This is a genomic window from Corynebacterium sp., assembly GCF_030532195.1.
Classification (GTDB): domain Bacteria; phylum Actinomycetota; class Actinomycetes; order Mycobacteriales; family Mycobacteriaceae; genus Corynebacterium.
On record NZ_JAUNLP010000006.1, the window covers coordinates 56,194 to 170,112 of the forward strand.

The following is a 113,919-nucleotide window of genomic DNA, read 5'->3' on the forward strand; positions in this document are numbered from 1 at the left end:
AAATGCTTCACGCTATCGGCGGACGCACAATGTTGGAGCACGCGCTCTATGCCGCCCAGGGCATTAATCCAGATGAGATTGCCGTTGTCGTTGGCCACCAGCGCGACAAGGTCATTGACGCCATTGGCGCATGGTCCGACAAGGCCGATTTTGCAGGGGATGTCACCATCGCCCACCAGGAAGAGCAAAACGGTACCGGCCACGCGGTGCAGTGCGCACTCGAGCACCCAGCACTGCAGAACTTCGACGGCACCATTTTGGTGACCACCTCCGATGTCCCACTGCTGGACTCCGAGGCCCTGCAGGCACTGCTGGAGGAGCACAACCGCAAGCCACGAGCTGCGGTGACAGTGCTGACCTCTACTGCTGAGAATCCGCACGGCTACGGCCGCATTGTTCGCAATGCTGACGGCGAAGTCCTCCGCATCGTCGAGGAAAAGGATGCCTCTGACGAAGAGCGCGAAATCACCGAGGTCAACTCGGGCGTCTACGCTTTCGATGCGGAGACCTTGGCCAATGCTCTCAAGCAGCTGGACACCAACAATGCCCAGGGCGAGCTCTACCTCACCGATGTCATTGGTATTGCCCGCGAGGCCGACCGCTCCGTTCGCGGTCACCGCCTGGCAGATGCCACCGTGGTCGCCGGTGTCAATGACCGCGTACAGCTGGCCGCTCTCGGCCGCGAACTCAACCGCCGCACCTGTGAGGCTGCAATGCGCGCCGGTGCCACCATTGTGGATCCGGCCACAACCTGGATTGACGTTGAGGTGGAAATCGGTCGCGATGTCACAATCCTGCCGGGCACTCAGCTGCAGGGCAAGACCGTAATTGGCGATGGTGCCACCGTTGGCCCCGATACGACACTGATTAACATGACCGTCGGCAAGCGCGCGAGCGTCGTGCGTACCCACGGCTTCGATTCCGAGATCGGCGAGGACGCCACGGTCGGCCCGTTCACCTACATTCGCCCGGGCACCAAGCTCGGTGTCGGTGGCAAGCTCGGCGGTTTCGTGGAGGCGAAGAACGCCCAGATTGGCAACGGCTCGAAGGTTCCGCACCTGACCTACGTGGGCGACGCCGAGATTGGCGAGCACTCAAATATTGGCGCCTCGAGCGTGTTCGTCAACTACGACGGTGTGAATAAGCACCGCACCGTGGTTGGCTCGCACGTGCGCACCGGTTCCGACACCATGTTCATCGCTCCGGTGACCGTGGGTGATGGCGCGTACTCGGGTGCAGGTACTGTTATTAAGGACGATGTCCCTCCGGGAGCATTGGCGGTCAGTGGTGGTCGTCAGCGCAACATTGAGGGATGGGTCGCGCGTAAGCGCCCCGGCACTGCTGCGGCTGAGGCCGCACAGGCAGCGCAGGACGCTAACAACAACAAGGAAGACCAGGAAGGCTAGACGGCAGATGACCGGCCAGTGGATCGAAAACCAAAAGAACCTCATGCTCTTCTCCGGACGGGCACACCCGGAGTTGGGCGAGGCAGTTGCTAAGGAGCTCGGGGTTGAGCTCACTCCGATGACGGCCCGCGACTTCGCAAACGGCGAAATCTTCGTTCGTTATGAGGAGTCCGTCCGCGGTTCCGATGCCTTCGTGTTGCAGGCGCACCCGGCACCGCTGAACAAGTGGCTCGTTGAGCAGCTGATCATGATTGACGCGCTCAAGCGCGGTTCAGCAAAGCGTATTACCGCCATCCTGCCGTTCTTCCCGTACGCCCGCCAGGACAAGAAGCACCGCGGCCGCGAGCCGATTTCCGCTCGCCTGGTCGCCGACCTGCTCAAGACCGCTGGCGCTGACCGCATCGTCTCCGTGGACCTGCACACCGACCAGATTCAGGGCTTCTTCGACGGTCCGGTCGACCACATGCACGCCATGCCGATTCTGTCGGAGTACATCAAGAAGAATTACTCCCTCGACAACTTGGTCGTGGTCTCCCCTGACGCAGGTCGCGTGAAGGTTTCTGAGAAGTGGGCCAACACTCTCGGGGGCGCTCCGCTGGCCTTCATCCACAAGACCCGCTCTGTCGATGTCGCTAACAAGGTTGTCGCCAACCGCGTGGTCGGCGATGTTTCCGGCAAGACCTGCCTGCTCATCGACGACATGATTGACACCGGCGGCACCATCGCAGGCGCTGTCCAGGTCCTGCGCGAGGCCGGCGCTGCTGACGTCATCATCGCCACCACCCACGGTGTCTTTTCCGACCCAGCTCGCGAGCGCCTGTCCAAGTGCGGTGCACGTGAGGTCATCACCACCGATACCCTGCCGCAGTCCACTGAGGGCTGGGACAACCTGACCGTCCTGCCAATCGCCCCACTGCTGGCTCAGACGATTCACGAGATCTTCGAAAACGGCTCCGTGACGACTCTCTTCGAAGGCCAGGCTTAAGCTTCTTACGCTTGACGACGAAAACCCCGCCGCGACCGACACCTCAATGGTGTTGGTGGTGGCGGGGTTTGGTGTTTGTCCTGCTCCTCCATTACAATTTCTCCGGTAAGTCTCGGCGAGGGCGACCATCACAGTTGGTTGCCGTTATCGACGCGACGCTCGCAGCCCAACTTTTGCGCCCACCGTGGCATGGATGCGGCACGTGCTCGACTCGACGACTCAGTATCGAATCGTTTAGGAGTCCATTTTCATGGCAAAGCCCAACATCATCAAGATTGATGCTCGTAACCGCACCGAGTTTGGCAAGGGTGCCGCTCGCCGTGCCCGTGTTGCTGGCGACATCCCGGTAGTCATCTACGGCGCTGACCTGGAGGCCCCGAAGCACATCCTCGTTGACTCCCTGGATTTCCACGCTGTCATCCGTAACCACGGTGTCAACGCCGTTCTGGACGTCAACCTCGAGGGCGAGTCCCAACTGTCCATGGTTAAGGCTGTCGACCAGAACGCTCTGACCCTGGACATCGACCACGCCGACCTGCTGGCTATTCACCGCGGCGAGAAGGTCGAGGTTGAGGTTCCGGTTGTTCCGACCGGCGAGGTTGCTCCGGGTGCTCTGCTCATGCAGGATGCAGAGACCATTCTGGTCAACGCACCGGTTCTGGCAATTCCGGAAGAAATCGAGGTTTCCGTCGAGGGTGCCGAGGTCGGCACCATGATCCACGCCGGCGACGTTACCCTGCCGGAGGGTCTGGTTCTCACCGACGAAGACGACCTGCTCATCTTCAACATCGTTGCTCCGGAGGAGGAGCCGGCTGGTGACGTCGATGCCGACATCGAGGGCATGGGCGAGGCCGAGACTCCGGACGAGCCGGCTGAGGAGTCCGCTGAGTAATTTCAGCGTTCCCGCTTAGCTAACTGACAAAGGGGATGGACATAGCGTCCATCCCCTTTTTTGGGCTCCACGCTAGCTACCGAGAGTCCAGGAAGCCGAATAACCCCACACCTTATGTCATGATTGAACTCATGAACGCTTCCACCACGCCCCTGCTTGTCGTGGGCCTCGGCAATCCTGGGCCCAAATATGAGCTGACCCGCCATAACGTCGGTCAACTGGTACTGGATGAACTAGCCAGCCGCACGTCTCCGATGCCGTCGTCGTTTAGCGTGCATAAAAAGTCCAACACCGAGATTGTGCAGACGCGGTTTAAGACCTCCGATGGTGGCGAGCGGCAGGTGATTCTGGCTAAGCCGCGCAGCTACATGAACCTCTCTGGCGGGCCGATTGCCGCGCTGGCGAAGTTCTTTAACGTCGCGCCTGCCGACGTCGTCGTGGTCCACGATGAGCTCGATTTGGACCCCGGGGTAATTCGCCTCAAGCGCGGTGGCGGAGAAAATGGCCACAACGGTCTGCGGTCGACCTCAAAGTCGCTGGGCACGAAAGATTACATCCGCGTTCGTGTCGGCATTGGCCGTCCTCCGGGGCGCCAGGATCCGGCCGATTATGTCCTGCGTAACTTCAATGCCAAGGAGCGCGAGGAGCTGGCTTTTACGCTTCCTGAGGCGGCGGAGGCCGTGGAGCTCATTGCTAGCCACGGCCTGGAGATCGCCCAGAATCAGGTGCACGGACGGTAGCTACAAATCCTTAGAGCTCGTCAATCTGCTTACGCTTCGGGAAGACGCGCGGACGGGCGCCGGCAATCTCCTCAGCGATGCGGATGACCTGGTTGGAGTAACCGAACTCGTTGTCGTACCAGACGTAGAGCACCAGGTGCTTGCCATTGGCGATGGTGGCCAGACCATCGACGATGCCGGCGTGGGTGGAGCCGACGAAGTCGGTGGAGACAACCTCCGGCGAGTGGATGTAGTCAATCTGCTGGCGCAGAACGGACTTCAGGGAAACCTCGCGCAGGTAGTTGTTGACCTCGTCGCGGTCAACCTCGGTGTCCAGGGTCAGGTTCAACACTGCCATGGAGACATCCGGGGTGGGAACGCGGATAGCGTTACCGGTTAGCTTGCCCTCGAACTCCGGTAGAGCCTTGGCGACGGCCTTTGCTGCACCAGTCTCGGTGAGAACCATGTTCAGGGTTGCGGCACGGCCACGGCGGGAGCCCTTGTGGAAGTTGTCAATGAGGTTCTGGTCATTGGTGAAGGAGTGAACGGTCTCGACGTGACCGAACTCCACACCCCACTTGTCGTTGACAACCTTCAGCACCGGGGTGATGCCGTTGGTGGTACAGGAAGCAGCCGACAGAATTTGGTCGGAGTCCTCGATGATGTCGTGGTTGATGCCGTAGACGATGTTCTTGATATCGCCCTTGCCCGGAGCGGTCAACAGCACCTTGGAAACACCCTTGGACTGCAGGTGCTGAGACAGGCCCTCGCGGTCACGCCAGCGGCCGGTGTTGTCGATGACAATCGCATCGTTGATGTCGTATGCGGTGTAGTCAACGGTTGCCGGGTCGTTGGAGTAGATGACCTGAATCGGGGTGCCGTTTGCCCAGATGATGTTGTTCTCGCGGTCAACGGAGATGGTGCCGTCGAAAGCACCGTGAACGGAGTCGCGGCGCAGCAGAGAGGCGCGCTTGACGATGTCCTCATCACCGTTCTTGCGGACGACAATGGCACGCAGGCGCGGGCCGTTGAACAGGGCCTCGCGAGCCAGCAGGATGCGAGCCAGCAGGCGACCAATACGACCGAAGCCGTAGAGCACAATGTCAGTCTTCGGGGTGTGGGAGCCAGCGCCGATTACATCGGCAAGCTCGCGGTCGAGGAATGCGCGCAGGTCGCCGCCTTCCTCCTCAAAGCTGGTAGCCAGGGCGCCCAGGTCGATAGAGGCGGTGCCGAGATCCATCTTGACCAGTTCCTGCAGAATCGGCAGGGTCTGATCCAGCGGTAGCTCCTGCGAGGTAATACGGCGAGCGTAGCGGTGGGACTTGATGATGTCGGTCTCGGTGACGTTTTCGAGGCGGCGGCCGAAGATCGAAGTCACAACATCGTTATTACGACGCAGCTGTCCCAGGAGGGGAATCATCTGCTCTGCAAGGCTGATGCGCTCATTCCAGTCATTGCGCTTGATGGGGGCCGAATCCGACATAAATCCTCCTGGGCTTTGGGTAAATATGAGTTCACCCTCAAAGTACCCGTAAACGCGAATTCCAGACATTTTCTCCCCAGCGGGTGCCCCGGGTTGTGCTCTAGCTTTCACCCAATCGGGGGAGGTCGGATAGTCCCAGCTAGAGCGTTACAATATGGCTTATGACGGAAACCGCCAATCTCCCCTACCGCCTTGTCGTCACCGACATGGACGGCACCCTTTTAAATGAGGCCAAGGAAGTACCTGAGTCCTTTTGGCCCGTCGTAAAGCAGCTGCTTGACCGCGGCGTGCAATTCGCCCCGGCGTCGGGCCGCCAATTCGCCACACTGCAAGATCAGTTTGCCCCTATTGCCGACCGCATTCCCATCATTGCCGAAAACGGCAACTACGTCGCATACTCCGGTGAGGTCGTCTCTGTTACCAGCATCGACCACGAGATTGTCACCACTGTCATCCACGCAATCCGCGACTTCAATGAAAAGCGCGTGGCCACCAGCCGGACTCCCCTGTCCATCATTGTCTGCGGCGCAGCCAGCGCGTATGCGGAGTTCTTCCCGGCGCACTTCAATATCCCGGAGGAAGTCCAGCAGCTGCAGTTCGACGAAGCCGCGAAGTACTACCTGAAGCTGCAAAAGGTCGACGATGTCGTGGCCGCTGCCGCCGATGACAATATTGTGAAAATTGCAGTGTTCGACTCCTACCCCGTCGAGGATGAGGCTGCCGATTACCTGCGGGCACAGAGCAAGCAGCTCCGCGCGGTAGTCTCCGGTCAGCATTGGCTGGATCTCATCGATGCCGATACCAACAAGGGCACTGCCCTGGCCGCACTTCAGGAGGCAATCGGGGTGAGCGCCGAGGAGACCGTCTGCTTTGTCGATTACCTCAATGATCTGGAACTTATTGACCACGCAGGTACGTCCTACGCCATGGAAAACGGCCACCCCGAAATCAAGCGCCGCGCGACCGAGGTGGCACCGTCCAACGCGGATGAAGGGGTCATCACCACACTCCGCGAGCTGTTCAACCTTGACTAGAGCTCAACTAATTGGCTGTTTTCGCAGCACCGGCGGTAAGTTAGAAAGGTTGAACCCTGATGTATTTGTCCCGATTTTCTTTAAAGGAAGCGTAGTCTCCCCGTGACCTCACTCGCCGAAGAAGCAGCTCGTCGCCGGACATTCGCGGTCATTGCACACCCGGATGCCGGTAAGTCCACGCTCACCGAGGCGTTGGCACTCCACGCACATGTCATTTCCGAGGCCGGCGCGGTCCACGGCAAGGCCGGCCGCAAGTCCACCGTCTCGGACTGGATGGACATGGAAAAGGACCGCGGCATCTCCATCGCCTCCTCCGCGCTGCAGTTCGAGTACCAGCCAGAGGGTCACGATGGCGAACCGTACATGATCAATCTCGTCGACACGCCTGGTCACGCTGACTTCTCCGAGGACACCTACCGCGTGCTCACCGCCGTCGACGCCGCAGTCATGCTTGTCGACGGCGCCAAGGGGCTCGAGCCTCAGACGTTGAAGCTGTTCCGTGTGTGTAAGTCCAATGGAATCCCTATTGTCACCGTCATTAACAAGTGGGACCGCCCGGGTAAGGAGCCCCTGGAGCTCATGGACGAGATTGTCGCCGAGATTGGTCTGCAGCCAACTCCGCTGTACTGGCCGGTCGGCGAGGCCGGTGACTTCCGCGGTCTGCTCGAACGCGGCGAAGACGGCGAGGCAAAGCATTTCATCGGTTTTGAGCGCACCGCCGGTGGTGCCACCATCGCCGCCGAGCGCCACCTGACCCCGGAAGAGGCCAGCGCCGAGCAGGGCGATGCCTGGGAGACCGCCGCGGAGGAGTCCGAACTGCTGTCAGCAGACGGCGCTGACCACGACCAGGAGCTCTACCTGGCAGGCGATACCTCTCCGGTGGTTTTCGCCTCTGCCATGCTCAACTGGGGTGTCCACCAGATTCTGGATACTCTCTGCGCACTGGCTCCGGCCCCAGGCCCGCGAGCATCCGACCCGGCTGCCATTGAAGCAGCGGCGGCTGGCGGGCAAAGTGCCATCGTCGAAAAGCGCGAACCCACTGATCCCTTCTCTGGCGTCGTGTTCAAGGTGCAGGCCGGTATGGATACGCACCACCGCGACAAGCTGGCGTTTATGCGTGTGGTTTCGGGCGAATTTGACCGCGGTATGCAAGTCACGCATGCACAGTCGGGACGCTCTTTCTCCACGAAGTACGCACTGACGGTGTTCGGTCGCACGCGTTCGACGGTCGAGACGGCGTACCCGGGAGACATCGTCGGCCTGGTCAATGCTGGTTCGCTGGCGCCTGGTGACACCATTTACACCGGTCCGAAGGTGCAGTTCAAGCCGATGCCGCAGTTCGCGCCGGAGCACTTCCGCACGCTGCGCGCCAAGAGCCTGGGCAAGTACAAGCAGTTCCGCAAGGCCGTCGAGCAGCTCGATGCCGAAGGCGTTGTTCAGATTCTGCGCAACGACGCACGCGGCGATGCCGCACCGGTCATGGCTGCGGTCGGTCCGATGCAGTTCGAGGTCATGATGGCTCGCATGGAAAACGAGTACAACGTCGAGACCATCGCCGAGCCCATCCCCTACTCCGTTGCCCGCCGCACGGATGAAGAAACCGCGCCGGAGCTGGCAAAACAGCGCGGTGTGGAGCTCTTCACCCGCAGCGATGGCGCGCTGATCGCGCTCTTTGGCGACAAGTGGAAGCTGTCCTTTATTGAAAAGGAGCACCCAGAGTTCACGCTGGAGACCTTGGTCGCTGACTAGTCCTCCGGCAGTGGGGGCTCTTTGCGCAGGTCGCGTGCTGTTGCACGGCGTACCTCGCGAGGGGCCTCTTCTTCATTCTTGAACCGGAACTTGCTGGTCAGGTCCTTCCACGAGGTCGTAAGCGGCGGCAGCTTATCCAGTGCTTCGCGGCCGGCGTCCCAGGCATCCGAGGCGATATTTTCCGCTTTACGACGGAGCCTGCGGACCTTCTCCTCCCGCTGGCGCTTGACCTCAGCTGCGTCATTTTGCCGCTCTCGCTCCTTCTCGAAGGCCTCGGCATCCCGGGCCTCTGCGTCGGAAAGCCTCTTTGATGCGTGTGCTGCGGCATCCCACGCTTCCTCGAGGGACTCGGCGAGATGCAGCATCGCATCGATGCGTTTTTCCACTTCACGCAGCTTTTCGCGGTAGCCGCTCTGGATATCGAATCGACGCATCAGGCGGCGGGCGCGCACGGCTTCGTCGCGCCACGTAACAATGGCGCCCTCAGAGATTGACTCGTCGACGATGAAACGCATCGCCCACGGATCGACTTCAGCGCTGGCCAGATTGTTGCGCACTCGTTCCTCACGATCGAGGACATCCTGCACAAGTCGGCGGGCGCGCTCCTCTGCTTGGTGGGCTCGGGCGGAACGGGAATTATCTGGTCGGAAACTCACCTGGTCTATCCTACCGACCTATGCAAGTCTCACCTAGGAGACGTGAGCCGCAGGCTCCTTGCGCACTGCTTCTGTCTCCACTTCCACCGGCGCATCCTCGTGAGTGTGCTCCAGGCGAATCCAGGAGATAAAGCCCCAGATAACGAAGCAGCCGTAGAAGAGGTACAGCGCGGCCGACGGGTAGTAACCGCCCTTGAGAAGGAGTGGCACGCCAACGGCATCAACGGCAATCCAAATCAGCCAGAACTCATTCCAACCGCGCGCCATGCCCCACGTTGCCAGCATCGAGCCGACAAAAATCCAGGCATCCGTCCACGGCCCCCACGAGCCCAGCGCTTCAAAGATATTGGCGCAGATCACGGTGGCAATGATGGCCACGGATGCCATGCCAATGCGTTCCGACGTCGTCGCCCACCGCGGCTGAATTGCGACATCGTCGCCACCGGTCTGGCGACGAGTCTTCACCCAGTTAAACCAGCCGTAGAGACTGACGATGATGAACATGACCTGTCGACCAGCTTGGCCATAGAGATCCAGGTTTTGCGGTGTGTGGAAAACTCCGCCGAGGAAAACGGTAAATAGCAGGGCATTTCCAATAATGCCGACTGGCCATGCCCAGACTTTGCGCTTCATGCCGAGGACGGCACAGGCAAGACCGAAAAGATTACCAACAATTTCACGAATCAAGATTGGCGCCCCCGCCACACTGAGCTGCGCAGTGAGGAAACCTACCAACAAATCCGACACGTGTTCCACGATTTATTCAACTCCTTCTCTCCCATCCGGACTATGACCGTCGGTTTCGGATTCCAACCGAATCTGCTTGACCTCCGTCTCACGGCCTAGAAACCGTAAAACAGAGCGCTCGCGGACTTATCTGCGCTTCGCGCAGCTTCACCACCGGTGGGGAATTTCACCCCGCCCTGAGAACGTGCTTCCAACGTTAGCACCATCCCTATGAATGCATATGTGTTTTATCCAACGTGAACTTTTTTAATTGCGTATCTAGACTGCGTAGTATGAGCACGAAGCCCCGCCGCAGGCGCTCTGCAGGTTGGATTCCCGACCAACACGGCGCCTGGTTCATGGTCACCATTCCCCCGCTGACCGCACTCGCCCTCAACCCCTCCTGGACAGGATTCGCGGTCACAATTACCTGGCTATTCGGCTATTTCGCCTTCTTCGCCGTCAGCGTGTGGCTCCGCTCCCGCCGCCAGCACCGCCATCTCGCCCCCGCCGCTACGTACACCGCACTCACCGTCGTCGCCGGGTGCGCGACATTGCTTCTCGACGTTTCCCTCCTCGCCTGGGCCGCCCTGATTGCCCCACTGGCCGCTATCGCCATTTGGGAAACCTACAAGCGCAGGCCGCGCTCCCTCCTCTCCGGTGTTTCCACAGTGCTGGCCGCCAGCCTGATGGTGCCGATTATCGCGGGTCCCACTCCCAAGGCCTGGGCCATCGCCGCTGTGTACGCGGGCTATTTCGTTGGCACGGTCCCCTATGTCAAAACCCTGATTCGCAAGCGCGGCGACCGCAACTGGCTCATCGGCTCCGTTATCTATCACGTCGCCATCTTTCTCGCCGCCCTCATTGGTTGGCTGGTCTACCGCGATCAAGGACTCATCGGCAGCGGCGTGCCGATTGTCGCCTTCGCCCTGCTCATCAGGTCCTTTGCCATGCCCTATTCCGGTTCAAAACGCGCCAAGCCGTGGACCCCGAAGCAGGTCGGAATTCTCGATGCTCTATTTGGAGTCGCCGTAGTCCTAGCTGCGTGGTAAAAATACGGCGGGGAAAACGTTTGGGGACAAATTTTGGGGAGGGGCCGGAATGTCCATGACTTCCACCAATCACGCACTATCCATATCCGAACTAGCCGCGGGATTTTCCTCGCCGCCGACGGCACAATCAGGGTGGCGCAGCTGGGTGCGAAAGGTCACGTTCGGGGCGGTGTCACCGCGGGAATCGTCGTCGGCACGCAAGCACCGCGAGTTGGTAGAGCGGGTGCGCCAGCCGATTTACGGTGACTACAACATCGCCGTCGTGAGCGTCAAAGGCGGTGTCGGCAAGACATCAACGGCGATGTGCCTCGGCTCGACGCTGGCGAGTCTCCGCAGCGACCGCATCGTCGCCATCGATGCCAATCCGGATTTTGGCACACTCAGCGCGCGGGTGCCGTCGGCCAATCCGGCCTCCATCCGCGACCTGCTCACCAGCCCCGACACGGACAAATACGCGCATGTCCGCTCGTACACCTCACATACGTCGTCACGCCTTGAAATCGTCGGCGCCGACCAGGATCCGACGTCTACTATCCCGCTTACCGACGGCGAATACTGCGCAGCCCTGGATATTCTGCGGCGACATTACAACATCACTGTTACCGACTGCGGCACTGGTCTGATGCAGCCAATTGCGCATTCGATCTTGACATCAGCCAATTGTCTGGTGCTGGTTACCACGCCCGCGCTCGATGGCGTCAAAAGCGCCTGGGCCACGCTGGATTGGCTTTCCGCCCACGGTTTTGAGCGCCTAGTCTCAACCACTGTTGTGGTGGTTAATGAATTAACTCGGCAGGGGTTATCCCGGGAGACTGTGCATGAGCTATTTGCGCCACGCTGCCGCGCCGTGCAAGTTATCCCCTATGACCCGCACATTGCTGACGGCGCTCATATTGAGCTTGCCAATCTCCAACCCGCCACCGCCCGGAGTTACCTGGAACTGGCGGCCATGATTGCCGATGACTTCGCGCCCACCAGCGGCCGCCACAGCTTTGTTTAGTTCAGGTACTGGCTAGTTCAGGTGGCTACGAATCGTCTCGACATCGACCTCGGCCGTCGTAGCCGGATTGAACGTGGAGTCGCGATCCTTATCCACCAGCACCGCACGCACACCTTCGGCGAAGTTGGCGTGAGTACGCATGTAGGCGCCCATTTTCATCTCGTTGGCCAGTGCATCCCTCAGGGTGACATCGGGCCCTGCGTTTGCGACATAGAGCTCAACGGCGGCAACGAGACTCTCCGGATTTGCAGGTGCCAGCAGCTCACGGAAAGTCTCCACTGTGACTGGCAGGCAGGAACCAGACTCATCTGCCTCACCGAGCGCGCGATCAATCTCCGCCCAGGAATCAGCGTTAAAAGATGCTTCAATGCAGTCGTGCCACTCGGCAAGTTGCGGCTCCCCCAGAAGTTCGCGCCCCTGCACAGAATCCGGATCGACTGCGAACGTTGCCAGTGCGCTATCAATGCCATCGGCATCCACGGCCGCGACAAAGTCGGCCAGCTTCTCCGATGGCACGGCATGGGTTGCCCATCCAGCCCAGAGCATGTCCGCAGCGGTCAGTCGGTAGCCGGTCAGCCCCGCAAAACGAGCCACGGCCACAGATGGACCGCCCAACTTAGTGGTCACATGCTGCGAGAAGTAAGTAATTCCCACATCGGGGACAAATCCAATGGCCATCTCCGGCATGGCGGCACTGGCCCGCTCAGTGACAATTCGATGCGAGCCGTGCATGGATACGCCCAGGCCACCGCCCATTGCAATGCCATCAATGATTGCGACATACGGCTTGACGCGCGCGAACTCCGCAATCTTGGCATTCATTTCATACTCATCCCGGAAGAATTTCTCCCCTTCCTCCGGAACGCCATCTAATACTGCCTGCCGCACAGCACGCACGTCACCGCCAGCACAAAACGCCTTGGGGTGACTGGATGAAATAACGAGTTGCTCCACCGCACCGTCGTCAAGCCATGCGTCCAGCCCTTCGACGATGTCAGCGACCATATCCACGTCTAGCGAGTTCAGCGCCTTCGGCCTGTTCAGGCGAAGGTGCCCAGAACGCCCGCTGACTTCGCGCACCACCTTCGCGTCGGTGGTGCCATGAGTATTTTCAGTAACAGTCATGCCACCCAGTGTGACACATATTACTTTTTCGCGAAAGGACCCCCAGCAGCCCCCTTCACACGCTGTTACTTCTTCTTACTCTTTTTATTCTTCTTGCCCTTTTTGTTCTTCTTGCCGCCCTTGGCATCCTTGACGGCCTTAGCTGCGTTGATGCGGTCGGCCTCGAGGTTGGCAGCGACATCAGGGACGTAGCGGAACTCAGTGCGCGGCGGGCGCTCGTAGGTGCCCTCCGACTCTGGGCGCTCCGGAATCTCGGGGACCTCGCGCTGAATATGCTCATACGGAATCGTTGTCAACAGGTGGTTGATGACGTTGATGCGGGAGCGCTTCTTGTCCTCGGACTCCACCGTGAACCACGGCGCAGACGGGATATCGGTGTGGATGAACATCTCATCCTTGGCGCGGGAGTAGTCCTCCCAGCGGGTGATGGACTCCAGGTCCATCGGCGAGAGCTTCCAGCGGCGCAGCGGGTCTTCACGACGCGACTTAAAGCGCGCAACCTGCTCCTCGTCGGAAACGGAGAACCAGTACTTGCGCAGGATGATGCCGTCTTCAACCAGCAGGCGCTCAAAAATCGGAGCCTGGTGCAGGAAGCGGCGGTACTCCTGCGAGGTGCAAAAGCCCATGACACGCTCGACACCAGCGCGGTTGTACCAGGAGCGGTCAAAAATCACGATTTCGCCGGCGGTCGGCAGCTTCTCAACATAGCGCTGGAAGTACCACTGCCCCTGCTCGCGGCTAGTCGGTGCCGGCAGGGCCTCAATACGACAGGTACGGGGGTTCAGGTACTGAGTGATTCGCTTAATGGCCGAACCCTTGCCGGCCGCATCACGGCCCTCCATGATGATGACAACACGGGCACCGGTTTCGACAACCCACTGCTGCATTTCGACGAGTTCTGCCTGGAGCTTTTTGAGCTCCTTCTCATAGGCCTTCTTATCGAGCTTCGGCGGGCGCTGGACATCGTCATTGTTCATAGTTCACAGCTTACCCGGCGCACGCGGCACGTCCCCATTCGCACTCTCCTGACGTGCCCCAATCGGCGTCTAATCGCGGGAGTACAGGCGGAGCGTAACCTGCGCCACCAGTCCGGCAAAGACCATGCCGATAATCACCACAATCGGCGCGACAACACCGATGTCCGAATTGGTCAACGGTGCCAACAACTGCGCCTTGTACAGGTTATTCAGCGCCGGATCGATTACCGTCGCCTTGCCCAGGAACAGCGCACCGACGGCCAGCAGACCACCAATCAGCGAAGCGATGACCGCCTCCAGCACGAACGGCGCCTGCGTAAACCAGCGGCTCGCACCGACCATGCGCATAATTTCAACTTCCTTACGGCGCGAGAACGCCGCAATCTGCACCATATTTGCAATCAGGAAAATAGCCGCAATCGCCTGCACACCGGCCAGCAGGAATGTCGCATTGCGGACCGAATCCAGGTTCTGCGCGGCAGTGCCGACCTCTTCACGCTGGTCAGTCACATGATCGACCTGCGGCAGCTCACGAATCGGATCCAGCGGGCTGACGTCGGTCGGATCTTCCAACCGCACCATAACCACCGCCGGCAGCGACTCCGGGGTGGCGTTTTCCACGAGCACCGGATCACTGTCCTTGAACATCTTTACGAAATGATCAAAGTTCTGCTGACGATTTCTGTACGTCACCGATTCAACACCGTCGGCGCCGTCTAGCTTATCGACGACTTCCTTACACTCCGGAGAAGTACAGGTCTGGTCGTTGGACGAAATTTCTTCGCTGAGCTCAATTTGAACCTCTACGCGGTCAAGGTAGAGATCCTTGGTTCGGCTAGTTTGTTCGGTCACCAATATTCCCGTTGCCAGCAGTGCCAATGACACCGCGGTCGTGATAATCATGGCGATCGTCATGGTGATGTTTCGGCCCAAAGAGGAGAAAGCCTCACCAAGTACGAAGCGAGTCTTCATAGGTCAGAAGTACCTTTCGAAAGTTCGGATTCTTCTATCGGTTCAGGCCGTAAACGCCCTTGGCATCATCGCGCACCAGGCGCCCCAGCTCCAGTTCGAGCACACGACGACGCATGGAGTCGACAGCATCATTGTCGTGGGTGGACATGACGACTGTCGTGCCCATGCGATTAATACGATCAAGCAAGAGCATGATGTCACCGGACGTGCTTGGGTCGAGGTTGCCGGTGGGCTCGTCGGCAAGCAGAATGAGCGGGCGATTGACAAATGCGCGCGCGATTGCGACTCGCTGCTGCTCACCACCGGACAGTTCATGCGGGTAGCGATTCGCCTTGCCCGCGAGACCGACCATTTCCAGCGTGTCAGGCACCGCCTTGTCGATTTTTGCCTTGGACTTGCCAATCACCTGCAGTGCAAATGCGACATTTTCATACACGGTCTTCTTCGGCAGCAGGCGGAAGTCCTGGAAGACGTAGCCAATTTTCTGCCGCAGCTTTGGAATATTACGACGGGAAATCTTCGTAAGATCCTGTCCCGCCACGGTCAGCTTGCCGGAGTCCGGCTTTTCTTCGCGCACCATCAGGCGCAGGAACGTTGACTTACCGGACCCAGATGGGCCGATAAGGAACACGAATTCCCCTTTCTCGATATGCACTGAGATGTCATCCAGAGCTGGCCGACTCGAGGTGGAGTAGGACTTGGTGACTCCGTCGAAAGTGATCATAGTTAGACACTCTAACCACTCCAGTCACTCAAGTCACTCTCGTTTATGGAGTTTTTGGTCGGCCGCGGCCAATATTCGCAGCGCCAATCCCCCGCGCCGCACACATTCCAACATCATTGTTCGCAAATATCTTCTATTTAATTCGAAAATCCCCTTCCGCTGGAACGTCTGTTCGTCTAAAATAAATACCAGAGCAAAATAACCAGCCCTTAAACCTGTACCGACCACACTCGAAGCACTACCAAATAGCAACTCTTTTCGATTCCCACTACCCGTAACTACACCATCACCGCGTTATCTTCAGGGGGATTTAGCAATGGTCCACGGGGAAAGAAGTCCACGGAAAAGAACTTATGCCGAAGCCATGCAGGCATCGTCGCTTCGGTTTCACCACGAAATCTCTAACACCGACCCCGCACGCTTCGGGCTCGAACGCAATCGCGCCGACGTAAAACTTGCGCTTTCATGCGTGCCATCGTCATCAACCGACGATGTTGAGCATTTCTTGGCAAAGATTGCGGCTTCACTTGGTCTATCACGGACAAGAACTCTGCAATATGTCGACATCGGCATGCAGCTCCAACGCCTGCCTCGGTTGAAAAAACTCCTGCTCGCCCGCGCTCACCTGCCGTTTCTTCACATGCGGGTAATAGCAACAGCAGCACTGCCGTTGGACGATGCAACAGCAATGGAGTACTTCGAAGACTGCCTGCTAGACCTCATTACGCCGAGGATAAGTGGTGAAGCTCTTCGCGGTGTGCGGAGTTTTCAAAAGCAAATTCAGCGCATAGTCAACGAGATTGACCCATTAAAGTGCCCGATTGATGAATTCGATTCGCCACAGGCCGCAATCAAGAAGGGAATGGAATCTCGTGCTGGAGAGTCGATTCACTTTCAAGAAGGGGATCATTTCACCGAGGTTCGAATGGAGCTCGCGCCAGATCGTGCACTTGAATTCCACAGTGTTCTCGAGCTCATCGCCGCAGACCAAAACTGCGACAATGTCGAGGCATTGTCGCACCTTATTCACGGTTCAGCACAGGTGACTGCCACTCTCAACCTCTACTGCCCACTCACCCAGGACCGCCCTCAGCAGGCCTGGCTTGCTGGCTCCGGATGGATCAGCCAAATTGCCACTGAATCCTGGCTCAACCGAGTATCCAGCGTTCGGTTACTCGCCGATGAGAAAACCAATAGCTACACTCCGTCGGAACGCCAGCGCGCCTACGTCCAGGGAAGAGACGGCACTTGCCGTTTTCCCGGCTGCGACGTTGATGCGACAAAATGCGACATCGATCACATAGCGCCTTACAATCACGAGTCACCCGAAGACGGCGGACAGACCGAAACACCTAATCTCCACTGTCTATGCCGACGCCATCACAATTTAAAGACGGCGGGTCTATGGAACGTCGTGCGCGATATCGACGGTGTGGAGTACTGGACCTCTGCAACGGATAAGAGTGCCGAAAAAGCAGCACTAATCAGCACTGAATCCGGACCAATGGCCGGTCATGGTCGCTATTCTTTCGACCTGCGCAAAGCAAGAAAGACCAAGACGCTCAAGGAATACAACGAAAAGCGTTTGGAGGTGCTTCGTCACTCACAGGAGATTGTGAACCAGACGCGGGTTCTGCTCGGGTTCGACCCAGCACTGACCCCAATCGGAGACGACGAAGCCGCCGAAGACACCAACCACTTCGATGACCCCGAAGATGAACTCCCGTTCTAGCGCAGAAGCACAGCTAGGGAAACTAAGCTTCCTCAGACTGCTGCGCCATACGCCAGCGGATGCCGGCCTCGATGAATCCGTCGAGGTCACCGTCGAGAACGGCCTGCGGGTTGTTGACCTCGTACTCAGTGCGCAGGTCCTTCACCATCTGATACGGGTGCAGCACATAGGAGCGCATTTGGTTACCCCACGAGGCATTGCCCCCTGCGCCCAGCGCGTCCAGCTCCGCGCGTTCTTCCTGGCGCTTCTTCTCCAGCAGCTTCGCCTGCAGAACTCGCATGGCCGAAGCCTTGTTCTGGTGCTGCGATTTTTCGTTTTGGCAGGTCACAACAATACCGGTTGGGACGTGCGTGAGTCGGACCGCAGAGTCGGTGGTGTTCACCGACTGACCACCGGGGCCGGAGGAGCGGTAGACGTCGACACGCAAATCCGACTCAGGGATGTCAATGTGATCAGTTTCCTCGACCACGGGCAGAACCTCGACTTCAGCAAAGGAGGTCTGGCGGCGCCCCTGGTTGTCGAAGGGGCTGATGCGCACCAAGCGATGCGCACCCTGCTCGACGGAGAGGGTGCCGTACATGTACTCGCCATGCACGACAAACGTAGCAGACTTGATACCAGCTTCTTCGGCGTAGGAGGTGTCGTAGACCTCGACCTTGTGGCCGTGCTTGTCGGCCCAGCGCAGGTACATGCGCATCAGCATCTCAGCCCAGTCGGCAGCATCTACGCCACCGGCGCCGGAACGGATGTTGATGACGGCCTCGCGCTCGTCATAAGGCCCGGAGAGCATCGTCGTGACCTCGAGGGACTCAATATCGGAGCGCAGGTCAGCGCGTTCTTCGTCGGCCAGTTCGATGGCATCTGGGTCGCCCTCTTCTTCGGCGAGCTCGTACATAACGGCAAGATCGTCCAGACGCCCGCGCAGCGAGTCAATCTTCTTTTTCTTCGCCTGTGCCTGCGACAATGCGCTGGTTACCTGCTGCGCGTGGTCGGGATCATCCCACAGCGACGGGTCAGCGGCCTGCGCTTCCAACTCCCTGATCCGGTCAGAAAGCTCGTCGACATCGACCACTTTCTCAATGGTAGTCAGCGTCGCGTCGAGTTCTTTGAGGTCAGCATTCAGATCAGGATTCACGGGTACTACCTTAGCTATACCTCTAGTTTCGGTGCACAATGGGACGTATGTCTGAATCCTCCGCCTCTCACGACACCAGCCAAGACCTTGCACTCTTCCTCGATCAGATGTCTGAGTCCATCGCCGCGACGGATATGGGCATCGCGGTGGCGATTGTCAAACGCGCCGCCGCCATCGCCGCTCGTATGCGCGACGAAGGCCTGGTCACGGAGTACAAAACTTCGCTTTCCGACGTAGTCACCGCGGCCGACCGAGCAGCGGAGAAGTTCGTCGTCGATGCACTGGCCGCGCTTCGCCCGGAGGACGGCATCCTCGGCGAGGAGGGGTCCGCAAAGGATTCGCAGTCCGGTCGCACGTGGGTCATCGATCCGGTAGATGGCACGTATAACTTCACCACTGGTTCGGACTACTGGTGCAGCGCATTGGCGCTGGTGGTTGGCGATGCCAATGAGCCGCAGGAGCTCATCCTCGGCGCGGTACACCGCCCCGCCTCGGGTGAAAGCTGGGTTGGTGGCCCCGAGATTCCGACTACCCGTATCAACCTCAATGGCACGGTCGATGATGTGCAGGTGGAATCACGTCCGCTCAATGAGGTCTGCGCCGCCACCTACCTGCACACCACGGTAGTGAGCTCGACGGAGGAGTCCGAGGTCACGGCGACGAAGTCGTGGCTCAATGCGGTGTCACGCTGCGCTACCTGGCGCATGCTCGGTTCGGCATCGGTGGATATGGCAGGTGTCGTCGATGGCCGCGTCGGTGTCTGGTTCCAGCGCGATGTCGCTCCGTGGGATTGGTTGCCAGGCCGCGCGCTGATTGAGGGCGCGGGCGGCGACTGCGTGTCGGTTGGCCGCTGGAAGCTGGCGGGGTCTGCGGGCCAGGTCGCTGAGCTGCGCGAGGTTCTGCGCTAGAATTTCGGCCATGACCACCGAAGACCTCGCACTTGCACTTTCGCTTGCCGACGCAGCCGATGACCTCACAATGTCTCGCTTTGAGGCGGCAAATCTAGTCGTCGAGTCCAAGCCCGACCTCACCCCAGTTTCCGACGCCGACATCGCCTGCGAAAAACTGCTGCGCGAGATTCTGGCTGAAAAGCGCCCCGAAGATGAGGTCCTCGGTGAGGAATTCGGTGGTGAAGCGGTGTTTGAGGGGCGCCAATGGGTCATTGATCCGATTGATGGGACGAAAAACTTCGTACGCAATGTTCCCGTTTGGGCCACCCTGATTGCACTGCTGGAGGATGGCAAGCCGGTCGTCGGCGTGGTCTCCGCCCCGGCATTGGGCCGCCGCTGGTGGGCGGCGAAGGGCGAGGGCGCGTTCAAGCGCGTGCGCGTTGGCGGCCAGGAGGACACCGAGCGCCGCATTGAGGTGTCGAAGGTCGCGGACATCGCCGACTGCTCGATTTCCAACTCCTCGCTTTCCGGCTGGGCGGATCGTGGCCTGCGGGAGAACTTCATCGCGCTGACCGACGACGCCTGGCGTCTGCGCGGCTACGGTGACTTTTTCTCATACTGCCTGGTGGCAGAGGGCGCGGTCGATGTCGCCGCCGAGCCGGAGGTATCGCTGTGGGACTTGGCTGCGCTGGCAATTTTGGTCGAGGAAGCTGGCGGCCGATTCACTTCCCTGGCGGGCGTCGACGGACCGCACGGCGGGGACGCAGTTGCGACGAACGGGTTGCTTCACGATGCCGTCGTCAAGCGCCTGAACGCTTAAGCGCGTGGCCCATCGGCACGATTTCCGTGTCGATGATGCCTAAGCCCGCAAGCGAATCGACGAAGCGGACGATGTCGGAGGCGTTCGGCAAAACCACGTTCGCCATCATTTGATGCTGCCCAGAGGTGGCGGCGACGAACCGTGTTTCGGGGAGACTGCGCAGGTGACGGCCCAATTTTTCGATATACCCAGGACTCACGCGCAGCCATAGATTGATGTCGCCGGTAGACGTCAGGGCCTCCGGATGCACGTCGGCTTCGAAGTAGAGAATGCCGGAATCGACAAGTTTGCGACGGTGCCGAGAAACCGTCGCAGCGTCAATCCCCAGCTCCGCGGCGAGATGCGCGGCAGTGGCGCGACCGTCCTTGGCGTAGGCGGTAAGCAGTAGGCGGTCGATGTCGTCAATGGTCTCCGCGCCGGACGTCACGCTGCCCGGCTGACCCCAGACCTCGAGCAGTTGGTGAACCTGAATATCGCGCGCAGGCACGGTGGAGTGCAGACGAAATAGCAGGTCATCGTAGATAGATGGCACCGTGATAACACCGCAGATCAGCTCACCGCGGTCACGCGAAAGGCGCACCCAGCGCGTTGTCTCCAACGCCGCCAGCTCGGTGGCAATCGGCCCGAGCCGCCCCGGCGCGGCATAAATACGCGTCAGCCAAGCAATTCGCCCGCCAAAACCAGGCAGCGTGCGGCCGTGGACACGCAACACCTTGTGGCGCGTCAGTAACTCGAACCGGCGCGCGACAGTGCGTGACGACGCCCCCGTCTCCTCGGCCCACTGCGCATACGACGCCTCTGGGTGGCGGATGATAGCTGCGATTAGGCCGCGGTCGAGGTCATCAAGTTTGTAGTCCAGTTTGCTGTTCACTTTGCCGGTTTCTTGCATTCTATTTTCACTAGTTGACGCTCTTAGCGCTTTTTATTGCGATATTGTCATTTCCTTGCATCCTACTATTTTCGTGAAATGAGTCCCTTTAATGTGACGACGTCAGATTGAGTCATCCGATAAATACAAGAAAAGGGGCTTACTTCGTGAGTGACACCAAACAAGCCGCGGTGAATCCCACGCCACTGATTGCCGTAGCGGCATTTTCCTGTCTGGTGGTAACACTGCTGCAATCACTTGTGGTGCCAGCGGTGCCACAGTTCCCGGCAATCCTGGACACCAGTGCTACGACGGTGTCCTGGCTGGTCACCTCTACCCTGCTAACTGGTGCTATTGCCACACCGGTCATCGGTCGCCTCGGTGACCTGCTGCCGCGCCGCAGCATGATGATTTTCACCATGGCACTGGTGTTGGTGGGCTCGATGATTGCGCCGCTTGGTGGCATCACCACGGTGATTATCGGCCGTGCGCTGCAGGGCATGGGCACCGCACTTATTCCGGTCGCCATGGCGGAGATGCGCTACAGCCTTCCGCCAAAGCGCATTGGCGGCGCATTGGCCCTGCTCAGCGCCATGCTGGGTATCGGCGGCGGTTTGGGAATTCCGCTGGGTGGCGTGATTCTGTCTGCATTCGGCTGGCAGGCAATGTTCTGGTTCGCCGCACTCATGGCGACCATTTCCATCGTGCTGATTTTTATGTTCGTGCCAGCGGATACCTCTCACAATGAGGGCAGCTTCGACTACGTCGGCGCAATCCTGATGTCGCTGGGACTGACCGCTGTGCTGACCGCGCTTTCGCAGGGCGGCGCCTGGGGCTGGGGCAGCATGCTGACCATCGGCCTGTTCATTGTCGGCATTGCCATCTTCATCGCCTGGGGTTACTTTGAGCTGCGCCTGGACTCCCCGCTGGTCAACCTGCGCACTACTGCGGATCGACCAATCCTGCTGACCAACATCGCCTCCATCCTGCTGGGTATTTTGATGTTCACCAACCTGCTGCTGACCACGCTTGAGCTGCAGAACCCGGTTGCAGAGGGCGGTTTTGCCTGGGATGCCAGCTCCGCGGGTCTGGCTATGCTGCCGTCGGCGGCATCCATGTTCGCCGTCGCACCGATTAGTGCTCGCCTGGCGGCGCGTTTCGGTGCTCGTTTGGTAGTGACCATTGGCTCGGCAATTACCACGCTCGGCTACGTCGGTCGTCTGTTACTAGACCCCAACGGTGTAATGGTCATCGTGTGGGCGACGGTTGTCGCCATTGGTGTCGGCATTGGTTACGCCGGCCTGCCGATGATGATTGTCAAGTACGCACCGGCTGAAGAAACCGGTTCGGCCAACGCCGTCAACGCCCTGATGCGCTCGATTGGTATGGCAATTTCCTCCGCAATGGTGGCTGCCGTTACCGCCACCATGGCTGTCATTCACGAGGGGGCGGCGGTGCCGTCGGCAAGCGGACTTAATACGCTGGCAACTATCGGCATTGTGATGGGCGTGGTGGCCACAGCCCTATCGCTTGCCGCGCGACACAAGAATGAAAGCCAAATCGACGCTAACCACACTGTTTTGGACTGATTATGAATTACGGTCACGAGAACGCAATCGACACGCATGCGCACGTTTTCCCAGCGCGCTACCTGGACTTTTTGGCACAGCATGGGCGTCCTGAAAAAGAAATTGCAATCGCCCGTGGCATGAATGCGGACTCCAGCGATACGGAAATGTCCGCACGCATTGAGTGGATGGATCGCGCCGGCGTGAAAACGCAGATTATTGCCGTCACGCCGCAGGTGCCATCGCTTCCGGGCGCGCAGGATTCGCTCACCGCCGCCCGCCTGGTCAATGACCAGTACGCCGAGATTGTGCGCGATTACCCCGGCCGTTTCTTCGCATACGGCGCGCTGCCGCTGCCGCATATCGACGAAACGCTTGCGGAAATTCCCCATATCTTCGACGAGTTGCAGTTTCTGGGCGTATCCATTTCCACGGTGACGATGGGCGATTTCTTCCTCAATGATTCATCGTTGGATCCGGTGTGGGAAGCACTCAATGAGCGCCATGCAATTGTGAATATCCACCCCACAGGTTCCGGCGCATGCTCGAAAATGCTGCTGAGCGACCAGTTGGAGTGGGTCAACGGTGCACCGGTGGAAGACGCCACTGCGGCGCTGCAGCTGATAAAGGCCGATGTGCCGCGGCGATTCCCCCACATCACCTTCCACATCGCGCATCTGGGTGGTGACCTGCCATTTCTCGCCCGTCGCATCGAAGATAACTACGAGGACTGGGATGCCTTCCCCGCCTCCCCGATGCAGCAATTGCGCGAAATGTACTTCGACGCGGCCAATTTCCACGAGCCCTCACTGCGGCTAGCTGCGGAAACTTTTGGCATTCGCCAGATTCTAGGCGGCTCGGATTTCCCGTACTTCCAAAAGGAAAAGTATGTCCGCGCGTTTAGCTACATCCGCGAAGCCAATCTCACCCCAGACGAGATTGACACGGTACTGTTTGGCAATGCGCAACGACTGTACGGAATCTAGCGGGATTTAATTCTGCAGCGCGGGCACTGGGTGCGCAATCACGTCATAGTTGCGGTCTTTAAAACTGAAGGTCGCGACGGATTGCCACCCAGTTTTTTCATGCGCAATCATGGACGGCTGGTTGGCGTGTTCGACAAAGCCCACCGCCCAACGGTATTTGCCGGCCTGGCTCGCAATGCGGATTGACTCGCCCTTCTGCGCTCGCAAAATGCCTTGACCACGGAATTCTTCGGCCACAACGCCGGGACCATACAGGTAGAAATCAGTGAGCCCCGCCTCCTTCGCCGCCGCCACTGCCAATGCCGGTGGGCCCTGCGTGTACTCGTCGGCCGACGCAGTCAGGATGGCGCCGACGCCACGGCCGTCGATAAGCGTGACGACGGACGCAGGACCATTGATGCGCCCCGCAATCATGTCGGCGTCGAGTTTGCCCTGGACGAATCCGCCAGTGCGGCGTTGCTCTTCGGTCAGGTTGTCGCGGGCGTTGGCCTGGAAAAGTGCGGTTACCCAGGAGATATCCTCATGTGTGAGGGGACGGAGAGTGCGGTTCATAAAGATTAGTTCTCCTTTGCCAAAAGTTTCCGAATTGCGAGCGTCAGCCACCCCACTGCTCCGATGCCGGCGATAAGGCCGAGGAGCAGGAAGATGAGGCCGACGCCCCACAGCCCCGTGGTGTCATCGGTGCCAGCAATAATGCTCCAGGCCAACGAGTAGCCAGCGACGGCAGCCCACCAGATTGGAAGCAGATTGGGATACGGTGCGCGCACGCGCATCATGGCGGCCACGGCGAGAATGACCATCACGAAACCACTGAGGAAGACCTGCCAGGGCGTGTAGTTGTATTCGCCGGCGGGCATCCACGACAGCGTCGCAAAGCAGGTTGCGAATGCCAGCACGAATACAACGCCGATCTGGCCATAGGCAATTTTTTCGTTGTACCGCTTGGCTAACCATACGGCTCCCACCCACGCGAGTGCGGTGGGAATCGCGATGATGAGCAGGTAAACGAAAAGGACGTTCGGCACCTCGGACCAAGTGAAGCTGGTCAGCATTGATCTCATGGCACCAGGTTACGCGTTATCATTCAAGTAATTGATTGATTGGTAGTTGATTATCCCAGGGAAATAGGAGTGCCGGATGCGCCTCAAGATTGTTCCTGCCATTGCCGTCGCCGGATTGGCGCTTACCGCCTGCTCTTCCGGGACAGACGATGAGCAGGCGGCAAGCGCCGAAGCCACAACCTTCGACAACTGCGGCGTGAAGATCAGTGTCAGTGTGCCCCCTAAGCGTGCATCCACACTGGAGCAGGGTTCGACTGACACGCTTTTCCTGCTCGGAGCCAAGGATCAGATGGTCGGTTACGGCCACCAAAAGGATGCACCGCCAAAGGGCTATGGCCTTGAGGGGCTGAAGGAAATTTCCCCTTCGGTGCCAACTTCCGAGCAACTGCGCGATGCTGACACCGACTTCATCTTGAGCCCGTTCGAGGAGAGTTTTACTCCGGATATGGCCGGGCCGCGCCATGAGTGGTCAGATTTGAAGGTGCCGACATACGTCTCCAATACGGAATGCCCCGACTATGGCGACAACGCTGGAAAAACCACCTTCGAGCTGCTGGAACGTGACCTCACCGAGCTCGGCCAGATTTTTGGCCGCGAGGACGAGGCCGCAGCGCTGATTAAGAAGCAGCAGGAATCGCTGAATAACTCTTTCAAGGCACCTGAGGGCACCACATTCCTCATGCTCTACTCTTCCGTCGGCGGCTCCCCCTATGTCGCGGGCGGTCCCTCCATTGTCACGGAGATGGGCAAGACCGTCGGCATGACCAACGCATTCGAGAATGTCGATGAGGAATGGCCGCAGGTTTCCTGGGAAGCAATTGCGGAAGCCAATCCGGATGTCATCATCCTGGGCGACCTGCCAGCACGCGGTGAGCCCGGCGATAAGTGGCAGGAAAAGGCTGCTGACCTGGAAAATAATCCGGGCACGAAGGAAATGGACGCTGTGCGCAATAAACGCTACATCGTTATCCCCGGTGTGACCGCTTCTGCCAGCGCTCGTTCCCTGGAGGCTGTCGATGAAATGTCGAAGGCGCTGCAGGATGGCATCGCTGAAAAGAAGGCCAGCTAAGTGCGTCGGAATCGAGTGAATCGCACCTGGTTATTTGCGGCAGGAACCCTCGTTCTCCTGCTCGTCGCCATGGCGATCTCGCTGACCATGGGCGCCAGCTCACTGAGCTTTCATGAACTGCGTGGCATCGTGGATTCAGCGGTCGAGCAACCGTCGCCGCTGCGAATGTCCATCCTGACGGAGCTGCGCATCCCGCGCATTCTAATGGCGGCGTTTGTCGGCGCGGTGCTCGCTGTCTGCGGTGTGGTCATGCAGGCCATCACGCACAATGACCTCGCCGAGCCCTATCTCCTCGGCGTATCCTCTGGTGCCTCCACCGGCGCTGTTGTCGCCATCATGTTTTCCACCTGGCAGCTCGGCATTATCGCAGGCGCAGCAGTTGGCGCGCTCGCTTCCTTCGGACTGCTCATTATGCTGCTGCGCGGCAGTGACGCCAGCCCTACCCGCGTGGTTTTAACCGGTGTGCTCATTGGCTATCTATTCCAGGCGCTGACCTCACTCATCATTACCTCGTCCGGCAATGCGGAATCCACCCGCGGGGTGCTCTTCTGGCTGCTCGGCATGCTCAGTGCCGCACGGTGGAACACGGTCGTTGTCGTCGGCATTGTCGGGCTGATTGGCTCGGTCATTCTGTGGATCTTGGCGCGCTACCTCGATGCGCTGTCCCTTGGCGATGCCACCGCCAACACCATGGGCATTCCCGTCATCGCGGTGCGCTACGCCGTGCTGATTGCTGTGTCTCTCATGACCGCCGCAACCGTGGCCTCCGTCGGCGCCATCGGCTTTGTCGGTCTCATCGTGCCACACGCCGTGCGCATGGTCGCAGGCCCCGCTCACCGCACACTCATCCCTCTGTCGGCGCTGGTCGGCGCGCTGGCACTCGTCATCGCCGACGCGATTGCACGCACACTTTTCGCGCCGCAGGAACTCCCCGTCGGTGTCATCACGGCGCTGATTGGTGTGCCCGCATTCTTCTTCATCCTCAAACGAAAGGTTCGCGCATGATCGAGGTGAAGGGATTAAACGCGGGCTTTCGCGGAGTCGATGTCATTCACGACATCACCTTTTCCATCGACTCCCCCGGCGTCACAGGCCTCATCGGCCCCAACGGATCCGGCAAATCGACGCTGCTCAAAGCGCTTGCAGGCGTCCATGATTTCACCGGCGAAGCGCTTTACGACGGGCACCCCCTCGCGAGTCTGCCTCGAAGGAAAAGAGTTAAACAGCTCTCCTACGTGGCTCAGCACTCCGGACCAGCCATCCCCCTGAAAGTTCGCGAGGTAGTTGAGCTGGGGCGCACCGCTGGACGCGGCCCATTCGCAACGCCGGATGCCGAAGATGAGGCGATCGTCGTCAAGGCACTTACCCATACGGACCTGACGGATTTGAGCGAGCGGCGGCTCAGCGAATTATCCGGAGGTCAGGTGCAGCGGGCGATGGTGGCGCGGGCGATGGCGCAGCATGCCACTCATATGCTGCTCGACGAACCCACCAACCACCTTGATCCGCGGCACCAGTACAAATTGATGGAGATTTTGCGGCATTTGGGCGATGAGCACCACACTGCCGTCGTGCTTGCGCTGCACAATTTGGAGTTGGCGGCCAGGTATTGTGACCGTCTTATCGTTTTGCAGGCTGGTAGCGTTATTGCTGACGGACTCCCCGATGACATTCTCACGCCGGACCTGCTTCGGCAGGTATTTGGTGTGCGCGGTGAGCTGACAACGACGGATCACGGCGAGACCGTTCTTGCAATTCGAGGTCCGATAGACAGTGATTACTTGCAGTGAAGCTTCGGCGATGAAATAGGTGCTGGGATGAGGAAAAGTATCCGTCGCATGGCGGCGACGTTCAAGATTCTGGGTGACCCGACGCGCCTATCGCTTCTGTATCAAATCCACTTTGCTGGGCAGCATAAATTGACTGTCAGCGAACTTGCGGAAGTCGCTGGTCTTCGCGTCGCCACCGCCTCTGCTGCGCTACGCGCCATGGAGAATAACGGCACTATTACCTCGCTGCGCGATGGTCGCCATATTTATTACGGCATTGAGAGCGAGGAGATTCACGAGCTTTTACACTGGATGGGTGCGCCGCACGCTGATGAGCGCACCCACGAGAACCAGTGACAATTAATACTGACGCAAGTGAACCGGTGGCTGTCCGCGCAGTTCACCACGGATAACATTGGCGACTGCGAGATTGATTCTCATCAAATCCTCGGTCCAGTCCGCCACTGACCTGACCACGAAACTGGGCACGTCTGCCTCAGTCACCGCTGCGCGCACCTGACCACGGCCTTCCAAGTTGCTATTAATCGCCTCGCGCACCTTCTCAATGAGTTCACTTGTGATCCGCGGGTCAACACAAATCACCGTGGCAAAGTGCGTATGCGTGCCGACGAACGAATCGCGCAGCTGGCTGAATAGTTCACCGGTCGGCTCAATGCGCACGTTGTCAATCAGCGCAATGTCACCATTCATGCGTACTTCAGTGCGCAAGTGCGCCTGCTTGTACAGGAAGTGGCCGCCGTCGGGTGACCAGCCAGGTGTGACAATATCCGACAAGAACAGGGATGCTTTCGGATCCATGTTTACCGTGATTTCCTGGCGAAAGTCAGCATCGCGGTAAAGGATCAGCTGGTTCGGGATGTACTCCAGCACGGAGTTTTTAGCCAGCGTGAACTCCACATTCTGCACCACGTAGTTGTCCGGAGTCTTGTAGACTTTCGCCGCCGACTGATCTGTCAGCAGCACCGATGTATCCGGCTCTAGCTCCACGTCAATGCGGTAAGAGTCACCGCCGACGTAGCCACCGCCCGGGTTGGCAATGGTGTAATACACCTGACCAGAGTCGTCGAGATAGTGCGGACGAATGATTTTAAAAGCCCGCGCATGGTACTGACTCTTCGCAATCGATTTGCCTCCGCTGAGCCCAATGCGCATCTGCAGGATGCCCATGTCTTCCTCGTTGGGTGGGTCATGGGTAAATGCGTTTTTGGACTTCCCCCACATACTTGTTCCTACTTCTCCGCCAGATCCTGCATGAGGACATCGTGGCGAATCCAGTTAAGAACCTCGTCGAGGCCCTCATCGGTCTTCAGGTTGGTCAGCACGAATGGCTTATCACCACGGAAGACCTTGGAATCATCCTCCATGACCTTCAGGTCGGCACCCACGTGCGGTGCAAGATCCGTCTTGTTGATAATGAACAGGTCGGACTTAATCATGCCCTGTCCTGCCTTGCGAGGAATCTTCTCCCCCTGCGCCACATCGATGATGTAAATGGAAAAGTCCACCAGCTCCGGGGAGAACGTTGCCGAGAGATTGTCACCGCCGGACTCAACAAATACGAGCTCCAGGTCTGGGTGTCGGTTGACCAGCTCCTCAATCGCAGCCTCATTCATCGAGGTGTCCTCACGGATGGCGGTATGCGGGCAGCCACCAGTTTCCACACCGATAATGCGATCTTCTGGCAGGATGCCGTCACGAGCGAGAATGCGAGCGTCTTCGGTGGTGTAGATGTCATTTGTCACTGCGGCCATCGATATCTCGCCGTCGAGCGCGCGGGTAATTCGCTCAACCAATGCGGTCTTGCCCGAGCCAACGGGGCCGCCTACACCAATCGTGATAATCGCCATAACTCGTTATTCCTTTCTATTAATTAGTCGGTTACTAGGACATAAACATCCGTGAATACAGCAATTCATGCTCCATCTGCGCGATTTCCAGATTGGGTGCCGCCACTCCCAAGTCCTGAATTGTGTGCTCCATGGTCAAGTCCGCACAGCGCGCAATATGCTCATAGGAGTTCACCAAAATGCGCTGACCTGCATCTTGCCCAAGTGGAATCGCACGAATCGCGTTTTGCACCATCGAGGTTGAAAGCTGCATCAAGTAACTCTCCACGGCCATGTGCTGATCGACTCCCACCGCTGCCAGCACCAGCCCCGCCGCAATCCCGGGGTTGCCCTTGTACTCCCGCGCGGCCAGGCCACGGGCGTACTCCGCAACGAGCGCGTCATTCGGCTGCACAATGCTGGCGACCTTGGCCATGCGTTTTCCCATCGACTGCATCGCGGCGCGCACCTGTTTAGGCGTCTGCGTCGCGTGGCACAGGGCGTCGAGCTCCGCTAGCTTTACGACGGCCTCTGCTTCCTGTAACCCCGCTTCCTGCAACTGGACTGCAAACCGAGCTGCCAGCGCATCGTTGAAGCTTGCCTGGTAGAGATAGCCTTTTAACCAGTGTGCGAAGGTTTCTGGGTCATCGATATCGCCGCGCTGAACATAGGTTTCCATACCGGCGGAGTGCGCAAAACCCCCTGTCGGCAATGCTGAATCCGTCAGGTGCCAAATGACCAGCCGCGCTCGAGCACTAGTGGGTGTGCTCTGCATGGCGGAAAGCCTTTGGCATTACGTACTCACCTCGATGGTATGGCACTGCCATGTGCTCCAGGAAGTGCTCGACCGTGTGGTCATATCGAACGACCATCGCTTCGCCTTCAACCGGACCGGAGCCGTCGAAGAATTGGGCTTGCAGATGGCGGTTGCCCAGCGCGTGGGCCACTTCTAATGCCTCCGTGATTGTGCGCGGTTGGATTACCAGAACGTCGTCAGGCGAGATTTTTGCGACAATCAGCGTGCCGTCGTCCTCGCCGAGAATATCGCCGTCGACGATTTCGCGCACGTCGGTGTCCAGGCGCAGCCCCACCTCGCGCCCGGCCTCGGTGGTGACGCGCTGAATGCGCTTTAACCGAGCCTCATTGTCCAAGATCACAAAGTCGCGCTCGCGCGCGTCGTCGGCGCTGAGTTCAGAAACGTTGCCGACGATTTCAGTCACAATCATCGTATTGTCTTTCGTTTTTTAAAATAGGAAGTAGCGCTGCGCCATCGACAGCGTTTCTGCTGGCTCTGAGGTAATTTTCTCGCCATCGACGGTTAGCACATAGGTTTCCGGATCAACTTCAATCTTTGGAGTGGCGGAATTGTGCTTCATATCCGCCTTGGAGATATTGCGCATATTCTTGGCCTCGACGAACTTGCGATGCGTCTTAATCTTCTCTGGCACGCCGACTTCGATTGCAGCCGTGGGCAGAAATGTGACGCTCGTGTGGTGCACGGCCTCGCCGTGGGCTGCGTAGGCATAGCGCATAGTGCGCGGCTGCGGAGTTGGAATCGAGCCGTTGGAGTCCCCCATCTCGGAGCGGACAATGAAACCGGATTACAGGACGCTGTACGGTTTGACACCGAAGTGGCTCGGCTCCCACAGCACTAGGTCAGCAATTTTGCCTTCTTCAACGGAGCCCACCGCGTGCGAGATACCTGCGGCGATGGCCGGGTTAATCGTGTACTTAGCGATGTAACGCTTGATGCGGTTGTTGTCATTATCCTCTGTGTCGCCTGTCAGCGGTCCACGCTGCATCTTCATGCGATCGGCAACCTGCCACGTGCGCAAAACCACCTCGCCGACACGTCCCATGGCCTGTGAATCCGAGGACGTAATCGAGATAATCCCCAAATCGTGCAAGACATCCTCAGCCGCGATTGTCTCCTTGCGGATACGCGAATCAGCGAACGCGACGTCCTCCGGCAAGTCCGGATTCAAGTGGTGGCACACCATAATCATGTCGAGGTGCTCTTCAAGAGTGTTCTTAGTGAACGGAAGAGTCGGGTTCGTCGAGGCCGGCAGGACACTCGGCATACCGGCCATCGTGATGATATCCGGTGCGTGCCCGCCACCAGCACCCTCTGTGTGGAAAGTGTGAATTACTCGGCCATCAATAGCCTTGACGGTGTTTTCCAGGAAGCCCGCCTCGTTCAAAGTATCCGTGTGGATGGCAACCTGAATATCCATCTCATCGGCGACAGCCAGCGCCTGGTCGATGGAGTTTGCAGTCGCGCCCCAGTCCTCGTGGATTTTCAGACCAATAGCCCCGGCTTTAATCTGGTCACGCAGCGGATTGGCCGCCGACGCATGCCCCTTGCCTAGAAAGCCAACATTAATTGGAAAGTCTGTGGTGGCCTCAATCATGCGCTGAATATTCGCGGCCCCCGCGCTTACCGTCGTGGCGTTGGTTGAGTCAGCTGGACCGACGCCCCCGCCAATGAGCGTGGTCGTGCCGTTATCCAAGGCGGTAGGAACTTGATCAGGGGAAATGAAGTGCACGTGCGTATCGACGGCACCAGCGGTCACAATCTTTCCTTCACCGGCAATCACCTCGGTGCCAACGCCGATGACAATATCGATTCCATCTTGAATATCTGGATTACCCGCGCGACCAATCTTTAGGATTTTTCCATCTTTGATTGCGATGTCGGCAACGTAAATACCTGTGTAATCAATGATTAGAGGTCCGGTAATGACCAAATCCGGAATATGGTGCTCTCCAGTGACTCGTGAGTTTTGCCCCATACCGTCACGGATAACTTTGCCGCCGCCAAAATTTACCTCGTCACCGTAGTTGAGAAGGCTCTTTTCTACTCGAGCAATGAGGCTGGTATCTGCCAGTCGTACTCCGTCACCGGTTGTTGGGCCGTATAGTTCGGCATATTGGCGCCTATCCATCTCAAATGCCATTGCTGTGCCTTTCTTGCCGTACTGATTTTTTGGCAGTTGATGCGGGTTTGTTAGTCGAGTGGTCCATTTACTTGGCTGTTAAAGCCGTAGACTTGGCGCTTACCAGCAAAATCGACGAGTTCGACGGTACGACTATCACCGGGCTCAAGGCGCACCGCGGTGCCCGATGGAATATCGAGACGCTTTCCAAGTGCGGCTTCCCGGTCAAATTCGAGCGCACTATTTGCTTCTGCGAAATGGAAATGGGAGCCGACCTGGACTGGTCGATCGCCTTTGTTGGTGACCTCGATAGTCGTGGATTCACGGCCTTCGTTGATGGTGACTGTGCCTTCCGAAATGAAGTATTCACCTGGAATCATGGTGTCACTGCTCCTTGTTCATTCTTATCGAATTGGGTTGTGGACCGTGACAAGTTTGGTGCCGTCTGGGAAGGTAGCTTCCACCTGGACATCGGTGACCATCTCCGGAACACCTTCCATAACATCGTCGCGGGTGAGAACTTCGACTCCCTCTGACATGAGTTCAGCCACCGTTTTACCGTCTCGCGCGCCTTCCAGCAGGTAGTCGGTAATCAGTGCGACTGATTCGGGGTAGTTCAGTTTGAGGCCACGTTCCCTGCGGCGACGAGCGACATCGGCGGCAACGACAATCAGCAGTTTTTCCTGTTCGCGTTGGGTCAGCTTCACGTTGATTTCCTTAATCTGATGGCAGTTACCTGTAAGCAGGCGGTTACTTTCCGGTCAACGTCAGTATTACTCCACACTTTCATCTAGCTCATCTGTGTTCGCATTGACAGACCGAACCAGACCGAGAGTAATCAGGCAGATGCGCTGGCACCAGTTGATCGCAGTTCGTGAAGTGGGAGGTTTTACCCTCAACGTCCCACGAATGCCTCACAATCCGCACCGACAAAAAGGTCATCTGCGATTGGGGCATGAAAAAATGCCCGCGACCATGGAAGTCGCGGGCATTGGTAACGCACCAGATAAACGCTTATAGATGCGATTCGATATGGCGGATAGCATTAGTCACGCCATTTCCGGGCATGTAGTAGCTGATGACATGGACACCAGCGCCGACAGCTCCAGCAGGAACCTCAGCGACAAGTGCGGCAACATCATCGTCGGTAGCTATATCAGTAACCTTCTGTGCAAAGTCGGCCGGCAGTTGGCCACGAAGCAGTGCGGTTTGCGCGCCGATATCACGGCCACCATCACCGAGGTGCGGCAGCATCGTCTCAGTGTCGCAAACCGAATCACCCTTGTTGCAGATTTCCAGAACACGGTCGGTTAGCTCACCGTAATTCAGACGTGTCGACATCAGCGGTTTCGTGAATCGATCGGCAGTACCAGCTTGAGGTGCGGCATCCGAGCGCGATGGGTTTGCCATCAGTGCTGCTGAGCCGAATCGACTTGCTGGAATTGGGCCGCGACCTGCTGCGATATCCTGGGTAATGTGCCCCATGATATCTGCGCCTTCGCTATAACCGTAAAAATGGAATGTAGCATTCGGACATGCGGCAGCGCGGTCGGAAATAATCCGTTTGGCCTGGGCAATGCCCTTATCGCGAGTCTGCTCATACGACCATAAACCAGTTGTCCACATGGTGTTATACGCCACCGTGCGGCCGTCAACAGTTAGCGGATGTTGTGCGACCAAGGTAGAGCGCACAGGGGCAGCGGTGGCACCTTGCGGAATGCGATCGGAAATATACGGACGCGACTGTGAAGTGCCCGGCGCTGAGACAACAATATTTGGTTTGCACAACCCCGGTGTGGCCGGAAGTGGCACAGCGTCACTCGTAGCAGCAGTAGCCGGGATGGTAGCGCTGGCGACCAGAAGAGCACTGCCGATGATACGAGCCAGCCGACGGGACATTGTGACGCTTTCTCCTTTAGAAACTCAGTTGCCGGAATTAAAAAATCAATTGCCGCGTTGACAATTGCTATGCAGATGCGTATGAACACCATAAAAACTCACTATTGACGTAATGGCGTAATAAGCAACCAACTTGCAGTGAGTTCTGCAGTTCCTTTGTATAAACCGTATTAACGTTTGTTAAATTGCCGATAGTGGCCATGTGGTTCATAGGGGTAGCCGTTTGGCCACCCCTAATTGCTACATTCAATTCGGTTCCGAATATGTTTGACTATTTCAACCAGGCGCAATGCGCTGTTTTTAACTGCACAACTTGCCCGACAACAGAGGTGCACAATTGCACCAAAAGTAACTGGCGTCACACCGGTTCCCACGCTCTCCACGTCGCGCCAAACTGCCAGCTACGCACTCCAAAGTGACTGAAACCGAAAAATATCCCCGGTAACTCACGTACACTTGGGAAGTATTTCTACGGTTTTAATCCAATTTTTCTAGGAATCCACAAATGCGATTCGCATAATTGCTAATTGGTGAAACCCCGCCAACGAGAAAGGTAAATACCTCACGTGGATGGCTTCACACCCTACGACATCGTCATGGACATCGGCTGGATCTCGGCGCTGCTAATTGTCGGCAACCTGATGCGCCGGTTTATCCCCTGGTTCCAAAAACTCCTCATCCCCGCCCCCATCACCGCTGGCCTGCTCGGTCTCCTGCTCGGCCCCAACGGTCTGGGGGTTATTCAATTTAGTGAGCACTTCAGTGACTACGCCACGATTCTCATCGCCGTGGTCTTCGGTGCCCTTCCCTTCACAATGAACTTCAATGCGAAGGTCCGTCAGGGAGCTCGCACAATGTGGTCCTACTCCGTGGGTATGTACCTCGCGCAGTGGGGCTTTTTCGCACTGTTGGGTGTCCTTCTTTTTGCGCCTCTCTTTGGTACACCGGACTGGTTCGGCATTATGCTCCCCGTCGGCTTCGTAGGTGGCTTCGGTGTCGCAGCCGCTGTTGGTGGCGCTTTGGACTCTGCCGGCATGACCGAGGCCACGACTCTCGGCTTCACTGCCGCCGCTGTGGGTATGTTCTCCGCGATTATCGGTGGTGTAATCTTCGCCCGCTGGGGATCGAAGAAGGGCTACACCAACGAGCTACCTCACTTCGACAAGCTGCCGGAGGACATGCGAAAGGGCATTATCTCTTTGCCGGGCCACGGCCCCAGCGTGGGGCGCGCAACGACGAGCCCGTCGTCGATTGAGCCGATTGCGCTACATATCGCCGTGCTGACCGTCGTGCTGTTTCTGGGCAACATCCTGACCGACTGGATTAACAACACCTTCCCTGGCTTGAGCTTCCCACTGTTCGCAATGGCCTTTCTGGTCGGCCTGGCCGTGGTCGGCATGCTGCACCTGCTCAAAGCTCCGCACTACATTGACAATAAGCTAATGGGCTCGGTCTCCGGCGCATCGACGGACTTCTTGGTGGCAGTGGGTATTGCCTCGATCATCCCGGCTGTTGTTGCGACCTACATCGTGCCGCTGATTATCCTGTTCCTCATCGGTCTGGCGTTCTGCCTCTTCCTCTTCTTCTACATCGGCCCGCGCACCTTCGACCATGGCTGGTTCGAGCGCTCAGTGTTCACCTGGGGCTGGGCAACCGCCTCCGTGGCAACAGGTATCGCTGTACTGAAGATTGTGGATCCGGACATGCGCTCCGGCACTCTCGAGGAATTTGCCATGGCCTACGTGGGCTTCGCACCCTTCGAAATTGCCGCGGCCATCCTGGCTCCGATTGCAATCATCGCGGGCATGGTGTGGCTCTTCGGCGGCGTAGCACTCATTGGTGGTCTGGTGCTATTGATTCCGCCGATGGTCTGGCTTAAGAAATCGAGGGCCAGAGCTGCACAAAAAGTTGAATAAGAATGACTGCGTCCAATAGCTGGGAAGGTTACGGTGGCAGCGAGACTCCGCTGTCCGGCCCTCCTCGGGTTAAAGCATGCCCCTTCCCCTAATCTGGCTAAAGAGGCTCAGCGACTTGTGGCACACTATTCGCCTATCGATGCGCTGCAGCGTGTCCACAGGTGAATTACGCATCGATACGTCAGAGGGCCAAGGGCATTACCTTGCGCATAAGTGCGGGAAAATCATCGATAATTCCTGAAAACCTGGCAATAAGTGCCGAGGGAATACAACAAGCCCGGCCCGCCACTCATCTTCCCCCCGTCGCGTTGCCCAAACGCAAGAAACCCCCGGTTCGCTTTCGCGAACCGAGGGTTCCGACTTAGTGGCGGGGGCTGGATTCGAACCAACGACCTCTGGGTTATGAGCCCAGCGAGCTACCGAGCTGCTCCACCCCGCGTCAACTGTCCTGGCTCTTACGAGCACTCACAGCGGGTGTCAGTCTCTCTGACCAACGAGAAGTAACTGTAGCACGGTCGTCCCAAAAAAGGCCAATCCCCAGGTCATAGCGGTTTTCGCTACAATCTGGGGACTATCTGAACCTATGATTTGTGGCTAATTACTGGCCATTGGCCTTCTGGTAATCAGCGGCGGCACGATCGAGCTCGGCAAGTGCCTGGCCCTGTGCTGCGTAGTCACCGTTCTTCTGGGCGTCGTTAAGCTTTTCCAACGCGTCGGAAATACGGCGAGCGGCGTCGTCACGCGCGGCGACATCGACCTTGCGCTCTTCCTTCGAGTCCTCGCCCTCAGAATCTGCGCCGGATGCCGCATCAGCGTTTTCATTGTCGGCGGGCTTGTCTTCGGCTTCTTCCTCGCCACGGACCTTAGTCACGGCAGAGGCATCAATGCCGACCTGGCTCAACGCCTCGGTCACGGTAGCGCCGTAGCCAACCTGACCACGGTAAGCGACAAGAATGCGCAGCAGCTTCGGGAATGCGGTTTCCTGCCCCTTGCGCTGGGTGTAGACCGGCTCGACGTAGAGAATCTCGCCGTCGCCGACCGGCAGTGTCAGCAGGTTACCGTTGGTGACCACGTTCGTGCCCTCGAGCAGGGTGCGGTCCTGAGCGACTTCATCAGCGGACATCATGGTGTCCTGCGCCTGACGCGGACCCATGGTCTGGGTATTGGTCGGCAGGGCGCGGATGGTGATCTGGCCGTAGGTCTCCGGATCGGAGGATGCACTCATCTGTGCCGCCAGGAACTCGCGCTCCAGACCGCGGAAGGCGGAAATCAGCTGGAAGCTGGGCTTACCGGTCTTCGGGTCGGAGGCGACAACGTAGTACGGCGGCTGGGAGAGCTTCTGTTCTTCCGGTGCAGTCGGGTCAGACGGCACGGACCAGAAGGAGTCATTGGCGAAGAACACGCCCGGATCGCTGACATGGTACTTGGCCATCAGCTCACGCTGAACCTTGAACAGATCCTGCGGGTAGCGCAGGTGCTCCTGCAGCTCCTTGGTGATCTCAGACTTCGGCTTCACCACACCCGGGAAGACGCCCTCCCAGGCCTTCAGCACGGGATCCTTCTCATCGAACTCGTAGAGGTCAACGGTGCCGTCGTAGGCATCGACGGTGGCCTTGACCGAGTTACGGATGTAGCTGACCTCGCTATTTGGCAGCGGACGCGGCGTGCCGTCCGGGTTCACGGAGTCCTGCGTGGTCTGCTGCAGGCTCATGCGCTCGGAGTATGGCATCTTGGCCAGCGTGGTGTAGCCGTCGACAATCCACTTCATACGACCATCGACCACAGCCGGGTAGGTCTTAGTATCAGTGGTCAGCCACGGAGCGACCTTCTGAACACGGTCGCGCGGGTCACGGTTGTAAATAATCTTGGAGTCCGGACCAATGCGGTCGGACAGCAGGATGTTCAGCTCCTGGTAGCGGGTGGCGAAAATCAGGCGGCTAATAAGCCCGCCAACGCCAACACCGCCTTCGCCGTCGTAGGTGAAGTTGCGACCGTCAGCATCGTACTCGTAGTCCTTGCCGTCACCGTTGCCGCCGACGATGGCATAGTCAGCGTCACTGTTGGCAATGACTGGACCGTAGTAAATACGTGGCTGCTTCAGGTTCAGGTTCATACCGTTCGGGTCCTCGGACTCGAACAGGTCGGCCACCGTGTAGAGCGGGTAGCCACCGCGGGCGGAACCGGACTCGGAGGCAACTTCATCGACCTTGTTGGCCGGTGCAGCAACGAAGCCATTGCCGTGGGTGTAGACCGTGTGGCGGTTAATCCAGTCGGTCTGGTTACCCTGCAGGGTCTGCGGGTTCAGCTCACGAGCAGCAACGATGAAGTCACGGGACTCGCCATCGATCTGGTAGCGGTCAATGGCCAGCGGATCGGAGAAGCCGTAGAAGTTCTTCAGCTGACGCTGCTGCGTGAAGGTACGCGGCAGCACTTCCGGATCCAGGATGCGGATGTTAGCCAGCGTTGCGGCATCGCGGGAAATCGAGTCTGCGCCTTCCTTCGCAGCCTTCTTATCGCCTTCCTTTTCGGCGGGCACACCCCAGTTACGCTCGATTTTCACCTTGTCGTCGGTAAGCCCGTAGTGGTAGCGCGTCGATTCAATATTGCGCGCGATGTACTCGCGTTCCTTGGACGCACGGTTCGGGTTGACCGAGAACTGCTCCACTGCCAGCGGCCAGGCGACACCAATCAAGCCAGCGGAGACCAGCATCAACACAGTGGCGAATGCCGGAATGGACAGGTTGCGTAGGAAGATAGCCGCGAAGAACGCTGCAGCGACAACCAGAGCGATGACCAGCAGCACAATCTTGGCCGGCAGCAGCGCATTGATGTCAGTGTAGGAACCACCGGTGAAGGTCTTCTGCTTGTTATTCAGCAGCTCGTAGCGGTCCAGCCAGTAAGACACAGCCTTGAGCAGCATGAATACACCGGCCCAAGAGGCCAACTGCGCACGTGCGGCGTCGGAGACGCGAGTCTTCTCCCCTGTGGTCGGATTACCAGCGCGAATACCGCCGAGGAAATAATGCGTCACCAGCGACAGCAGGAACGCGACGACCACCATGATGACCAGCGAAGAGACAATCGAAGACCACAGTGGCAACTGGAAGGCATAGAAGCCCAGATCCTTGCCGTACTGCGGATCGGTCTCACCAAAGGACTGACGATGCAGGAATAGCTGCACCGTCTGCCAATTGCCCTGCCCCACAAGGCCACCGAGCACACCGAATACGATGGGCAAGGTGATAAACATCGACTTCGAGCCGGATTCGGCCATGCGGCGATAAACTGCCTGCGGGCTGCGCGGATCTGTCAGCCCCAGATCAACGGGGCGGCTCCGCCACGCCAACCATATAGATAAGAATGTCACCGCACCGGTAATTAAACCGACGAGGACAAACAGGACAATACGGGTCACCCACGTGGTGCCGAAGACACCGCGGTAGCCAACCTCACCGAACCACTGAAAGTCCGTATAGAGATTGACCGCGATGGGAACAATGAAGGTCAGCACAGCAATCACAATGACTGCGATCGCCAGCTTCCCCGGGCGGCCACCCGCCGATCTTCTCGACTGAGTTTGGTTTAGAGACAACGTCTCTCCTGTCCAAATTGAGCTTGGCTTACTAGATACTTAGTAAGTCGTTCGTACGCTTGTCTGTCATCTACTCTAAATAAAGTTCTTAACAATTGACTAAGGAAGCCGTTTTTACAGCTTTGCCAGGAAAGGGACGTCGTAAAGCACGATGAGCAAAAACAGCAATGAGCAGACGTACTTAAGCCAGCAGGCGCTCAACCGCGCAGTGCGCGAGGCCGTTGAATACGTGCATGCCGAGGGGTGGGACCGCGCTCCAAGCCTCTTCGCCCTAGTCCCCACCGCCGCGCTTACCGACGTGCTTGCCGACGAGTTGATCGACAGCGCTCCGCTGACCGTTGTTGCGCAGGAACCTCTCCCCGAGGGAATTGAAGGCGGCAGCCCCGAGCTCGCTGACTTCATTGCGCGGACTTCCTGGCCTGCAGGCGTAGTCGGTGCTGTACTCGCGCAGGAAATTATGGTGATTGCGCCGGATCAAGCGGAGAACTTTGAGGGCGCGACGTTGGATGAGGTACGCGCTCGAGCCAATGGTGATGGGGCTCGTCAGGCACGGCTGTTCAGCGGCGTCATTAGTGACGGCCCGAACCTGACGCTGATTCAACCGCGTCCAACTGAGGCGGAACTCGATGAGCGTGGGCCCTTTGCGGAAGATGATATTGAGCTAAAAGATGGTTCAGGGGTAGCTGATGGTGTCATCGCCGCGCTGTATTCCACGTTCGGCGCTGGTGAATAGGGTTAAAGCTTTCTAAATCAAGCAAATTCCGGTTGACATACAGCCCAGAACCTAGTTGTATAACAGAGTGATAAAGCGCGTCACTCAGCATCCACTCAGATTTCTCCGGGGACTACGTGAGCGCTTTCCTTCTATCGGGTTTCTAATAAGAGGTTTTTGATTATGAAGAACAACGTTGTTCGCCGTGCAGCAGCGTCGGCAGCCGCAGCTTCCGCTCTGGCTGCTTCCCTTCTCACCGGTGGTGTCGCCAACGCTCTTCCGACCGGCAACTACGTTGCCTTCGGCGACTCCTTCGCAGCTAACCCTGGTAAGTCTGACCCAGCTGTTCCGGGCCGCGGCGGCTGCCCGATTTCTGTTTCGAACATCGGCTCTCACGTCGCTCGCGAGACTGGCCTCGAGCTGCATGACTACTCCTGCAACGGCACCACCGCTTTCATTCCGAACCAGCCGCAGAAGTCCCTGATGGGTCAGATTGACAACGCCATCGCTCAGGGCTCCCTCGGCCCGGACACCCGCCTGGTGACCATCTACATCGGCGCTAACGACGCTATGCAGGGTGCCCTGCTGCCGTTCCCGGTTCAGGACCAGCTGTACAACACCAACGTTGTCGCTGCGCTGGAAAAGGTCAAGGCTGCCAACCCGACTGCTCGCATTATGCTGATTGGCTACCCAGCCTTCACCTCTAATGACCCGACGCACTACGCTTGCCCGATTAACGCTGCTGGTTTCGCACCGCACATCCCGGCTGCGAACATGCACCAGTTCGAGATGGCTCTGCAGAACCGTCAGGCACGCGCTGCTGCTGATGCCGGCGTCGGCTTCGTCAACATGAAGGATGTTGCACACATCGACGTTGCAATGTGTGGCCCGGACGGTGAGCGTCAGGTTTCCGCAATTCTGGACACCGATGTTGCTTCCTACAACATGACCAACCACCCAACCTTCCACGGCTCTGCAGTCACTGGCACTACTATCGCCAACGTCTACAAGTCGACTTTCTAAGGTCTCTTTAAAAAATTCCCCCGGCTGCGCTGTGTGAAAACGCGGCCGGGGGATTTTTCGTTGTCTCACCTGGTTGGTAAAAAGCTAGTTATGCATTGTCGTCTGCGCTGACCTTAATGCGCTCAGGTCCCTTCAACGCACGCAGAGCGTAGAGAATAGTCGCCAGGTCAATGACCTCCTGCAGGAGTGCGCCGACAACGGCTGGAATATAGCCGAAGGCTGCAATCATCATCAGCGCGACCGAGAGCACAATGCCGATCCAGATCGAAGTCTTGGCCACAGTCAGAGTCCAACGACCGATATCAACTGCTCGCGCCACACGGGAAATATCATCACGGGTAATGACAACATCGGCAGCCTCAGAGGCTTCCGTGTCACCTCGCGCACCCATCGCAATACCGACGCCAGCTGCGGCCAGCACCGGAGCATCGTTAATGCCGTCACCCACCATGATGACGGGGTGCGGCTCCATTTCCTTGAGCAGTCGCACCTTGTCCTGCGGCAAAAGAGCAGCGTGGAATTCACCGATACCGACCTGCCCAGCAATTGCGTGCGCAGTATTCGGATTGTCACCGGTGAGCACAACCGTGCGCTCGAAGCCGTGATGCTGTAGCGCACTGACCAGCTCAGCTGCATTTTCCCGTGGTTGATCGTCGAGAATCAACGCACCGACGTACTTATTGTCAATAGTCACGTACGCAGCAGTCTGGCCATGACGGAACTCGGCTTCATTAGCTTCAGGCGCTACCTGCTGGATAAAGTCCAGTGTGCCGACGCGAACCGGCACGCCACCGACAGTCGCCTCAACGCCTTCGGCATCCTTTTCCTTGCCATCTTCAGCTTCGGGTAGTTCCAAGCCATCAGCGGCTTGAATGATGCTCGCGGCCAAGACGTGCGTAGAAAATTGCTCAGCGGCTGCTGCGTAGGCCAGCATCCTGTCCCGCTCAATGCCAAAGGTGTCAATGCGCGCAACGGTTGGATGTCCGTAGGTCAACGTACCGGTTTTATCGAAGGCAATGGACTTAGCGGCAGCCAAGCTCTCCAGCACCGCACCACCCTTGACAATGACACCGGAATTGGACGCACGACTCATACCGCCGAGAAACGCCACAGGCGCGCCAATCAACAGCGGGCATGGGGTGGCCAGCACAAGAACCTCAGCAAAACGCACAGGATTGCCACTGATAGCCCAGGCCAGGCCAGCGATAACCAGCGAAACTACCGTAAATGGCACGGCGTAGCGGTCGGCTACACGCACAATCGGCGCTTGCTGGTCTTCAGCCTGCCGAACCAGGCCAATAATCTTTTGGTACTGCGAATCGGCCGCCGACTTACTGGCCTGAAGCCGAATAGCGCGCGAGCCATTGACAGAGCCGGACAGGATCGTGTCCCCGACGTCCTTGTGAACAGATCCAGCTTCACCGGTCAGCGAGGATTCATCCACAGATGCCTTGTCAAAAGTCACACCATCGACGGGAATGACCTCGGACGGGCGAACTAGCAAATAGTCGCCCTTAGCGACTTCATCAATAAGAATCTCATCGACATCATCCGGGGACGCATCCAGCGATGGCAAACGACGTGCCGTTTGCGGAGCGCGATCGAGCAGACTGCGTAGATCCCGCTTTGCGCGGTACGCGGCGTAATTTTCCAGCGCTTCGCCACCGGTGAGCATGAGGGCAATAATCGAACCAGCGATATACTCTCCCACCGCCAGGGTTGCAATCATTGCGATAACGGCGAGAATATCCAGCCCGAACTCCCGACGCATTACCTGCTTCACCATATCGACGGTTGTCAGAATAATTACAAACCCAACAAAAACTGTTGCAACAATTTGTGCAGCAGTCTCCAAACCGGTGAAGTACAAGGTGAGCACAACAATGAGTTCGATTGCCACGGCAATCAATAGGCGGTATTCCTTTAAAATACTGCTTCCCTTACTCATACCCCTATAATAGCAGCGCACGGGCTTTTTTGGAGTTCAATGCGTAGCCCGCAATGAGTTCAATGAGCCTTAATAGACCTCATTAGCCAACATTTACCAAATAAACTCGGGAAATTTGCCACGAAATCAACAACAAATTTCTACAAATTTGATACCAAGGTCATGCCAAATTCGTGCCACATTTCTAAGCACGTGTAAATACACATTTCTTGAAATCCTGTAGATACAAGAAAACCCCCGGTCGCAATGACCGGGGGAATTTCACTTTGTGGAGCTGCCGGGAATTGAACCCGGGTCCACCGCCAACTCGCCAGGGCTTCTCCGTGCGCAGTTCGCACAATCGCCTCTACTCGGCCCTTCGGCTCAGGCAAACATGTCCGAATGACGGGCCCAGCCGCAAGTAAGAAGATCCCCTGTGAGCCTTACGGCACACTCACCGGGCGAGCCCTTTTCAGTCGATGCCAGGGTCCGAACCAAAGGGCAAGTTCGGTCTGACAGACACGCTAGTCGCTAATTAGGCAGCGAGAGCGTAGTCGCGCTGAGTATTCTCGGCGCTTATCAATTTGCTACGACGCTTAAAATCGGTGGTCTCTAGCCTGCACCGGCACGCTTCCCCTGGCTCACTGTACGGTGTCGAAACCATGTCAGCCCCATACAGACCTGTTGAGCGCGGGATAGTGCATAACGCTCAAAGGATGTATAAGAATAACGCTTTACGACGGTCAAAGTCAATAAACCGACAGTGACTAGCGCTATCCCTTAATCCCCTTGATTCGGCGACCGAGTGCAGCAGTGGCCTCACGCTCTTCCGTGCGGCGCTTAATATCCTGACGCTTGTCATAGTCCTGCTTACCGCGAGCAAGCGCGAGTTCAACCTTCAGGCGGCCATCGGTGAAGTACAGCTTCAGTGGCACAAGGGTGTTATTGCCATCGCGGACTTTGCCCCAGAGAGTGTCAATCTCTCGGCGGTGCAGCAGTAACTTGCGTGAGCGACGTGGCGAATGGTTCATCCACGAGCCATAGGAGTACTCCGGGATATGCAGCCCGCGGAGCCACACTTCACCGTCGTCGATAGTCGCGTAGGCGTCGTTAAGCGAAACCTTGCCCTCGCGCAGCGCCTTGACTTCGGTGCCCACGAGAACGACACCACATTCATAGGTGTCCAAGATGTTGTAGTCATGGCGGGCACGACGATTGGTGGCCACCACCGCGTTGTTGGCGCTGACCTTTTCTTTCTTCGACTTCTTCTTGCCCATAACCTGCCTAACTCTAGCCGAAAAGATCCAGCGCAGCCATTTCCCTTATCTTCGCCTTATAAGTGACCGCTTGAGCATTTACGTTGTGACGCACCTTACTTTCCCCTAACCTTTTACCAACGTCTAACACAGAGGGATTTAACGAACAGAGGGATTTAAAGATATGTCACAGCAAAAAACCTTGGAACCCGATAAAGCGCCACCGAAGCCTAAGGGAGTCCTGGCATCGCTAGAACGCATCGGCAACGCACTGCCCAATCCTTTTTGGCTGTTCGTGATCCTCGCCGGCGTTGTCATCGTGTCGTCGTGGATTGGTGCGGCGACGGGGATGCAAGCCAAGGATCCCGCCTCAGGTGATGTCATCAAGGTGGAAAACCTCGCCACCGCTGAGTACCTGCAAAAGATGGTCTCCGAGGCGGTTACGAACTTCACTGAATTCGCACCTGTCGGCTTGATTCTGGTGTGCATGCTCGGTGTCGCAATCGCGGAGTACTCCGGATACATCGGATCTGCGATTCGCGCTTCCATCTCCAAGGTCCACTCCCCGGTCATGCTGACCTTTATTGTGGCGCTGGCCGGCGTGACCGGTTCGATTGCCTCGGACGCTGTCTACGTCATTTTGATTCCGCTGGGCGCGGCGGCTTTTTCTGCGGTTGACCGCAACCCAATCGTCGGTGCCATGGTGGCTTTCGCCGCTTCCTCGGCCGGCTTTAACTCCTCGCTGGTGCTGAACATCACCGACGTGCTGCTGGCGGGTATCTCCACGCATGCAGCGCAGTTTGTGGATCCGGAATACGTGGTCTCCCCGCTGGCCAACTACTTCTTCACCATGGCCTCCTCCATCGTGCTGGCGCTGATTATTACGGCTGTGACCGAGCTGTTTATCACCAAGCACGTCGACCGCACTATCCACGAAGACCACGTGGATCACGATGCGGCAGAGTTCACGAAGCCAGGCGCATCTGAAGAGGATGCCAAGGAACAGGAGAAGGAGCAGAACGACTCCACCGCTTCCAGCAACGGCAACGGCCGCGACAAGCTCAAGCTCAACGATGCTGAGCGCCGCGGTCTGCGCTTCGGCAATATTGCTGCTGTCATCTTCCTGGCGCTGTGGTTCGCCGCCCTGTTCGTCCCCGGTTCTCCGCTGCGCGGCGAGGGCGACGGCATTCTCAACTCCGTTCTGCTTACCGACGTCGTGGTGTCTATCGCCCTCTTCTTCGCGGTAGTCGGTATTGCGTACGGCATCGGAGCCAAGACCATTAAGTCCTCTGCAGATGTGCCGGCATTCATGGAACGTGGCCTGGGCACACTGACCACAATGATGGTGCTCTTCTTCGCCGTCTCGCAGTTCACGGCCTACTTCAAGTGGTCCAAGATCGGTCAGTGGACCGCTATTAAGGGCGCGGAATTCCTCACCAAGGCAGACCTGCCACCGCTGCTGCTCTTTGCCGCCTTCGTCCTGATGGTCGGTGTGCTAAACCTACTGATTACCTCCGGCTCCGCGCAGTGGGCACTGATGGCGCCAGTTGTGGTGCCGATGCTGATGTACGTCAATGTCTCGCCTGAGGTCTCTCAGCAGCTGTTCCGAATCGGTGACTCCCCGACAAACATCATCACACCGATGTCGCCCTACTTCGCCCTGGCTCTGACCTTCTTGCAGAAGTACTACAAGCCGGCCGGTGTCGGCACGCTGATGTCACTGGCCATCCCGTACTCGCTGTGCATGCTGGTGGGCTGGTTCCTCTTCTTCGTCGTGTGGTACCTCGCGGGCATTCCGCTGGGACCAGGCGTTCCAGTGCGTTAATTCACAACATAAAAGCCACGTTAGGGCTTAATATTGCTTTCGGCTGCCCACCACCCTGGGCGTCGTAAAGCGAAGAGATATACACAGATTGAGGCGCGGATAGAAGCAATGCCAACCAAGCACCTGAAATTTACTGGATCGACCGGCGAAACGCTGGCAGCATCGATTGACCTGCCCGAAGGAAAGCCCCGCGCATGGGCGCTTTTCGGACACTGCTTTACCTGCAATCGCATGGTGCCCGGCGCGTCGCGAACCTGTAAGGCGCTGGCGAAAAAGGGCATTGCGGCATTCCGCTTCGACTTCACAGGCCTGGGGCAGTCCACTGGCGACTTCGGAGAGACAACGTTTCAGACCAACATTGACGACCTCAAGGCCGCCTACGAGTTCATGGACGCGGAATTTGAAGCACCATCGCTGCTCATTGGGCACTCCCTCGGCGGTGCGGCGGCCCTCAATGCCGGTCGCGATATGCCCAAGGTGAAAGCTGTGGCGACAATTGGTGCTCCGTTTGACCCAGCGCACTCGATTGTCCGTATCGCCGGCGACATTTCGACGGTCGATGAACACGGCACTCAGGTGCTTCAGATTGAAGGCCGTGGCATTCCTATCTCGCGTGAGTTCCTGGAAGTTCTGGCGGACTACAACCCGGAGGACTACTTGAGCCAGCTGCGTAAGCCGCTGCTGATCCTGCACTCCCCGACCGACCAGACCGTCGGCATCGACAGCGCGCAGAAGATTTTCCAGGTCTCCCGCTATCCGAAGTCGCTGATGAGCTTGGACCGCGCCGACCACCTGCTCACCCGCGCCAAGTCCGCTGCCCGCGCCGCAGACCTCATCTACGCCTGGGCCGACGCGTACCTTCCGGCTGAATAGCGCTTCGTTATCATCGATTTTGTGGACTCTAACGAACTTTCACACAATCACGGTCACGACCACGCTCACCCGGATCCCAAGAACACTCCCGCACGCCGCCTTCTGGCTGTCGCGGGACTGACCCTTGTTGTCTTCCTCGCTGAGCTCATCGGTGGTCTGATCTCTGGCTCGCTGGCGCTGCTGGCCGATGCCGGTCATATGGTCACCGACTCCGCCGGCCTCGTGATGGCCGTCGCAGGCCTCGCCATTGCTCGGCGTGGCTCCGATGCCCGTGCCACCTATGGCTACCGCCGTGTGGAAGTTCTTACCGCCCTCATCAACGGCCTGACCGTTTTTATTATCGCGGCCTTCATTCTCTGGGGCGCACTCCGCCGCTTCGGCACTCCTGAGCAGGCGGAAATTCAAACCACCTCCATGCTGGTCATCGCGGTTATTGGCCTGGTCACCAATGTTGTTGCCGCGGTGTTGCTCGCTGGCGCTGCGAAAGAGAGCGTCAACGTCCGCGGCGCCTACTTGCACGTGTTGGTTGACGCTGCCGGTTCAGTCGCGGTGATTGTCTCCGCAATCGCAATTTCGCTGACCGGCTGGACGGCAATTGACTCCATCGTGTCCATTGTCATTGCCTTCTTCATCGTGCCTCGTGCTGCGATGCTGGTCCGCGACTGTCTTCGCATCTTCCTCGAATACACGCCGAAGGGCATCGACCCGGAGCAGATTGAAAAAGATCTCAGCGCCATCAACGGCGTTGTCGAAGTCCATGATCTGCACGTCTGGACGCTCAACGGCAACGACCTGCTCGCCTCTGTGCACTTGGTCCGCTGTGACACGCTCCCCAACGGCGACGAGCACATTATCCTCGACCGCGCGCAGGCACTGCTTCACGACGTCCACGGGATTGAACACGCAACTGTGCAAATTGAGCGGACCGGGCACGCTGACCACGAGTACCCGGCTCACTCCTAAATCCCGCAGTCGCTAGCCCTCGGCTTGCTCCCCCAGCTCGAGCCACTCCATCTCCAGCTCGTCGCGCTCTTCGCGCAGGCAGGTGACCTCGCGGTCGAGTTCGGCTAGCCGCTCAGTGTCCAGATTGTCCACGTCTGCGCTGATTTTCGCCATTTCCGCATTGAGCTTGGCTTCCCTGTCTGACAGCTTGGTCATCTTGCGCTCCAGCGCATTCATCTGCTTGCGCAGGGCATGCTGCTCAGCCGCCGACAGGCCACTGTCCTTGGCCTCGGCCTCAGCGGCGGCCGTGGTCGCCCTCGCCCCTGAACCTGCGCCCGCGGACTCCCGAGCCGCCAGCTGCGCGCGCTTTTCCAGGTACTGATTGATACCGCCAGGAAGATTTGTCAGCTCACCATCGCCAAAGAGTGCCCATGTCGAGTCTGCAATACGCTCAATCAGGTAGCGGTCGTGCGAAATCACCACCAACGTGCCCGGCCAATTATCCAGCAGGTCTTCCAACTCCTGCAGAGTATCGATGTCCAGGTCATTCGTCGGCTCGTCCAGCAACAGGAAATTCGGCTCGCTCATCAGCACACGAGTAAGCTGCAGTCGGCGACGCTCACCACCGGAGAGATCCGCAATCGGCGTGCGCTGACGCTTCGGCGAAAAGCCGAGTCGCTCGGCCAACTGCGACGCGGTAATTTGCTTCTTGCCCAGGTCAATGTAAGTGGCAACATCCTCCACCGCGTCGAGTACACGCATATCCAGCGGCAGGTCATCGAGTTCCTGACGCAGCCACCCCAGGCGAACCGTCTTGCCCTCAATGCGCTTGCCAGCGCTTAGCGGATATTCACCGGCCAAGGCACGCAGCAACGTGGTCTTACCAGAACCGTTCACACCCACCAGGCCGATGCGCTCGCCTGGGGCCAGGCGCCACGTGACGTCGTTAAGCAGCTGCCTGCCGTCGGGCGTTTCCAGGGATGCGTTCTCCAGCTCCACGACCACCTTGCCCTGGCGACGCTGCGAAAACGCCATCAGCTCCACCGAATCACGCGGTGCCGGCACGTCGGCAATGAGCGCCTCAGCTGCTTCAATGCGGTAGCGCGGCTTGGATGTACGCGCCGGTGCGCCACGGCGTAGCCACGCCAGCTCCTTGCGCGCGAGATTGCGGCGACGCTGCTCGGCGGCATCGGCCTGGCGAGCACGCTCAGCACGCGCAAACGTCCAGTCGTTGTAGCCGCCATCGTAGAAATCGACAGTGCCGTCGTGGACTTCCCACGTCTTCGTCGCCACCGTATCCAAGAACCAACGATCGTGCGTGACGACGACCAATGCGGTGCGGCGGGAAAGAACATGATCGGCCAACCACTGCACACCCTCAATGTCGAGGTGGTTGGTCGGCTCATCGAGAATCAGCAGATCCAAGTCGCGGACCAACGCAGCCGCGAGGTTTACACGGCGGCGCTCACCCCCGGAGAGATTGGCGACTTTGGTGTCCATGCCCAGCTCGTTGATGCCGATGCCATCGAGCACCTCGCGAATGGAGGCATCGCCAGCCCACTCGTGTTCGGCAACGCCAAGGGGTGCGATGACACATTCGAAGACCGTGGCATTCGGATCGAGCTCAGCGCCCTGGGTGACATGGGCCATTGCCATATCATTGGCGCGGGAAATGCGGCCAGAATCGGCTGGCTCTACACCGGCCAGAATCTTCAGCAGTGTGGACTTGCCACCGCCGTTTAAGCCGACGACTCCAATTCGGTCGCCCTCTTGAACGCCGAGACTTACGTCTTCAAGCAGAGTCTTCAGCCCAAAGGACTTGGAAATATTCTCGCAATTAATCAGATTCGCCATGATGAGTAACTATTGTGCCCCAATCGACGCGCCCAAGCACACGCCGGATATACCAGGCCACCGGTAGCTCGTCGAACTGTGCACGAGTCACCCATTTGAAATCCGGGTGTTCCGCGCTGAGCCGCACAGGAAGGCTGTTATCGGCCTCCCGCACGAGGAATGTGACCGTGTGAAATCTGTAGTTTTCCCCGCCCATATCGGGATTGGAATAGTGCGCGAATTCGCTGAGCTCAGCTGCCTTCAAACCAGCCTCTTCAGACAGTTCGCGTGCGGCAGATTCCGCCGGTTGCTCGCCGGCATCGAGCTTGCCGCCTGGCAGGTCCCACTGTCCGCCGAGGAAACCTTCGTGCTCACGCAATAGGAGCAACAATCGGTTCCCACGAAAAACGATGCAGTTGCACACCCAGCCATCGTCGTCAGGCCAGTACTTCGTGGCGGCGAGCCCACGTGGTTCTAGTCGGCCATGCCCACTTTCGGTTTCGCCGGTTGGATTTCGGCCCTCGCTAAGCATTGCCCTGCCTACTTTCTTGCAGCTAGTGAATGTGGCACTCGACGGAATCCACACGATAGCCGCTTGCTAACTAGCGGCTAGCTTCAGCGAGGCGAACAAAGTCCGCAATTTCGAGCTTTTCGCCTCGCTGCTTGGGATCAATATCAGCGGCCACCAGTGCTTCCTCGGCGGCTGGGCCTGAACCGTAGAGTCCCGACAGGGCTGCGCGAAGAGTCTTGCGGCGTTGCGCAAAAGCTGCGTCGATAAGCGGGAATAGGCGCTGGCGAAATTCCGCTGAGATTTCCCACGGGGCGTTGTCGCGGTCAAAGCAATCAATACGCACTAGACCGGAATCGACCTTGGGGACCGGCCAGAATACGTGGGGACCAATGGCTCCGGCGCGTCGGACTGTGCCGTAGTACGCGGCCTTGACGCTGGGGACGCCATAAATCTTGGAACCTGGCTGTGCGGCAAGACGGTCTGCCACCTCGGACTGCACCATGACCAACACGCGGGTGATAGTTGGCAGCTCTGCCAGCATGTGCAGCAGCACCGGTACTGAGACGTTGTAGGGCAGGTTGGCCACGAGCGCATCAGGAGCGGTGTGGAAATCCTCGCGGCGCACCTTCAGCGCATCTTTGTGGATTAGTTCCAGCGCGCACCCAGGGGCGCGGTCAGCGACCGTCTGCGGCAGACGGGCGGCCAAGCGCGGATCAATTTCAACTGCTGCGGCGCGGCCGCAGTGCTCAAGCAAACCGAGAGTCAAAGAGCCCAGGCCAGGGCCAACCTCAACGGGGTAAGCATCCTCCGGCAGATCCGCGGCAGCAACAATGCGACGCACCGTATTGGCATCGTGGACAAAATTCTGTCCTAACTTCTTCGTTGGGACAATATCCAACTCCGCGGCTAATTCGCGTACTTCTACCGGTCCGAGAAAGGAAACTTCTGCTTTGGTCACAGTTAGATACTACGGTCTGGCGGCCTAAAAGTAGTTTTAGCGGATGCCCATCGATGCGGTGCAGGCTGGCCATGCGCCCCAGCCCTGACCGGCCTGGACACGCTCAGCAACTGCAATCTGCTCCTCGCGGGAAGCCTGAGATGCACGCGGTGCGTACTCGGTGCCGCCGTAAGCAGCCCAGGTGGAGTCAGTGAACTGCAGGCCTCCGGAGAAACCATTGCCGCTGTCAATAGCCCAGTTACCGCCGGACTCACACTGCGCCAGCTGATCCCATACTCCGTAGCCAGCAGACGGCGCGGCAACGCGGGACTTGGTGCCCTGGCGAATAGTGGTGGTACCCGGAGCCTTCAGCTCCTTTTCATCGATGATCTGTCGGTCCAGCTCATTGCCGTCACGAGTGGCAACCTTAACCTGGCGCTCAACCTTACCCGGCTCGCCCTCTTCCTCGACGACGCGCTCATCTTCGAACATGGAGTCATCTTCGATGATGTTCTCGTGAGCCGGAATCTCTTCGGTCTCAGTGACGGTCTTCTCAATCAGGCGAGAGACCTCGATGCGCATGCCCTCGGTAACCGGAGTCTCAACCGACGGGGTCACCGTGTCATCCTCGCGCAGCTCGATGCCGCGCTCTGCCAGCACATCACCGACGGTGGCAACTGGCAGGTTGAGGTCGATGTCCTTGGCGTCGTCGTGAAGCACGAAGTTTTTGGCACGGACGACGTCGACCTTGATGCCGTCAGCGGAGATCTTGCCCTTCTTGACCTCGACCTTGTCCTTGTCGGAGATCAGTCCCTGTTCCTTCAGGCCTGCGATGAGCTCATCAGTGGTGATTGCGTTGGTCTTGAGCTTCTTCTCCTGGCCGTCGATGACCATGGTGACCGGCTTTGCAGAGCGGTAGACGAGCTTGCCGCCGTCATTGATGTCGCCCTGACGTTTTACCAAATCGCCACCAGCTGCGGAAACGCCGGCCTTTTCCAAAATGGCCTTGTCATCCTTGGACCAGGTCGCGACCTGCTCGATCTGGCCGTCGATTTCGACGGTGACCTTGTCGTACTTGACAGCTGCCACAGAGCCACCCAGGGCGACTGCAGCAGCCAAGCTGCTAGCAGCGATCTTGGACGAAGTAGAGACTCCGCCGTTAGCGCGATTGAGATGACGCTTCTTAGCAGCACTCACGGGTTTCGTCACAGCCTTTCATGGAGGACCAAATAACGGGATGAGAAAATATCTTATGTAACAGTACGATAAAGATTCCGTAATGTCTAAAAGTTACACATAGATTTATCTCACACCGTCAGGGCTGATTAAGACTGCATTTCTGCTGCTCAAACCGAAAACTCGTGGCTGTGAGCGTTAAATGCCGTAAACTCGTCGCGCATTATCGGTGAGAATTTGTGCCATTTCCTCTGCCCCAATTTCTCGGGCCTCAGCCATCGCACGTGCCTGATGACCGATGAAGGTGGACTCATTGCGCGCACCGCGGAACGGCTCGGCCGTCATGTACGGCGCATCAGTTTCCACCAGCAGCTGCTCCGCTGGCGCTTCCGCAACAGCCTGTCGCAGATAATCATTGCGTTTGAACGTCACGTTGCCCGTGAAACTTAAAATGTACCCACGCGCAATCGCCTCACGCGCGACCTCAATAGGCGAAGAGAAGCAGTGCAAAATGACGGTGTTGTCATATCCCTCAAGCGCCGCCATTAGATCCTCATCGGCATCACGGTTGTGAATCATCAAAGGCTTGTCGACGCTCAAAGCCAGCTCCATGTGCCAGCGCAAGCCCGCCAGCTGCTCATCCTTCGTCGCACAGCCGTCGAGGGAATCCAGCCAGTACCAATCCAAACCGGTCTCCCCGATGGCCACGACACGAGGGTCAGCAGCCATCTCGGTCAGGCGGGCCTTGGCTTCGTCGTCAAGCTCGTTTGCCCTCGTCGGATGAATGGCGGTGGCGGCCCAGACATTCGGGTGCGCGTGGGCGGCGGAAAACGCCAGTTCAGTCTCTGGCATGCCGTCACCGACCGTGCATACGCCGACAACACCGGCCGCGGCGGCGCGGTCCATGAGAGCCGCGATTTCCTCCGGCTCCTTTGCCCCGCACGAAGCCAGGTGAGTGTGAGCGTCAAACAGCGGGGTGACAAACTCCGCAGGCTCTGCAACCTTGCGCTTGCGCTTACTCATCCGCCTACTTCACCTGCGCCCACTCGGGGCCGTGCTCTGCGAGCTCGGCATCGAGCTTGGTGAAGATTGGCTTCGGCTTGGCCAGCTTGGTGCCCGGCTCGACATCGAAACGGCACCAGGCGGCCTTCTGATTGACATAATCGCCCATGATGATTGGGTACGTACGTCCCTCTTCCGGCAGGCCGGTGCCCACCGGCTCGACCGGCATGTCGTCCTGGACTTCCTTAATCTGTGGCATCGCAGCCCAGATACCCTCGCCGCCGAGAGTCTCGTAGACCTTCTGAGAGCTTGCCGGCAGGTATGGGGTCAGCATGACGTTTGCATCGCTGACAACCTGCAGCGCAGTCCACAGCACAGTGGCCAGACGCTCACGCTGAGACTCGTCCTTGGCCAGCTTCCACGGCTCCTGCGCTGCAATGTAGGCGTTGGCCTCACCGACCAGGTGCATTGCCGCGGTGATACCGGCGCGGAAGCGGGAACGGCCCAGTGCGTCGCCGACCTCCTCGAAGGTGCGGTCTGCCAGTGCCAGCAGCTCGCGGTCCGCATCGGCCAACTCACCCGGAGTCGGGACCTCACCGAAGTTCTTGTACGCCATGGACACCGTGCGGTTGACCAGGTTGCCCCAGGAATTTGCCAGCTCATTGTTCACGCGACGGACGAACTCATCCCACGTAAAGTCGGTGTCCTGGTTCTCCGGGCCCGCCATGGCAATGAAGTAACGCAGCGGGTCAGCGCCGAATTCTGCCAGGAAGTCCTTGACGTAGATGACCACACCCTTGGACGAGGAGAACTTCGACCCCGACATGGTCAGGTACTCAGAGGAAACCACCTCGGTCGGCAGATTCAACTCGCCGAGCTTACCCACTTCACCACCACGGGAGCCCTCACCGCGGTAGCCCAGCAGCTCTGCCGGCCAAATCTGGGAGTGGAAGGTGATGTTGTCCTTGCCCATGAAGTAGTAGGACAGCGCCTCCGGATCATTCCACCACTTGCGCCATGCCTCCGGGTCACCGATGCGCCAGGCCCACTCGATGGACACTGCCAGGTAACCGACGACAGCGTCGAACCAGACGTAGAGCTTCTTGGTGCCGTTGTCGGACCAGCCCTCCAGCGGAATTGGCACACCCCAGTCAATATCGCGGCTCATGGCGCGCGGGCGGATGTCTTTCAAGATATTCAGGGAGAACTTCAAAACGTTCGGACGCCAGTCCTTGCGCTCCTTGAGCCACTCCGTCAGGGCATCGGCCAGTGCCGGCAGGTCCAGCAGGAAGTGCTCAGTTTCGACGAACTTCGGGGTCTCGCCATTGATCTTCGACACCGGATCAATCAAATCTGCCGGGTCGAGCTGGTTACCGCAGTTGTCGCACTGATCACCGCGAGCACCGGAAGCACCACAGATTGGACAGGTACCCTCAATGTAACGGTCCGGCAGAGTACGGCCGGTCGACGGCGAAATTGCACCCATAGTGGTCTGCTTGACCATGTAGCCGTTGTTGTAAAGGCCCAGGAAGAGTTCCTGCACAACCGCATAGTGATTGCGCGTCGTGGTGCGCGTAAACAGGTCATAGGAAAGGCCAAGACCCGCTAGGTCCTGGACAATCTGGCGGTTGTAGCGGTCGGCCAGTTCCTGAACTGGCACACCTTCCTTTTCGGCCTGCACCAAAAGCGGGGTGCCGTGCTCGTCCGTACCGGAGACCATCAGCACATCATTGCCAATCATTCGCTGGTAGCGAGCGAAAACGTCCGAGGGGACGCCGAATCCTGCAACGTGGCCGATATGACGCGGGCCGTTAGCGTACGGCCACGCAACTCCTGTAAAAATGCGAGACATATTAAACAGGGTAATAGATGGCGTGCGACTGCGATGAACTGTGCCCCTCCCCTGTCGCAATCAGGCTCTGATGACTGGCTACGCTTTAGTCCTATGTCCATCCGGCACACCACCTCTGATTCGGCTTTTGCCGTAAGCTCGCGCGCAACCAATGCGCTGATGCATCTCATCTCTCACGGTCATCGGCCAGCCGCGCTGATTGGCTCCTGGTTTGGCTACCGCGCCGTCCTCGCCGCTGATGTCGAGTTAACCGCCTGCGCTGCGTCCGAGCTGTTCGCAGACTCAGCCGACGCGTGGGTCTTTGGGTACCGCCCCTACTCCGGGGACAGCGCGCATGGAGTCACCGATTGCGTCGCATTGCTTGACGACGAAGGCGTGTGGCACTTTGACGGCCCGGGTTCGAAAGACCCCCATCATCCTGGGCTCGTAGCCTTACGGGAAGCTATTGCCGCCTCACATCAAAGCGAGCCAGCAGAAGCCTTGGAGTGGGATCACGGAGACAGTGCCGCCCACCGCGCGGCGGTCTTGAGCTGCAAAGAGGCTATTGCAGCAGGCGAGGTCTATCAGGCCTGCATATCTACTCGCTTCCATGCCGAACTCGCGCCGAATATTGATGCACTTTCACATGCTGGTGCATGGTTTGCCACCCGCGTCGCGCACTACCAGCCAGCTCGCGCAGCATTTTTACCGGGGGATTTGGATGCAGGCATTCCGATCGTGGCCTCACTGAGTCCAGAGGAATTTCTCATTCGCAGCGGCACTACTGTCAGCGAAACTCCGATTAAAGGCACTATCCCGGAAGACCACGACCCAACCGAACTGCTACGCAGCAGTAAGGACATCGCCGAGAACATCATGATTGTCGACCTTGTTCGCCATGACCTGGGGCAGGTGGCCACCACCGGAACTGTAAAGGTCACGGATCTGCTCAGTGTGCGACCGGCCCCAGGAGTATGGCATCTGTTCTCCACTGTCGAAGCCGAACTGCCTGAGCACCTGCCGCATGCTGAACTCATCGAGGCCTGTTTTCCACCGGCTTCCGTCACCGGTACACCAAAGCTACGCGCACAGGAACTGCTCCGACAGTGGGAACCGGCAACTCGAGGTGTGCACTGCGGCGCCATCGGCGCTGCCTGCGGCGACGCACTGGAGCTCAACGTGGCTATCCGCACCGCTGAATACAGAAAAGACCCGAACTCGGGCAGAGTTCGGGTCGAGGCCGGAATTGGTGGCGGAATCACCATCGACTCCACACCCGATGGGGAGTGGGCCGAAATTGAGGCGAAAGCCGCCCCGCTGTTGCGGCAGCGCTAACTAGCTCTCATCACCGCGCATGCTGCGGGCACGACGGCGTTCGCGCTGCTCGGCGGCTTCTGCCAGGCGGCGTTCACGGGCCATACGGAGGGCAAAGCGACGCTGTTCCTTATCATCCAGGTAACGGGGATCGTCGGAAAGCCCCTTGACCAGCGCGACCATCAGCGCCAGGATGACCAGCACGAACGGGCTAGCTGCCAAAATAGTGATGTTCTGCAGGTTCGACAGCGCATCGCTGCCGCCAGTGACCAGCAGGACAATCGCAATCAAGGCGGTGAAGACACCCCACATAGCAGTGACACCACGGGATGCGGTCAGACGACCGAACTGGCTCATGGTACCCATCACCGTGGAAGCCGAGTCAGCCGAGGTAATGAAGAAGGTAGCCAGCAGGACCATTGCGATGATTGAGGTGATTGCACCGCCTGGCAGGGAATCCAGCAGGTTGAACAGCTGGGCTTCTGCGGAACCATCGCCATAGATGGACTTGCCACTTTGCTCTGCGGTGATTGCCGAACCACCGAAGATGGAGAACCACACAGCCGACACGATGGACGGAACTGCGACGACAGTGAAGACGAATTCACGAACGGTACGGCCACGCGAAATGCGGGCGATGAACATACCGACGAACGGCGACCAAGAAATCCACCAAGCCCAGTAGAAGATGGTCCAGGACGACAGCCACTCACCGGCGGTGCCATCGGCAGAAGCGCTGGAACGGGCAGCCATCTCGAAGAAGGAGTCGAAGTAGTTGCCAATCGAGGTCGGGATCATGTTCAAAATGACCACGGTCGGGCCAACCACCAGCACGATTAACGCCAAAATGCCAGCGGCAACCATGTTGAAGTTCGAAATGTACTGAATACCCTTGCCCACACCGGACAGTGCCGACAGCAGAAACGCGCAGCCCAAGATAATAATCAGACCGATCCACAGCGGAGCGCCCTTGATGGCATCAAAACCGTTGAGCTCCAGGCCCGCAGAAATCTGCAGCACACCAACGCCCAGGGAGGCTGCCGTACCGAAGACGGTGGCGAAAATCGCAAGCGCGTCGATAAGCTTGCCCAACCATCCCTCCGCGCGGCGTGCACCAATCAGCGGAATGAAGGCGGAGGAGATCAGCTGCTTACGGCCAAGGCGGTAGGTGGAGTAAGCAATTGCCAGGCCGACGATTGCGTACAGGGACCATGGGTGCAGGGTCCAGTGGAACATCGTCGATGCCATTGCGGTGCCGACTTCGTTGGGCTGATGGCCCGGGACACCTTCGCGGTAGAAAGTCAGTGGCTCGGCAACGCCGTAGAACATCAGGCCGATGCCCATGCCGGCTGCAAACATCATCGCAATCCAGCTAGGAGTGGAAAACTCCGGCTTCTCCTGATCCTTGCCCAAGCGGATGTGTCCGAACTTGGAAATTGCAATGGAGACAATGAAGAAGACGAAAACGGTACTGGCGAGAATGAACAGCCAGCCGATATTTTCGACAACCCACGACAACGACGTCGAGGCGAAGCTGGAAAAGCTATCCGGCGCTGCAAGACCCCAGATGACAATTGCCAGAATGGCAATAACTGCGGGGACTGTAACCCCCATGTTGACCGGAGTGTTGGCGGATGTCATGTCCGCTCTGGACTCCGATTCTTCCTGTAGTACTTCCTGTTCTGGTGGATTCGTCATTCCTCCACCATGTCCGCTGCTATACAGGGATTTCAACTAAGAATGCGTGAATTCTCAGCTAAAACTCATTTTTATTTGAAAATACAGCAATTCCGCCGAATGCGTTTCCGCTGTTCACCACAGGTCTTTCATACAACACGCGGAGGAAAGATAACAATCAGCTAACGATTTTCCTCACGCGCTGCCAAAACCGCTTGATAAAGATCTCGATGCTTACTCATGCCCGCCTCTGCCGCGACCTGCTTGGCGGCATCTTTAAGCCGCATTCCCTCGCCCACAAGCTCTTCCACACTTCCAACCAGATCTTCGACAGCGACCTCTGTCGCCTGGCTGGAAACCCCCTCAATGACCACCGAAATCTCACCGCGCACACCTTCGGCCGCCCAATCCGCCAACTCCCCCAACGTAGCGCGGCGGGTTTCCTCAAAGCGCTTGGTCAGCTCGCGGCTTACCGACGCACGTCGGTCCGCTCCCAGAATCTCCGCAGCATCCTTCAGCGTGGTGGCCAAGCGATGTGGCGACTCGAAGAAGCAGCACGCTCGGCGCTCCGTCTTCAGCGATTCCAACCAAGCCCGGCGCGCACCCTGCTTGCGCGGCGCAAAACCGTCAAAACAGAAATGTCCGACATTGAGCCCGCTGAGCGCCAACGCTGTTGTCACTGCACTCGGCCCCGGCACGCAGGTGACAGGAACATCCGCATCATGGGCTGCTGCCACCACCGCCAGACCGGGATCGGAGACGACTGGCATGCCTGCGTCAGTCACCACAATGACCTTCTGCCCCGCCTTCGCAGCACGAATCAGGGCCTCGGTGCGGTCATCCTCGTTGTGATCAAAGTTCGAAATGAATTTCCCCTTTGGGGAAATGCCCAGCGCTGTTGCCAGGTTGCGAGCCCGCCTGGTGTCTTCCGCTGCGATGATATCGGCGTCGATAAGCGCACTGCGTAGCCGATCAGAAGCATCACCGATATTGCCCAGCGGAGTGGCGACCAACGTGATTCCAGCAGCAAGCGGTTCAACGTCGCTTACTGATTGGATCTCATGCGGATTGGGGATCGAAGCCGGATGCGTCATGATTCCATACTTTAAACTGACTGTCGTGACTAATGCCGTTTTGCCCCCACCGACACAATCTTCAGCTCAACCTCACTCGCGCACACTGCGCCCGTGGGATCGGTGGGACACGGTACTTTTTATCGTTCTCGGGCTGCTAACCGCGCTCACCCGCTTTATCGGGCTGAGCAGCAGAACCGACAATGGCACCCCGCTTTTTGACGAAAAGCACTACGTCCCCCAGGCCTGGCAGATCCTGGAGTCCACGCGAGACCCCTTTTCCGCAGGTATTGAGGACAATCCCGGCTTCGGACTCATCGTGCACCCACCAGTGGCCAAGCAGGTCATCGCGCTCGGCGAATGGCTCTTCGGCTACAACGCCCTAGGTTGGCGTTTCATGTCGGCGGTGTGTGGCACACTCGTCGTCTTAGCGCTGATGGACATCGTCCGACGTCTCACTCGCGGCTCGAGGTTGGCGGTGGGCATTGTGGGGCTCTACGCGCTTGCCGACGGCGTGCTCTTTGTCTCCTCGCGCGTCGGCATGCTGGATATTATCCAGACCTTTTTCATCGTCGCAGCTGCATGGGCGCTGGTTCTTGACCAGGCGGATTCCAACCGTCGCTTGACTGCTGCCACTCAGCTGGGCGTCTATGGCCCCTACTTGAGTTACCGCTGGTGGCGCCTGCTGGCCGGTGTGTTCTTGGGTCTTGCCACCGGCGTGAAGTGGTCTGGTCTGTACTACATAGCCGCCTTCGGCCTGTGGTCCGTTTTCACTGACCTGGTGTACCGCCGAGAGGCTGGGGCGCAAAAACCGGTCGTCGGCGCATTGGTCCGAGACACGGCCCCGGCGCTGCGTGACTTAGTTGTTGTCCCGCTTGGCCTGTACTTCCTCAGCTGGCGCTCGTGGTTTGCCGAAGAAACCTCGGTTTACCGCCACATTTCCCCCGACGAACGCGATACGGGCCTACCCGGTACCGGCTGGTTGCCGGAGGCGGTGCAGAACTACATGCACTACCAAAACAGCGTGCTGAGTTTCCACGCCGAATTGACCACTTCCAACGGCCACCATCACCCCTGGGAATCCAAGCCCTGGGAGTGGCTAGTCAGCTGGCGGCCCATGCTCTACTACTCCACCGAGACCACCTGCGGCGGCCAGGATTGCAAGGGCTGGATGATGCTCTTTGGCACCCCGCCAATCTGGTGGCTGCTTGTGCCTGTGCTGTTGTGGGCCGCGTGGCGCTGGCTCCGTCACCAGGACGGGCGCTACGCGCTGCCGGTTATTGGCTTCCTCGCCTCCTGGCTGCCGTGGGTTATCGCATATGACCGTCAGATGTACTTCTTCTACGCCACCGCACTGATTCCATTCGTCCTCATCGCATTTGCACTGCTTGCCGACGACCTGGTCAACTGGCGCCCCGCCGGACAACCAGCCGGACTCATCGTGGTGGGAGTCCACGCGGTACTCGTGGTCGCCGCATTCATTTTTTGGCTACCGATTATGACGGGTTACCCATTGCCAATCGACCACTTTGACTGGCGATTCTGGCTGCCGTCCTGGAGCTAGTCACGCTGTGGCGGCAGGCCGGTAACCGGTAGTCCCGAGGCCGCTCGCCACGCCTGCGCAAGAGCCTGCGGCGTATAGCCGCCGAGCCACACCACCGCGAGTGCGACAGCCGAGAAAAACATCAGGGCAAGACCGGCGATTTCCGGCAGGCCTTGGACACCAATCAAGATGTCACGGATGCCAAAACCAATGCTGAACGTGGCAATCGCGCCGTAGACCGGCGCCATACCCATCGCTGCCCGAGGCCGCCACGCAGCCCAGAACATGCCCACTGCCAGAGCCAGGCGAATCGCCGCAAGCTGGAAAGCAGCGCGTGCACCAATCTCCATGGGGTCGACGGTGGCGGTGGATCCGTCGATAGGCGCACCAGATGTCGGTGCGGTAGTGCCGAATTGAATCATGTCTGAGGTGTCGGCAAGCGTGAGGATGCCCCAGACCGCCCAGCACAGCCCCAGCGCGATAAGCAGCCCGCGAGCGGTGCCAGCCATAATCATCCACGCGCGTTCGCGGCGGCGGCGTTCGGGTTCGATGGAGACCAAAATGCGTTCGGACAGGTCGTCGGTGGAGATGTCCGGCATGCCGTCGGCCGGCCCCACAGTAAGTGCACGGTTGAGCCGGACTGCGCGTTCGTACCACGTGCGGCAGTCCTCGCAGGCGCTCAAGTGCGCGTCAATGACTTCGTCGGCAATCGTCGGCTTCTCACCGTCCAGACGCGCTGACAAGCCTGCGCGAATGTCCTCGCATTCCACGGGGAATCTCCACCGCCTTTTACATACTCGTACGGATTACCTAATGAACTGTCTATCCAGGCTGAACCGTCCTGCACCGAAGACAAAAATCATCACCAGCCCGCCGATGATTGCCATGACTAATTCGGCGCCGCCATCGCGGACGAACATGCCATTGCCCAGGTGCATCGACCACCAGGCGCCGATCATCTCAATGATGAAGATCATGGCGACTGTTGGAGCCAGCAAACCGAGAATCAACAGCGCGCCGCCGACCAGTTCCACCAGCGCCACCACCCAGACTGTGAGATGAGCCTGCGGGATATTCGCGGCCACGAAGTAACCCGTAGTCTTGTCGATACCGGTGATAAAAATCTTGTCCCAGCCGTGGAAGATAAAGATGATTCCGAGCATTAGGCGAAGAATCACAAGCGCGATATCGCGCATTACCGGTCGATCCATGAGGGACATGCTACCCGACGAGCACGGGAACTATACAGATGTCTCCAGGACGGGCCTGTTGCGAATTGTGTGTGCAATTCGTGTGCGGACAAGATTCTCAAAAGATGCCTGCTGCCCGCTTTGGCCAACGCTTCCAACGACTTGTGAACAGACCCTACAAACGCAAAAAGGCTTCTCCCAACCCCTCGGGAGAAGCCCTTCAGCCAAACACACCCGGTGTGTCATGTCTTAGGTAGCCCAATCGTAACAGGCACTGTCACCAGGAAAAAATCGCGTTGACGTGCTTAGAAACCTTTAAGGTTAATTATGGTCTAGCTCACGCGCTCCTGCGGCAAATCATCGTAACCGTCGTCGTCGAATTGAACGTCCGTGTAGGCCAAATCAGCGAAATCTGGATCCTCGTCATCGAGCTCAACTACCACGGCACCCGGACGAAGCAGCCGCTGAGGAATGCCCAGTTCTTCGTCCTCGCGGTGGCGCACACCTAAGCGCGCCATCTTCATGCGACGAATGCGACGGGCACGCAATTCCTGCTCAGCACGCACAGTGCGACGCAGGCTAACCAGGTAAACCGCCATCAGACCAACACCGAGCAGCGGAATCCACCAGGTCCAGCCGCCGACGAAAGCGGCAATCAGAATGGTCACCGCGATGAATGCGGCCAGACCTGCAACGGAGCGACGACGACGGGCAAAGCGGGTCTCTGCGTAGCGAGCATCCGACACTGGATCAAAGCCACCACGACCACGGCGCTTCTCCGCGAATGCGTAATCGTCCTCAGTGAGCTGGTCGTCAACATCAGTGACGGTGGCGGCGGGGAGGCCCGAGTCGCGGGAGTCACCCACTTCAGCGGACTCCTCGGCTTCAGCGTCAGACTCGGCCTCCGCGTCGGCAGCCTCGGCTGCCTCCGCGTTCTCAGCCGTGTCATCACCGGTGATTTCAGCGTCCTCGGCATTCTCGGAAACATCAGCGAACTCATCGAACATCAAATCATCAGCATCGACGTATTGACGGCGAACGTCTGTGCTGACCTCTGTGGCGGAGTTATCTGCTCGCACGGGCTCTGCCTTGACGGATACGGCCTCATCACGCTCGGTATCCTCGTCGGAAACGGCGTCAGTATCAGCATCGGCATCAGCAACGAGGTTTTCGTCCTCATCTGAATCGGCCTCGGCCGCAGCCGTATCTCCAGCCGACTCTGCAGATTCTCCGGACTGCTCAGACCCAGCATCCTCCGGGTTCACAGCCGATTCAGGCTCCGCTGGCTTTGCCGACTCGAGTTCATAGACGATATCGCCGTCAACGACGGCGGGGTTGGTTGCCTCGTCCTCGGTGTCGTCGATAAGCACATCGCTAACATCGAAGTCGTCGTCAACGGACGCGTCGACGGTCTCAAGCGAATCGTCGACCTCCTCGGTGACGCGGACGTCGGCTTCCGTAAACGACGGACGACGCCGTGTTGTGGCCAGTTCGTCGCCGCCGCGATGCAGCACGCGGGTCTTGCCCAGTGCATCGGAGGTACGACGAATCGGCTTGCGGGTGTTGACTACCAGCGGTGCCAGCACAAACAACCACAAGACAACGATGAGTATCAGCAATAGTGAACTCGACATAATCACTTCTCCTCGCACATCCGCCCCCGGGGATCGCCGTCTACCCCGGTCCTAGTGCGCTGACCGCACCGTGAGATTACACACACTACTCAACAGTGCAATCTACACAATGAAATCTGCACACCTAGCGCGCACATGCCAAATAGTAGAATCGGCTTTCACCCTATCGGCGCGCTCACTTATGCCCGGTCAGGCGCGCCGTTGCGGAGGATATTTCTCGGCCTCTTCATATCGCGCCCGCCCGTCGGACACGATTTTCTCCACCGCACTCGTATCGCCGATGCGCGCGTACGTGAGGTGATCGCGCCACTGGCCGTCCATATGGAACGCCTCTCGCGCCACACCTTCGAACTCGAACCCACAGTTTTGCAGCACGCTTATCGACGCAACATTGCTGTCCAACACCGTTGCTTCGAGTCGGTGGATGCCGATTTTCGTGGCATAGTCGCAGGCCAGCGCCACTGCGGCGGTGGCTGCTCCCCCGCGGGTAAACCGGCTGCCGACCCAATAGCCAATCCAGGCGTGGCCAACCGGAAAAGGTGTAATCGAGCCGAGGGTCAGCATGCCCGCCAACTGCCCGTTGACATCAATCGCCGAGACAATCATGTCGCCGTCGGCCTCGGAGCGACGCCAACTGCGCAGGTTGCGACGGTAAGTCGAGATTTTATGGGCACTGTCCCAATCGGTGTTGATGGTGGGCTCGACCGGGCGCAGAATGTGTTCGTCGGCAAGACGGAGCTCACGCCATGACCTCGCATCAGAGCGCTCGGGCACTCTCAGCCGCACTCGGCCTGCTTTCGTAATAAGTCGAGCAGTACGCACGATAGAGCAAACTCGCGGTTAAGCGCCGACTATGCCTGTCGAGCCATGAACAGGACATCAACCACATCACCCGGTCGCACGTGGAGCACGTCTTCCGGAATGACAATCAGGCTGTTGGCCTCGGACATGCCGGCCAGCAGGTGTGCTTGCGCGCCTCCCGAGCCACCGAGCGGCTGCACCATATATTCACCGGTTTCACGGTCACGCATGAGCTGACCGCGGACATAACCGCGTCGCTTCTCCGCAGACTCAATCGGGCCAATGGCGCGTGCGGTCACGGCACGACGGCGCGGGTTGCGCTTGCCCAGAGCCAGGCGGATTAGTGGCCGAACCATCACTTCGAAGACTACCAGGGCGCTGACGGGGTTCGATGGCAGCAAGAAGGTTGGAATCTTTTCGTCGCCGAGCAGACCAAAGCCCTGGACGGAGCCTGGGTGCATGGCAATACGGGAAACATCGACTTCACCGAGTTCTGCGAGAACCCGGCGGATCTGCTCACCGGCCGCGCCGCCGACGGCACCGGTGATAACCAGCAACTCACTGCGAATCAGCTGGCCTTCTATGATTTCGCGAATACGACGCGGCTCACCAGTGGCGATGCCTACGCGGTGGACTTCCGCGCCCGCGTCACGGCCAGCGGCAGCCAGCGCATAAGAGTTGACATCGTAAACCTGGCCGAGCCCCGGAGTGCGGTCGACATCGACCAGTTCGTTGCCGATGGAAATAACCGACATGCGAGGCTTCGGGTGCACAAGCACCTTGGAGCGCCCCACGGCTGCCAGCAGGCCCACCTGGGATGGGGAGATTACCGAATCCACAGATACGGCGACATCCCCCGGTTCCACATCCGCGCCGATTTTGCGCACGAAGTCTCCGGAATAGACGGGATGGAGGACATTGACGCGGCGTCCGCCACGGTCTGTCCAGTTCAGCGGCACAACTGCGTCGGCAAGCGATGGCAGCGGCGCTCCAGTTTGCACGCGCACGGCCTGCTTGGGCTGCAGGCGCATCGGGTGATGAGAACCGGCGGTGACTTCGCCGACAACGGGCAATTCAACTTCGCGGAAATCGACATCGGACTGGCGTACGTCCGGATGCAGTGAACCGGACTCACCGGTGATGTCGACAGCGCGCACTGCGTAACCGTCAATGGCCGACTGCACGAACCCTGGCAGCGGCTGCTCTGCGATGACGTCCTCGGCGCACAACATGCCCAGCGATTCCGAAATAGCGACACGCACAGGATCAGGCATCACAGCGTGCGCGGTAATGGCCGCCAACTGTTCTTCCACAGAACGCATGTTTTACCTTCCTCGACACCCTCAATAACCTTGTGGCTCGGTGCGCCTAAAGATTGTTGACCGTCTCTGCGACGGGCTGGTTTTTAAGCGTCGTCCGCCTGCGCCAGGCGCTGCTCCATGTATTCACGCAGCCCCTCGCCGTAATCCGGATGCCTGAGTCCAAAGTCTACGCAAGCGCGGATGAAGCCACCAGGATTACCCAGGTCATGGCGGAATCCCTTGTGGACGACCACATGTACCGGGTGGCCTTCCTGAATGAGCAGCTCAATGGCATCGGTGAGCTGGTACTCGCCGCCCTTGCCGCGTGGGATACGACGCAGCGCATCGAAAATTGCACGGTCGAGCAGATAACGCCCCACAGCTACGTAGTTAGAGGGAGCATCAGCGGGGTCCGGCTTTTCCACCATTCCCTTAACACGCTTGACGTCGGCAAATTCCTCATTGTCGGCCTCATCATCGCCGTGCTCTGGGGCCTCAATATCGAAGACGCCGTAGTTATAAACTTCCTCGTGCGGAATTTCCAGCGCGCACAGGACAGATCCACCATAGCGCTGACGAACCTCACGCATCCGGTCCATCACGCCGATTGGCAGCACCAAGTCATCGGGCAACATGACTGCCACGCAGTCTTCATCATCGTCTAACAAAGGCTCAGCGACCAGCACGGCATGGCCGAGCCCCAGCGGGCGGTCCTGAACGACCGACTCCACGCGAATAACCTCGGTCGCGCGGCGAACTTTCGCCGCAATCTTGTCCTTGCCGCGCTCATGCAGCGTCTGTTCCAGATCCGGCCGTGGATCAAAGTGCCCAAGCACACCATCCTTGCTGGGGGCGGTGACAATGGCCAATCGCTGCGCGCCTGCAGCCGCAGCTTCTTCAGCAATCATCTCGATACCGGGCGTGTCAACCACCGGCAACAGTTCCTTAGGCACTGTTTTCGTGGCAGGCAGGAAACGTGTTCCCATACCAGCCGCGGGAACAATTACAGTTCGAACTGGTGTCGACTTGTCCGACCCAGACTCTGTAGACGATGAGACCATAAAGGCCACGATACCGATATAACTTCCGATTGTTCGGAGGCTGACCCCGCGTTGGTCAGCGTTTTGACCAAAAATTTTCATTCCCGCTTGTCAGCATCGACCGAGTAGGTTGGCAAGTATGGTCTCGCAACCCCAATCTGCCAGCTCCAAAGCCCACGCACGCAGTGAGTTACTCGCCGCTCGCGCCGCAAAGGAAATCCGTTCACGCACGCTTGACGACGAAGCCCTGGTTCAGCGTTTGCAAAGTTGGTTGGCCACTTCCGTCGGCGACCTTACTGAACCTGTTATTGCCGCTTATGTCCCCGCCGGTGACGAGCCCGGCGCGACGCTTCCCGGCGAAAATACCGGCCAGGGGTTTGTAGACCACCTAGTCAGCGCCATTGCGAACGCTCGACTGATGTTGCCCGTCTGCCCACTCGGTGCCCCACAACCGCTGCGTTGGGGCTACTACACCGGGACACTGCGCAAAGGAAGGTTCGGGTTACTAGAACCGGTGCCTGCTGATTCAGCTTTTGCACCAGGGGAATTGGAACAGGCTGATGCCATTATTTTGCCGGCACTGGCAGCTGATCCTGTCACAGGTATGCGACTGGGGCGCGGAGCTGGCTATTACGATCGGAGCCTGGTTTTTGCCCGGCGCGAGGAATCTGCCGCGCATCCTGCAGCAATTGCGGTTGTGGTATTTGATGAGGAACTGCGCGAGGGCCTTGCTTTCGACACCCACGATATCCCGGCGGATTTTGTGATTACCCCCTCTGCGATTAGAAGGACTCAGGTTCACTAGCTGCGCTTAAGGGAAAATTCAATGGAACCGTTTGGGCATTTTTCGCGCCTAACCCTATATGAGCCTAAATTTTTCCAATCAGACTTTTTCTTTCCAGCGATTCCGCAGGCTTCGGCCAACAACTATTCGCCGCATTATTGCTCTGCTCATTTGCGTGTGTGCGCTCGGCCTTGCACTTTCTGAGTCACTTCGCCCACGCAGCGGCTACATCCGAGTGGTAGTTGGTGCCAAGGCAGTTGCCGCGGGCCACACCTTGGCAGAGGGCGACGTGACCGTAAAGGAGTTTCCTCGGGAATTGGTTCCCGCCACTGCAGTTACTGAACTTGCGGATGCAGCGGGTCGCACGCTTGCCATTGGCATGTCCGCTGGTGAGATTCTTACGGAGCAGCGCATGGTCGGCCCGTCGCTGGCTGGGGCGCTGACCGGAACGTCGGAAAGCAAAATCATTGCCATTACCCTGGCTGATGCCGGCATTGTCTCGGCGCTGCGCACGGGCGACAGCGTCGATATTGTCTCTACCGCGTCGGAGAGTGGTGCCGCTGCGCCACTAGCGCACGGTGCGAGAGTGGTCAACATTGTTGAAGACGAGGTGGTGTTGGTGGCGTTGCCTGCAGGTGCTGCAGAAGTTGTCGCGGCGACGTCCTTAACCTCTCCACTAACACTGTTACTGGCGGGATAGTGACTTAAATCTCACTAGATCCCTACCTAGAACCTACTGACCAGCGACAATACACTTTCGTTGAATTTCACAACAAATGTGGAACGGTTATAATAGGTAAGTACAATTCAAGTCCACAAAAGGATAAATCACATGCTCAAGGGCTTTAAAGACTTCATCATGCGTGGCAACGTCATCGACCTGGCAGTCGGTGTTGTCATCGGTGCTGCGTTCACTGCTATCGTCACTGCATTCACCGATAGCCTGCTCGAGCCACTGCTCAATGCCATCGGCGGCGCAGAGGTGACCGGCCTTGGCTTCCATATCATCCCCGGCAACGATGCTACCTACCTGGACTTCGCTGCTGTTATCACCGCAATCATCAACTTCCTGCTTGTTGCAGCCGTGGTCTACTTCGTCATCGTGGCTCCAATGAACAAATTCAATGAGATGCGTGAAGCGCGTCTGTCCACTCCGGCAGAGCCGGAGGTCACCGAGGCTGATCTGCTGACCGAGATTCGTGACCTGCTCGCAGAGCAGAACGGCAAGTCCAACAAGGAACTCAATTAGTCGGTAATTGCCGCTAGTGAAAAATGCGGGTGACACTCAGTTAGTTGAGTGCCACCCGCATTTGTCGTTTTTATTGGTATTCTCCGCCCCGTTCCCCGGCGCTAGCCCCAATGCGGCGGTCGCTGGCTTGCCCAGTAGTCCGCATCAAATCCACGTGCGTCCTCCGGTGACTCATCGTGGTAGGTCACCGCGCTCGCAGATTTCTTACCGGCCTTACGCGCGAAATTCTTCGCCGGTGCGCCCGCGCGGCGTCGCTGCCGGCGACCGCGCGATGGAGCCGACTGTGGCTCAGGACTACCCTGATCATCACTCATAGCTGCACCGACTCAAATCCTCAATGACATGAGCGACCAGCGGAAGAATGGTGGCCATACCATCGCGAACTGCTGGGCGGGACTCCGCCAGATTGATGATGACCGTCTGCCCCGACACGCCTGCCAACCCACGAGAAAGACCGGCATCGAGAATGCCAGCGCCCATACCCGAGCTACGAACTGCCTGCTCAATGCCCTGAAGGCGCACGTCCAGGACCTTTCGCGTCGCATCCGGAGTCTTCGCGCGCGGGCCAACTCCAACTCCACCAAGCGTGACGACGAGATCTGCGCCACCGACTACTGCGGTGTCCAGGGCCTTGCGAATCTCCCGCTTCGCTGCAACAGTGCTGACTACGGCATCGACGGAGTAGCCGGCCTCTTCCAGGAGCTCGACCATGAGCGAAGATGCAGCATCCGGCTCATCGAAGTGATCGCCCACCAGCACAACAAAGGCGTTGCGCACGTGGTCGTTGCCATTAATCAGCTGTTCCATCTCGGCGAGGTTGGCGTCACTCGGCTCGGTGCTAACGGTTTCGCTCATCTGCTCTATCTCACTTTCTCCCACGGTATTTCGACCGAAAGCTATCTCAAATAAGGGGAAGCACAGGGCATCAATCCCCACAATCAATGACTAATTCGGCGCCTCCGCCAAAGTGACATCGATTGTTCGCTCGTTGCCACCTCGCTCATCTGTAACTGTAAGTGTGACAGAATCACCGATCCGATGCGACCGGATAGCCGCGATTAGGGCCACGCCGTTGTCAAGTGTGCGGTCATCCAACTTGGTGATGACATCTCCACGCTTCAGACCAGCTTTGTCAGCAGGACCATCTGGAGTTACTTCTCGCACCAGCGCGCCACGGGTAATCGGACGCGTATCAATCTGCGCTCCAATCACCGGCATCCGCGCATTGCCAGTGTCAATCAGATCCTCAGCGATTCGACGAGCCTGGTCGATTGGAATTGCAAATCCCAGACCAATGCTGCCTGCCTGTTCATTGCCAGTGGTATTAGAAGCAATCACGCTGGGCACACCAATGAGATTTCCTTCCATATCCACCAGCGCGCCACCAGAGTTACCGGGGTTAATTGCGGCATCAGTCTGAATTGCATCAATCACCGAAGACTGACCATCTTCGCCCTGAGTCGAGACCGGACGGTTCTTCGCCGAGACAATGCCCTGTGTCACGGTGGAAGTCAGACCGAGTGGCGAGCCTACCGCCACTACTTCCTGACCAACCTGCACTTGAGCAGAATTGCCCAGCGAGATTGGTCGCAAGCCGTTGACACCTTCAATTCGAATGACGGCAATGTCAGTGGAAGCGTCACCGGCGACCAGCTTGGCGGGGTGAGTTGTACCGTCGGAAAGCAATACCTCCATCTCACCGCCCTGCTCAGCGCCTGCGACGACGTGATTATTCGTCAGCACCAAACCATCGGAGGACAAAATCGACCCCGAGCCAGAGGCCATCCCCTGGCCAGTGACGGTGGTGATGGAAACGACGCTGGGCAGTACCTTTTGTGCGACCTTTTCCACGGAGCCGTCGGCGGCGGCGACCTGGCGGGTCTCGGCCGGTTTATCCAGCGCGTTATTACTAGCGACTTCCGGCTGCGAGCGACTTGCCATCCATGCGCCAGCGCCGCCGCCAATGGCCGCTGAGCACACCACAAGCGCAGCTACGGCCAAAGCGCTAAGCCCCTTACCACGTGGCTTCGACTTTCCGTGGCCGCCTGGATTCGACGGCGCACCACCATAGGCTTCATACTGCGGCATTGCCGTGGTGAAGCGGGGGTCCTCCCAACCGCTGCCGGCGGTAGCGAATTGATTCGTGGAATCAGTACTCGCCTCAGCCCGGTTCCCGCTGAAGTCTCGGGAGTACGGGGAATTCTGTCCCAGCGGTTCTCCCTGCGAGGAATCGTTGAAAGAATTGCTCATACGTAACACCTTGCACTGTCTGACTGACAATTCCCTGAGAACAATCTGCAGTCTGTCCGATAATTCTCAAAATAAAACAGTGATTCCCCGCATCACACGACCTAAAGGTCGTGTGATGCGGGGAAAACATGGTTTTTGGATTTGCCCGAATCAGTCCGAACTAGTCGTCTCTATTTGCCCCTGGGCGCAGAATCACCGTCTTCGGGATGCGCCTGCGTGCCCAATTGATTCTTTTCCGGCTCGTGACCGCTATTTGCGCTACCCGGCAGCGTCACACGCATCAGCGCACCGCCATCATCGGATTCATCGACAGTGATAGTTCCGCCATGGCGCACAATTACCGACTTCACAATTGCCAAGCCCAGACCAGAGCCCGGCATGGATCGCGACTGAATCGACCGGTAGAAGCGCTCAAAGACCTTTTCCCGATCTTCCTTCGGAATACCCGGACCGGAATCCGCCACCGTAAACTCGGCGACGACTTCGCTAATTGGCCGCAGCCGAATTCGCACCGTGCCATTTTCCGGCGACCACTTGGCAGCATTGTCCATCAGGTTCAAAATCGCACGCCCCAGCCCCGCCGGATCGCCATAGACGTACCACGGCTGAGCCTGCACATCGAAGGTCAAGTCTGGGCGACGACGCTCAATACGCGTCAGCGATTCCGAAATCACCTCGCCGACATCGACGTGCTCAATGACCTGCTGCGGACCATCTTCACGAGCTAGATCAACCAGATCTCCGACCAGTGTCGACAGCTCTTCGAGCTGTGCAATCACATCGGCTTCCAGGTCAGCGCGATCCTCATCGGAAATGGTGGTACCAGACCGCGATGCCATCATCAATAGCTCAATATTCGTGCGTAACGACGTCAGCGGAGTCTTCAACTCATGGCCGGCATCAGCAACCAACTCAGCCTGCTTCGTACGCGATGCCTGCAGTGCCGCCAGCATCTCATTGAAGCTGCGCGTAAAGCGAGCTAGCTCATCATCGCCCTCAACCGGAATCGGCCGCAGTTCATCGGTTGCGGCCACCCGCTCAGCGGCAATGCGCAACCGTGTCACCGGCCGCAGGCCCGTAGTCGCAACCGTGATGCCAGCACCAATGGCAAAGAGCACACCAATGGCTGAGATACTCAGCAGGACTGCACCCAGCGCCTTGAGGATTGACTGCGTTGAGCTCAAATCTTGAGCCAGGATCAGCGTCGCGCCATTGGGGTCACGAATCGCAAAAATGCGGCGACCGTTGTATTCATCAGTACGAATAGACTCAGCGCGATTACCCCGCAGCACTGCCAACTCAGGGCCACCAATGGAAATCGTGTCTCCCCTACCGGTGACGCTTCCCTGTGCAAAGTAGACAGCATCTAAGTCAGGATTGAGAATCTTCAGCGACTCTGCCGAGAACGACGGGCCGATAGCAAACTCGGACGCGTACGGGGAATTGAGCAACTGAGTGGCCTGATTACGCAAGTTATTATCCACTTCGCGGTACAGCGTTGCCTGCACTGTAAAGAACGCAGCTAGCGTCATCAATCCCACCGATGCCGCCACGATGAGCGCCGTCAGAATTGTCAGCCGCCAACGCAGTGACGGGATTCGCGAACGCCGCGGCAGGTCGGCAACATCCGACCACTCCTCCGCGTCCGTTTCTTGGGTTTGCCCTTGCTTTCCGACGGTGCTTTGCCCCGCAGCGGCCTTCGCCTTCGAGGCCGAACGCTGTTCTGATTGCGCGCCACCGCCGGTCGAACGACGACGGCGCAACATCACGGTGCGGTCTCCCGCATCACATAGCCGACACCACGGACGGTATGAATCAGACGAGGCTCCCCTTCGGCCTCTGTCTTACGGCGCAGGTAGCCGATGTAGACCTCCAGCGCATTGCCGGAAGTTGGGAAGTCGTAGCCCCAGACATCTTCCAGAATGGCGGTACGCGACAGCACGCGACGCGGGTTGCTCATCAGCAGCTCCAGCAGCGCGAACTCCGTGCGGGTCAGGCTAATACGGCGGTCACCGCGGAATACCTCGCGTGTCTCCGGATCCAGGGACAGGTCCTCAAACTGCAGCGTGGTGGCATCTTCAGCAACCGACACTTCCAGCGCCGCGCGCCGCAGCAGCGAACGCACGCGAGCGAGAAGCTCCTCCAGCGCAAAGGGCTTTGGCAGGTAGTCATCCGCGCCAGCGTCCAGGCCAGCGACGCGCTCAGAAACCGAGTCGCGTGCGGTCAGCATCATAATCGGCAAATCATCGCCCTCGCTGCGCAGACGACGGCACACATCGAGGCCATCAATCTTGGGCATCATGACATCCAAAATGGCCAAATCCGGGCGGTCCTTTTCAATCTTTTCCAGGGCCTCTTCGCCGTCTTCAGCCAAATCAACGGTGTAGCCGTTGAATGTCAACGAACGCCGCAGTGCCTCGCGCACCGCCTGATCGTCATCAACTACCAAAATCTTCATACTGTCTATTGTGCCTTGAAAAGATAAGGCGAGTGTGAAAGCGACACATATTCTTTGTGAGAGTGTTCAGCACCTCACTTATCGCTCACCTGGGTACCCCTGGCCCAAGGCCGAATAAAAAACCTCACCCGCATCACCAAGCGAGGTAATACGGGTGAGGTTTTTAAAAAAGCTCTTTTAAATCGTTCCTTGCAAAAATGAGGAACGCAATAGCCGGTTGGGGCGCGCCTTAGAACTTCTCGACGTCGACCAGGCCGAGCTGAGCAGCCTTGGCGATACGACGAGGAACCATGTAGGAACGGCCGTTGACCTTAACTTCCTGGAGAGCAACATTGTTGCTCTTCCACTGAGAACGACGTGCGTGGGTGTTAGCACGCGACATACGACGCTTCGGTGTTGCCATTGTGGATTTCCCCTCCTGTCCTTAGTTCTTCTTCGCGCGGCGAATGCGGTTACCGTAACGACGCTGGAACTTCTCGACGCGACCAGCGGTGTCCATGACACGCTGAGCACCGGTCCAGAACGGGTGCGACTCGCTGGTGACGTCAACGACGATCAGCGGGTACTCGTTACCGTCTTCCCACTCGACAGTGCGGTCGGAGGTTGCGGTGGAACGGGTAAGGAAAGAGTGACCCGTGCTTGCGTCCTTGAATACCACTGGGTGGTAATCAGGATGGATGTCCTTCTTCATTAAATCTCGTTTCCCTCAGGATTGAACTTCAGGTCGCTTTCGCCCGGCACCATAGTTAAAGGTGCGACGAATCGTGCCTGAGTTGGGTACGAATACGACTTACAAATGACACGCACCAGGTAAAGAATCTGCGCCAGTGGCTGCATTTTCTAGGAACCGGCATGTGACACTCGTGCAGATATTACAGGGTCAACGCGGAAAAATAAAAAAGGACGAGGACGCGCCGCTACGGTCGTCGTTAAGCAAAAGCGTACGAGGCGCGGTAAAGTACGAGACCAGAGTTTAAATATTCGCACGTTGAGCGGAGAGCTAAACCGAGTTTTAGGCTACGTCGATTACTAAGACTAATAGGCATCGCTTCCTGTACAGGACCAGCGATTAGGTAAACACGCCTGTCGTGTGTAAACTGTTTTTTCGCTGTTGTCTAGTTATTCGTTTACGCGCTCAGCGTCGAATGTCAATGGGCAGCGCCCCGGTGAGCTAACCGGCGTGGCGCGCCAATTGCGTCGGCATTGGGCGGCAAGGAAGCAAAGGAATCCCTATGTCGGCGATTTGCCAGGTTACGGGACGCAAGCCGTCTTTCGGCAAGACCGTGTCCCACTCCCACCGGCGCACATCGCGCCGTTGGAACCCCAACGTGCAGCGTAAGAAGTTCTACCTCGCCTCTGAGGGTCGTCACATTACTCTTAATGTGTCCCCGAAGGGTCTGAAGACCATCGACAAGTACGGTATCGAAGCTGTTGTTGCTCAGATCCGTGCACGTGGGGAGAAGATCTAAAAAATGGCACGTAATGACATTCGTCCAATCATCAAGCTGAAGTCCACTGCGGGCACCGGTTACACCTACGTGACCCGTAAGAACAAGCGCAACACCCCGGACCGTATCACCATTAAGAAGTACGATCCGGTAGTCCGCAAGCACGTCGAATTCCGCGAGGAGCGCTAATTCATGGCTAAGAAGTCTAAGATTGCCAAGAACGAGCAGCGCAAGGAAATCGTCGCTCGTTATGCAGAACGTCGCGCTGAACTGAAGCGCATCATCAAGTCCCCGAACTCCACTGACGAAGAGCGCCTGGACGCACAGTACGAGCTGAACCGCCAGCCGCGCGACGCATCGCCGGTTCGTGTTCGTAACCGTGACAATGCAGACGGTCGCCCACGTGGCTACCTCCGCAAGTTCGGTCTTTCCCGTGTCCGCGTTCGTGAGATGGCCCACCGCGGCGAACTCCCGGGCGTCCGTAAGTCCAGCTGGTAAGTCGAGGAGCACCAATGAAGCGCAATCACTCTAACAAGAAGGCGCGGATGGAGCAGTCCCGCCGCCCGAAGAAGAACCCGCTCAAGGCCGCAGGCGTTGAGAAGGTCGACTACAAGGACATTAACCTGCTCCGCCAGTTCATCTCCGATCGTGGCAAGATTCGTTCCCGCCGCGTCACCGGGCTTACTCCGCAGCAGCAGCGCCAGGTCGCTACCGCTGTGAAGAACGCCCGCGAGATGGCTCTCCTGCCGTTCACCAGCCGCTAAAGACGGCTGGTCGGCGGGAGCCGATCATTCGAATACCCGCCGAAAGGCCTTATTTACGCGCTGGCCGCATGACGATAAACATGCGATGACAGCGTAAAACGGACCTAATCCTCCCTGCTACGAAGGGAAAAAGGATTGGGTCCGTTTTGTATTTTTATACCTATTTTGCTTAGTAATCGCTGGGGCGCCTGCCCCATGGCCTAGACTTTTCAACTATGCCCGCCCTCGCAGAGATATTCACCGGATTCGGTTCCGTCGCAATCCTGATTGTTGTTGGGTGGGTGTTTGGGCGCAGCGAAATCGTCGATAAGCGCGCGTCTTTTACCCTGAACATGGTTGTCTTCTGGATTGCCATGCCCTGCATGCTCGCACACACGCTCGCCACCGCGGACTCAGCGAATATCTTTGGCTCCGCGTTTGCTGTCGCGGCGCTCTCAGCGCTGTCCACCGCGGCGGTCTACCGCATCGCCGTGGCACCTGCGTTCAAGCAACGCGGCGCGGATGCCGTGGTCGGTGCGATGTCATCGAGCTACAACAACGTCGCCAATCTCGGCGTACCCATCGCCGTCGCCGTGCTTCACGACGCAACTGCCGTCGTCCCAGCCCTGATTTTCCAAATCGCCTTCTACGCGCCGGCCTCTATGACGGTGCTGGAAATCCTTACTAACCGCAGTCGCTTTCGACTTCGCACCGTCATCGCGGCACCGCTGAAGAATCCCATTTTCCTCGCTGCAATGGTGGGACTTGCCGTCAACGCCTTTGACATCCACGTCCCCGAGTTCGTTGTCCATCCCGTGGGTCTGCTGGGGCAGGCCGCTGTCCCGATGGCGCTGGTCGCGTTCGGTATCAGTCTGCACGGCATGCCGTTTATGGAGGCCGGCCGCTCCCCTCGTCGCGCGGTCGTGGTCGCCTCTGCGCTAAAGCTCTTCCTTCACCCCACCCTCGCGCTGGTGTTCGGCCACTTCCTGTTCGGGCTGTCGGGACACGCGCTGCTTGCCGCCGTCATCATCGCAGGCCTGCCGACTGCTCAAAACGTCTACACTTTCGCCTCCCGATTCGGGCGCAATCTCGAGCAGGCGCGCGACTGTGGTGTCATCACAACTATCGCGTGCTTGCCGACGATCGCAGCGTTTACCCTCCTCCTTAGTTAGGTAGCAGTCAGCGGCTTCCGACGGCCGATAACGAATCTCGTTACCCTTGAGGGCGTGGAGATTCTGAAGACACTTCTCGAGGCAGACCCATCTGTTCCTCGTTTGACCTGTTATGACGAAACTACCGGTGGCCGCACAGACCTATCCGCACAGACGCTGGATAACTGGGCGTCCAAGATTGCAAACATGTTGCACGACGAGTTCGACCTTGTCGCCGGTGATCAGGCTTGGATTGATTTGCCATTGATTTGGCAGGCGGCCTGCATCATTCTCGGCTGCGAACGCGCCGGTGTGACGGTTAGCGACGACGAGCCTCTCGTCGTCTTCACCACCGCTGAGAAGTTGAGCACGTGGGAGGAAAAGTTCCCGGATGCCTATCTTGCGGTGCTTACCGACGACCCCTTCGGCCGCGGTGTCGTTGAATGCGGCGATGACATCCCACCAGGGGTTATTGACTTCGGCCCCGAAGTCCGTTTCCACCCGGATGCGTACCTTGGCGCTGGCCCTGATTCCGAAGAAGCCCCCGTTATTGGGGAAGCATCGGCTGACGGGCTTATTAATGACGCTCACCAGTTCGCTCAGCAGCTGGAACTCGCCCCCAAATCTCGCATAGTTTCCCACGGTTGGCTGGATTCGGAATCCGAGCAGGTCAGCGCACAACTTTGGGCCCGTAACGTGTTGTCTGCATGGACTAGCGGCGGCGCTGCCGTCGTTGTGCGCGGTGGCGATGCGGCACGGCTGGAGGCAATTGCAAGCTCGGAAAAGGCACGGGTCATTTAGCCGACTGATTCCCGGCGAGAGGTCTTATCGGTGGTCGCGATAATCTAGAAATCGTGATTACCCGACCATATATTCTCGCGATTCTCGCTCTTTTCAATGTCTTGGGCGCCTTAGCTGTATGGGATCTGAGCCCGTGGTGGTGGATCCTGATGGCATTTATCCTGTTTTTGGATTTGTTGGCCATCTACGACATGATTCAGAAGAAGCACTCCATCCTCCGGAACTTCCCAGTTATCGGCCACCTGCGCTACCTGGGTGAGACCATCCGCCCGGAGATGCAGCAGTACTTCATTGAGCGCAACTTTGACGGTGCGCCGTTTGACCGCGATACCCGAACCGTGGTCTATGAGCGTGCCAAGGGACTGACCTCCAAGAAGTCCTTCGGTACTGAGCGCAAGATTAACGCTCCTGGTTATGAATACGTCCGCCACTCCATGGCGCCTAGCCGCAATGTGATTAAGGACCCGCGCGTCCAGATTGGCGGCCCCGACTGTGCACACCCGTACTCCGCGTCGATTATGAATATCTCGGCGATGAGTTTCGGTTCGCTGTCTCCGAATGCCGTCATGGCAATGAACATGGGCGCAAAGTTGGGCAACTTCGTCCAGGACACCGGCGAGGGCGCAATCAGCCCATACCACCTGAAGTACGGTGCTGACATTTACTGGCAGCTGGGTTCAGGCTACTTCGGTGCCCGCACCGAAGATGGCGACTTTGATCCGGAGCTATTCCGTGAAAAGTCAAAGCTTCCGCAGGTCAAAGCAACATATCTGAAGGTCAGCCAGGGCGCTAAGCCGGGTCTGGGCGGAATGCTGCCAGGCCACAAGGTCAATGAAGAAATTGCGGCAACCCGCCACGTTCCAGTTGGCAAGGGCGTTATGAGCCCGCCATACCACCACGTCTACTCCACCCCGCGTGAGCTCGTGCAGTTCATGGGCACGATGCGTGAGCTCAACGGCGGCAAGCCAGTCGGCTTCAAACTGTGTGCGGGCTCCCAGCTGGAATTCCTCGCTGTCTGCAAGGCAATGCTGGAAGAAAACATCACACCGGACTTCATCATCGTCGACGGCGCAGAGGGCGGCACCGGTGCCGCACCACTGGAATACTCCGACCGCGTGGGTCTGCCACTTACCGACGGCCTGATTATGGTCCACAACGCTCTTGTCGGTGCCGGTCTTCGTGACCGCATCAAGCTCGGCGCATCCGGCAAAATTATCACTGGCTTCGACATCATTAAACGCATGTGCATTGGCGCGGACTTTGTAAATTCCGCGCGCGGCATGATGATGGCGACCGGTTGTATTCAGTCGCAGCTCTGCCACACCAACACCTGTCCAGTGGGTGTGGCCACCCAGGATCCAAAACTGTGGAAGGCCCTAGATGTTGAGGACAAGGGGCACCGCGTTGCCAACTACCACAACGCTACGGTGAAGGAAGCAGCTGGCCTGCTCGCGTCCATGGGCCTGGAAAGCTTCGACGAGCTGGGCCCGGAACATCTGCTGCGTCGCACCAGTGAGCAGGTTGGTGAATCCTACGCAGAGCTCTACAACTGGCTGGCTCCAGGTGAGCTGCTCACCGGTACCCGCTTCCGCAACTGGGCCGATGCCTGGGAGGCTGCAGACCCGGATACCTTCCACTACCCGGCAGCTCATATGCACGGATAGGTTGCACTGCGCATGCGGTATTGGCCGCCATGGCCATGTACAAAAGGCCGCTGGCACGATGATCGTCGTAAAGCGATATGGGTGCCAGCGGCTTTTTCTATGCGGCTTTTACAGTGAACGCCGCCTCAGGACTCCATACATCAGCACCGAAACAATGCCGGCGGTGACACCGGAGACAACACCGATATCTCCTTCAATGAGGCCAAGGGAATAGGCGGTGAAGGCAAGTGCGAGGCCAACAACCACGCCAACGACGATGGCGAAAAATAGATTAATCATTCGAGCTTTGTTATCCGACATGCGATTTCTCCTTAAGCAAGTTTCTTATACAACATTTTGGTACTTGCGGATGCCTGCAGAACTCTGCTGGGCACCTACGGGTATCGCCTCGAATCTTCGGATAATTGGCTTAATTGCTATGAAAAATAGATTAGCGCCGCTAACGGTGATAGTTGGATAACAATTTAGAAAAATCCTCACTCCGGCCGTTGAAGGCTCGAAATGAGGATTTCAAAAGGTGTTATCGCGCGGAGGCGACGATGATGTATCTCTCCGCTGCTACTCGCCCATCAGCTTCTTGCGCAGGCGCTCGTCCTTCGCCAGGACCTCATCACGCATATTGGCCTGGTACTTCTCCATCGCCACAATGAGCTCCGGGAAGCCGGCGGAGAGAATTCGCACGGCCAAAAGTCCTGCGTTCTTGGAACCGCCCACACCGACGGTTGCCACCGGAACGCCACCCGGCATCTGCACGATGGACAGCAGCGAGTCAACGCCCTCCAGGTTCTCCAGCGCACGCGGCACACCGATAACCGGCAGCGGAGTGGCCGAAGCAACCATGCCCGGCAAGTGTGCGGCACCGCCCGCACCGGCGATGATGCAGCGCAGCCCCTTGTCAGCGGCGGACTTCGCGTAATCAATCATGCGTTCCGGGGTGCGGTGTGCCGAGACCACGCCTACCTCAAACGGAATACCGAACTCAGCCAGCACCTGTGCTGCCGGCTCCATAGTCGGCCAATCCGAGTCCGAGCCCATGATCAGACCGACCAGCGGACCGGTTGCGTCTGCCAGCTTCGGGCTTGCCACCTGGTTTGCTTCAGCCAATGTTGTCTCCTTGTGAGATAGCAATCGAGTTTGTGGAAATGCTAGGCCTTAGGTGGCCTCGCTTGGTCTTATGCGGTGTAGCCGTCGGCCCACACGCCATCGACGATGTAGCCAGCAGCCAGGTTGGCAATCCGACGGGTCTCGGCAATCCCCTCCGGGCTTGCGTCATAACCGCACAGATTGACATGGCCCAGCTTACGTCCCGGGCGCCAGTCCTTGCCGTACCAGTGAATCTTCACTGACGGGAAACGACGCCAGACCTCAGCGAAGCGCTGCGAAATCGGCACATCAGAGGCTTCCTGGCCACCGAGAGTATTGACCATTACCGTCACTGGTGCAGTCGGACGGGTCGATCCCAGCGGAAGATCTGCCACAGCGCGCAAGTGCTGCTCAAACTGGCTGGTTTCACAGCCGTCCTGAGACCAGTGGCCGGTGTTGTGCGGACGCATGGCCAGCTCATTGACGAAAATTTCCGGCTTGCCTTCGGCATCGGTGGTCTCAAACAGTTCGACTGCCAGAGCACCGGTCACACCGAGTTCAGAGGCAATATCCACGCTGAGCTTTTCAGCCTTTTTAGCCAGCTCCTCAGAAATGCCCGGCGCCGGACAAATAGCTTCGACACAAATGCCATCACGCTGGACGGATTCCAGGACCGGCCAGGCCTTGACCTCACCGGATGGGGTACGGGCGCACATGGCTGACAGCTCGCGGACCAGCGCGACCTTCCGCTCGGCCATCAGTGGCACGTCCTTGCCCAGCAATTCGTCGACAAGCGAGCGCAAATCCTCGCGGTCCTTCGGGAACCAGACCCCGTGGCCGTCGTAGCCGCCGCGTCGTGCCTTCAAGCAGACCTCACCGTCAACGGAATCGAAGAATGCCACGGCATCGTCCACCGACTCGATGGCAGCGTATACCGGCACGGGTGCGCCGAGCTTTTCCAGGCGCTGACGCATCAGCAGCTTATCCTGCGCGTACAGCAGTGCGGACGGCTGTGGCTGGACCGAGTAACCCATCTCGGTCAGTTTGTTGAGGAACTCCGTCGGCACGTGCTCGTGGTCGAAGGTCACGGCCTGCGCACCTGCAGCGGCACGCTCAACGTCCTCCCAGACGTGATAGTCACCTATGACCACGTCAGCGCACACCTGCGCTGCGGAGGCATCCGCCGAACCGGCGAGCAGTCGGATGGACTGGCCAAGCTCAATGGCCTCCGTCTGCATCATGCGAGCCAGCTGACCATCACCGATAACCGAGATGACCGGCACGCCATCGGCGTGCGCTGGATGCTGCGCGGCCGTTGTCGGCGCGGCGGAATCAGGAGCAGAATTAGTGGAATTTTCAGAGATATCCGAAGCAGTCACACCCCTGATTGTAGGTTATGGCCCAAAATCCTAGGTCAACCGGGAGACCAACTTAGCCACCTTGCGCGTACTCGGGATATCCTCCACGGCCAGCGGCGGACCATAGTGGCGAGTGTGCAGGTAGAGTACTGCACCCTTACGATTCACCGCCCGCACCGAGCGCAAATCAATGGACACCACCTGCGGGCGCAGCACACCGCGCCGCAGAATGATGCGCCGATCAGTTAAGACAAACCGCTCCCCCAACCAACGGAAAACTGGGCGCACTACCCGCCACAGAATCAGCAGCAGCCAGGCCAGCATGAGCAGCTGACGCACACCCTGCATATCTCCCGGTGCAATATTTGGGCTGTCAATGAAGCCGATGAGCAACCAGCAGACGCCGGTGATGACCATGAGCTCCAACAGTGGCCAAATCAACCGGCCGAAGGTCGGGTTGGTATCCAGCAGAATAACTTCGCGCGGATCTAGCTCGTCATACGGAAAAGCCATTTAGCGAGCCCCTCGCTCCGCGCTGTTGTGCGCCGATGCATAGCCACCGTCGGTTGCGCGCACATGGAATACGTCACCGGCGGCAATGAAATGACTCTTGCCGGACTCATCAGTGACAATCAATTCACCGTCCGCCCGCACACCAACAGCCTTGCCCACCAGCACATGATCACCCGGCAGTTCCACGCGCACGTTCGCGCCGATTGTCGCACAGACCGCCTCATAATCACGCAAGAGCTGGGCGTCACCCTGGCGCCACTGTGCTTGACGACGTTCCAGCGCACGCAACACTCCAGCGGAAATGTCATTTCGGTCGAGATTGTCCGCGCCCGCCAGATATAGCGACGTGGCATGTGGTACCGGTAGCTCATCTTCCTGTAGCGACACATTGATTCCCATCCCCGGAATGAGTGCTGGCGGCGTCAGCGAGGCGGCTTCCACCAGAATGCCGCAGAGCTTGCGACCGTCAATCAACACATCATTCGGCCACTTCAGTGCGACGCGCTCCGCGGCAATTCCGGCGACTTCCACCACGGCCTCTACTACCGCCAGCCCTGTGATGAGCGGCAGCAGACCAATCTGCTCCGGCTCCAGCCCCTCTGGTCGCAGCAGTACGCTCAGAGCAATGGATGCGCCCTTCGGCGCTTCCCAGCTGCGGCTGAGCCGGCCACGGCCTGCGGTCTGCTCCGATGCGATCAGCGCGCTGAGATCCGGCGCAAGCCCCGGCGCTGCCTGTTCCTTGAGATCAGCATTCGTCGACCCCGTGGTCTCCACAACGTCAATTGCATTCCAGCCTGGCGCGGCGGCGCGCACACGGGTGACGTCAAGCGGACTACGAGAGGCAGTAATACGAGGGTCGGTCATGCACAGCAGTCTAGCGCCCTGGGCGGATTCGCCAATTCGGTGTTGACTCCAATTATTCGCACACGTGAGAAGCATCACACTACACACGCTTACTATTTTCGACTCCAAACACTACATTTCCTAACATGACACTTTCCTCACGTTTACTGTCTGCAGCCCCCAACCCCACCACCGCCTCCCTCAACGAAGACCTCCTGCGTCGACGCGCGGCGGCGCACACTCCGATGGGACCAAGCAGTTATGCCAAGCTCAAAACTGCAGGTCGTATGACCGCTCGAGAACGTATCGACTACCTTCTTGACCAGGACTCTTTTGTCGAGTTCGATGCCCTCGCTCGTCACCGCACCACCGCGTTTGGAATGGAGGCCAAGCGCCCTGCTACCGATGGCATAATCACCGGCTGGGGAACTATCGACGGCCGTGAGGTCTGCATCTTTTCCCAAGACGGCACAATCTTCGGTGGCGCACTCGGCGAGGTCTACGGCGAGAAAATGACCAAAATTCAGCAGCTCGCCATCACAACAGGCCGTCCACTGATCGGAATGTACGAAGGAGCCGGCGCCCGAATCCAAGACGGCGCGGTCTCCCTCGATTTCATCGCTCAGACATTCCGCCACAACGTCCGCGCCAGCGGCGTCATCCCACAAATTTCGGTCATCTTCGGCGCCTGCGCAGGCGGAAATGCCTACTCGCCAGCACTCACCGATTTCGTTGTCATGGTCGAAGACAACTCCCGCATGTTCGTCACCGGCCCGGACGTCATCGAAACCGTCACCGGCGAAAAAATCGGACAACACGAACTAGGCGGCGCCGACACCCACATGGAAATCGCGGGTAACTCTCACTACACCGCCGCAAATGAACGCGACGGCCTCGATTGGGTCTGCGATCTGCTCGACTATCTGCCCAACAACACCTCATCGCCCACACCACACTGGGATTCCGACGCCAGCGACGACATCACCGACACAGACCGCGCGCTTGACTCGCTCATCCCCGACAGCCCATCCACGCCTTACGACGTCCACGAGGTCATCGATTCGCTTTGCGACGATGCCGAGTTCCTAGAAATCCAGGAGCACCGGGCGGCCAATGTCGTGGTTGGGTTCGGTCGCATGGCCGGCCATTCAGTGGGCTTTGTCGCAAACCAACCGATGGAATTTGCTGGCTGCTTGGATATCGATGCCGCCGAAAAGGCGGCTCGCTTTGTACGCACCTGCGACTGTTTCAACATTCCGCTCGTTTTTCTCGTGGATGTTCCTGGCTTTCTGCCGGGCGCACACCAGGAACACCAGGGAATTCTTCGTCGTGGCGCGAAACTGCTCTACGCCTACGCGGAGGCGACAGTCCCCAAAATCACCGTCACGATGCGCAAGGCCTACGGCGGAGCCTATTGCGTCATGGGATCAAAGGGGCTTGGCGCTGATGTCAATCTCGCGTGGCCGACAGCTCAAATTGCCGTCATGGGCGCTTCCGGCGCAGTACGTTTCCTCCACCGTGCGGAGATTAGAAAAGCTACCGAGGATGCCATCCTTAGGAACCCGAATGAGGCCGAATTGGGCACTCCGCAAAGTGTGAAGGAGCTCATTTCTGAGTTGGAAAAGGGATACGAACAACACATGCTGACGCCCTACCGTGCCGCCGAACGGGGGTTACTGGATGAAGTCATCCTCCCCTCCGAGACACGAACCCGAGTGATGAAAAATCTGCGCCTGCTGACTTCAAAGAAAGTGCCGTGGCCTGCACGCAAGCACGGTAACATTCCGCTGTAAGAGCAGGCTTTTGGTAAAAATTTTCACAGTTTTTACCCCTGGTTTTGTTAACGGCGGTTGCCCCCGACTACCTCCCCCCGTTTTCGAAACGTAAACTAGTTGGCATGACGACTGCCGCAAATACACAAACCGGTGAAACTCCGGATTTGACCACAACCGCTGGAAAATTGGCCGATCTGCGAGCACGCCTCGCAGAAACTCAGGCCCCAATGGGACAGGCCGGTATCGACCGTGTCCACGACAAGGGCAAGATGACCGCTCGTGAGCGCATCGAGTTCCTGTTGGATGAGGGCTCTTTCGTGGAGGTTGACGCTCTTGCACGTCACCGCTCCAAGAACTTCGGCCTCGACGCAAAGCGTCCCGTCACCGATGGTGTCGTGACTGGTTACGGCACCATTGATGGCCGCCAGGTCTGCGTCTTCTCGCAGGACGGTGCCATCTTCGGTGGCGCGCTCGGTGAGGTCTACGGTGAAAAGATTGTCAAGATTATGGATCTGGCAATCAAGACCGGTGTTCCGATTATCGGCATCAACGAGGGTGCGGGCGCCCGCATCCAGGAGGGCGTTGTCTCCCTCGGCCTTTACTCCCAGATCTTCTTCCGCAACACCCAGGCATCGGGCGTTATCCCGCAGATTTCGCTGATTATGGGCGCCTGCGCCGGTGGCCACGTTTACTCTCCGGCACTGACCGACTTCATCGTCATGGTCGACGGCACTTCGAAGATGTTCATCACCGGCCCGGACGTCATCAAGACTGTCACCGGTGAGGAAGTCACTCAGGAAGAGCTCGGTGGCGCTGGTACTCACATGTCCACCTCCGGTACCTCGCACTACACCGCTGCTGATGATGAGGACGCACTGACCTTCGTTCAGGAACTGGTCAGCTACCTGCCGTCCAACAACCGGGCAGAGGCTCCGCGTATGGAGGCCGAGCCGTTCGAGGGCTCCATCGCTGACAACATCACTGAGACCGACCTTGAGCTCGATACCCTGATTCCGGACTCCCCGAACCAGCCGTACGACATCAAGGAAGTCATCACCCGCCTGGTCGACGACGAGGACTTCCTGGAGATTCAGGAAGACTACGCTCAGAACGTTGTCATCGGCTTCGGTCGCATCGAGGGCCGTTCGGTCGGCTTCGTTGCTAACCAGCCGATTCAGTTCGCAGGCTGCCTGGACATCAAGGCTGCTGAGAAGGGAGCTCGCTTCGTCCGCACCTGTGACGCCTTCAATATCCCGATTGTGATGCTGGTTGACGTTCCTGGCTTCCTGCCGGGCACCAACCAGGAGTTCGACGGCATCATTCGCCGTGGCGCCAAGCTGCTGTACGCATACGCTGAGGCCACTGTTCCGAAGATCACCGTCATTACCCGTAAGGCATACGGCGGAGCTTACTGCGTGATGGGCTCCAAGGACATGGGCGCTGACATCAGCCTCGCATGGCCGACTGCTCAGATTGCCGTCATGGGTGCCTCCGGCGCCGTCGGCTTCATCTACCGCAAGGAGCTCAAGGCTGCTGCAGCCGAGGGCAAGGATGTTGCTGCACTGCAGAAGGAGTACGAGGCAGAGTACGAAGCCACCTTGGTCAACCCGTACATGGCTGCTGAGCGCGGCTTCGTCGATGCCGTCATCGCTCCGAGCGAGACCCGTGGCCAGCTCATCGAGGGCCTCCGCCTGCTCGACCGCAAGGTTGTCAACGTACCCGCCAAGAAGCATGGGAACATTCCGCTGTGACCGATTCCAACAACACCCCAGCAACCGAAGAAAAGGACGCCGCTGCAGCCTCGGCTGCACCGTTCATGTCCGTCCTCAAGGGCAATCCATCCGACGCTGAGACCGCTACTCTCGCGCTCTTGTTCGCGGGAATGGCTGCAGCTGGCGGTGCCAAGGAGGACCACGGACCCCGCAACGACTGGGGCCGGTTGGAGGAAGGCTTCAACCAGCCACACCGGTACGTTCCGGGCACAATCCGCAACGTCCACTTTTACTAGGACAGCTACCGCTTACCGCGTAGTCGTTACCGCTTGCTAGTGGCGTCAATTCGCTAGCGCGCAGCGCCATCATCGCTAATTAGTCGATGGTGGCGCTTTTGCCTTGCCCAGATAGACTTTGGTGCTATGAACTCCAAGTCACTGTCCGCTGGACTTTTTGCGTTATTGCTGGTGCTCGTCGGCTGCACACCGTCCGACAACACCGAGAGCCCTACTGACTCTGCTGCTACAGAGTCTGGTGCCGTCGCCAAGCGCATCGTCTCCCTCTCTCCCACCGCGACGGAAACGCTCTTTGACATCGGCGCGGGCGACCAAGTCGTAGCGGTCGATTCGCTTTCCGACGTCCCGGAGAACGCACCTCGCCGTGATTTCAGTGGCTTTCAGCCGAACCCTGAGGCCGTGATTGCGGAGGATCCGGACCTTGTTATTGCCAGCCAGGATGCCAATGGGCTTGGGGCAGCGCTCGAGGCGGTGGGCATTGAGCTTTTAGTGCTTCCGGCGGCTGCAACGTTTGAGCAGGCCTACGAGCAAATTGAGCAGATTGGCGAGCGCACTGGGCACAGTGATGACTCCAAGAAGCTGGTCAGCCAGATGAAGGAGGATATCGCCGCGGCGGTGGACAGCGTGGATCCTGCCATCCGCAAGGAGGGCTTGAACTACTTCCACGAGGCGGATCCGACTCTCTACAGCGCTGGAGACTCGACTTTTATCGGGCAGGCGTATGCGATGTTCGGCATGAAGTCGATTGCAGGACCGAGTGACGGCTACCCACAGCTGACCAATGAGGCTGTCATTGATGCTAATCCGGATCTGATTTTCCTGGCCGACAGCGGCGCGGACGGTGGCGTGACTCCTGATGATGTCTCCGCGCGTCCAGGCTGGAACGAGATTGATGCGGTGAAGAACAATCGCATCATTGAGCTGGATGCCAACTTGGCCAGTCGCTGGGGACCGCGTTTGCCGCAGTTGATTGAAGCCATTGCCGATGCGGTAAAGGCCTACCAGCCGGTACCAGCGTAGCGCGACCATCCCGCCCCCAAACCAGCTACAACCAGCTAGAAGTACGTACTCCATATGCCCAAAGGCATCTTGTCCATTTCCCTCGCTAGCCTCGCGCTGCTGGCGACTTTTGTTGTCGGCATCTTTATCGGCGCGGCACCGCTGCCGGTTGCCGGGGTCTTCCATGCACTCTCAGGCGGTCTGATTGGCTCAGATGAAGTGGCGCTGACTACCCGGGAATCGGCAATTCTCTTCAATGTTCGTCTGCCACGAGTGGTACTGGCAGCCCTGATGGGAGCCGCACTGGCCACAGCTGGTGCCGCCTACCAAGCGGTGTTCCGCAACCCGCTTGCCGATCCATACCTCCTCGGCATCTCCTCCGGCGCTTCGCTGGCAGTCACAGTTGGCATTCTCTTCGGCATCGCCACTGCCGCAATCCCGGCAGTCGGTTTCCTCGGCGGCGTTGCGGCGGTAGCGGTGACGTATTTGGTGGGAACCTCGCTAGGCGACCGCTCCTCCCCCGTCACAGTCATTCTCGCAGGCGTTGCCGTAGCTGCTTTTGCCAATGCCATGCAGCAATTCCTGCTGCAGAGGAATGAGAACTCACTGAGGCAGGTCTACGGCTGGATGCTCGGCCAACTGGGCACGGCCACGTGGCGATCCGTGCTCACAGTCGCGATACCGATTGCGCTGGGAGTCTGCGTCATCGTAGCGTCGTCACGCATCTTGGACGTACTGAGCGTCGGCGATACGGAGGCGGCATCACTCGGACTGAATGTGGGGCTTACGCGCATCGTCATGGTGTGCGCCGCGACGCTCATTACCGCCGCGGCGGTCAGCGTGTCCGGGCTGATTGGGTTCGTGGGCATCATCGTGCCGCACGCGCTGCGGCTCATCGTGGGGCCGGGACATCGGCTCCTACTGCCGTTGGTCGTGCTGGTGGGTGCGACCTTTTTGCAGCTTGCCGATATCGTCGGACGCACCGTGCTGGCGCCTGCTGAGGTTCCCGTCGGTGTCGTGACCGCCGCTGTCGGTGGCCCGTTCTTCCTGTTCCTGCTTCGTCGCTACGGCAAGTCAAGGGGACGCTAATGTCGAATTCGCTCAATTGCCGCAACGTCTCATTCCGCTATCTCGGCGCGGACTCGCCGTCGCTGAGCGATGTCTCCTTGACCGCGAGCGCCGGCGAGTGGCTCAGCATCATCGGTCCCAACGGCTGCGGTAAGTCAACGCTTCTGCACTGCATCGCGGGCTTAAACCGCTTCACTGGAGATATCGAAGTCGCCGGCGGCAATCCCCGCCGCATTGCCCGCCGCCAGCTCGCCCAAAAAGTCGCGCTTATGCCGCAACAACCCGTCATTCCGGAGGGTCTGCGCATCCGCGACTACATCGCGCTCGGCCGCACACCGTATCGCGGACGCGAGGGCGGTGTGGTCGACGCGGTCATGGAACGCCTCAATCTCACCGCTTACGCGCAGCGCACGCTTAACGACGTCTCCGGCGGCGAACTCCAACGAGTAGTACTGGCCCGCTCGCTGGCGCAGGAACCTGAGGTGTTGCTTCTTGATGAACCCACCTCTGCCCTCGACATCGGCATGGCACAACAGGTGATGGAAATAATTGATGAGATTCGCCTGGAATCCGGCCTGACTGTCATTGCCGCTGTCCATGATTTAACTCTGGCCGGGCAATACAGCGACCGCATTGCGCTACTGTCCGGTGGCAAGCTAGTTCGCGCTGGCAGCCCCAGCGAGGTGCTGACTGAGGACACGATTGCGTGCGTCTACGGAGCCTCGGTGCGTGTTATGAGTCTGGATACGAAAATAAGCGCTCCGGTTGTTATTCCGCAGCGTCCATCGTGACGGGTGTTGGATAGCCGCGATTAATCCTCCTCGATGTCTTCCAGCCACGGTCACCGCTGCATTCCCCGCTCAAGTTGTTAAACAAAAGGTTAAAATTAAGGGTCATGACAACCCCTCGCATCGTCTTGGCATCGACTTCCCCCTCCCGGCTGAGCATCCTGCGTTCCGCGGGTATCGAGCCCGTCACCGTCGCCCCCAAGGTCGACGAAGACGCGCTCATCGCCTCCCTCGGGGACGCATCCGCCGCACGCATTGTCAAGGAACTCGCCACCGCCAAAGCACACGCCGTCGCTGACGATTACCCCAATGACATCGTTATCGGTGGGGACTCAATGCTGCTTCTCGACGGGGAGTTGCAGGGCAAACCTCACACTGAAGAAAAGACCATTCACCGCTGGCACCAGCAGCGTGGTCGGACTGCGGAGCTCATTACCGGTCACTGCATCATTACGCCCAACGGCACGCACACCGAAGCCGCCATTACTTCTCTTGACTTCGGCGATATTTCTGACGAGGACATCGAGGCCTACGCGAAAACCGGTGAGCCACTCAAGTGCGCAGGCGCATTCACCCTGGAAGCCCTCGGCGGCTGGTTCATCGATGGCATCAATGGTGACCCCTCCAGCGTCATCGGTCTATCACTGCCAGTCGTACGCCGAGCCCTCTACCACTACGGCTACTCGGTCTCACAGTTCTGGAATCGGTAGTCGCTGACCGAAGATCTCGGTTCCTAAGGAAAATAAACGCATGTGTGGCGGCAGAGAGAATTCGGAGACCACGCGTGGTGCCGTCGTAAAGCAAAAAAAGACCGCACCAAGGTGCGGTCTAAGAAGCAGTGTGGGCTACTTATTCGCGACCTCAACGCGCTTGATGGCCTCCTGAGCGACGAGCTCCTGGATACCCATGTCCAGCTCGGAGGTGAAGCCGACGCAGGAGCAGTTGATTTCGCCAAGGACGTAGGTGTCCTCGCCGTTTTCGCCGTCTGCCAGCATGAAGTCAGCCGTCCAAATCAGCGGGATATTGTCGCCACCGAGGTTCTCAGCGATAACCGGGCGAGCCTCAGCGAACATGTCGATGAGGTCCTGCCACTCCTCCGGCTTGTTGTAGGTGTACTTTGCGCCGGAGAACAGAGTTGCGGAGAAGGCATCGCCGCCCTCGGCCGGCTTCTTGTGCACGACGAAGACTGGGTGCGGGCCAACCAGCAGAATGCGAATCTCGCCTTCGGTGATGCGCGGCATGAAGCGCATGTCCACGAGCATGCCGTTGTCACCGATGATGTACTGATCACAGAAGTCCATGAACTCGCCGAGCTCGCGGACCTCAGTGTGGTTATCCACGGCCTCGGTGCAGCGCAGCTTGGTGTTCAGCGGCAGCGGAGTGCCCGGTTCAACGGAGGCAGCGACCTCCGGGTCAGCGATGCGAACGCGCCAGATGCCGGAGCCGGTGGATCCGCGGTTCTGCTTGAGGACGCGCTCACCGTAGGACAGGGACGTCGGGAATGCGTTGTGGAAGGCCTCAACATCGTAGTAAGCAGCGGTGTCAGACGGAACCAGGTCCGTGTCCTTCAGCTTGACCAGTGCATCCTTGGCACCGTAAGCCATCATCTCGCCCGGGGTGGACATACCCACCAAACCGGCGACGGACAGGCTGGTCAGAAGATCGAAGTAGCCCTTCTCGCCGCCGGGGATGTTGCCCGGGTTAACGCGGGAGATGTAGCCGTCGAAGTTCTGGGAAACGTAGTCGTAGAGGTCGTCCTTCCACTCCGGACGGTAGTAGAGGACTTCAGCGTTCCAACCGGCCTCACGGATGGCGTTGACGATTGGCATGGTGTCTTTGCGGTGGCCGTCGAAGTACTTATCCGAGCCGCCCTCGACCTCGAATACGACGATGTTCTTGTGCACAGGCACTCCTAAAACAAATCAGATGGGGCAACTGGCACTCAGCCGTCTTCAACAACACAACGAATACCCAGGCAGGTAGCCCTTTAAAGCCCATATCCAGCAGAGGAATTAGCACAGTTTTTGCGCTAACTCTAAGCAAAATTTTAAGTCACAACTCCGCGGTGAAGCGCGCTGAAAAACCCCGTTTTACCCCCAACTGTGAGACTTATCCCAGGGCTGAGATGCGCTCGCTGGGGCCGTCGTAAAGCGCGCAAAATTCAACCCCTTCACGGACACTATTCATCGGCCTGCCACACGACCCGTAAACTGGATATGCAATTGACGATAAATCGTCTTGTAGTCTCACTCGCCCAACTTTTGCGCCAAGGGAGTTTCCGATGGCTGTCCCGCACGACCCACACCCTCAGTTCCAGCAGTACGCCCACCCGGAGCGCCTCGTGTCCAGTTCCTGGCTTGCTGCCCGGCTGGGGTCACCGGGCCTGCGCGTTGTCGAATCCGACGAGGACGCGCTGCTCTACGACATCGGACATATCCCTGGCGCCGTTCGCATCGACTGGCACCGCGACCTCAACGATCCGGTGCTGCGCGACTACATCGATGCTGAAAGCTTTGCCGAGCTCATGCGCAAAAAGGGCATCTCGCGCGACGACACCGTAGTTATCTACGGTGATAAGTCCAACTGGTGGGCGGCGTACACGCTCTGGGTCTTCGAGCTGTTTGGGCATCCCGACGTGCGGCTGCTCAACGGCGGTCGCGATGCTTGGATGACAGAGGAACGCGACACCAGCTTCGAGGTGCCCGAGTACCCTCGCACGGACTACCCCGTGGTCAAGCGCGATGACCGCACCCTCCGCGCCTACTTCAGCGATACGCGCGAGGCAATCGGCAAGGCACCGCTTATCGACGTACGCACTCCGGAGGAATATGCCGGTGTGCGAACACACATGGTCGATTACCCACAGGAAGGCGTCCTGCGCGGTGGCCACATTCCGACTGCAGTGAACATTCCGTGGAATCAGTCCGTGCATCCGAATTCGCGCTTCCGCGATCGCGAGGAGCTCGAGGAGATTTACAAGACAGTCGACCTCGGCAATGAGGCGATTGTCTACTGCCGTATCGGTGAGCGCAGTGCGCACACGTGGTTCGTGCTGCATCACCTGCTCGGCCATGACAATGTCCGCAATTACGACGGATCCTGGGTCGAGTGGGGCAACATGATTGGCATGCCTATCGCCCGCGGTGCGGAGCCGGGCAACCTGTAGCCGATTTTGGGAGGTGTGGTCTTCTTCCCAGCCTCCCCCTAGCACCCCCAAGCAAGGGGACGCAGATTGCACCTAAAAGCGGTAACTTCAGTCACACCCCTAGTTTTTTGTACTGGAAATCGCCATTTCGAGCGCCCCCACACGTAATTGAACACTGCTCAGGACAACATTCCCTACCCCCTTATGTCGCAACCAAAAAGGGGTTGTACGCCTCACCTGTGTCACAATGGAGGCATTGGGTCACACGCTGTTAGCTACTGCTTGCACCTGTGCGGACCTATGAAACGATTGTCGCAATTTATGCCCCGTTGAAGAATACTGCGGGGTGTCCACGAAAAATGGAGGATTTCGTGTCCGAGCAGACCACTCAAAAAATCACGAAGGTTCTCGTCGCCAACCGCGGCGAGATTGCCGTTCGCGTTATTCGCGCTGCGAAGGACGCCGGTATTCCTTCCGTCGCCGTTTATGCTGAGCCGGACGCCGACGCTCCTTTCGTGACCATGGCTGATGAGGCCTTCGCTCTCGGCGGCACCACTTCTGCTGAGTCCTACCTCGTTATTGACAAGATTCTGGACGCTGCGAAGAAGTCCGGCGCTAACGCTATCCACCCGGGCTACGGCTTCCTGTCGGAAAACGGCGACTTCGCAGAGGCAGTCGAAAATGCTGGCCTGATTTGGATTGGCCCGTCGCCGGAGTCCATTCGCGCACTCGGTGACAAGGTCACCGCACGCCACATCGCTCTGAAGGCCAACGCTCCGATGGCTCCGGGCACCAAGGAGCCAGTTAAGGACGCTGACGAGGTCGTTGCTTTCGCTAAGGAGCACGGTCTGCCAATTGCTATTAAGGCTGCATTCGGTGGTGGCGGCCGCGGTATGAAGGTCGCTCACAAGATGGAAGAGGTCGCGGACCTCTACGAGTCCGCTACCCGTGAGGCTGTCGCAGCCTTCGGTCGCGGTGAGTGCTTCGTGGAGCGCTACCTGGACAAGGCTCGCCACGTCGAGTGCCAGGTTCTGGCCGATAAGCACGGCAACGTTGTTGTCGCCTCCACCCGTGACTGCTCCCTGCAGCGTCGTTTCCAGAAGCTCGTTGAGGAAGCACCAGCTCCGTACCTGACCCCAGAGCAGGATCAGCGTCTGCGCCAGTCCGCTAAGGACATCTGCCGCGAGGCTGGCTACTACGGTGCCGGCACCGTTGAGTACCTGGTTGGCGCTGACGGCCTGATTAACTTCCTCGAGGTCAACACCCGTCTGCAGGTTGAGCACCCAGTCACCGAAGAGGTCACCGGCATGGACCTGGTTCGCGAGCAGTTCCGCATCGCTGAGGGCCACGAGCTGTCCATCAAGGAAGACCCGGAGATGCACGGCCACGCTTTCGAGTTCCGCATCAACGGCGAGGACGCTGGCTCCAACTTCATGCCAGCTCCGGGCACCATCACCAAGTACGTCGAGCCGTCCGGCCCGGGCGTCCGCATGGACACCGGCATCAAGGAGGGCGACGTCATCGGCGGTCAGTTCGACTCCATGCTGGCCAAGCTGATCGTCTGGGGCGAGACCCGTGAAGAGGCCCTTCGTCGCTCCGCTCGTGCTCTGTCCGAGTACCAGGTTGAGGGTCTGGCAACGGTCATTCCGTTCCACCGCCACATCGTTGAGAACCCAGCATTTATCGGCGACGGCGAGAAGTTCGATGTCTACACCAAGTGGATTGAAGAGGAGTGGGACAACCCGATTCCTCCGTACGATGGTGACTCGGACGCTGACACCGACACCGTTCCGGCTCAGAAGGTTGTCGTTGAAATCGACGGTCGCCGCGTTGAGGTAGCCCTGCCGGGCGACCTGGCTCTGGGCGGCGGCAATGGTGGCGCCAAGAAGAAGTCCAAGAAGAAGCGCGCTGGTGGCTCCAAGAAGGTTGCTTCCGGTGACGCAGTGGTTGCTCCGATGCAGGGCACCGTCATCAAGGTCAACGTCGAAGAGGGCCAGGAAGTCTCCGAGGGTGACACCGTGGTTGTTCTCGAGGCCATGAAGATGGAGAACCCGGTCAAGGCTCACAAGGACGGCGTTGTCACCGGCCTGGCTGCCGAGGCTGGCTCGGGTGTCGGCAAGGGCGATGTCCTGATGGAACTGAAGTAGTTCTTAACTGAGATAGGAAGTTTCACCTTCTCCTGACGGCGGGGTCGGCTCGCGATGTTATTCGCAGTCGGCCCCGCTTTCGCATGTGTTTATTGTTATTGAGAGGCTTGGTGCACTGGTGCGCGGAGGTGCGGGGTTTGGCCTCACCGAACTGCAGGGGCCAGACTCCACAGCTTGTGCGGCCAAGGTTAACGGTTATCCCACTTCACACAGGCTAATCCCCCCCCATCCAAAACCCGCTCAAACGCTGCTCCACAACCAGCCCACTCCCCCACAAACTTAAACACTGTTCAGGAATGTCTAGAGTGGACAGTATGGAACCCATGGAAGTAAATGCTGGCCGCTTCTACTGCCGGCCCCTGCGTCACGATTCCCGCGTCGATGATGCCCCCGTCGCAACCGAGCTCCTCAAAGAACTCGCGCCCGACTCCACCAACTCTCCCAGCTCCGTCGCCGAATTCCTCACCGACTCGACCGCTGACTGGGAAAATGACACCGCGTACCGTTTCGCGGTTGCTGAGCAAACAAACGTCGAGATGCTTGCCCTCGCAACCGTCACGCCAACCGGCGACGACAGCGTCAGCATCGAGGTCCGCCCCGTTGGCAATCCATCGCGAGTGCTGCCTAACGACGATCAAGTCCTCACTAAAGTAACCGTCGCTGACGGCGTCGAAGCCGCCGAAAAAGCCCTCCACCGTTGGGCAGAGGGCTTCTTGGGTAAAAAGGTCGACTAGCCTCGACTAGCGCGTAAGCACCAGCGAGCCTACGCGCCGGAGCGCAGCAGGTAGATATCCATAATCCACCCATGCTCCGCACGCAGCTTCTTCTTCAACTCTGCGATTTCCCCGCCGACTTCAGCAACGCGACCACGACGAAGTGTCTCCATCTCCGTGCCTAAGTACGCACCCCAGAGAATCTCCTCCTCCGGGTCTGCGTGCTCCAGCCAGGCGGCACCGCCATCGAGCATGACCACCGCATCAGTACCGGGGACACGCTCGCCCAGCTTCCTGCCGGTAGTAATCAGTACGGGCTTGCCAATCTGATTCAGACATTCGCCGTGCGCCGCTGTCAGCGCCGAAATCGCTGTCACACTCGGGATGACCTTGGAGTGCACCTCCAGGCCGAGGTCGCGCACGCGTTGCAGAATACGCAACGTCGAGTCATACAAGGAGGGGTCGCCCCAGACCAGGAACGCACCACGGCGCTTGCCTTCCCGACCAAGGTGGGTAACGAATGCGTCGGCAAGCAGCTCGGCACGGCGCTGATGCCAGTCACGAACGACCGCTCCGTAGTTGTCCGGCGTGCGGTCGCGCGGCGGATCAGGCACGGCGACGAGTTCTACGTGAGGCGCGTGCTTATCGACGATCGCCTGTCGCGCGGCCAACAAGTCCGCTTTGGCATCGCCTTTGTCGAGAGCAAAAACAACGTCAACATCGGCAAGAGCGCCGATAGCCTCGAGTGTGATGTGACTCGGGCTACCGGCGCCTATTCCGATGACGTCTACATTGACTGACCCGCTGTATTCAGCGCTCTCGGACTGACTGCGAGCCGTGTCGCTGTGACTAGTGATTGGTCGGATCTCCCTCGTAGCCGAACTGCTCAGCCATCTCATCCGGAGACAGGCCGGCCATCGAACCGGACAGGTTTGCCGACGCAGCCTGCTTCAAGTAAATCTCACAAGCATTGGCCATGTACTTGGAGTCGTACACGTTCATCTCCAGAATCGGAGTCAGCGTGCCGTCATCCTCCATACGCGAGACCAGCAGGTGTGGCTGATCCGAATCCGTGGTCATCGAGCACTTAATCTTGACACCGTTGACATCCGTGAAAGTCGGCTTAATCATATTGTCATCCTCCTCCATAACAGCGACCCAAAAATAAAAGCAGCGCCGTTGCGACAGCAGGCGCAGAAAAGTCGCTCGTTATAAACCATGTTAGCCAGATTTGCCCATGCGCCGCCGAGTGGAAAACACACGGGGGTAATGGTGACTGCTCTGCGGGTTTGCCGGTGGCGATACGATGCCGCCCGGAAAAATCTTTCACACATCGAACGGAGCGGAATTGCGACCCCGATTGCGGTATGCACAGCCAAATGCGTTAGAGTTATGACGTAATTTTCCATGGTTCATGGAAGATGACTGCCCTAGTAGCTCAGTGGATAGAGCACGGCTCTCCTAAAGCCGGTGTCGGAGGTTCGATTCCTCTCTGGGGCACTTTTTCTCACTGGCTCATGCGACAACCACTCGTTTGCCTGCCATAAGGTCGAAGAGGTGGACTCGGAAAACGATTACGCCGACCAACAGGACGAACAAAATCGTTCTCATGACGGGTTCGAATTTAGTAAGCGACAAGAGCAGCAATAAGAGATAACTGTTGCGTGCTGCCGCCCGTAAACCTCTGTACTTTATATCCGCCTTCGGCTGTTCCTTTGAAAGAATATCTGCAGAGTTGACGTCTTCGGCAGACACGACGCGCAGTGAAAATAAACCTTGACCAACGGTTTGCTCACCACGCGCCTCGTCGTTTGTGCGCGCTAAGAAAAAGACCAGCGGAACTGCCAGGCTATATAGCACGTGGAATTCCGGCGCGGTCGGCCATGACCAGCGCTCCACGGCAGCGTCCCAGCCGAGTTTGCCAACGGCCACAATGAGCGCGACGAAGATACCCACGAGGAATGAATCCATCACCCACGCGCCGCCCCGTCGTGCCACGAGGTCGACGTTGCTCTTTACCGAGTACTCGTTTGGCGTGCGCATCTTCATAAGGCCCAAACTAACAAAGCAGTTTCGCTTCTCTGGCGATTCCTCGCTATAATCCCTTTCTTCCCAACATTCGACGACATTCGACGACATTCGGGGTGCGAGTGCCAGGACGCTTCCGCAAAGCTTGCACGAAAATATGGAGAAACTTCCGGTATGCAAACCGAAAAGTCGAATGTATAGTTATCAGTTGACTGAACCTATTTATTCCGTGCTGGTTCGCACGCCAATAGGCTATGAAAGTGAGATGAATGTGAGTGCACTAACTCGTTTACAAGCAGTCCAGCGCCCTGCGCTCACACCTCGTCGACGCAATAATCGACGCCACATGGCACTGACCTGCGCTTTCCTCACCTTTACGGCCACTGCAACGGCATGCGCGAATAGTCAGGAGGCCGCGCCGACGCAAGCATCGTCGTCAAGCACTTTCACACCGACTTCACAGACCACGCCGACGACGCCGACCACAGTCGGCCCCAAGGTCAAGGAGGGCGGCACGCCGCGTATCGGGCAGCCGTGCCCGAATCTGGCAGGCGAGGTACGTGTGAGTGCCAACGGTCAGGATTTGGAGTGCGCGAAAATCGGCGAGACTGAGATGTGGACGGTGATTGAGGAGACATCGTCAAGCACAAAGTCGGACGAGGTCTGGATTTCGATTGCGCCTACGACGTCGGTGCCGGAAACGCAGGAGCCAGAAGCCACGGACCAGACCGAGGCTCCGTCGGAATCGGAGACCTCCGACAGCGAGACAGCTTCGTCGACGGCTGAGGAAACTGAGACGGAATCAACCACGCCGCCGCAGCCTTCTGAGTCCGGTGAGCCCAGCGATAATCAGTCGATGGAAAACTCGCAGGTAGATGAGCCCGACCTTTTGAACTTCAATCGCTAGCCAATCGCTAGACGTAAGACACGCTCCTGCTCCGACAGGACATCCCCCCCCCCGAAAGAGCACGAAAGACCCGCTGCAAACTTCAGCGCAGCGGGTCTTCGTTTTTAGCTTTTACTTACGGTGACGACGGTTGTAGAACGGTGTCGGCACAACAGTGGCCTTGATATCGGTGTCTTCGACGGTGAACTCAGTGCCCTTCGTAGACTGCCAACGCTGGACATAGGCGAAAGCGATTGGGTGGCCAAGAGTCGGCGAGACCTTCGACGAGGTAATCACACCAACTGCATTGCCGTCGGCATCAATCAGATTGCTACCGCGACGCGCTGCTTCCTTACCGGAAAGGCGCAGGCCAACCAACAGTTCCTTCGACTGCGGGCGGTTGAACAGTGCGTTGCGGCCGATGAAGTGACCCTTTGTCGGGCCCATGATTGACCCCAGGCCGGCCTCCAGCGGAGTGCGGTCGCGCGTGAGTTCGTAGCCGTAGAGCGGCATGCCGGCTTCCAGACGCAGCGTATCGCGGCAGGCCAGACCACATGGCAGCAGCCCGAGGTCAGAGCCATCATCAGCTGGGTCTTCAGGGCTTTCGACCTCTCCCCCAGCTGCCAGGATGGCACGCCAAACATCGACTGCGCGGTCAATCGGCGGGAAGATCTCGAAGCCGTCCTCACCGGTGTAGCCGGTACGAGCCACAATCATCTCCACACCTGCAACTTCCAGCAGGGTGCAGGAGTAGTAATTCATGCCGTCGAGCGTGGCATGCAGGTCCTGCGGCAGCAGACGGCGCATGAGCTTCGCGGCCTTCGGCCCCTGGATTGCCAGCAGCGCATTCTTCTCATTCATGCGCTCGACCTCGACGTTGTAGCCGCCGATGCGTTCCTGCAGCGTCGAGTAGACATCCTCTGCTGCCGCCGCATTTTGAACCAACATGAATTCATGGCTGCCAAGACGGTAAATAATCAGGTCATCAATAATGCCGCCGTCTTCCTGCACAATCATGGTGTACTTTGCGCGGCCCAGCGCCAGCGGCTTAATTGCCGAAATCAGCGTATGCGCCAGGAACGATGCGGCATCATCGCCGGTGACACGGATAATGCCCATCAGCGACAGGTCAAACAAGCCAACAGCCTCGCGCACGGCATTGTGCTCTGCAATTTCCGATGTGTATCGGAATGGCACCTCGTAACCGCCCACATTGCGCATTTCCGCACCAAGGCTCACATGCTCATCATGCAGGGCACTACGAAGGCCGGTGTTGTTCGCATCAGCGCCAGAATTGTCAGACATACACTCTCCATTAATTGCAATCAGCAAGGCAGATTCTTTTACCTCACTAGCTTATCGCTTAGCCAGAAACCCTGCTTTACGACGGCGACACCTGGGAAGAACGTGAAACAAAACCCCGCAACCAGTGACGGCAGCGGGGTTTCAACTACGAAGATTCAATCTCGCGATTAGTGATCGACTGCAGCCTCAGTACCAACACCGGTCAGCGAGCGAACTTCCATCTCGGCTGCCAGGTCATCGAGGTTGTCTGCCTTACCCATGTAGGTGGCAATGATGCCTGCCAGGAATGCCAGCGGGATGGAGACCAGCCCCGGCGAGGTCAGCGGGAACCACGCAAAGTCAACCGCTGGAATCATCGAGGACTCAGAGCCGGAGACTGCCGGGGAGAAGATGATCAGAACCAGTGAAGAGATGACACCGGTGTACATGGAGGCGACAGCACCGGCGGTGTTGAAGCGCTTCCAGAACAGGGACATCAGAATCGTCGGCACGTTTGCTGAGGCCGCCACTGCGAAGGCCAGCGAAACCAAGAAGGCAACGTTCTGCCCCATTGCCAGGATGCCCAGGATGATTGAGGCAACGCCCAGGACAACCACGGTGATGCGGGAGACGCGGACCTGCTCGGCCTCAGTTGCCTGCCCCTTGCGGATAACAGCCTGGTAGAGGTCCTGACCGACGGACGCGGAAGCGGTAATTGCCAGACCTGCGACCACAGCCAGCACGGTTGCGAATGCCACAGCGGAGACCACGGCCATGAAGACCGAGCCACCGATTTCGAATGCGAGCAGCGGAGCTGCCGCGTTGGCCCCGCCCGGCGCGGCGGTGATGCGGTCCGGGCCGACGAGTGCTGCGGCACCGTAGCCGAGAACCAGTGTCAGCAGGTAGAAGCCACCGATGAGGATGATGGCCCAGGTAACGGACTTACGAGCTTCCTTTGCGGTTGGCACCGTGTAGAAGCGCATGAGCACGTGTGGCAGACCTGCCACACCGAGCACCAGTGCCAGGCCCAGGGAGATGAAGTCCAACTGGCTGACGAAGGTGGAACCGTACTTCAGGCCAGGCTCCAGAATCGCCGAGGCCTCGTAGCCCTGTTCTGCCAGGTAGTCAGAACCAGCGTGCGTATCAACGGCATCCTGCAGCAGCTGGGAGAAGTTGCCCTTAACGCCAATCAGGATGATGACGGTCATGAGAATAACCGCACCAACCAGCAGGACAGCCTTAATCATCTGCACGTAAGTCGTACCCTTCATGCCACCGATGAGAACGTAGGCGACCATGATGACGCCGACGACACCGACAACGATGGACTGCTGCGTGGTGTCGTGGATGTTCAGCAGCACTGCGACCAGCGAACCAGCACCTGCCATCTGTGCGATGAGGTAGAACAGGGTCACTGCCAGCGTGGAAATTGCAGCTGCGGTACGCACCGGGCGCTGCTTGAGTCGGAAGGACAAAACGTCGGCCATGGTGAATTTACCGACGTTTCGCAGCGGCTCTGCGACCAGCAGCAGCGCTACCAGCCATGCGACGAAGAAGCCGATCGAGTATAGGAATCCGTCGTAACCAGTCAGTGCGATGGCACCGACAATACCGAGGAAGGATGCGGCGGAGAGGTAGTCACCTGCAATGGCGAGACCATTTTGGGTACCGGAGAACTGCGCGCCACCGGTGTAGAAGTCCGATGCGCCCTTGTTGCCGCCCTTGCCGACGCGGGTGACGATGTACATGGTCGCCACAATGAAGGCGACGAAGACTGCAATGTTGAGAATCGGATTACCAGCAGCTGCGGTGGCATCTGCAGCCAAGAAGTTGGTCAACATGTTTTAGGCCCCCTTCTTTGAGATGATTTCTGCGATTTCGCCACTTTCCATTGCTTCACGCAGCTCTGCCTGCAGTGGCTCGAGCTTCTTGTTGGCAAAGTTGATGTAAATCCAGGTGATGGCGAAGGTGGTCACGAATTGGAGCAGGCCGAGCACAATACCGAGGTTGATGTTGCCCAGCACTGGGATTGCCATGACGTCCGGCGCGAAGGTCGCAAACAGAACGAAGGCGATGTACCACACCAAGCCAGCAATGGTCGTTGGGATGGCGAAGGAACGGAACGTCGAGCGGAGCTGTTGAAACTGCGCTGAGTCCTGAACATAGCGGTACTCAGCTGCTTGTGGCTTGTGCCGTTTTGCTGGCACTGGTGTTGCGGACACGGGCTTATCCTTTCCAGGAATATTCGGCGGGTGTTCGTAATGAGCTTCAGCACAGCCACCCCAGCGGTGTGCCGTGCGCCACATTTTCGATTATGTGTTGAAACAAAGTTACCTGGAACACAGTTAGCAGAGAAGTTAAACGAGACTAACTACTTCTCAGCCCGCGTTAAGGCACCCCCAAAAACGCCTTTACCTGCACACATGAATAGCCCTTTGGCTACCCCCATCTATGCGCCGTTTACGCCGTTGCGCTCGAGTTCTCAGCGGATTCATCCACTGAGCTCCTCTTGCGAATCCACCACAGCGCTTCCACAATGGCAGCACCGACTGCACCAACAATCACCGCTGGAATAAGCAGACTTGGCCCAACCCAGTGCAGATACAGCACCGAGGCCACCGGGCGAACCGTAAAGATAACCACGTAGGCACCAGCGGAGACCGCCAGCAGCAATACTTTCCACCATGTGTACGGCCGCGCCACAACCACCAATACCCAAAAAGCCGAGATAATCAGCACAATGAGTGTGGCCGTGGACGCTTCCCCGCGGGCTGCATCGCTGGCGTCGACTCCGGGGTTAGCCCAGATCCAAAACAGGAATGTCAGCAGCCCCACCGTAATGCCGGCGGGCACCGATAGCCGCAGCACGCGTCGCACAAAGCCCTCCCGCGCCCGCTCCAGATTTGGCCCCAGAGAAAGCACAAAGGCCGGAATACCGATAGTGAACCAACCGGTCACCGTCACGTGGATGGGCTCGAAGGGATAGTCCATGGCGGCTAGCCCCACCGCCAGCGCCAAGACCACTGAATAGATGGTCTTAGTTAAGAAGAGATTGGCCACCCGCTCGATACTGCCAATGACGCGGCGGCCTTCAGCCACGATGTGCGGCATCACGGAAAAGTGGTTATCAAGCAGCACCAACTGTGCGACCGACCGCGTGGCTGGAGCGCCGTCGCCCATTGCCACACCGAGGTTTGCGGCCTTTAACGCCAGGACATCATTGACGCCATCGCCAGTCATCGCCACATGATGCCCGCGCGACTGCAGTGCATGGACCATGTCACGCTTGGTCTCTGCCGTCACGCGACCGAAAATCTGCCGAGACTCAATCGCCTCAGCAAACTCATCGCGAATCTCCCCACCTTCCTCGTCGCGGCTGACCGGCAACGTGGAGGCATCAATGGGATCGTCCGCGCCCTTCATATTCAGTTCGCGAGCCACCGCACCGACCGAGCGATCATTGTCACCGGAGATAACTTTGACGCCGACGCCCTCGTCGTAGAAGTAGGCCACGGTATCGGCCGCATCGGAGCGCACCTTCTGACCCAGCACAACCAGTGCCGCAGGCTTCAAGTTCACCGAGTCCGCCTTACGGAGTGCGCCACCTGGCAGGTCATCTGCATCCCTGTCAGTTCGTGCCAACAACAGCACGCGCATTCCGCCCTCCATGAGCTGCTGAGCACGCTGCATGCCGGCGGCGGAGTCGTCGGCAAGCACATCAGGTGCGCCGAAAACCCACGTCTCGCCGTCCTGATAGCTCAGCGCCGACCACTTATTGGCGGAGGTAAAAGGACGGGTAGCTGACTTCGTGCGCGACTCGCCGGTATCGGACTCTTTGAGCCCGCCAAGGATGGCACGCGCAGTGGCGTTGGGGCGTTCATCGAGTCGGCAGAGGTCCAGCAGCGCAGCGTCGATATTGGCGCGCGAAACCCCATCGTCAACCACGTCAATTTCTTCCAGCACCATTGCGTTTTCGGTGAGCGTGCCGGTTTTATCCACGCACACGGTGTCCACGCGCGCGAGACCTTCAATTGCGGGCAGCTCGTTGACCAGCACATTGTGCCGTCCAAGGCGGACGACACCGAGCGCAAATGCAATGGTGGTCATCAGCACAAGCCCCTCGGGAACCATGGGCACCAAGGTGGCGACCATCGCCAGCAGAGCATCGTTGAGATCATCGCCAGCGACAAAGAGCTGCGTATAAATTGCCAGCGCACCGACTGGAATCAGAATCCACGTGATGTAGCTGAGGATCTTGTTGATTCCGCGGAAGAGCTGCGAATCCGTCAGCGTGAATTTATTGGCCTCAGCCGCCAATTTCGCGGCGTAGGCATCCTTGCCAACCTTCGTCGCCTGGTACCGCGCAGACCCCATCACCACCGACGATCCGGAGTAAACCATGTCTCCGACCTGCTTATCGACGGGGTCCGATTCACCGGTCAGCGAGGATTCATCAACGGACACATCGGATGCATAGCGAAGCACACCATCGACCACAATCTGGTCACCGGGACCGACTTCAATGAGGTCATCGAGCACTACGGATTCGCGGTCGATAGCGCTCGCGGGTTGCCCATCGCGAATGACCATGGGCTTGGCGCGTCCCAGGATGGAGAGTTTGTCCAGCGTGTGCTTGGCACGCAGCTCCTGGATGATGCCGACAATCGAGTTGGCGATAATCAGTAGGCCGAAAGCACCATTGACAATTGAGCCGGTGTAGACCACAACGCCGAATAAGACGGCGAGGATTCCGTTGATACGCGTGAATACATTGGCGCGGATAATGTCCCACACACTGCGCCCTGAGGTTGGCGGGAGCTCATTGACCAGCCCCTCTTTGGTGCGCTGCTGAACTTGTTGCTGTGTAAGACCGCTGTCGGGGGTTTCCCACGAACCCATGAAGGCTCCTGTTTCACGCTGCTATCCCCGAGAATAATCTCAGGGCGTTTCCGGTAGCTCGCCGGCTGCCGAACCTAAAAATTATTTGCCAATAAAGTTCGGCTCGCGCTTTTCCGCGCGTGCCTTCGATGCCTCAGCAGCATCCTCGGACGACCAGACCTGGTCATAAAGTGCCTGCTGATCTTCCTTCAGCGGCTTGTGCGTCTCATCGTCGTTGAGAACCGCCTTGTGGTAAGCCAGCGACAGTGGCGCATAGCTGGCAATACGGAGCGCGACCTCCTCAGCCTTATCCGCGTCACCTGTATAGGAGGCCAGGCCACACCGCTGTGCCTCGTCCTGGTCCATCCGCTCTGCAGCCAACAAAATGGTGCGGGCACGAGCGCCGCCGACCAGCACACGAACGCGGCGAATAGTCCAGGCATCCACGGCAATACCCAGCTTGACCGGCGGAATCATAAACCAGCCACGCTCACCGACCACACGCAGGTCGGCAGCCATGGCCAGCTGCATGCCGGCACCGATGGCCGGGCCCTGAATATCGGCAATCACAACCAGACGGCTGGTTTCAATAGTGCGCAGCATCCGACGCAGCTGCTCGTGGAATGAGCCCTCATTATGCTGACCACTGAGGTCAGCACCGGCGCAAAAAGCGCGGCCCTCGCCGCGCAGGAGTACCACTCGTCGTTCCGGAACCTCGGCCGCAGCCTCAATCGCATCGGCAATGTCGCGGCAGACATCGGCGGTCAGCGAGTTGCGCTTGTGGTCTCGGTCAATGGTGATAGTGACAATGGCGCCGTCAGCCTCGACGCGGATTTCAGATGCTGGGTTCGTCATGTCTCTAGGCTACCCCGGGCGCCGACTGCGCACCGAGGTTATGACCGTACTTAAGGCCCCGTCACTTACTCGTTGCCGAATACCCGCGGGTCACCACTCATACGGCCGTCGTCAAGCGCCATCGACGCGATCTTGTCCATGTCCGCGTCGGTCAGCTCGAAATCAGTGACCTCGAAGTTGGCCTTGATACGAGACGGCGTCGCCGACTTCGGGATGGCGACAATGCCGCGCTGCAGATGCCAGCGAATAGCGACCTGAGCTGGGGTCTTGCCCAATCGCTCGGCGATGTCAGCAATCGGCGAGCCCTCGAAGTACTTCGCACGCCCCAGCGGGGACCATGCCTGCGTGACAATCCCGCGACGGCGGTCATCTTCAACCTGCTCGTTCTGCGGGAACTGCGGATGCAGCTCAATCTGGTTGACTACAGGCGTGCCGGAGAGCTGATCGAGCACCTCCGGGTAGAAATTCGCCACACCAACCGAGCGAATCAGCCCCTCTTCTTTCAACTCAAGCAGCGTGTCAAAGCACTGCCCAAACGTCCCCTGCTTCGCGACCGGCCAGTGCACAAGCACCAAATCAACGTAATCCAGGCCCAAGCGCTCGAGCGATGCCCGCACAGACTGACGGGTGGCGTCTGGTTCCTGTGCATCATTCCAGACCTTCGTGGTCACGAATACATCTTCACGCTTTACGACGTCCGCTGCGATGGCGTCGGCAATGCCCTGGCCAACGCCCTTTTCATTGCGGTAGAGCGAGGCGGTGTCAATGTGACGATAACCAACCTCGAGCGCATAGCGCACGGCTTCGCGAGCTTGATCATCATCCATCTTGTAAGTACCCAAACCCAGAATCGGGATGGAGTTGCCGTCGACGAGTTCGAGGTTCTTAATTCCGGTGTCAGCTGCGTTGTATTTCAGGTCAGAAGTCGTCATACCTGCCAAGTGTACGGACTGCTATTTAACTACGCATTTATTTTGTGCAGATTTTTCTCGCCCCGCTGACCTGCAAGAAAAAAAGTTATCACTGTTATTTTGTTGTGAGCCATTGACGAACCGTTGGGTTTATACAACACTTTGAAGTGTGTCCCCAAAGATTAGTCCCAAAGAGCCGATATACAACCGAGTCTCAGTGCTGCGGGCAGAGCACGGGCTCAGCCGAGCAGAACTAGCCAAAAAGGTTGAGGGCAATCCTCAAACGATTGGAGCGTTGGAGCGAGGCGATCATTACCCCAGCTTGGACCTGGCATTTCGCATCTGCGAGGTGTTTGACCTCCCAGTTGAGGCAGTGTTTTCTCGCCGCGAATTCACCCCTATGTCCTCCGCCCTGTACCGAAAGGAAAACGACCGATGAGCGCTTTCGAAACCAACACACCCCCGCACCCGCAAAACTAAAGCTCAAGCCCGCCACGAGGCTCGGTACGCCAAGCGGCTGAAGCAGGTAGCCGGCAAGCTTCCCGGCTGGCGCAACCAGAAATCCCGCCGCAAGTTGGTGGTGGCATTTTACGTCCTGCTCGCGCTGATGTTCCTCAGCGGCATCGCACTGATCGGAAGCCTGAATGGCTTGCTGCCACGATGGATGTCGCTCGGCTGGATAATTTTCACCGTCCTGGCCGCCGTGCCATGGACAATGCTCAATACCACGGTCGACTTAATCGCCCAAGCGCCACTGAGCGCACTCGATGAATACGAGGCGGCACAGATTGAAAGCTGGAAGTCACTGACCTACCAGCTCTACAACATGCTGACAATGATTGTCTTTGCGGCACTAATCTTCCTGGGCACCTACCTTCTCGTGAACGAACCATCGTGGAGCTACATGGTTCCCTATGCCGCCGGTCTTCTTGGCATCATCGTCTACCTCGCGCTGAGCACCTTGCCTACCACGGCCTACGCCTGGAACCTGGAAGACGAATAAAAACTCCCCCCCTCCCCTTTTGCACGCACCTTCGACGTAAGGACCACCATGAACAGCCTCATCATTGACGGGCTCGAGAAATCCTACGGAGACCTACATGTTCTCCGTGGCATGAGCTTTCAAGTCAACCCTGGCGAAATCTACGGTTTCGTCGGCGCCAACGGCGCTGGCAAAACCACCACCATGCGCATCGCTCTCGGAGTGCTCGCCACCGATGCCGGCGAAGTGCGCATCGGCGACACTCCAATGAACGACACTCTGCGCCGCACCGTTGGCTACATGCCGGAAGAACGCGGCCTCTACCCCAAGTCCGAAGTCCGCCAGCAGCTGATTTACTTCGCCCGCTTGCACGGCGTGGACACCAAACGCGCTGAGAACAATGCCGACAACCTACTGGAGCGCCTCGGTCTTACAGACCGCGCCTACGACAAAGTCGACACACTCTCCCTCGGTAATCAGCAGCGTGTACAGCTCGCAGCCGCCCTCATCCACGATCCCGCAGTGCTCGTTCTCGATGAGCCCTTCTCCGGCCTCGACCCGCTGGCCGTCAAAGTCATGAGTGCCGTGCTCAAGGAGTACGCCGACCGCGGCGCTCCAATTGTCTTTTCCTCCCATCAGCTCGACCTCGTTGAGCGGCTCTGCGATCGCGTGGGCATCATCCGCGACGGCCGCATGCTCGTAGAGGGCACCGTTGATGAACTGCGGTCGCGTGGCCCACGGGCTTTCGTCGTCAAGCTCGACGGCGCTGACCCGAATTGGGCGGCCGGCGTACCCGGCGTCGTGAACGTTGAGCCGGACCGTCATGGCGCGTCGGTCGTTCACCTTGAACACAATGCCCCGACCGATACCGACCAGGTGCTGCTGCATCGTGCGATGTCAGCCGGCACCCTACGTTCCTTTGCACCACTGCAGATTCCGCTTACTGAGCTCTACCAGGAGGCAGTCCAGTCATGAGCAACAACTACAACGCATCGACGGCCATTTCGACTGTCTTCGCACGCGAACTCCGCGAGAACCTGCTGAAGAAAAGCACGCTGATTACGCTGGCGATGATGGTGATTATCACCGTCGGCGGCATCATCGCCACTGATTACTTCACCAGCAAATCAGAAACTGAGACCACCAAAATCGCGGTTGTCGGCGAGGCGCCGTTTGCCACTGCGCTCAGCGACACCACCAAACAGCTAAAGGACGCCTCAGATGCGGAAGGCAGTGCTTTCGCCGGCGCCGGCATCTCGCCACTGGAAATCACCGCTGCGAAGGACGAAGCGGCCGCCCGCCACGCCGTCACCGAAGGCGACGCGGATGCAGCGCTCGTCCCCGCCAAAGAGGACGGCTCCTGGCGTTTGCTTGACGACGACGCCCCTTCCTGGTTAGCCCCCATGCTGCAGGAATCCCTGCAGAAACAAACTGAAGCCCAAGTGCTCGGTGAGCACGGCATCAACCCGCAGGAGTTCTACGCCCAATCCGAGGCTGCGACCATCTCGGTGGAATCGATTACCGGCATGGCAGATGAAAAGATGCCAGCCATTGTCATCACCTTGGTCGGTGTCATGATTATGATCACCGCGATTCTGGTGTTCGGTGCTGCCGTGGCCATCAGCGTGATTGAGGAAAAGTCCTCCCGCGTCATCGAAATTATCCTGTCGACGGTGCGCCCCCTGCACCTTCTCACCGGCAAGATTCTCGGTGCCGCAACTGCTGGCCTGGTCATGATGGGCGTCATCGTGGCAAGCTCCGCCATCGCGCTGGCAGCCACCGGTTTGAGCGACAACTTTGACATCCCGTGGTCGACAATCTGGCTGCTCATCCCCTGCTTTATCCTCGGCTACTTCTTCTTCGCGACGCTCTACGCGGCCTCGGCATCCCTGGTCAGTCGAATGGAAGATTTCCAGGGCGCACAGATGCCAGTGATGCTGCTGTCACTGATCTCGATGTACGTGCCGCTATTTGGCTGGGCAAAGCTCGATTCCACCTTCATGGTGGTTGCCGCTTGGATTCCGCCAATATCTATTACCACCGCCCCGATGCAGTACGCGGCCGGTAACTTCTCTGGTCTGCAGCTATTCGGCGCACTGACTGTCATGGCTCTCGGCGTCGCAGCCGTTATCTGGCTCGCAGCCTGGATTTACCCACGCAATGTCCTACGCACCGGTGCCGCAATTAGCTGGAAGAGCGCCCTGACGGCAAAGAACTAGTCGCGCAGCGCTCTTGCAACCTGCTTTTAGCGGTGTGCAGCAAACTGCGCGATTTCTTCTGCTGTGCCATAGGAGGTCTGCGCGCCCACACCAGTTGCGGCATACGCAGACACCGTGGCCGCCAGCTCTGCGGCCACGGTGGCATCCTCACCAGCAGCCAGCGCGGTGAGTACCGTGCCCATATAGGAGTCACCGCAGCCGGTGGTATCCACCACATCAATTTCCCAAGCCATAATGCGCGTGACGGTAACCGGCAACTCAGCCATGTTCAGCACAACTGACCCCTCCCCACCGAGGGTGACAATAGCCGTGGAGATTCCGTACTCCTTAACCAGGGCGCGTCCGACAACCTCCCACTGACCTCGGTCGAACCCGGCTTCAGCAATGGATTTGCCAACAATCGCAGCCAGCTCATGCTCATTGACAATGAGCACATCCACCAGCCCAAAAATCTCCCTGTCAACGTCCCGAATCGGCGAGTAATTAAACACCACCGGAACCTCTGCCTCCTGAGCAATGCGCGCCGCGGTCAAAACAGCTTCATCGCCAACCTCGAGGCAGAGCCCAAGGCAATCCGCAGTCTGAATTGCACTTGCATGCTTCTCGACGAGCGCAGCGTCAACCTGCGCATTCGCACCAGCAGAGATGACAATGAAGTTCTCAGCCGAATCATCCACGACAATCATGGCCGTGCCAGTGGCAGAATCCACCTGTTCCACTGCGGTGGTGTCCACCGAAGCGTCGTCAAGCGCGTCGAGCAACAGCGCGCCATTGCCGTCATCGCCGACAGCGCCGATGAGCTGTGTCTTGGCACCCAGCCGCGCGGCCGTGGCAGCCTGATTCGCGGACTTCCCACCGGGCAGAATGCGCAGTGGGCTGCCCGCGATAGTCTCACCGCCGTGCGGCAGGCGGTGCACCATGACTGTGAGATCGGCATTAATGGACCCGACAACGCACACATTTGGGTTGTGGTCGGCCAGCGTGATGAGCCGGTCTGAGATTGTCACTTTATAAAGTCGCCTCCTCGGTCGCACACCGTATTAACTGTGCACTTTACGACTATTTCGCCCGACGGTATTTGCGAACCATCGTGCCATGTCTGCGCACTACCACGCCAGCACCAACCGCACACTCGCCCGCTGCCGGCATGTTAACGGTGCTACCCCTGCTCACCCACCTATAACTAAGCCGAGGTGCCCCTTGTTTACTACCTTGTATATATGGCTAGAATCAGCGCCCAGCAAGTTATAGATACGGTCCTGGACCACGGCAGTTTTGTCTCGTGGGACAGCGCCCCAGAACACGGAGATATCGACGAGTCCTACCGCGGCACACTTTCCCGCGCCACCGAGAAGACCGGTGTCGATGAGGCCGTCATCACCGGTGAAGGCACCGTCGGCGGCCGTCGCGTAGCCGTCATCTGCTCCGAGTTCGGCTTCCTCGGCGGCTCCATCGGCGCGGCCACAGCTCGCCGCATTATTCGCAGCATCGAGCGTGCCACGGCGGAGAAACTGCCGCTGCTGCTCTCCCCAACTTCCGGCGGCACACGCATGCAAGAAGGCACCGCTGCGTTTGCTCTGATGATTTCGATTACCACCGCAGTTGCACGTCACAAGGACTCGCACTTGCCATTCCTTGTCTACCTGCGCAATCCCACCACCGGTGGCGTCATGGCGTCGTGGGGCTCGGCCGGTCACTTCACGTTCGCCGAGCCGGGCGCGCTCCTCGGCTTCCTCGGCCCACGCGTAGTCGAGCTCGCCACCGGCGAGCCCATGCCGGAGGGCGTACAAACCTCCGAGAACCTGTTCAAGCAAGGCATCATCGACGGCATCATTCCGCTCGAGGGGCTGCGCGGCGCCGTCCGCCGCACCATCGACGTGCTTGCCGACGGATCTACCAGCGAGCCCACTCCACCGCCAATGGCAACCATCGATGGTCGCGATACATGGGAAGCAATTCTGCGTACCCGCGACTCCTCGCGGCCAGGTGGCGGCGACATTATTGATGCCCTCGTCGACTGCTCCGTGCCAATCTCCGGCACCGGCGACGGCCACAAGTCGCTGTCCGTTCGCGCCCGCCTGGCCCGAATTGGTGAGCGTCCGGTCATCCTCATTGCCCAGGACCGCCACAACCAGCCACCACTGGGTACTCACCCAATGGGCCCGGGTTCCCTGCGCTTTGCCCGTCGCGCGATGCGCATCGCCGAGAGCCTGAATATTCCGCTGGTCACCGTGATTGATACCCCTGGCGCCGAGCTGACCAAGGACGCTGAGGAAAACGCCATGGCCGGCGAGATTGCTCGCACGTTGACCATGCTGGTCAATTTGAAGGTGCCTACTGTGTCGCTGATTCTCGGCCAGGGCTGCGGCGGTGGCGCACTGGCGATGCTACCGGCTGACCGCGTACTGGCCATGCACGATGCCTGGATGTCGCCGCTGCCACCAGAGGGCGCTTCGGCAATCATCTACCGCGACACCGAGCATGCTCCTGAAATGATGGAAGAGCAGGGTGTCGGAGCCGAGGCAATGCTGAAAAACGGCGTAATTGACGCAATTGTAGCCGAGCCGGAGAATCCGGCTGACCTGACCGAACGTGCCCTGGTTGCAATTGAGCACGCGCTGTGGGAGCTGGAGAAGGATCCTGCTCGCGTTGGCCGTGAGCAGCGGTTCGACCACTACCGCCACTTCGCCCTCGGTGAGTAGTTCAGCGATTAGGTAGGCCCCGGGGGCTCCAGGATTGGGGCTCCAGGAACTTCCGGCACTTTCTTTACGCTATGTTGCGCTTTCTCCCATCAGCGAAAAGGACATACCGCTGTCGGGAGCTTCGACTGCTTTTACTTAACGTCCAGCAGGTCGATGACGAAGACCAGAGTCTTACCAGACAGGAAGTGACCTGCGCCGGCCGGGCCGTATGCCTTCTCCGGCGGGCAGATCAGCTCGCGGCGACCGCCAACCTTCATGCCCGGGATACCTTCCTGCCAGCCGGCAATCAGACCGTTGAGCGGGAACTCGATGGACTGACCACGGTTCCAGGAGGAGTCGAACTCCTCACCGGTTTCGTAATCAACACCGACGTAGTGAACCTCAACGCGTGCGCCCGGGGTGGCCTCCTTGCCGTCACCGACAGTGAGGTCGTTGATGACGAGTTCCGTCGGAGCCGGACCGGACTTGGCAGTGAGCTCTGGCTTGGACAAGGCAATCTCCTATCACAGTTGGCATACGGCCAAACTTATCTGGGTTTTTTCAAATTCTAGGAAAAATGAAAGGCGCGTACCAACCTGTCAGAAGTTGGTACGCACCTTTAGCAGCGTTTACTACGCTGAAATCTTAGCGCTGGTCACGCGGAACGAAGTCACGCTCGGTCTCGCCGGTGTAAATCTGGCGCGGACGGTTAATCTTCGAAGCCGGGTCGGTGACCTGCTCATTGAACTGAGCAATCCAGCCCGGGAGACGGCCGATGGCGAACAGGACGGTGAAGAAGTCCGTCGGGAAGCCCATGGCGCGGTAGATCAGGCCGGTGTAGAAGTCAACGTTCGGGTAGAGCTTGCGGGAGACGAAGTAGTCATCAGCCAGTGCAATCTCTTCCAGCTTCATAGCCAGATCCAGCAGCTCGTCGCCGCCGAGGTGCTCGAGCACATCGTGAGCGGTCTTCTTAGCGATAGCCGCACGCGGGTCGTAGGACTTGTAAACGCGGTGACCGAAGCCCATCAGGCGGACGCCCGGCTCCTTGTTCTTCACACGGTTCATGAACTCGGTAGCGTCGCCACCGTGGTTCTGCTGGATGTCCTCGAGCATCTCCAGAACAGCCTGGTTAGCGCCACCGTGCAGCGGGCCGGACAGAGCGTTGATACCAGCTGCGATGGAGACGAACATGGAAGCG

111 protein-coding genes, 2 tRNA genes, 1 other RNA gene, 1 pseudogene and 1 riboswitch (2 of these 116 cut by a window edge) are annotated in these 113,919 nt (G+C 58.5%); of the genes and pseudogenes, 52 read left to right on the forward strand and 63 right to left on the reverse strand.

Annotated features, from left to right (window positions below):
• The 4 genes from glmU to pth form a co-directional block, all read left to right on the forward strand.
• A protein-coding gene (glmU, locus tag Q4E11_RS07625) for a bifunctional UDP-N-acetylglucosamine diphosphorylase/glucosamine-1-phosphate N-acetyltransferase GlmU (protein WP_303164914.1) crosses the window boundary here: on the forward strand, positions 1–1,406 show its 3' portion. Its footprint begins 76 nt before the window's first position; the window shows 1,406 of its 1,482 coding nt (coding positions 77–1,482); its start codon lies off the left edge, out of view; its stop codon occupies positions 1,404–1,406.
• Between the two features lie 7 nt (positions 1,407–1,413).
• Positions 1,414–2,391, forward strand: coding sequence for a ribose-phosphate diphosphokinase (locus tag Q4E11_RS07630; protein ID WP_303164916.1), 978 nt, complete (start codon positions 1,414–1,416; stop codon positions 2,389–2,391).
• A 250-nt stretch (positions 2,392–2,641) separates the two neighbouring features.
• The gene (locus Q4E11_RS07635) at positions 2,642–3,283 is read left to right on the forward strand and encodes a 50S ribosomal protein L25/general stress protein Ctc (RefSeq protein ID WP_303164919.1); all 642 of its coding nucleotides are present in this window, start codon (positions 2,642–2,644) and stop codon (positions 3,281–3,283) included.
• Positions 3,284–3,414: 131 nt separating this feature from the next.
• Positions 3,415–4,023, forward strand: coding sequence for an aminoacyl-tRNA hydrolase (gene pth, locus Q4E11_RS07640; protein ID WP_303165097.1), 609 nt, complete (start codon positions 3,415–3,417; stop codon positions 4,021–4,023).
• Positions 4,024–4,033: 10 nt separating this feature from the next.
• Here the strand turns inward: pth and Q4E11_RS07645 are convergent, their stop codons facing one another.
• A complete protein-coding gene (locus Q4E11_RS07645) occupies positions 4,034–5,485 on the reverse strand; it encodes a glyceraldehyde-3-phosphate dehydrogenase (RefSeq protein ID WP_303164921.1) in 1,452 nt (483 codons plus the stop codon).
• 161 nt (positions 5,486–5,646) lie between these two features.
• Between Q4E11_RS07645 and Q4E11_RS07650 the strand changes: the two genes are divergently transcribed.
• Positions 5,647–6,519 carry a Cof-type HAD-IIB family hydrolase gene (locus Q4E11_RS07650; RefSeq protein WP_303164922.1) on the forward strand — a complete coding sequence of 291 codons (873 nt, stop codon included), beginning with the start codon at positions 5,647–5,649 and terminating at the stop codon, positions 6,517–6,519.
• 102 nt (positions 6,520–6,621) lie between these two features.
• The gene (locus Q4E11_RS07655) at positions 6,622–8,268 is read left to right on the forward strand and encodes a peptide chain release factor 3 (RefSeq protein WP_303164924.1); all 1,647 of its coding nucleotides are present in this window, start codon (positions 6,622–6,624) and stop codon (positions 8,266–8,268) included.
• Here Q4E11_RS07655 and Q4E11_RS07660 read toward each other — a convergent pair.
• Both Q4E11_RS07660 and pnuC read right to left on the reverse strand, forming a co-directional pair.
• Positions 8,265–8,924: a hypothetical protein gene (locus Q4E11_RS07660; protein WP_303164926.1), complete on the reverse strand. Its 660-nt coding sequence runs from the start codon at positions 8,922–8,924 to the stop codon at positions 8,265–8,267. The two genes, Q4E11_RS07655 and Q4E11_RS07660, sit on opposite strands and share 4 nt — an antisense overlap.
• Before the next feature lie 33 nt (positions 8,925–8,957).
• Positions 8,958–9,680, reverse strand: a complete 723-nt coding sequence (gene pnuC, locus Q4E11_RS07665; protein ID WP_303164928.1) for a nicotinamide riboside transporter PnuC — start codon at positions 9,678–9,680, stop codon at positions 8,958–8,960.
• A gap of 10 nt (positions 9,681–9,690) precedes the next feature.
• Positions 9,691–9,859, reverse strand: a riboswitch (FMN riboswitch).
• Between the two features lie 84 nt (positions 9,860–9,943).
• On the opposite strand from pnuC, the gene Q4E11_RS07670 reads away from it, so the two are divergent.
• Both Q4E11_RS07670 and Q4E11_RS07675 read left to right on the forward strand, forming a co-directional pair.
• Positions 9,944–10,702 (forward strand): YwiC-like family protein, encoded by a 759-nt coding sequence (locus Q4E11_RS07670; protein ID WP_303164929.1) that lies wholly within the window; start codon positions 9,944–9,946, stop codon positions 10,700–10,702.
• 55 nt (positions 10,703–10,757) lie between these two features.
• Positions 10,758–11,702 carry an AAA family ATPase gene (locus Q4E11_RS07675; protein WP_303164930.1) on the forward strand — a complete coding sequence of 315 codons (945 nt, stop codon included), beginning with the start codon at positions 10,758–10,760 and terminating at the stop codon, positions 11,700–11,702.
• Between the two features lie 12 nt (positions 11,703–11,714).
• On the opposite strand, the gene Q4E11_RS07680 is transcribed toward Q4E11_RS07675, so the two are convergent.
• The 4 genes from Q4E11_RS07680 to ftsE form a co-directional block, all read right to left on the reverse strand.
• Positions 11,715–12,827: a 3-hydroxyisobutyryl-CoA hydrolase gene (locus Q4E11_RS07680; RefSeq protein WP_303164932.1), complete on the reverse strand. Its 1,113-nt coding sequence runs from the start codon at positions 12,825–12,827 to the stop codon at positions 11,715–11,717.
• A gap of 65 nt (positions 12,828–12,892) precedes the next feature.
• Complete coding sequence (gene ppk2, locus Q4E11_RS07685) at positions 12,893–13,804, reverse strand: polyphosphate kinase 2 (RefSeq protein ID WP_303164933.1); 912 nt, start codon at positions 13,802–13,804, stop codon at positions 12,893–12,895.
• 69 nt (positions 13,805–13,873) lie between these two features.
• Entirely contained in the window at positions 13,874–14,776 is a 903-nt protein-coding gene (ftsX, locus tag Q4E11_RS07690) for a permease-like cell division protein FtsX (protein ID WP_303164934.1), read from the reverse strand.
• Positions 14,777–14,810: 34 nt separating this feature from the next.
• Positions 14,811–15,500, reverse strand: a complete 690-nt coding sequence (gene ftsE / locus Q4E11_RS07695; protein WP_303164935.1) for a cell division ATP-binding protein FtsE — start codon at positions 15,498–15,500, stop codon at positions 14,811–14,813.
• Positions 15,501–15,864: 364 nt separating this feature from the next.
• Here ftsE and Q4E11_RS07700 point away from each other — a divergent pair, with 364 nt between their 5' ends.
• Entirely contained in the window at positions 15,865–17,232 is a 1,368-nt protein-coding gene (locus Q4E11_RS07700; RefSeq protein WP_303164937.1) for an HNH endonuclease signature motif containing protein, read from the forward strand.
• Between the two features lie 22 nt (positions 17,233–17,254).
• On the opposite strand, the gene prfB is transcribed toward Q4E11_RS07700, so the two are convergent.
• Positions 17,255–18,367: a peptide chain release factor 2 gene (prfB, locus tag Q4E11_RS07705; protein WP_303164939.1), complete on the reverse strand. Its 1,113-nt coding sequence runs from the start codon at positions 18,365–18,367 to the stop codon at positions 17,255–17,257.
• A 47-nt stretch (positions 18,368–18,414) separates the two neighbouring features.
• On the opposite strand from prfB, the gene Q4E11_RS07710 reads away from it, so the two are divergent.
• Together Q4E11_RS07710 and hisN are read left to right on the forward strand one after the other, a co-directional pair.
• Positions 18,415–19,275, forward strand: coding sequence for an inositol monophosphatase (locus Q4E11_RS07710; RefSeq protein ID WP_303164941.1), 861 nt, complete (start codon positions 18,415–18,417; stop codon positions 19,273–19,275).
• 10 nt (positions 19,276–19,285) lie between these two features.
• A complete protein-coding gene (gene hisN, locus Q4E11_RS07715) occupies positions 19,286–20,077 on the forward strand; it encodes a histidinol-phosphatase (protein WP_303164943.1) in 792 nt (263 codons plus the stop codon).
• On the opposite strand, the gene Q4E11_RS07720 is transcribed toward hisN, so the two are convergent.
• Positions 20,058–20,948, reverse strand: coding sequence for an Lrp/AsnC family transcriptional regulator (locus Q4E11_RS07720; RefSeq protein ID WP_303164944.1), 891 nt, complete (start codon positions 20,946–20,948; stop codon positions 20,058–20,060). The two genes, hisN and Q4E11_RS07720, sit on opposite strands and share 20 nt — an antisense overlap.
• Positions 20,949–21,112: 164 nt before the next feature.
• On the opposite strand from Q4E11_RS07720, the gene Q4E11_RS07725 reads away from it, so the two are divergent.
• Both Q4E11_RS07725 and Q4E11_RS07730 read left to right on the forward strand, forming a co-directional pair.
• The gene (locus Q4E11_RS07725; protein WP_303164946.1) at positions 21,113–22,534 is read left to right on the forward strand and encodes an MFS transporter; all 1,422 of its coding nucleotides are present in this window, start codon (positions 21,113–21,115) and stop codon (positions 22,532–22,534) included.
• Positions 22,535–22,536: 2 nt separating this feature from the next.
• Complete coding sequence (locus tag Q4E11_RS07730) at positions 22,537–23,499, forward strand: amidohydrolase family protein (RefSeq protein WP_303164947.1); 963 nt, start codon at positions 22,537–22,539, stop codon at positions 23,497–23,499.
• Positions 23,500–23,505: 6 nt separating this feature from the next.
• Here the strand turns inward: Q4E11_RS07730 and Q4E11_RS07735 are convergent, their stop codons facing one another.
• Both Q4E11_RS07735 and Q4E11_RS07740 read right to left on the reverse strand, forming a co-directional pair.
• Positions 23,506–24,051: a GNAT family N-acetyltransferase gene (locus Q4E11_RS07735; RefSeq protein WP_303164948.1), complete on the reverse strand. Its 546-nt coding sequence runs from the start codon at positions 24,049–24,051 to the stop codon at positions 23,506–23,508.
• 5 nt (positions 24,052–24,056) lie between these two features.
• On the reverse strand, positions 24,057–24,560 hold the full coding sequence (locus Q4E11_RS07740; protein ID WP_303164949.1) for a hypothetical protein: 504 nt from the start codon (positions 24,558–24,560) through the stop codon (positions 24,057–24,059).
• Positions 24,561–24,636: 76 nt separating this feature from the next.
• Between Q4E11_RS07740 and Q4E11_RS07745 the strand changes: the two genes are divergently transcribed.
• From Q4E11_RS07745 to Q4E11_RS07760, 4 genes are read left to right on the forward strand one after another with little or no spacing between them, the layout of a single operon-like run.
• Entirely contained in the window at positions 24,637–25,629 is a 993-nt protein-coding gene (locus tag Q4E11_RS07745; protein WP_303164950.1) for an ABC transporter substrate-binding protein, read from the forward strand.
• A 15-nt stretch (positions 25,630–25,644) separates the two neighbouring features.
• On the forward strand, positions 25,645–26,634 hold the full coding sequence (locus tag Q4E11_RS07750; protein WP_303164951.1) for an iron ABC transporter permease: 990 nt from the start codon (positions 25,645–25,647) through the stop codon (positions 26,632–26,634).
• On the forward strand, positions 26,631–27,419 hold the full coding sequence (locus tag Q4E11_RS07755) for an ABC transporter ATP-binding protein (protein WP_303164952.1): 789 nt from the start codon (positions 26,631–26,633) through the stop codon (positions 27,417–27,419). The genes Q4E11_RS07750 and Q4E11_RS07755 overlap by 4 nt, the downstream gene beginning before the upstream one ends.
• A gap of 27 nt (positions 27,420–27,446) precedes the next feature.
• On the forward strand, positions 27,447–27,755 hold the full coding sequence (locus Q4E11_RS07760; RefSeq protein ID WP_303164953.1) for a helix-turn-helix transcriptional regulator: 309 nt from the start codon (positions 27,447–27,449) through the stop codon (positions 27,753–27,755).
• Positions 27,756–27,758: 3 nt separating this feature from the next.
• On the opposite strand, the gene Q4E11_RS07765 is transcribed toward Q4E11_RS07760, so the two are convergent.
• The 8 genes and pseudogenes from Q4E11_RS07765 to Q4E11_RS07800 form a co-directional block, all read right to left on the reverse strand.
• The gene (locus Q4E11_RS07765) at positions 27,759–28,640 is read right to left on the reverse strand and encodes an urease accessory protein UreD (RefSeq protein ID WP_303164954.1); all 882 of its coding nucleotides are present in this window, start codon (positions 28,638–28,640) and stop codon (positions 27,759–27,761) included.
• An 8-nt stretch (positions 28,641–28,648) separates the two neighbouring features.
• Positions 28,649–29,266, reverse strand: a complete 618-nt coding sequence (gene ureG, locus Q4E11_RS07770) for an urease accessory protein UreG (RefSeq protein ID WP_303164955.1) — start codon at positions 29,264–29,266, stop codon at positions 28,649–28,651.
• A gap of 34 nt (positions 29,267–29,300) precedes the next feature.
• Positions 29,301–30,020, reverse strand: coding sequence for an urease accessory protein UreF (locus Q4E11_RS07775; RefSeq protein WP_303164956.1), 720 nt, complete (start codon positions 30,018–30,020; stop codon positions 29,301–29,303).
• A complete protein-coding gene (locus Q4E11_RS07780) occupies positions 30,001–30,471 on the reverse strand; it encodes an urease accessory protein UreE (protein WP_303164957.1) in 471 nt (156 codons plus the stop codon). Before Q4E11_RS07780 ends, Q4E11_RS07775 begins: the two co-directional genes overlap by 20 nt.
• Before the next feature lie 18 nt (positions 30,472–30,489).
• Positions 30,490–32,202, reverse strand: a pseudogene (gene ureC / locus Q4E11_RS07785) (urease subunit alpha).
• Between the two features lie 50 nt (positions 32,203–32,252).
• Positions 32,253–32,561 carry an urease subunit beta gene (locus Q4E11_RS07790; protein WP_303164958.1) on the reverse strand — a complete coding sequence of 103 codons (309 nt, stop codon included), beginning with the start codon at positions 32,559–32,561 and terminating at the stop codon, positions 32,253–32,255.
• A gap of 24 nt (positions 32,562–32,585) precedes the next feature.
• Positions 32,586–32,888, reverse strand: coding sequence for an urease subunit gamma (locus Q4E11_RS07795; RefSeq protein ID WP_303164960.1), 303 nt, complete (start codon positions 32,886–32,888; stop codon positions 32,586–32,588).
• A 307-nt stretch (positions 32,889–33,195) separates the two neighbouring features.
• Positions 33,196–34,080, reverse strand: a complete 885-nt coding sequence (locus Q4E11_RS07800) for a cutinase family protein (protein WP_303164961.1) — start codon at positions 34,078–34,080, stop codon at positions 33,196–33,198.
• Positions 34,081–34,646: 566 nt separating this feature from the next.
• Between Q4E11_RS07800 and Q4E11_RS07805 the strand changes: the two genes are divergently transcribed.
• Positions 34,647–35,996 (forward strand): sodium/glutamate symporter, encoded by a 1,350-nt coding sequence (locus Q4E11_RS07805; RefSeq protein ID WP_303164963.1) that lies wholly within the window; start codon positions 34,647–34,649, stop codon positions 35,994–35,996.
• A gap of 365 nt (positions 35,997–36,361) precedes the next feature.
• Here the strand turns inward: Q4E11_RS07805 and Q4E11_RS07810 are convergent.
• Both Q4E11_RS07810 and Q4E11_RS07815 read right to left on the reverse strand, forming a co-directional pair.
• Positions 36,362–36,435, reverse strand: a tRNA-Met gene (locus Q4E11_RS07810).
• Between the two features lie 159 nt (positions 36,436–36,594).
• Positions 36,595–39,588, reverse strand: coding sequence for a UPF0182 family protein (locus Q4E11_RS07815; protein ID WP_303164964.1), 2,994 nt, complete (start codon positions 39,586–39,588; stop codon positions 36,595–36,597).
• A 151-nt stretch (positions 39,589–39,739) separates the two neighbouring features.
• Between Q4E11_RS07815 and Q4E11_RS07820 the strand changes: the two genes are divergently transcribed.
• Positions 39,740–40,321 (forward strand): PPA1309 family protein, encoded by a 582-nt coding sequence (locus Q4E11_RS07820; RefSeq protein ID WP_303164965.1) that lies wholly within the window; start codon positions 39,740–39,742, stop codon positions 40,319–40,321.
• 162 nt (positions 40,322–40,483) lie between these two features.
• A complete protein-coding gene (locus Q4E11_RS07825; RefSeq protein WP_303164967.1) occupies positions 40,484–41,323 on the forward strand; it encodes an SGNH/GDSL hydrolase family protein in 840 nt (279 codons plus the stop codon).
• Positions 41,324–41,411: 88 nt separating this feature from the next.
• Here Q4E11_RS07825 and Q4E11_RS07830 read toward each other — a convergent pair whose 3' ends face one another.
• From Q4E11_RS07830 to smpB, 3 genes are all read right to left on the reverse strand, one after another.
• The gene (locus Q4E11_RS07830) at positions 41,412–43,271 is read right to left on the reverse strand and encodes a heavy metal translocating P-type ATPase (protein ID WP_303164969.1); all 1,860 of its coding nucleotides are present in this window, start codon (positions 43,269–43,271) and stop codon (positions 41,412–41,414) included.
• Between the two features lie 266 nt (positions 43,272–43,537).
• Positions 43,538–43,923: a transfer-messenger RNA gene (gene ssrA / locus Q4E11_RS07835) on the reverse strand.
• Between the two features lie 100 nt (positions 43,924–44,023).
• On the reverse strand, positions 44,024–44,527 hold the full coding sequence (gene smpB / locus Q4E11_RS07840) for an SsrA-binding protein SmpB (RefSeq protein ID WP_303164971.1): 504 nt from the start codon (positions 44,525–44,527) through the stop codon (positions 44,024–44,026).
• Between the two features lie 163 nt (positions 44,528–44,690).
• Here smpB and Q4E11_RS07845 point away from each other — a divergent pair, with 163 nt between their 5' ends.
• The 3 genes from Q4E11_RS07845 to Q4E11_RS07855 all read left to right on the forward strand — a co-directional run bounded on the left by Q4E11_RS07845 (position 44,691) and on the right by Q4E11_RS07855 (position 48,167).
• A complete protein-coding gene (locus Q4E11_RS07845) occupies positions 44,691–46,331 on the forward strand; it encodes an AbgT family transporter (protein ID WP_303164973.1) in 1,641 nt (546 codons plus the stop codon).
• Between the two features lie 108 nt (positions 46,332–46,439).
• On the forward strand, positions 46,440–47,204 hold the full coding sequence (locus Q4E11_RS07850) for a S9 family peptidase (RefSeq protein WP_303164975.1): 765 nt from the start codon (positions 46,440–46,442) through the stop codon (positions 47,202–47,204).
• Between the two features lie 21 nt (positions 47,205–47,225).
• On the forward strand, positions 47,226–48,167 hold the full coding sequence (locus tag Q4E11_RS07855; protein WP_303164976.1) for a cation diffusion facilitator family transporter: 942 nt from the start codon (positions 47,226–47,228) through the stop codon (positions 48,165–48,167).
• 12 nt (positions 48,168–48,179) lie between these two features.
• Here Q4E11_RS07855 and Q4E11_RS07860 read toward each other — a convergent pair whose 3' ends face one another.
• From Q4E11_RS07860 to metG, 6 genes are all read right to left on the reverse strand, one after another.
• Positions 48,180–50,000, reverse strand: coding sequence for an ABC-F family ATP-binding cassette domain-containing protein (locus Q4E11_RS07860; protein WP_303164978.1), 1,821 nt, complete (start codon positions 49,998–50,000; stop codon positions 48,180–48,182).
• The gene (locus Q4E11_RS07865; RefSeq protein ID WP_303164980.1) at positions 49,984–50,511 is read right to left on the reverse strand and encodes an NUDIX hydrolase; all 528 of its coding nucleotides are present in this window, start codon (positions 50,509–50,511) and stop codon (positions 49,984–49,986) included. Before Q4E11_RS07865 ends, Q4E11_RS07860 begins: the two co-directional genes overlap by 17 nt.
• Before the next feature lie 70 nt (positions 50,512–50,581).
• The gene (gene rsmA, locus Q4E11_RS07870; protein WP_303164982.1) at positions 50,582–51,448 is read right to left on the reverse strand and encodes a 16S rRNA (adenine(1518)-N(6)/adenine(1519)-N(6))-dimethyltransferase RsmA; all 867 of its coding nucleotides are present in this window, start codon (positions 51,446–51,448) and stop codon (positions 50,582–50,584) included.
• A gap of 36 nt (positions 51,449–51,484) precedes the next feature.
• On the reverse strand, positions 51,485–52,624 hold the full coding sequence (locus tag Q4E11_RS07875; protein ID WP_303164983.1) for a resuscitation-promoting factor: 1,140 nt from the start codon (positions 52,622–52,624) through the stop codon (positions 51,485–51,487).
• Between the two features lie 177 nt (positions 52,625–52,801).
• A complete protein-coding gene (locus tag Q4E11_RS07880) occupies positions 52,802–53,626 on the reverse strand; it encodes a TatD family hydrolase (RefSeq protein ID WP_303164985.1) in 825 nt (274 codons plus the stop codon).
• Positions 53,627–53,630: 4 nt separating this feature from the next.
• A complete protein-coding gene (gene metG, locus Q4E11_RS07885) occupies positions 53,631–55,457 on the reverse strand; it encodes a methionine--tRNA ligase (protein WP_303164986.1) in 1,827 nt (608 codons plus the stop codon).
• Positions 55,458–55,550: 93 nt separating this feature from the next.
• Here metG and Q4E11_RS07890 point away from each other — a divergent pair, with 93 nt between their 5' ends.
• Positions 55,551–56,771, forward strand: a complete 1,221-nt coding sequence (locus Q4E11_RS07890) for an aminodeoxychorismate synthase component I (RefSeq protein ID WP_303164987.1) — start codon at positions 55,551–55,553, stop codon at positions 56,769–56,771.
• Here the strand turns inward: Q4E11_RS07890 and Q4E11_RS07895 are convergent, their stop codons facing one another.
• Positions 56,772–58,391: a BCCT family transporter gene (locus Q4E11_RS07895; protein WP_303165098.1), complete on the reverse strand. Its 1,620-nt coding sequence runs from the start codon at positions 58,389–58,391 to the stop codon at positions 56,772–56,774. It abuts the gene before it with no gap.
• Positions 58,392–58,609: 218 nt separating this feature from the next.
• Positions 58,610–59,521, reverse strand: coding sequence for a 16S rRNA (cytidine(1402)-2'-O)-methyltransferase (gene rsmI / locus Q4E11_RS07900; protein ID WP_303164988.1), 912 nt, complete (start codon positions 59,519–59,521; stop codon positions 58,610–58,612).
• Positions 59,522–59,546: 25 nt separating this feature from the next.
• Between rsmI and Q4E11_RS07905 the strand changes: the two genes are divergently transcribed.
• Entirely contained in the window at positions 59,547–61,064 is a 1,518-nt protein-coding gene (locus Q4E11_RS07905) for a dolichyl-phosphate-mannose--protein mannosyltransferase (protein ID WP_303164990.1), read from the forward strand.
• Here Q4E11_RS07905 and Q4E11_RS07910 read toward each other — a convergent pair.
• The 6 genes from Q4E11_RS07910 to Q4E11_RS07935 all read right to left on the reverse strand — a co-directional run bounded on the left by Q4E11_RS07910 (position 61,061) and on the right by Q4E11_RS07935 (position 67,030).
• A complete protein-coding gene (locus Q4E11_RS07910) occupies positions 61,061–61,813 on the reverse strand; it encodes a zf-HC2 domain-containing protein (protein WP_303164992.1) in 753 nt (250 codons plus the stop codon). The genes Q4E11_RS07905 and Q4E11_RS07910 overlap by 4 nt on opposite strands.
• Positions 61,814–61,849: 36 nt before the next feature.
• On the reverse strand, positions 61,850–62,239 hold the full coding sequence (locus Q4E11_RS07915; protein WP_303165100.1) for a DoxX family protein: 390 nt from the start codon (positions 62,237–62,239) through the stop codon (positions 61,850–61,852).
• A gap of 326 nt (positions 62,240–62,565) precedes the next feature.
• Positions 62,566–63,867 (reverse strand): gephyrin-like molybdotransferase receptor GlpR, encoded by a 1,302-nt coding sequence (gene glpR, locus Q4E11_RS07920; protein WP_303164993.1) that lies wholly within the window; start codon positions 63,865–63,867, stop codon positions 62,566–62,568.
• Positions 63,868–64,056: 189 nt separating this feature from the next.
• Complete coding sequence (locus Q4E11_RS07925) at positions 64,057–64,689, reverse strand: GNAT family N-acetyltransferase (protein ID WP_303164994.1); 633 nt, start codon at positions 64,687–64,689, stop codon at positions 64,057–64,059.
• Between the two features lie 29 nt (positions 64,690–64,718).
• Positions 64,719–65,990: a gephyrin-like molybdotransferase Glp gene (gene glp / locus Q4E11_RS07930; RefSeq protein WP_303164995.1), complete on the reverse strand. Its 1,272-nt coding sequence runs from the start codon at positions 65,988–65,990 to the stop codon at positions 64,719–64,721.
• A gap of 83 nt (positions 65,991–66,073) precedes the next feature.
• The gene (locus Q4E11_RS07935; RefSeq protein ID WP_303164996.1) at positions 66,074–67,030 is read right to left on the reverse strand and encodes a UTP--glucose-1-phosphate uridylyltransferase; all 957 of its coding nucleotides are present in this window, start codon (positions 67,028–67,030) and stop codon (positions 66,074–66,076) included.
• A gap of 118 nt (positions 67,031–67,148) precedes the next feature.
• Here Q4E11_RS07935 and Q4E11_RS07940 point away from each other — a divergent pair, with 118 nt between their 5' ends.
• The 3 genes from Q4E11_RS07940 to mscL all read left to right on the forward strand — a co-directional run bounded on the left by Q4E11_RS07940 (position 67,149) and on the right by mscL (position 69,042).
• On the forward strand, positions 67,149–67,814 hold the full coding sequence (locus tag Q4E11_RS07940) for a 5-formyltetrahydrofolate cyclo-ligase (RefSeq protein WP_303164998.1): 666 nt from the start codon (positions 67,149–67,151) through the stop codon (positions 67,812–67,814).
• Between the two features lie 58 nt (positions 67,815–67,872).
• Complete coding sequence (locus Q4E11_RS07945) at positions 67,873–68,493, forward strand: SAF domain-containing protein (RefSeq protein ID WP_303164999.1); 621 nt, start codon at positions 67,873–67,875, stop codon at positions 68,491–68,493.
• Between the two features lie 132 nt (positions 68,494–68,625).
• A complete protein-coding gene (mscL, locus tag Q4E11_RS07950) occupies positions 68,626–69,042 on the forward strand; it encodes a large-conductance mechanosensitive channel protein MscL (protein WP_303165000.1) in 417 nt (138 codons plus the stop codon).
• Positions 69,043–69,143: 101 nt separating this feature from the next.
• Here the strand turns inward: mscL and Q4E11_RS07955 are convergent, their stop codons facing one another.
• The 7 genes from Q4E11_RS07955 to Q4E11_RS07985 form a co-directional block, all read right to left on the reverse strand.
• Complete coding sequence (locus Q4E11_RS07955; RefSeq protein WP_303165002.1) at positions 69,144–69,356, reverse strand: hypothetical protein; 213 nt, start codon at positions 69,354–69,356, stop codon at positions 69,144–69,146.
• Positions 69,349–69,849, reverse strand: coding sequence for a molybdenum cofactor biosynthesis protein B (locus tag Q4E11_RS07960; RefSeq protein ID WP_303165102.1), 501 nt, complete (start codon positions 69,847–69,849; stop codon positions 69,349–69,351). Before Q4E11_RS07960 ends, Q4E11_RS07955 begins: the two co-directional genes overlap by 8 nt.
• A gap of 138 nt (positions 69,850–69,987) precedes the next feature.
• Entirely contained in the window at positions 69,988–71,292 is a 1,305-nt protein-coding gene (locus Q4E11_RS07965; protein WP_303165003.1) for a S1C family serine protease, read from the reverse strand.
• 170 nt (positions 71,293–71,462) lie between these two features.
• Complete coding sequence (locus tag Q4E11_RS07970) at positions 71,463–73,058, reverse strand: HAMP domain-containing sensor histidine kinase (protein ID WP_303165004.1); 1,596 nt, start codon at positions 73,056–73,058, stop codon at positions 71,463–71,465.
• The gene (locus Q4E11_RS07975; protein ID WP_303165005.1) at positions 73,058–73,750 is read right to left on the reverse strand and encodes a response regulator transcription factor; all 693 of its coding nucleotides are present in this window, start codon (positions 73,748–73,750) and stop codon (positions 73,058–73,060) included. Before Q4E11_RS07975 ends, Q4E11_RS07970 begins: the two co-directional genes overlap by 1 nt.
• Before the next feature lie 229 nt (positions 73,751–73,979).
• The gene (rpmF, locus tag Q4E11_RS07980; RefSeq protein ID WP_303165006.1) at positions 73,980–74,153 is read right to left on the reverse strand and encodes a 50S ribosomal protein L32; all 174 of its coding nucleotides are present in this window, start codon (positions 74,151–74,153) and stop codon (positions 73,980–73,982) included.
• 21 nt (positions 74,154–74,174) lie between these two features.
• Positions 74,175–74,441, reverse strand: coding sequence for a type B 50S ribosomal protein L31 (locus Q4E11_RS07985; protein ID WP_297452659.1), 267 nt, complete (start codon positions 74,439–74,441; stop codon positions 74,175–74,177).
• Between the two features lie 541 nt (positions 74,442–74,982).
• Between Q4E11_RS07985 and rpmB the strand changes: the two genes are divergently transcribed.
• The 7 genes from rpmB (at position 74,983) to Q4E11_RS08020 (ending at position 79,557) form a co-directional block, all read left to right on the forward strand.
• Positions 74,983–75,219, forward strand: a complete 237-nt coding sequence (gene rpmB, locus Q4E11_RS07990) for a 50S ribosomal protein L28 (protein WP_016423274.1) — start codon at positions 74,983–74,985, stop codon at positions 75,217–75,219.
• 3 nt (positions 75,220–75,222) lie between these two features.
• Positions 75,223–75,387 carry a 50S ribosomal protein L33 gene (gene rpmG / locus Q4E11_RS07995; RefSeq protein WP_005511413.1) on the forward strand — a complete coding sequence of 55 codons (165 nt, stop codon included), beginning with the start codon at positions 75,223–75,225 and terminating at the stop codon, positions 75,385–75,387.
• A gap of 3 nt (positions 75,388–75,390) precedes the next feature.
• Positions 75,391–75,696 (forward strand): 30S ribosomal protein S14, encoded by a 306-nt coding sequence (rpsN, locus tag Q4E11_RS08000; protein WP_303165008.1) that lies wholly within the window; start codon positions 75,391–75,393, stop codon positions 75,694–75,696.
• A 14-nt stretch (positions 75,697–75,710) separates the two neighbouring features.
• A complete protein-coding gene (rpsR, locus tag Q4E11_RS08005) occupies positions 75,711–75,962 on the forward strand; it encodes a 30S ribosomal protein S18 (protein WP_005511410.1) in 252 nt (83 codons plus the stop codon).
• 215 nt (positions 75,963–76,177) lie between these two features.
• Complete coding sequence (locus tag Q4E11_RS08010; RefSeq protein ID WP_303165009.1) at positions 76,178–77,113, forward strand: AEC family transporter; 936 nt, start codon at positions 76,178–76,180, stop codon at positions 77,111–77,113.
• Positions 77,114–77,167: 54 nt separating this feature from the next.
• Complete coding sequence (locus Q4E11_RS08015) at positions 77,168–77,893, forward strand: TIGR03089 family protein (protein ID WP_303165011.1); 726 nt, start codon at positions 77,168–77,170, stop codon at positions 77,891–77,893.
• A 53-nt stretch (positions 77,894–77,946) separates the two neighbouring features.
• Complete coding sequence (locus tag Q4E11_RS08020) at positions 77,947–79,557, forward strand: FMN-binding glutamate synthase family protein (protein ID WP_303165012.1); 1,611 nt, start codon at positions 77,947–77,949, stop codon at positions 79,555–79,557.
• Positions 79,558–79,665: 108 nt separating this feature from the next.
• On the opposite strand, the gene Q4E11_RS08025 is transcribed toward Q4E11_RS08020, so the two are convergent.
• The 5 genes from Q4E11_RS08025 to Q4E11_RS08045 form a co-directional block, all read right to left on the reverse strand.
• Positions 79,666–79,857 carry a hypothetical protein gene (locus Q4E11_RS08025; protein ID WP_303165014.1) on the reverse strand — a complete coding sequence of 64 codons (192 nt, stop codon included), beginning with the start codon at positions 79,855–79,857 and terminating at the stop codon, positions 79,666–79,668.
• Positions 79,858–80,115: 258 nt separating this feature from the next.
• Positions 80,116–80,592 (reverse strand): 5-(carboxyamino)imidazole ribonucleotide mutase, encoded by a 477-nt coding sequence (gene purE / locus Q4E11_RS08030; protein WP_303165104.1) that lies wholly within the window; start codon positions 80,590–80,592, stop codon positions 80,116–80,118.
• Between the two features lie 137 nt (positions 80,593–80,729).
• Complete coding sequence (locus Q4E11_RS08035; protein ID WP_303165105.1) at positions 80,730–82,004, reverse strand: 5-(carboxyamino)imidazole ribonucleotide synthase; 1,275 nt, start codon at positions 82,002–82,004, stop codon at positions 80,730–80,732.
• A gap of 45 nt (positions 82,005–82,049) precedes the next feature.
• Positions 82,050–82,511 carry a PH domain-containing protein gene (locus tag Q4E11_RS08040; RefSeq protein WP_303165015.1) on the reverse strand — a complete coding sequence of 154 codons (462 nt, stop codon included), beginning with the start codon at positions 82,509–82,511 and terminating at the stop codon, positions 82,050–82,052.
• Entirely contained in the window at positions 82,512–83,375 is an 864-nt protein-coding gene (locus Q4E11_RS08045) for a biotin--[acetyl-CoA-carboxylase] ligase (RefSeq protein WP_303165016.1), read from the reverse strand. It lies immediately after the preceding gene.
• Positions 83,376–83,500: 125 nt separating this feature from the next.
• Between Q4E11_RS08045 and Q4E11_RS08050 the strand changes: the two genes are divergently transcribed.
• The 7 genes from Q4E11_RS08050 to Q4E11_RS08080 all read left to right on the forward strand — a co-directional run bounded on the left by Q4E11_RS08050 (position 83,501) and on the right by Q4E11_RS08080 (position 90,702).
• Complete coding sequence (locus Q4E11_RS08050) at positions 83,501–85,147, forward strand: acyl-CoA carboxylase subunit beta (protein ID WP_303165018.1); 1,647 nt, start codon at positions 83,501–83,503, stop codon at positions 85,145–85,147.
• Between the two features lie 104 nt (positions 85,148–85,251).
• A complete protein-coding gene (locus tag Q4E11_RS08055; protein WP_303165019.1) occupies positions 85,252–86,880 on the forward strand; it encodes an acyl-CoA carboxylase subunit beta in 1,629 nt (542 codons plus the stop codon).
• Entirely contained in the window at positions 86,877–87,137 is a 261-nt protein-coding gene (locus Q4E11_RS08060; protein ID WP_303165020.1) for an acyl-CoA carboxylase epsilon subunit, read from the forward strand. The genes Q4E11_RS08055 and Q4E11_RS08060 overlap by 4 nt, the downstream gene beginning before the upstream one ends.
• A 126-nt stretch (positions 87,138–87,263) precedes the next feature.
• Entirely contained in the window at positions 87,264–88,157 is an 894-nt protein-coding gene (locus tag Q4E11_RS08065) for an ABC transporter substrate-binding protein (RefSeq protein ID WP_303165022.1), read from the forward strand.
• A 54-nt stretch (positions 88,158–88,211) separates the two neighbouring features.
• Positions 88,212–89,225: an iron ABC transporter permease gene (locus Q4E11_RS08070; protein WP_303165024.1), complete on the forward strand. Its 1,014-nt coding sequence runs from the start codon at positions 88,212–88,214 to the stop codon at positions 89,223–89,225.
• On the forward strand, positions 89,225–89,995 hold the full coding sequence (locus tag Q4E11_RS08075; protein WP_303165026.1) for an ABC transporter ATP-binding protein: 771 nt from the start codon (positions 89,225–89,227) through the stop codon (positions 89,993–89,995). Before Q4E11_RS08070 ends, Q4E11_RS08075 begins: the two co-directional genes overlap by 1 nt.
• A gap of 104 nt (positions 89,996–90,099) precedes the next feature.
• Positions 90,100–90,702 (forward strand): nucleoside triphosphate pyrophosphatase, encoded by a 603-nt coding sequence (locus tag Q4E11_RS08080; RefSeq protein ID WP_303165028.1) that lies wholly within the window; start codon positions 90,100–90,102, stop codon positions 90,700–90,702.
• A gap of 135 nt (positions 90,703–90,837) precedes the next feature.
• Here Q4E11_RS08080 and Q4E11_RS08085 read toward each other — a convergent pair whose 3' ends face one another.
• Entirely contained in the window at positions 90,838–91,896 is a 1,059-nt protein-coding gene (locus tag Q4E11_RS08085) for a Cj0069 family protein (protein WP_303165030.1), read from the reverse strand.
• A gap of 377 nt (positions 91,897–92,273) precedes the next feature.
• Here Q4E11_RS08085 and Q4E11_RS08090 point away from each other — a divergent pair, with 377 nt between their 5' ends.
• From Q4E11_RS08090 to Q4E11_RS08100, 3 genes are all read left to right on the forward strand, one after another.
• Positions 92,274–93,158, forward strand: a complete 885-nt coding sequence (locus Q4E11_RS08090; RefSeq protein WP_303165032.1) for a sulfurtransferase — start codon at positions 92,274–92,276, stop codon at positions 93,156–93,158.
• 338 nt (positions 93,159–93,496) lie between these two features.
• Complete coding sequence (locus tag Q4E11_RS08095) at positions 93,497–95,284, forward strand: acetyl/propionyl/methylcrotonyl-CoA carboxylase subunit alpha (protein ID WP_303165034.1); 1,788 nt, start codon at positions 93,497–93,499, stop codon at positions 95,282–95,284.
• Between the two features lie 314 nt (positions 95,285–95,598).
• Complete coding sequence (locus Q4E11_RS08100; RefSeq protein ID WP_303165036.1) at positions 95,599–96,018, forward strand: hypothetical protein; 420 nt, start codon at positions 95,599–95,601, stop codon at positions 96,016–96,018.
• A gap of 29 nt (positions 96,019–96,047) precedes the next feature.
• Here the strand turns inward: Q4E11_RS08100 and cobF are convergent, their stop codons facing one another.
• Positions 96,048–96,896: a precorrin-6A synthase (deacetylating) gene (cobF, locus tag Q4E11_RS08105; RefSeq protein ID WP_303165037.1), complete on the reverse strand. Its 849-nt coding sequence runs from the start codon at positions 96,894–96,896 to the stop codon at positions 96,048–96,050.
• The gene (locus Q4E11_RS08110) at positions 96,847–97,128 is read right to left on the reverse strand and encodes a hypothetical protein (protein WP_303165039.1); all 282 of its coding nucleotides are present in this window, start codon (positions 97,126–97,128) and stop codon (positions 96,847–96,849) included. The genes cobF and Q4E11_RS08110 overlap by 50 nt, the downstream gene beginning before the upstream one ends.
• Positions 97,129–97,424: 296 nt before the next feature.
• Here Q4E11_RS08110 and Q4E11_RS08115 point away from each other — a divergent pair.
• Positions 97,425–97,497, forward strand: a tRNA-Arg gene (locus Q4E11_RS08115).
• A gap of 15 nt (positions 97,498–97,512) precedes the next feature.
• Here Q4E11_RS08115 and Q4E11_RS08120 read toward each other — a convergent pair.
• Complete coding sequence (locus tag Q4E11_RS08120) at positions 97,513–98,046, reverse strand: hypothetical protein (protein ID WP_303165041.1); 534 nt, start codon at positions 98,044–98,046, stop codon at positions 97,513–97,515.
• A gap of 325 nt (positions 98,047–98,371) precedes the next feature.
• On the opposite strand from Q4E11_RS08120, the gene Q4E11_RS08125 reads away from it, so the two are divergent.
• On the forward strand, positions 98,372–98,932 hold the full coding sequence (locus Q4E11_RS08125; RefSeq protein WP_303165043.1) for a hypothetical protein: 561 nt from the start codon (positions 98,372–98,374) through the stop codon (positions 98,930–98,932).
• Between the two features lie 111 nt (positions 98,933–99,043).
• Here Q4E11_RS08125 and gcvT read toward each other — a convergent pair whose 3' ends face one another.
• The 6 genes from gcvT to Q4E11_RS08155 all read right to left on the reverse strand — a co-directional run bounded on the left by gcvT (position 99,044) and on the right by Q4E11_RS08155 (position 106,860).
• Positions 99,044–100,216 carry a glycine cleavage system aminomethyltransferase GcvT gene (gcvT, locus tag Q4E11_RS08130; RefSeq protein ID WP_303165045.1) on the reverse strand — a complete coding sequence of 391 codons (1,173 nt, stop codon included), beginning with the start codon at positions 100,214–100,216 and terminating at the stop codon, positions 99,044–99,046.
• A gap of 167 nt (positions 100,217–100,383) precedes the next feature.
• Positions 100,384–102,036 (reverse strand): cation acetate symporter, encoded by a 1,653-nt coding sequence (locus Q4E11_RS08135; protein WP_303165047.1) that lies wholly within the window; start codon positions 102,034–102,036, stop codon positions 100,384–100,386.
• A gap of 3 nt (positions 102,037–102,039) precedes the next feature.
• On the reverse strand, positions 102,040–102,417 hold the full coding sequence (locus Q4E11_RS08140; protein WP_303165049.1) for a DUF485 domain-containing protein: 378 nt from the start codon (positions 102,415–102,417) through the stop codon (positions 102,040–102,042).
• Between the two features lie 238 nt (positions 102,418–102,655).
• The gene (locus Q4E11_RS08145; RefSeq protein WP_303165052.1) at positions 102,656–105,094 is read right to left on the reverse strand and encodes an HAD-IC family P-type ATPase; all 2,439 of its coding nucleotides are present in this window, start codon (positions 105,092–105,094) and stop codon (positions 102,656–102,658) included.
• Positions 105,095–105,175: 81 nt separating this feature from the next.
• On the reverse strand, positions 105,176–105,928 hold the full coding sequence (locus Q4E11_RS08150; RefSeq protein WP_303165054.1) for an enoyl-CoA hydratase: 753 nt from the start codon (positions 105,926–105,928) through the stop codon (positions 105,176–105,178).
• 65 nt (positions 105,929–105,993) lie between these two features.
• Positions 105,994–106,860 (reverse strand): aldo/keto reductase, encoded by an 867-nt coding sequence (locus tag Q4E11_RS08155; protein WP_303165056.1) that lies wholly within the window; start codon positions 106,858–106,860, stop codon positions 105,994–105,996.
• A 148-nt stretch (positions 106,861–107,008) separates the two neighbouring features.
• On the opposite strand from Q4E11_RS08155, the gene Q4E11_RS08160 reads away from it, so the two are divergent.
• The 4 genes from Q4E11_RS08160 (at position 107,009) to Q4E11_RS08175 (ending at position 110,040) form a co-directional block, all read left to right on the forward strand.
• The gene (locus Q4E11_RS08160) at positions 107,009–107,278 is read left to right on the forward strand and encodes a helix-turn-helix transcriptional regulator (protein WP_303165058.1); all 270 of its coding nucleotides are present in this window, start codon (positions 107,009–107,011) and stop codon (positions 107,276–107,278) included.
• Positions 107,279–107,419: 141 nt separating this feature from the next.
• On the forward strand, positions 107,420–107,842 hold the full coding sequence (locus tag Q4E11_RS08165; RefSeq protein WP_303165060.1) for a hypothetical protein: 423 nt from the start codon (positions 107,420–107,422) through the stop codon (positions 107,840–107,842).
• A 48-nt stretch (positions 107,843–107,890) separates the two neighbouring features.
• Positions 107,891–108,796 (forward strand): ABC transporter ATP-binding protein, encoded by a 906-nt coding sequence (locus tag Q4E11_RS08170; RefSeq protein WP_303165062.1) that lies wholly within the window; start codon positions 107,891–107,893, stop codon positions 108,794–108,796.
• On the forward strand, positions 108,793–110,040 hold the full coding sequence (locus tag Q4E11_RS08175) for an ABC transporter permease (RefSeq protein ID WP_303165064.1): 1,248 nt from the start codon (positions 108,793–108,795) through the stop codon (positions 110,038–110,040). The genes Q4E11_RS08170 and Q4E11_RS08175 overlap by 4 nt, the downstream gene beginning before the upstream one ends.
• A 26-nt stretch (positions 110,041–110,066) precedes the next feature.
• Here Q4E11_RS08175 and Q4E11_RS08180 read toward each other — a convergent pair whose 3' ends face one another.
• Positions 110,067–111,047, reverse strand: coding sequence for a ribokinase (locus tag Q4E11_RS08180; protein ID WP_303165066.1), 981 nt, complete (start codon positions 111,045–111,047; stop codon positions 110,067–110,069).
• Between the two features lie 213 nt (positions 111,048–111,260).
• On the opposite strand from Q4E11_RS08180, the gene Q4E11_RS08185 reads away from it, so the two are divergent.
• Positions 111,261–112,742, forward strand: coding sequence for a carboxyl transferase domain-containing protein (locus Q4E11_RS08185; RefSeq protein ID WP_303165068.1), 1,482 nt, complete (start codon positions 111,261–111,263; stop codon positions 112,740–112,742).
• A gap of 131 nt (positions 112,743–112,873) precedes the next feature.
• Here Q4E11_RS08185 and Q4E11_RS08190 read toward each other — a convergent pair whose 3' ends face one another.
• Both Q4E11_RS08190 and Q4E11_RS08195 read right to left on the reverse strand, forming a co-directional pair.
• Entirely contained in the window at positions 112,874–113,233 is a 360-nt protein-coding gene (locus tag Q4E11_RS08190) for an FKBP-type peptidyl-prolyl cis-trans isomerase (protein ID WP_005511805.1), read from the reverse strand.
• 133 nt (positions 113,234–113,366) lie between these two features.
• A protein-coding gene (locus Q4E11_RS08195; RefSeq protein ID WP_303165074.1) for a citrate synthase crosses the window boundary here: on the reverse strand, positions 113,367–113,919 show its 3' end. It continues 743 nt past the right edge of the window; 553 of the gene's 1,296 nt are visible here — the last part of the coding sequence; the start codon falls outside the window, past its right edge; its stop codon occupies positions 113,367–113,369.

Excerpts from the sequence above, each read along its gene's own strand:
- Q4E11_RS07630 (WP_303164916.1), top strand. The coding sequence starts at position 1,414 with ATGACCGGCCAGTGGATCGAAAACCAAAAGAACCTCATGCTCTTCTCC.
- Q4E11_RS07635 (WP_303164919.1), top strand. The coding sequence starts at position 2,642 with ATGGCAAAGCCCAACATCATCAAGATTGATGCTCGTAACCGCACCGAG.
- pth (WP_303165097.1), top strand. The coding sequence starts at position 3,415 with ATGAACGCTTCCACCACGCCCCTGCTTGTCGTGGGCCTCGGCAATCCT.
- Q4E11_RS07645 (WP_303164921.1), bottom strand. The coding sequence starts at position 5,485 with ATGTCGGATTCGGCCCCCATCAAGCGCAATGACTGGAATGAGCGCATC.
- Q4E11_RS07650 (WP_303164922.1), top strand. The coding sequence starts at position 5,647 with ATGACGGAAACCGCCAATCTCCCCTACCGCCTTGTCGTCACCGACATG.
- Q4E11_RS07670 (WP_303164929.1), top strand. The coding sequence starts at position 9,944 with ATGAGCACGAAGCCCCGCCGCAGGCGCTCTGCAGGTTGGATTCCCGAC.
- Q4E11_RS07675 (WP_303164930.1), top strand. The coding sequence starts at position 10,758 with ATGACTTCCACCAATCACGCACTATCCATATCCGAACTAGCCGCGGGA.
- Q4E11_RS07680 (WP_303164932.1), bottom strand. The coding sequence starts at position 12,827 with ATGACTGTTACTGAAAATACTCATGGCACCACCGACGCGAAGGTGGTG.
- ppk2 (WP_303164933.1), bottom strand. The coding sequence starts at position 13,804 with ATGAACAATGACGATGTCCAGCGCCCGCCGAAGCTCGATAAGAAGGCC.
- ftsX (WP_303164934.1), bottom strand. The coding sequence starts at position 14,776 with ATGAAGACTCGCTTCGTACTTGGTGAGGCTTTCTCCTCTTTGGGCCGA.
- ftsE (WP_303164935.1), bottom strand. The coding sequence starts at position 15,500 with ATGATCACTTTCGACGGAGTCACCAAGTCCTACTCCACCTCGAGTCGG.
- Q4E11_RS07700 (WP_303164937.1), top strand. The coding sequence starts at position 15,865 with ATGCAGGCATCGTCGCTTCGGTTTCACCACGAAATCTCTAACACCGAC.
- Q4E11_RS07710 (WP_303164941.1), top strand. The coding sequence starts at position 18,415 with ATGTCTGAATCCTCCGCCTCTCACGACACCAGCCAAGACCTTGCACTC.
- hisN (WP_303164943.1), top strand. The coding sequence starts at position 19,286 with ATGACCACCGAAGACCTCGCACTTGCACTTTCGCTTGCCGACGCAGCC.
- Q4E11_RS07730 (WP_303164947.1), top strand. The coding sequence starts at position 22,537 with ATGAATTACGGTCACGAGAACGCAATCGACACGCATGCGCACGTTTTC.
- Q4E11_RS07735 (WP_303164948.1), bottom strand. The coding sequence starts at position 24,051 with ATGAACCGCACTCTCCGTCCCCTCACACATGAGGATATCTCCTGGGTA.
- Q4E11_RS07740 (WP_303164949.1), bottom strand. The coding sequence starts at position 24,560 with ATGAGATCAATGCTGACCAGCTTCACTTGGTCCGAGGTGCCGAACGTC.
- Q4E11_RS07745 (WP_303164950.1), top strand. The coding sequence starts at position 24,637 with ATGCGCCTCAAGATTGTTCCTGCCATTGCCGTCGCCGGATTGGCGCTT.
- Q4E11_RS07755 (WP_303164952.1), top strand. The coding sequence starts at position 26,631 with ATGATCGAGGTGAAGGGATTAAACGCGGGCTTTCGCGGAGTCGATGTC.
- Q4E11_RS07760 (WP_303164953.1), top strand. The coding sequence starts at position 27,447 with ATGAGGAAAAGTATCCGTCGCATGGCGGCGACGTTCAAGATTCTGGGT.
- Q4E11_RS07765 (WP_303164954.1), bottom strand. The coding sequence starts at position 28,640 with ATGTGGGGGAAGTCCAAAAACGCATTTACCCATGACCCACCCAACGAG.
- ureG (WP_303164955.1), bottom strand. The coding sequence starts at position 29,266 with ATGGCGATTATCACGATTGGTGTAGGCGGCCCCGTTGGCTCGGGCAAG.
- Q4E11_RS07775 (WP_303164956.1), bottom strand. The coding sequence starts at position 30,020 with ATGCAGAGCACACCCACTAGTGCTCGAGCGCGGCTGGTCATTTGGCAC.
- Q4E11_RS07780 (WP_303164957.1), bottom strand. The coding sequence starts at position 30,471 with ATGATTGTGACTGAAATCGTCGGCAACGTTTCTGAACTCAGCGCCGAC.
- Q4E11_RS07790 (WP_303164958.1), bottom strand. The coding sequence starts at position 32,561 with ATGATTCCAGGTGAATACTTCATTTCGGAAGGCACAGTCACCATCAAC.
- Q4E11_RS07800 (WP_303164961.1), bottom strand. The coding sequence starts at position 34,080 with ATGTCCCGTCGGCTGGCTCGTATCATCGGCAGTGCTCTTCTGGTCGCC.
- Q4E11_RS07820 (WP_303164965.1), top strand. The coding sequence starts at position 39,740 with ATGAGCAAAAACAGCAATGAGCAGACGTACTTAAGCCAGCAGGCGCTC.
- Q4E11_RS07825 (WP_303164967.1), top strand. The coding sequence starts at position 40,484 with ATGAAGAACAACGTTGTTCGCCGTGCAGCAGCGTCGGCAGCCGCAGCT.
- Q4E11_RS07830 (WP_303164969.1), bottom strand. The coding sequence starts at position 43,271 with ATGAGTAAGGGAAGCAGTATTTTAAAGGAATACCGCCTATTGATTGCC.
- smpB (WP_303164971.1), bottom strand. The coding sequence starts at position 44,527 with ATGGGCAAGAAGAAGTCGAAGAAAGAAAAGGTCAGCGCCAACAACGCG.
- Q4E11_RS07845 (WP_303164973.1), top strand. The coding sequence starts at position 44,691 with ATGTCACAGCAAAAAACCTTGGAACCCGATAAAGCGCCACCGAAGCCT.
- Q4E11_RS07850 (WP_303164975.1), top strand. The coding sequence starts at position 46,440 with ATGCCAACCAAGCACCTGAAATTTACTGGATCGACCGGCGAAACGCTG.
- Q4E11_RS07860 (WP_303164978.1), bottom strand. The coding sequence starts at position 50,000 with ATGGCGAATCTGATTAATTGCGAGAATATTTCCAAGTCCTTTGGGCTG.
- Q4E11_RS07865 (WP_303164980.1), bottom strand. The coding sequence starts at position 50,511 with ATGCTTAGCGAGGGCCGAAATCCAACCGGCGAAACCGAAAGTGGGCAT.
- Q4E11_RS07880 (WP_303164985.1), bottom strand. The coding sequence starts at position 53,626 with ATGAGTAAGCGCAAGCGCAAGGTTGCAGAGCCTGCGGAGTTTGTCACC.
- metG (WP_303164986.1), bottom strand. The coding sequence starts at position 55,457 with ATGTCTCGCATTTTTACAGGAGTTGCGTGGCCGTACGCTAACGGCCCG.
- Q4E11_RS07890 (WP_303164987.1), top strand. The coding sequence starts at position 55,551 with ATGTCCATCCGGCACACCACCTCTGATTCGGCTTTTGCCGTAAGCTCG.
- Q4E11_RS07895 (WP_303165098.1), bottom strand. The coding sequence starts at position 58,391 with ATGACATCCGCCAACACTCCGGTCAACATGGGGGTTACAGTCCCCGCA.
- rsmI (WP_303164988.1), bottom strand. The coding sequence starts at position 59,521 with ATGACGCATCCGGCTTCGATCCCCAATCCGCATGAGATCCAATCAGTA.
- Q4E11_RS07915 (WP_303165100.1), bottom strand. The coding sequence starts at position 62,239 with ATGCGCGATATCGCGCTTGTGATTCTTCGCCTAATGCTCGGAATCATC.
- glpR (WP_303164993.1), bottom strand. The coding sequence starts at position 63,867 with ATGTCGAGTTCACTATTGCTGATACTCATCGTTGTCTTGTGGTTGTTT.
- glp (WP_303164995.1), bottom strand. The coding sequence starts at position 65,990 with ATGCGTTCTGTGGAAGAACAGTTGGCGGCCATTACCGCGCACGCTGTG.
- Q4E11_RS07935 (WP_303164996.1), bottom strand. The coding sequence starts at position 67,030 with ATGGTCTCATCGTCTACAGAGTCTGGGTCGGACAAGTCGACACCAGTT.
- Q4E11_RS07940 (WP_303164998.1), top strand. The coding sequence starts at position 67,149 with ATGGTCTCGCAACCCCAATCTGCCAGCTCCAAAGCCCACGCACGCAGT.
- Q4E11_RS07945 (WP_303164999.1), top strand. The coding sequence starts at position 67,873 with ATGAGCCTAAATTTTTCCAATCAGACTTTTTCTTTCCAGCGATTCCGC.
- mscL (WP_303165000.1), top strand. The coding sequence starts at position 68,626 with ATGCTCAAGGGCTTTAAAGACTTCATCATGCGTGGCAACGTCATCGAC.
- Q4E11_RS07955 (WP_303165002.1), bottom strand. The coding sequence starts at position 69,356 with ATGAGTGATGATCAGGGTAGTCCTGAGCCACAGTCGGCTCCATCGCGC.
- Q4E11_RS07960 (WP_303165102.1), bottom strand. The coding sequence starts at position 69,849 with ATGGAACAGCTGATTAATGGCAACGACCACGTGCGCAACGCCTTTGTT.
- Q4E11_RS07965 (WP_303165003.1), bottom strand. The coding sequence starts at position 71,292 with ATGAGCAATTCTTTCAACGATTCCTCGCAGGGAGAACCGCTGGGACAG.
- Q4E11_RS07970 (WP_303165004.1), bottom strand. The coding sequence starts at position 73,058 with ATGTTGCGCCGTCGTCGTTCGACCGGCGGTGGCGCGCAATCAGAACAG.
- Q4E11_RS07975 (WP_303165005.1), bottom strand. The coding sequence starts at position 73,750 with ATGAAGATTTTGGTAGTTGATGACGATCAGGCGGTGCGCGAGGCACTG.
- rpmF (WP_303165006.1), bottom strand. The coding sequence starts at position 74,153 with ATGGCAACACCGAAGCGTCGTATGTCGCGTGCTAACACCCACGCACGT.
- Q4E11_RS07985 (WP_297452659.1), bottom strand. The coding sequence starts at position 74,441 with ATGAAGAAGGACATCCATCCTGATTACCACCCAGTGGTATTCAAGGAC.
- rpmB (WP_016423274.1), top strand. The coding sequence starts at position 74,983 with ATGTCGGCGATTTGCCAGGTTACGGGACGCAAGCCGTCTTTCGGCAAG.
- rpmG (WP_005511413.1), top strand. The coding sequence starts at position 75,223 with ATGGCACGTAATGACATTCGTCCAATCATCAAGCTGAAGTCCACTGCG.
- rpsN (WP_303165008.1), top strand. The coding sequence starts at position 75,391 with ATGGCTAAGAAGTCTAAGATTGCCAAGAACGAGCAGCGCAAGGAAATC.
- rpsR (WP_005511410.1), top strand. The coding sequence starts at position 75,711 with ATGAAGCGCAATCACTCTAACAAGAAGGCGCGGATGGAGCAGTCCCGC.
- Q4E11_RS08010 (WP_303165009.1), top strand. The coding sequence starts at position 76,178 with ATGCCCGCCCTCGCAGAGATATTCACCGGATTCGGTTCCGTCGCAATC.
- Q4E11_RS08025 (WP_303165014.1), bottom strand. The coding sequence starts at position 79,857 with ATGTCGGATAACAAAGCTCGAATGATTAATCTATTTTTCGCCATCGTC.
- purE (WP_303165104.1), bottom strand. The coding sequence starts at position 80,592 with ATGGGCTCGGACTCGGATTGGCCGACTATGGAGCCGGCAGCACAGGTG.
- Q4E11_RS08040 (WP_303165015.1), bottom strand. The coding sequence starts at position 82,511 with ATGGCTTTTCCGTATGACGAGCTAGATCCGCGCGAAGTTATTCTGCTG.
- Q4E11_RS08045 (WP_303165016.1), bottom strand. The coding sequence starts at position 83,375 with ATGACCGACCCTCGTATTACTGCCTCTCGTAGTCCGCTTGACGTCACC.
- Q4E11_RS08050 (WP_303165018.1), top strand. The coding sequence starts at position 83,501 with ATGACACTTTCCTCACGTTTACTGTCTGCAGCCCCCAACCCCACCACC.
- Q4E11_RS08055 (WP_303165019.1), top strand. The coding sequence starts at position 85,252 with ATGACGACTGCCGCAAATACACAAACCGGTGAAACTCCGGATTTGACC.
- Q4E11_RS08065 (WP_303165022.1), top strand. The coding sequence starts at position 87,264 with ATGAACTCCAAGTCACTGTCCGCTGGACTTTTTGCGTTATTGCTGGTG.
- Q4E11_RS08070 (WP_303165024.1), top strand. The coding sequence starts at position 88,212 with ATGCCCAAAGGCATCTTGTCCATTTCCCTCGCTAGCCTCGCGCTGCTG.
- Q4E11_RS08075 (WP_303165026.1), top strand. The coding sequence starts at position 89,225 with ATGTCGAATTCGCTCAATTGCCGCAACGTCTCATTCCGCTATCTCGGC.
- Q4E11_RS08080 (WP_303165028.1), top strand. The coding sequence starts at position 90,100 with ATGACAACCCCTCGCATCGTCTTGGCATCGACTTCCCCCTCCCGGCTG.
- Q4E11_RS08090 (WP_303165032.1), top strand. The coding sequence starts at position 92,274 with ATGGCTGTCCCGCACGACCCACACCCTCAGTTCCAGCAGTACGCCCAC.
- Q4E11_RS08095 (WP_303165034.1), top strand. The coding sequence starts at position 93,497 with ATGGAGGATTTCGTGTCCGAGCAGACCACTCAAAAAATCACGAAGGTT.
- Q4E11_RS08100 (WP_303165036.1), top strand. The coding sequence starts at position 95,599 with ATGGAACCCATGGAAGTAAATGCTGGCCGCTTCTACTGCCGGCCCCTG.
- cobF (WP_303165037.1), bottom strand. The coding sequence starts at position 96,896 with ATGAGATGGCTGAGCAGTTCGGCTACGAGGGAGATCCGACCAATCACT.
- Q4E11_RS08110 (WP_303165039.1), bottom strand. The coding sequence starts at position 97,128 with ATGATTAAGCCGACTTTCACGGATGTCAACGGTGTCAAGATTAAGTGC.
- Q4E11_RS08120 (WP_303165041.1), bottom strand. The coding sequence starts at position 98,046 with ATGAAGATGCGCACGCCAAACGAGTACTCGGTAAAGAGCAACGTCGAC.
- Q4E11_RS08125 (WP_303165043.1), top strand. The coding sequence starts at position 98,372 with ATGGCACTGACCTGCGCTTTCCTCACCTTTACGGCCACTGCAACGGCA.
- gcvT (WP_303165045.1), bottom strand. The coding sequence starts at position 100,216 with ATGTCTGACAATTCTGGCGCTGATGCGAACAACACCGGCCTTCGTAGT.
- Q4E11_RS08135 (WP_303165047.1), bottom strand. The coding sequence starts at position 102,036 with ATGTTGACCAACTTCTTGGCTGCAGATGCCACCGCAGCTGCTGGTAAT.
- Q4E11_RS08145 (WP_303165052.1), bottom strand. The coding sequence starts at position 105,094 with ATGGGTTCGTGGGAAACCCCCGACAGCGGTCTTACACAGCAACAAGTT.
- Q4E11_RS08150 (WP_303165054.1), bottom strand. The coding sequence starts at position 105,928 with ATGACGAACCCAGCATCTGAAATCCGCGTCGAGGCTGACGGCGCCATT.
- Q4E11_RS08155 (WP_303165056.1), bottom strand. The coding sequence starts at position 106,860 with ATGACGACTTCTGACCTGAAATACAACGCAGCTGACACCGGAATTAAG.
- Q4E11_RS08170 (WP_303165062.1), top strand. The coding sequence starts at position 107,891 with ATGAACAGCCTCATCATTGACGGGCTCGAGAAATCCTACGGAGACCTA.
- Q4E11_RS08175 (WP_303165064.1), top strand. The coding sequence starts at position 108,793 with ATGAGCAACAACTACAACGCATCGACGGCCATTTCGACTGTCTTCGCA.
- Q4E11_RS08185 (WP_303165068.1), top strand. The coding sequence starts at position 111,261 with ATGGCTAGAATCAGCGCCCAGCAAGTTATAGATACGGTCCTGGACCAC.